The following is a 114,957-nucleotide window of genomic DNA, read 5'->3' as shown; positions in this document are numbered from 1 at the left end:
CGATGTCCTTGCGCCCGGATTCGTAAATGGCGCGCACGACATTGCGGCCGATGCGGCCAAATCCGTTGATGGCGATTTTGACGGTCATGTCTGCTCTCTCCCGCAGGCTCGAGAGGCCGGGCTGGTCCGGCCGGTTACGGTTGGCTGGCAAGCGGCGGAGGCCCCGCCGAAGCTGCCGTTTCTTAGCGGTGGATGGCGCAAGAATCCAGATGCCTGCACCCCTTTCCGGCCCCCTTTGATGAAACCCTTCGCCCTTTCAATCGATAAAACCGGTTCGCCCTGCCCTCCTTGGTGGCAGGCGGGTGGTCCGAATGAAAAAAGGCCGCGCCGGGAACGAACCCGGCGCGGCCTCATGTCGCAGGATTCGGTCTGCTCAGCCGGCGGCTTCGAGAAGCGTTTCCGCCTGCTTGGCAACCCCCTCGGGCGTGATACCGAAATGCTTGTAGAGCTCTTCGTAAGGACCGGAGGCGCCAAAGGAGTTCATGCCGACGAAACCGCCGTCCTCGCCGACGAAGCGGTCCCATCCCATGCGGATGCCGGCCTCGACGGCGACACGCACCGGCGCAGAACCGAGGATGGCCTTGCGATAGTCCGCGTCCTGCTTGGCGAAGAGTTCCATGCAGGGCACGGAGACGACGCGGGTCGGGATGCCGCGGCCTTCCAGCAGCGTGCGCGCGTCCATCGCGATCTCGACCTCCGAGCCGGAGGCGAACAGCGAGACCTGGGCCTCGTCGGAGGCGGTCGCCAGTTCGTAGGCGCCGAAACCGCAGAGGTTTTCCTCGACGTAGTCGGTCCGCAGCGCCGGCAGGTTCTGCCGCGTCAGCGCCAGCGTCGACGGCGTCGACCGGCTTTCCAGCGCGATCTGCCAGCACTCGGCGGTCTCCATGGCATCGGCCGGACGGAAGACCTGGTGGTTGGGAATGGCGCGCAGGGCGGCCAGGTGCTCAACCGGCTGGTGCGTCGGACCGTCTTCGCCCAGGCCGATGGAATCATGCGTCATCACGTAGATGACCCTGAGACCCATCAGCGACGACAGGCGCATGGCCGGCCGGGCGTAGTCGGAGAACACCAGGAAGGTTCCGGAATAGGGGATCAGGCCGCCGTGCAGTGCGATGCCGTTCATCGCTGCCGCCATGCCGTGTTCGCGGATGCCGTAGTGGATGTAGCGGCCGGAGAAATCCTCCGGCGTCACCGGCGCCGTCTGGCTGGTCTTGGTGTTGTTGGAACCGGTCAGGTCGGCCGAGCCGCCGATGGTCTCCGAAACCACGCCATTGACGACTTCCAGCGCCATTTCCGACGCCTTGCGCGTGGCGACCTTGGGGCGGTCCTGGGAGAGCTTGGCCTTGTACTCGCTGATCGCCGTCTCGAAGGCGCCCGGCAGGTCGCCGCGCATCGCGCGTTCGAATTCGCCGCGGATCTCGGCCTCGGCGTCCGCCAGGCGCTTTTCCCAGGCGGTGCGCGTCTTGGTGGAGCGAAGGCCGGCCAGCCGCCAGGCGTCGAGCACGTCACTCGGCACCTCGAACGGCTCGGCATCCCACTTGAGCGCAAGCCGGGTGGCGGCAATTTCCTCGGCGCCCAGCGGCGAGCCGTGCACCTTGTTCGTCCCCGCCTTGTTCGGCGCACCGAAGCCGATGGTGGTCTTGCAGGCGATCATCGTCGGCCGGTCGGACTTGCGCGCGGCCTCCAGCGCCGCGGCAATGGCGTCCGGGTCGTGCCCGTCGACGGCCATCGTCTCCCAGCCCGACGCTTCGAAGCGCTTGCGCTGGTCGGTCGAGTCGGACACCGACACGGCGCCGTCGATGGAGATGTTGTTGTCGTCCCACAGAAGGATCAGCTTGGACAGGCCCAGGTGCCCGGCCAGAGAGATCGCCTCCTGGCTGATACCTTCCATCAGGCAGCCGTCGCCGGCCAGCACGTAGGTGTAGTGGTTGACGAGGTCATCGCCGTAACGCGCGTTGAGCATCCGTTCGGCCAGCGCCATTCCCACCGCGTTGGCCACGCCCTGGCCAAGCGGCCCGGTGGTCGTCTCGATGCCCGCGGCATGGCCGTATTCCGGGTGACCAGCAGTCTTCGCGCCGATCTGGCGGAAATTCCGGATCTCGTCGATCGTGATGTCCTCGTAGCCGGTCAGGTAGAGCAGCGAGTAGAGCAGCATCGAGCCATGCCCGGCCGACAGCACGAAGCGGTCGCGGTCGGGCCAGTGCGGGTTCTTCGGATCGTGGTTCATGAACCGGGTGTAGAGCACCGTGGCGACATCGGCCGCGCCCATCGGCAGGCCCGGGTGGCCCGACTTGGCCTTTTCGACGGCGTCCATGGAAAGGAAACGGATCGCATTGGCCATCCGGTCATGTTTTTCGCGTGTGGTCATGTGATTGCTGGTCCTTGCCGGCGGAAACAGGGACGATCCCTTGTCTGGTCCGCATCTGGCGCCTGGTGCGCCACCCCTCGGGAGAAAGCAGGCGCTACATAGCAGGTGCGCCTAGCGAGTCAACCGGAGGCGGCGTTGCCGGCCCCGCTCGTCCACCGGCCTTTTCCGATCGCTGCCGCTGGCTGCACCGGGGTGCAAAACAGGGGATGACGCAGCAGGCCGGTTGACCTTGCCTTAATCCGGCCCGTAATGTTTTGAACATAAATGGTTCACTTTCCGCCACGATTCGCCGCTCAATCAGTGTCCCGAGACCGGACTCCAACGCCATGACGGGTGACGTCACACTCAAGGAAGCGATCGACCGCATCTCGCGGGCCCTCGATATGCTTGAAAACGCGGTGGATGCCCGCCTCGAAAAGGAGGCCGATTTCGCCGAGGCGGAGGCCGAGGTGCAGCGGATGAACGCCGACCGCGCCCGCCTGGCCCAGGAACTGGACAATTCGGAAGCCAGGGCCGAGCGCCTGGAGGAAACCAACAAGGAAGTGTCGCGCCGCCTCGTGACGGCGATGGAAACGATCCGGGCCGTTCTGGACCGGTAGGGCATTGGGCACCCCGGCAGGGTCGCGAGGGAATTTCACATGGCGCAGGTATCAGTCACCATCGACGGCAAGGTCTACCGCATGGCCTGCGACGAGGGCCAGGAGGAACACCTGACCGATCTCGCCCAGCGCTTCGACCGCTACGTCACCCATCTCAAGGGCTCGTTCGGCGAGATCGGAGACCAGCGGCTCACCGTCATGGCCGGCATCATGGTCATGGACGAACTGGTCGAGTTGCAGAAGCGCATGCGCGGCCTCCAGGCCGAATCCGAAACGCTGCGCAAGACACGCGACGAGGCCCTCGCCAAGGCCGACCGCGCCGACGCCGGCCTGTCGAGCGCCCTGACAGCCCTGGCCGACCGCATGGAATCCGTGGCGGGAAAGATCGCCCGGAGCTGACGGCATGCAACGAGGCGGGAACCGTTCCACGCGCTTCGCCATTGTCGAAGCGTTGTCCTGAGGATCCGTCGTGACCGTCGATCTTGCTATCATCGCTGCCCTCGTGCTGGCCGCGCTCGTGCTGTTTCGGCCTTCGGTCACCAACAATTCCTTCTGGCGCGCCACGGTGACGCCCCTGGCCTCCATCATCGGGTCCGGCTTCCTCATCCTCGGTCCCGTGCTCGACCACGGTTACGGCGACCTGGCGCCCGCCGTCATGGCCGGCCTGTGCGCCGTCGCCTGGATGTTCGGCGGCGCCATCCGCTACAACATCGCCGCGCTGCATGACGGAACCGACGACACCCCGCTCGCCAGCCGGATCGAGACGACCGCCTCCTGGACCCTCGCGCTGGCCTATTTCATCTCGGTCGCCTACTACCTGAACCTGTTCGGCGCCTTCGCTGCCCGAATCGTATCCGCCGACGACCCGGTCCTGGCCCGCAGCATCACCAGCATCGTCATGGGCATCGTGCTCGTGATCGGCTGGACGCGCGGCTTCAAGGCGCTGGAACGGCTGGAAGAACTGTCGGTCAGCACGAAGCTCGCCATCATCGCGGGCCTGCTCGCCGGCCTTGCGGTCTTCTTTGTCGGCAAGGTTAGCGACAATGGCCTCGTCATCAACCCGGTTCGCAGCACCGGCTGGGAAGGAATCACGCTGGCCTTCGGCCTCATCGTCACCGTCCAGGGCTTCGAGACCTCACGTTACCTGCGCCAGCTTTACGACGCCGAAACCCGCATCCGGTCCATGCGCCTTGCCCAGATCATCGCGTCGGTGATCTACGTCGTCTATATCGTGCTGATGGCCTACGTTTTCCCCGTCAGCGACGTGCCCGTCAGCGAGACCGGCGTGATCGACATGACCAGCCGCATTTCGGTGATCCTGCCGGTCATGCTGATCGTCGCCGCGCTCAGTGCACAATTTTCCGCCGCCATCGCCGACACCGGCGGCTCGGGCGGACTGGTGCACGAACTGACCAACGGCCGTGTCCGCCAGCACCTGACCTATGCCGCGCTCGCCGCCACCGGCCTGTCGCTGACATGGATCTTCAACATCTTCTCCATCATCAGCTACGCGTCGCGCGGCTTCGCGCTCTACTATGGCCTGCAGGCCATGCTGGCCGGCATCCGGGCTCTCAGCCGCCGGGCGGCATGGCCGCGCATCGCCTTCTACTTCACGCTTGCGGTGCTCGGCCTTGCCATGACCATCCTCGGCCGCCCCGTGGAGTGAGGCGGCCGGTCTTGCCCGCGGGACCGGCTCAGCGGCCCATGGTCAGGCGGATCAGGATGTAGAAGACGGTCGGCACGGCGACCAGCGCCGGCAGGATGATGGCCGGGTAGCCGAAGAAATAGATCGCCAGCAGCCAGGCGCCGGCAAGGTTGAGAACCGGCAGGACCGGGCGGAAATCATCCTTTTCCGGCTCGCTGGCAGCAATCGGCGTGGAAAGGTCGCGGTCCATGACCGCATTGGCAATGCTCATCGGATATCCCTCATCGTGGTGCACGGCCTTTGTCCGGGGACCGGCCATGGCTGTTTGTGACGAGGTCTATTTGGGAGCGCGGGGTTCGGAACGGAACGTGACAGGAGCGCACATGCGTCAATCTGTCAGGCGTGCCTGCTGGCAGGTCTCAGCCTTCCAGTTCCTCGCGCAGCATTTCCAGTTCCAGCCACTCTTCCTCGGCCTTGTCGCGGGCCGCGCGCTTGGCGTCGAGTTCCGCGGCCAGCGTGTTGAACCGGCCGGGATCCTTGGCATACAGCGCCGGGTCGGCAAGCCTGGCTTCCAGCGCTTCCATCTCGCCTGCCAGGCGCTCGATGTCCTTCGGCAGGGTCTCCAGCGCGAACTTCTGCTTGTAGGACAGCTTCGACTTGCCCTGCACCGGCTTGGCGGGCGGCGCCGCCTTGGCCGGCGCGCCTTTCGGCTCCGGCCGCGCCGCCTGCGTGGTGGCGAGGTCGAAGCGGGATGTCCCGCGCTGCGCCAGCATGTCGGAATAGCCGCCGGCATAAACCAGCCACTTGCCGCCAGCCTCCGGCGCCAGCGTCGCGCTCACGGTCCGGTCGAGAAAGTCGCGGTCGTGGCTGACCAGGATCACCGTGCCCGGAAACCCGGCGACCAGTTCCTGCAGCAGGTCGAGCGTTTCCATGTCCAGATCGTTCGTCGGTTCGTCGAGAACCAGCAGGTTGGCGGGTTGCGACAGCACTTTCGCCAGCAGCAGCCGTGCCTTTTCGCCACCGGACAGTTCGCGGATCGGCGTGCGTGCCTGTTCCGGCTTGAACAGGAAATCCTTCATGTAGGACATCACGTGGCGCGCCTCGCCGTTGATGACCACCTGGTCGCCGCGCCCGCCGGTCAGGAACGAGGCCGGCGTATCGTCCGGGTCGAGCCGTGCCCGCCCCTGGTCGAGCGTCGCGATCTCCAGGTTGACCCCCAGCCGCACGCTGCCCGAATCCGGCGCCAGCTCGCCCGTCAGCATCTTGAGCAGCGTCGTCTTGCCCGCGCCGTTCGGCCCGACGAGACCGATCCGGTCGCCACGCAGGATACGCATGGAGAAATCGCGCACGATCGCCCGCTCGCCATAGGCCTTGGAAATGCCCTTCGCCTCGATGACAAGCTTGCCCGAGGCCTCTGCTTCCGCCGCTTCCAGCCGCGCCTTTCCTTCCGGCCCCTGGTGCTCGCGGAAGGCCTGGCGCATCGTCTGCAACTCGCCGAGCCGCCGCATGTTGCGCTTGCGCCGGCCAGAGACACCGTGGACGACCCAGTGCTCCTCGCGCGCGATCTGCCGCCCGAGCTTGTGCTGTTCGCGCTCTTCCTCCTCGTAGACCTGGTCGCGCCAGTCCTCGAAATGGGCAAAGCCCTTCTCCAGCCGCCGGGTGTTGCCCCGGTCCAGCCAGACGGTCGCCTTCGTCACCCGTTCCAGGAACCGGCGGTCGTGGCTGATCAGGATGATCGCCGAGGTCGATTGCTGCAACTCGTCTTCCAGCCACTCGATGGTCGACAGGTCGAGGTGGTTGGTCGGCTCGTCCAGCAGCAGGATGTCGGGCGATGGCGCAAGCACGCGAGCCAGCGCCGCACGCCGCGCCTCGCCGCCGGACAGGACCGCGGGATCAGCCTGGCCGTCAAGGCCGAGATGGTCGAGCAGGTAGGCCACCCGCCATTCGTCGTCCGCCGGGCCGAGCCCGGAAGAGACATAGGCTTCGACGGTCCGGTGATCGCCGAAATCCGGTGCCTGCGGCAGGTAGCGGATGGTCGCCGTCGGCTGGCGGAAGATGTCGCCTTCCTGGGCATCGACGAGGCCGGCCGCGATCTTCAGCAGCGTCGACTTGCCGGACCCGTTGCGCCCGACGAGCGCGATCTTGTCCCCGGCCCCCGCGGACAGCGTGGCGCCGTCCAGGAGGGGCTTGCCGCCGAAGGTCAGGCGGATACCGTCGAGATGAAGAAGCGGTGGCGCCATGCTGCCTGACCCTCAGAACTGCGAAGCGGGATCGGGGTGGGCAACCAGCAGCGCCCGGCCCGATGTGAGGTCCACCAGCAGCGGCCCTTCCGAGACGTTCGACATGGTGCGCGACGATCCGAAGGTGATGGCCGCCTCGGACAGCGGCCACTTGGCCCCGGCGATGGTCAGCCCGCCGAGGTCCGTGAACGGCAGGATGGAGAACAACGTGCCTTCGGGCAGGTCGAACCGGTTTTCCCCGTGCAGGACGGGATAACCCTCCTGCTTGCCGGAAGTCAGCAGCACCGGGATCCCGGTTTCGGCCACCGAGACGGCAGCGGTCAGATGCAGGAAGGCATGGTCGGCGCGCGGGCCGCCGAAACCCCCGGCCAGGATGAAGTCGCTCGCCCCGCGCCTCAGGGCCTCCGCAATGGCCAGTTCGCCGTCGGTCATGTTCTTGTCGACCGGGAAGACCTCGCGCGGGACATGCTTGTAGCGCTCCAGCAGATCCTCTTCGGCGCTGTCGAAATCGCCGATCCACAGTTCGGGGGTCACGCCGAGCAGGGCGGCGTGATCCATCCCGGAATCGGCAGCGATGACACGGGCGCCCGCCACCTGGCTCATCAGGCGCGGCGTCGCGTGCAGTTCGCCGCCAAGGAGAATGACAAATGTGCTCATGGCCGCGCGCTTAGCATGCCCGCGCGCCTTCGGGAAGCCGTGGAAAGGGTCAGCAGGCCGCGGCGCGGCCCATGGAGGACGTCACGCCGGCCAGGTCCAGGAGGTGCCGCACCATCAGGTCCGGCTCGCTGTGCAGCACCGTCTGGCCCCGTCCCGGCACCGCCTCGAAGCGCCCGTTCGGGAACCGGCTTGCCGCCAGCTTCGCCATGTCCGGATTGACCGCCGGATCGTCGCTGCCGTGCAGCAGCACGGTGGGCACGGTACAAAGGTCCAGCCGGTTGCTCCAGTCATGCCGCCCTGACCCCGTATCGGCGAGAAAGGCCGCCACGCCGTTCTGCATCATGTGCCGCAACCCGGCAAAATGGATCGGGCCGACAACCGGGTCGTCCAGCAGGCTCATGTCCCTGGGCGACCGTTCGAACAGGCTCGCCAGGTAGGCCCGCGCGCCGCCGTAGCGAAGGTAGGCATAGCCGATGCGCGCGATGAACTGGTGCGCCGCCGCCGATCCGATCCCCGTATGCGTGACGAGCTTCTGCACCGCCCCGCGCGGCGTGAAATCCGGGTTGAGCTGAAGCGGGAAATAGCCGGAGCAGATCAGCATCCCGGCCACCCGGTCGGGATGCCGGATGCACAACTCGATACCGGGCAGCGTGCCGAACATGTGCGCAAGCACCACGACGCGGTCGATCCCGGCGTGGTCCATGACCGCCAGGCAATCGGCGATGGTCCGCTCGACGTAATCCTCGTTGCCCGCCGGGTCCGTGACACCGTAGCCCGGCTTGGAAAGCCCGAGGTAGTCGAGGCCGGACCGCGTCAGCCGGTCGGCCAGGAAGGGCGTGATCTCGGGTCCCTGGGTGAGCCCGTGCAGCATCAGCACCGTGCGCGCCATGCCCTGCGCCGGCAGTTTCGCACGATGGTGGATCCGCCCGATCCGCCGGCCGCCGATGGTCGCCTCGCCCCACCCGTCCGGCCGCGCGGCGAAACTGTAGTGATGGCCGGCCGCCGCCCCCTTGCCAGCCGGCGGCGATTCATCGCCCGACAGGGCCGTCAGGCTGGCAAGGTCCGAGACGACCCGCACCGCCTCGACGCGCGACGTAACGCCGAGCTTGCGGAAGATCGACTGCGTCTGGCTCTTGATCGTTTCGGCCGACCGGCCCCGTTCCCGCGAGATCTCGGTATTCGAAAGGCCGGCCATCATGTGTCCGAGCACCTCGCATTCGGAGGGCGAGAGCCCGAGGCTGGCCTGCAGCAGCGAGTAGACCCCGTCGCGCCAGCCTTCATCCGGGTAGGTCAGCACCACCACGCCGAGGTCGCGGTCATGGCGGACCGACACGAACACCTGCTCGCCATCCTGCTCGTCGGAGACGATGCGGCGCCGGTCCGGGTCGCCGGCCTGCGCCGCGGCATGGATCTCGGCGATGGCCGCCCTCAGCGGCCGGGAAAGCGCGATCGTGCCGGGCTGGTCCATGGCCGTCTCGCGCGACGCCGCTTCGCGCCGCACCAGCCGCTCCATGGCCGCCGGCGAACAGGCGACCACCTTCATGTCACCGTCGACGGCAAAGCGGCATCCGGGGCCTTCGATGATGGGCCGGTACCGAGACAGCGGACTGGGCGCGATGTCGGCGGCCAGGTCGCCGGCGATTTCGAAATGCGCGTCGAGAGAGGCCGGGATGGCAGGCCCGTCGCTTCGCGGCGTCAGCAGGTAGGCTTCCAGGTCGAGGATGAGCTCGCCGAACGCCCGGTTTCCCTTCAGGTAGGAATAAATGGCCTTGATCGCCGCGGCATGGTTGCCGGCTTCTTCGTTGCTCACGCTTGTCCTGCAGTCCCTCAAGCCCCGCATCAGTCTGTTTTCATTGCCGGACCAAGTCAATCGGACTTCTCTCACTTTCGTGCCGCTTCCCCCGATCGGGGGATAGGCCGCGCGGTACGCCTTTCCTAACGTCGCCGGTGGCAGGGCAGGAAGGTTCCGTTCCCGAAGGTCCTGCCCCCGCAGGTCCCCGCCAAGACGAAACCCTCAAGCTTCGGGGATAGTGGCCGCGCCGCCAGGTGCGGACCCATCAAGGGGGCGCGTTGGCATTGCCCCGTCAGCGCGCCCCTGCGGGCATCCCCGTGTACCGGGGTCTTGCCAGCACCCGCCGCCTCCTCTACATCTCGACGTGCTCTAACGGGGTGCCCGCCGGAATTCCGGCGCGCTGAGAGGCAGTCTGCCAACCCGCTGAACCTGAACCGGTTAGCACCGGCGGAGGGATTAGACGCCTTGCATTGCCAGCAGCGCCTTTTCCCCGAAACACGAGAGAAAAAGGAGACGCCGACGATGCGTACATTCTTGCTTGCAGCCTGTTCCGCCCTCGCCCTCGCGGGCCACGCCGCGGCGGCAGACCTCACAATCTACACCTACGAGGGCTTCACCGCCGACTGGGGTGCCGGTCCTGCCGTCGAGAAGGCCTTCGAGGCCGAATGCGGCTGCGACCTGGAATTCGTCGCCGTGACCGACGGCGTCGCCCTGCTCAACCGCGTCAGGCTGGAAGGCAAGGCGACTGGCGCCGATATCGTGCTCGGCCTCGACACCAACCTGATGGCCGATGCCCGCGCCACCGGCCTCTTCGCCCCGCACGGCATCAGCCTCGAGAACGTCGATGTGCCCGGCGGCTGGTCCGACGATACCTTCGTTCCCTTCGACTACGGCCATTTCGCCGTCATCTACGACAGCGAGACGGTCAAGACCCCGCCGACGAGCCTGAAGCAGCTGATGGAAGGCGGCAACGGGCCGAAGATCGCCATCGAGGATCCGCGCACCTCCACGCCGGGCCTCGGCCTCGTGCTCTGGGTGAAGAAGGTTTACGGCGACAAGGCGCCCGAGGCCTGGGCGAAGTTCAGCGACCGCGTGCTCACCGTCACGCCCGGCTGGTCGGAAGCTTACGGCCTTTTCACCAGCGGCGAGGCTCCGATGGTGCTGTCCTACCTGACCTCGCCGGCCTATCACATCGTCGCGGAGGGCACTGACCGCTACAAGGCCGCCGCCTTCGAGGAAGGTCACTACATGCAGATCGAGATCGCGGCCCGGACGGTCAAGGGCAAGGACAATCCGCTGGCCGCGAAGTTCCTCGCCTTCATGACCGGCCCCGGCTTCCAGGACATCATTCCCGAAACCAACTGGATGCTGCCCGCCGGCAAGACGGACAAGCCGCTCAACGAGGCCTTCTCGAAGCTGGTCCAGCCGTCGCAAAGCCTGATCTTCACACCGCAGGAAGTCTCCGACCATCGCAAGGCCTGGGTGGACGAATGGCTCGCGGCGATGAGCCGGTGATCATCTCCGTGGATCGGGTGCGATGACCATGACAGGCGCCACCGGCGGACTTCCGGGAAGGGCCGCGCTGGCCCTTCTCGGGCTCATCGTCGGCGGCGCCTTCGCGGGCCTCGCCCTGTCGGCCTGGCGCCAGGGTGGCGACGTGGCCGGCGCCTTCGATACCTATCTCTGGAATGCCGCCCGCTTCACGCTGTGGCAGGCGGCACTCTCCACACTTCTCTCGGTCGTCCCGGCGCTCCTCCTGGCACGGGCGCTGTTCCTGAACCCCCGCTTGCCCGGGCGCGGCCTGGTCATCGGCCTGTTTGCCCTGCCGCTGGCCATCCCCTCCATCGTCGCCGCCATGGCCACGCTGGCGCTCTATGGCCGTGCCGGCCTGCTGGCCCCGTGGCTTGGCCCGTTGGCGGGCGGGTCCTGGCCCGGTGTGTTCGGCCTCTCGGGCATCCTGCTTGCCCATGTCTTCTTCAACCTGCCTCTGGCCACCCGCCTCTTCCTCGAAGCGCTGGACGCCATCCCGCCCGATCGCTGGCGTCTCGCCGCCCAGCTGGGCATGCCGGCGCCATCGCGTTTCCGCCTCATCGAATGGCCCGCGCTCGGTGCCGCGCTTCCCGGTGCCGCGGGCCTCGTTTTCATGCTCTGCGCCACCTCTTTCGCCATTGTCCTCACGCTCGGCGGCGGACCCGGCGCCTCCACCCTCGAGGTCGCCATCTACCAGGCGCTGCGGTTCGATTTCGATCCGGCCCGTGCCGCCGCCCTGACGCTGACCCAGCTGGCCCTGACCGGCCTCCTCGTCGCCGGGCTCATGCGCATCGGCGCGCCGCTGACAGGTGAAGCCAATCTCACGCTCTCGCGCCAGTCGTGGCGCCCGGCGCCATCCCCGTTCGAGCGCCGGCTCGCCATGGTGGTCGTGCTCGCCGGCACGGCCTTCGTCGCCGGGCCCATCCTGGCCATTGCCGTCGCCGGGCTCAGGGCCGACCTCGCCCGCCTTGCCATGGAGCCGGACCTGCATCGCGCGCTGGCCACGAGCCTCGTCATCGCCCTCGCCTCGGCCCTGCTGGCCCTGGCGCTCACGCTGGCCCTGCTCCGCCTGCGGCTGGACCGCGAGCGCAGCCGGCGCGTGCCGCGCCCCGGCTGGCTCGAATGGCTTGCCGGCAACGGATCCGCGCTGATCCTCCTCGTGCCGCCCGTTCTGGTCGGCGCCGGCTGGTTCATCCTCGCCGTCGAGGCCGGCCAGGTGCGCCACACAAACCTGTTCGGCCCGGTTCTGGTCGTCACGGTCAATGCCGCGATGGCCATGCCTTTCGTCATGCGCCTGCTGCGCCCTGCCCACGATGCCGCTGCCGAGCGCCATGACCGCCTCGCCGCCAATCTCGGCATGTCCGTCTGGACCCGCCTGCGCCTAGTCGATCTTCCCGCGCTGAAACGCCCGCTGGTCGCCGGATTCGCCTTCGCCATGGCCCTTTCGCTCGGCGATCTCGGCGTGATCGCGCTTTTCGGCTCCGACGATTTTGAGACCCTGCCATGGCTGCTGCTGGCCCGCATGGGCAGCTATCGCACGGCGGATGCGGCCGGCCTTGCCCTCATCCTTGCGCTTCTTTGCCTGTTGCTCATGATGGCCGCGGGCCGTGCAGGGAGGCAGCAGGCATGAGCAGCGGGCTTGCCATCACGATGGAAGCGGTTCACCTGGCCCTGGATGGGTTCGAGGCCGCGTTCGACACCGGGATCGAGGCCGGCAGCATCACCGCGCTGGTCGGACCGTCCGGCTCCGGCAAGTCGACCTTTCTCAACCTCGTGGCCGGCTTCGAACGGCCCGACAGCGGCCGGATTCTCATCGGCGGGCGCGACATGACCGCCATTGCGCCGGCCGGCCGCCCCGTCTCCATGGTGTTCCAGGAAAACAACCTGTTCGGCCACCTCGACATTGCCGCCAACGTCGGCCTCGGCCGGTCGCCGTCCCTGCGCCTGACCGCGTCGGACCGCAGCGATGTCGAGGCCGCGCTGGCCCGGACCGGCCTCGCCGGCAAGGGCCATCGCAAGCCGGCCGAACTGTCCGGCGGCGAACGCCAGCGCGCCGCCCTCGCCCGCGTGCTGGTGCGCGACCGTCCGGTCCTGTTGCTGGATGAACCCTTTGCCTCGCTGGGTCCGGCCCTGCGCCGGGACATGCTGGCGCTGCTGCGCGATCTGCAGGCGGAAACCGGCATGACCCTCGTGATGGTCACCCACCATCCCGACGATGCCGTCTGGCTGGATGGAAATGCACAATTCCTCGAAGCCGGGCGCATCGCGGCCCGGGGGCCGGCCGCATGGCTCTTCGGGCCTGATGGACCCGGGGCTGTTCGGCGCTATATCGGCGCAAAATGAGGAAACAGGCCGCCTTTCTGCCCGCTTGCCGCCGCAATTGCATCTGACACAGGGCCCTGCAGCCTTGCCATCGCTATGGTCCTGTGGCTACGTGAACCCGAAGACGGTGCGCCCCCACGCCTGATTTGCCGACGAGTGGATGAACTGGAACACCTGTTGCCCGATACCCTGTCTTTCGCGACACCGTTTCGCACGCTGATCCGTCACGCGGCGCTTGTCCTGCTGGCAATCACCGTATCGGCCTGTTCGCTGACGGGCCAGGATGGCGCGGACGGACTGTTGAAGCCCTCGGACCACCCGGTCACGTTCGAGACGTCGGCCAAGGATGCGCGCATGCGCAAACTGGCCGAAGCCCAGCATCCGAAGATTCTGGAAACCTACGGCGGTGAATATTCCGACCCCAAGCTGGAACGCATGGTCGCCCGCGTCGTCGGCCGCCTGATCGCCGTGTCGCAGGACCCCGACCAGTCCTACAAGATCACGATCCTAGATTCCCCGTCGATCAACGCCTTCGCCCTGCCCGGTGGCTTTCTCTACGTGACGAGGGGGCTTCTCGCGCTGGCCAACGACGGTGCCGAGCTGGCCGCCGTACTGTCCCATGAAATGGCCCACGTGACGGCCAACCATGGCATCCAGCGCCGACAGGCGGAACAGGAAGCCGGCATCGCGGAAAAGGTGGCGCAGGATGTCCTCGCGGGCGATCCCAAGGCACGGGCCGCCGTGATCCGCGGCAAGCTGCGCCTGGCCGAGTTCTCGCGCAACCAGGAACTCGAGGCCGACGCCATCTCCATCAAGCAGATCGGCGAGGCCGGCTTCGATCCCTTTGCCGCCGCCCGTTTCCTGCGCTCCATGAGCGCCTATTCGCAGTTCCGCTCGGTCAGCGGCGCAAAGGATCCGTCGCTGGACTTCCTCGCATCCCATCCTTCCAGCCAGCGCCGGATCGAACTGGCGCTGCGCCATGCCCGCACCATCGGTCCGCAGGGCACCGGTATCACCGACCGCGATGCCTATCTCGACGGGATCGATGGCATCCTCTATGGCGACACGCCGACCGAGGGTTTCGTCCGCGGACGCAGTTTCCTGCACCCGCGCCTCGGCATCCGCTTCTCCGTCCCCGAAGGATTCGTGATCGACAACGCCGCCGCGGCGGTAACGGCAGCCGGCCCCGGCGACATGGCGGTTCGCTTCGACGGCATTGCCGTCGACAGCGGAACCAGCCCTGCCGCCTATATCGCGAGCGGCTGGGTGTCCGGCCTGGACGAAACCTCCATCCGCCCGATGACCATCGGCGGCTTGCCCGGCGCGACGGCGCAGGCGCGCGCGGATGGCTGGAAATTCGATATTGCTGTCATGCGGTCCGGCCCGCAGATGTTCCGCATGCTCACCGCCGCGCCGCTTGCCAGCAACGACCTCGAGTCCACAGCGGCCTTCGTGCGCGACAGCTTCGCCGTCATGTCCGAAGCCGAGCGAAATTCGTTGCGGCCGCTGCGCGTTCGCGTCGAACGGGTCAAGTCCGGCCAGACCCTGGCGCAACTGGCGGCCCGCATGTCGGGCACCGACCGCAAGCTCGACCTGTTCCGGCTGCTCAATGCGCTTGGTCCGGGCAACGCGATCTCGGCCGGCGACCGGGTCAAGATCGTCACCGACCGGTAGACCGGCCGGCACGCGGCCGGCAGGGTCACGACAAGGACGTGGCGGGGATCAGTGCTGCGCCATCCGCGGGTCGGCGGCCAGCAGCGCGCCGTGCAATTTCTCGATGGCCCGGTTCTCGATCTGGCGGACACGCTCTTTCGAGATGCCGAGCTTGGCACCAAGCGATTCCAGCGTCGCCCCATCCTCGGTCAGCCGGCGCTGGCGGATGATGAACAGTTCGCGGTCATTGAGCACGTTGAGGGCGCCGTGCAGCCATTTTGACCGCCGCTCCTCGTCGATGGCGCCGCCGACGATCTCGTCGGGCTGCGGCGCGTCGGACACGAGGAAATCCATCTTTTCCGCGCCCGTCTCCTCGCTCTGGCTGACGGTCATGTTCAACGAGGTATCCGGGCCGGACAGGCGCGAATCCATCAGCGCGACGTCGTTCTTGGAAACGCCGAGCTTCTGCGAAATCTGGCTGTGGATTTCATCGATGTTGACCGGCTCCGGCCCACGCGACAATTTCGCGCGCAGGCGGCGGAGGTTGAAGAAAAGCGCCTTCTGCGTGGAGGAGGTTCCGCCGCGAACGATTGACCAGTTGCGCAGGATGTAGTCCTGGATGGATGCCCGGATCCACCATGTCGCATAGGTGGAGAAGCGGACCTCCCGTTCCGGGTCGAAGCGGGCAGCTGCCTCGAGCAGGCCGACATGGCCCTCCTGGATCAGGTCGTTGAGCGGGAGACCGAAGTTGCGGAACTTGGCGGCCATGGAGATGACGAGGCGCATGTGCGCCGTCGTGATCCGGTGCAGCGCCTCCTGGTCCTTTTCCTCCTTCCATCGCACGGCCAGTGCGAGTTCTTCCTCGCGTTCAAGGTAAGGCGCCTTCATGGCGGCCCGGACCATGCGATTGCGTATGGCGTCGTCGGACATGGATGCCTCCGGAAAGGTTTGGAACCTTGTTCTTCTCTACGCGGCGGCCGCCATCCGGATCAGGATGCAGACTGCTTGAACATACAACGCCACCTGTCGCGTAACTGTTCCAGCAAGGATTTCGTTCCACCCGGTTCAAAAAAAATGATGCGAACGAGCTGCATCTTTTCAGCCGGCTTCTTCGGAAATCCGGTTGCTATTACGATTTTGTTTTTTATTTCAATGCTTTGATCGACGCTCACTTGCATCTCCTGCGTCCCGGCGGTGGCGGGCTCCAGGCATGAAAAAGCCCCGGCAGTTCGCTCTGTCGGGGCTCGTCACATTGAAGTGAACGCTGTGTTCGCTTGATCCGCGCGGGACATGAAACCGTCAGGAACGGCCTGTTGGTCCCGTCCCAGCGGTGCCGTCGTCAGGCGGCGGCGGTCTCAGGCAGCCTCTTCCTGGTCGGCTTCCTCGTTGTCGGCCTTGGCGCCGCGGCGCGGACCCTTGTTGAGGTTCTGCTCGATCAGGTTGACGGCTTCCGTCTCGCTCATCTTGTTGACGGCCGCGATCTCGCGCGCCATGCGGTCGAGCGCAGCCTCGTAGAGCTGGCGCTCGGAGTAGGACTGCTCCGGCTGGTTTTCCGCGCGATAGAGGTCACGCACGACCTCGGAGATCGAGATCAGGTCACCGGAATTGATCTTCGCGTCGTATTCCTGCGCTCGCCGCGACCACATCGTCCGCTTGACGCGGGCACGGCCCTGCACGACCTTGAGCGCGCGATCGACGTAGTCGGTCTCGGAAAGCTTGCGCATGCCGATGGACACGGCCTTGGCGACCGGCACTTTCAGCCGCATCTTGTCCTTTTCGAAGTCGATGACGAAAAGCTCCAGCTTGTGGCCAGCCACTTCCTGTTCCTCGATGGCGACGATCTGGCCGACGCCGTGCGCCGGATAGACGATGCTTTCGCCGGTCTTGAAACCCTGACGCTGTGCCGATTTCTTCTGCTGGGTAGCCATACGCATTCTTACTCCCTGTTGGACCCGGGCTGCTGCGCCCGTGTCGGAATCGGGCCGGCGGTCATGCAATAGCAAGCCGAGGACAAGCCGCTCCGCCCGACACTCAATCGCCCTTCGGTCAAGGCTGCGAAGCCTTGCCCTGGATGACCTTGGCCTGACTGGTGAGGCTTGAACCTTTCAAAGATTAACGCGCGAGGCGCTCATGGCTGATTGCACTATCCGGCATGGAAGACTACGGATATCACAAAAAAGCGAAAGAATCAAGATTTTGCCGCAAGCGCGAACAAAACGCCCCTTTCGCTCATGACGAAAAGGTTAATGACGTTACGTTAACGTTTAGCGCGTTCCGCGCACCGCGTATACGGATTTATTCGTCGCCGGTTCCCGGCTCTGCCGAGAAGTATTTCTCCAGCTTGCCGGGCTCGCCGTCAAACTTCTCCGCATCCGCCATCTGGTCCTTCTTGACCGTGATATTTGGCCAGACCGAGGCATATTCCGTGTTCAGCTTCAGCCAGCTCTCAAGACCCGGCTCCGTGTCCGGCTTGATCGCCTCCGCCGGGCATTCCGGCTCGCAGACGCCGCAATCGATGCACTCGTCCGGATGGATGACGAGCATGTTCTCGCCTTCGTAGAAACAGTCGACCGGGCACACCTCCACGCAGTCGGTGTATTTGCACTTGATGCAATTATCGGTGACGATATAGGTCATGAACGGCTCCGGCGCTTGACGCATCGCTCTGGACTTTTGCGTGTCAGGTAACGGCTTTGCGCGGCCCTGACAAGAGCAAGCTTTGTCGCGGCAGAGCCATTTTCGGCCAAGATTTTGCGTTGCGTCATATTAGCGCGCCATGGCGGCAGCCGGTTTCATCAGCCGTCCTGCCCCTTGAGCCGGTCGGTGGCCCGGCGCTCCTTCTTGGTCGGACGTCCCTTTCCGGCCTCGCGCACCGGCGCAAGCTGGTCCGGCAATTGCCGGTCGCGCGGCGGCGCCGGCGTGGACAGGTCCTCGTAGAGCAGCCGCGCTTCCTCGTAGGGCCCACGGCGCGTCCCGGCGGAAACCACCCGGAGCACCAGCACACGCTCATCCAGCGTCACCGTCAGCACGTCGCCGGGCTTGGCCGCCTTGGCCGCGTTGTCGGTTTTCTCGCCGTTGATCCGGACACGGCCCGCCTGGACGAGCTTTGCCGCCAGCGAACGCGATTTCACGATGCGGACAAAGAACAGCCACTTGTCCAGGCGCTGGCGTTCGTCGCCCTGCGGGGCGCTTTCGCCCGTCATGGCATCACGCGCCCGCCGGGGAAGGGCAAGGGGTCACTTGCCCATCTTGTCCTTCAGTGCCGCCAGCTTGGCGAACGGCGAATCCGGGTCGATCCGCTGCGGCTTGGCCTCGCGCACCGGCTTGGCACCCTGCGGCCGGTCAGGCTTGCCGCCCGGCTTCGGGCCACGTTTCGGCGCGCCGCCCTTGCCCTTGAACCCGTCGCGCCGCGGCTGGTTGTCCCGGTCGCGCCCGCCGCCACGTCCCTGGTGAGGACGCCCGCGGCCCTCCGGCCGTCCCTGGCGCCAGACGGTCACGGTCTTGGGCGCTTCGGTGTCAGCCTCCGCCTCGCTGGGCGCTTCGGCTGCGGCGGCCGGCGCTTCCGTCCCGCCGGCTTCCGCAACAGCAGCCTCCGCCTCGGCCGTGGCCACGGGTGCTTGGCCCTCTTCGGCGGCAACCGGCGCCTCGACGGCACTGTCCCCGCCGTCATTCGCCCCGGCTTCGGCATGTCCGGCGTCCTGCGGCTTGCTCGCCACGTCAAGCGCATCGAGATGCGCCTGCACCTCGTCCGCCGGCTTGGTCTCGCCGCGGTAGCCGAGCGCCTTCAGGATTTCGTCCATGTCCTCGGCCGTCGCGCCGAGGATCGACATCATCGCCGGCGTCACGATGAACGCCCGCCCGTCGTAGCCGCCGTCCGGGCGCGCACCCTGGCCCGGCTGCCACGACACGGCCGGGCGAATGAGATCGGCCAGCCGTTCAAGGATGTCGACGCGCACCGCGCGCCGTCCGAGAACCCGGAACCCTGCCAGGCGGTAGAAATCCGGCTTGAAGGCCGGATCGGTGACCACCGAGGTCCGCCCCGCCGCCATCGCGGCCACGACATCGCCGAAGCCCGCTTCGTCCCGCGCATCGTGGAACAGCGCCCACAGCGTGGTGATCAGCCCGGCCGGCGCCGGCTTCAGCAGGGCCGGCACGAACAGGTGATAAGCGCCGAACCGGACGCCCAGCTTGCGCAGGCCCGCCCGCGTGTCCTGGTCGAGCGCCTTGACCTCGTCGGCGATCTCGCGCCGGTTGACCACGCCCATCTGCTCGGCGATGCGGAACGCGATGCCCTTGGCGATGCCTTCCAGGCCGTCGCCCGAGGCAAGGTCCTGCAGCGGCTTGAGCAGGCTTTCGACCTGGTATCCCACGAAACGCTCGGCCCGCGCCGCGACCTTGTCGCGCGCTGCCCCTGTCAGTTGCTCGTCGGCCAGCAGGATGACGCGCGGCTTGAGCACCTGGTCCCCCGCGGCGAGCAGTGCCACCGGCGCGCCGAGCCAGCGCAGCATCCCGTCGGAGGACAGCGCCAGGTCGCCGTTCGGGCAGGCGGCGAAGCGCTCGGCCCGCGCCTCGAACTCCTGGCCCAGCGCCTTCTGCGCGGCGGCCTTCACCGCCTTGGCATCCTCGCCTTCGGCAGTGGTGTCGGCCGTGAACCGGAACCCCTGCAACTGACCGACATGATGCCCTTCGACCGTAACGTCCCCGTCGGGGCTGATTTCCGCTTCCAGCATGGTATTTTCTCTCAAGCGCCTCATGAGCACGGATGTCCTGCGGTCTACGAAGCGTTTCGTCAACCTTTCATGCAGGGCGTCCGACAGTCTGTCCTCGATCTCGCGTGTTTTTTCCTGCCAGTGTGCCGGATCGGCCAGCCATCCCGGCCGGTGCGACACGAAGGTCCAGGTCCGGATCTGCGCCACGCGCGCCGACAGCGTGTCGATATCGCCGTCGGTCCGGTCCGACCGGCGCACCTGTTCGGCCATGTAGTCCTCGTCGACCCGGCCATGGCGGGCAAGATCGCCGTAGAGCTGGCCGATGATGTCGGCGTGCTGCGCCGGCGCGATGCGCCGGTAGTCCGGCAGCGCGCAGACGTCCCACAGCAGTTCCACGCGCTCCCGGTTGGTTGCCAGCGCCTGCACCTCGGGATCGCGCGAAAGGAAGCCCAGCGCCTGCTGGTCCACCGCGGGCAGTGCCCGCGTCAGGCCTTCCACCGGCGGAATCGTCTCCAGCGAATGGGCGAGCGCGGCAAGGCTGGAAAAATCGAAACGCGCCGTACGCCACTGCAAGGTTCGCACCGGCGCGAAATCATGCGCCTCGAGCCGCTCGACCAGTTCGTCCTCGAACATGTCGGCCTGCCCGGTGACGCCGAACGTCCCGTCCCGCGTGTGGCGCCCGGCGCGGCCGGCGATCTGGCCGAGCTCGGCCGGCGTCAGCTGGCGATACTGGTAGCCGTCGAACTTGCGCGTCTGCGCAAAGGCGACGTGATCGACATCGAGGTTGAGCCCCATGCCGATCGCATCAGTTGCCACCAGGAAATCGACGTCGCCCGACTGGTAGAGGCCGACCTGGGCGTTGCGTGTGCGCGGGCTGAGCGCGCCGAGCACCACGGCGACCCCGCCGCGCTGCCGCCGGATCAGTTCGCCGATGGCATAGACCTCGTCGGCGGAAAACGCGACGATGGCCGACCGGCGCGGCAGCCGGGTGATCTTCTTGGAACCCGACCAGGCCAGGTGCGACATGCGCGGACGGGTCACGACATTGAGGCCCCGCAGCAGGCTTTCGAGGATGCCGCGCATCGTACCGGCGCCCAGCAGCAGCGTTTCCTGGCGTCCACGCAGGTGCAGGATGCGGTCGGTGAAGATGTGCCCTCGTTCCAGGTCGCCGGCCAGTTGCACCTCGTCGATAGCCACGAAGGAAGCGTCCGTCTGGCGCGGCATGGCTTCCACCGTGCACACCGAGTAGCGTGCACCCGGCGGGTTGATCTTCTCCTCGCCGGTCACCAGTGCCACGTTGCCCGCGCCCACCTTCTCGCAGACACGGCCGTACACCTCGCGCGCCAGCAGGCGCAGCGGCAGGCCGATCACCCCGCTGTCATGGGCAACCATGCGCTCGATCGCCAGGTGCGTCTTGCCGGTGTTGGTCGGCCCCAGCACCGCGGTGACGTCCCGTCCGGACAGGACGAGCGGCTGGCTGGAGGTTGCGGATGCGGTCATCGGGCTCCGAATGGATCGTCATGTGTTGCAGGCCGCCGGCATGGGACATGCGCCGGACCGGCCTTCATTTCCGGGTCACTTCCAAAGCACAGCTGCGCGTCCCCTGCAAGCAGAACCGGGCCGGCTTCGACCCCGGAAGTTGTGGTTTGATGCCGCTACCCCCGGAACGAGTCTGGAACGGGACTGGAACGAATCGCTGACTCGCGCCGATTCCGGGTTTGTTCCCGCCAGGGCCGATGGAATGCGCGGCGGGCCCGGTCGCCCGCCCTAGCTGACCGCCTGGCACCGGCTCCAGCGTTCGGGCGCCCCGGCCTTGCCGTCGATGGTGCGGACGAGGTCCATGGCTTCCTCGGAGAGCTGCTGCATCTCAACCACCTGGCCTTCTTCCGGGTCGCCCGCCGGCCCCTCGTAGCGGAACCGGTGCCGGCTGTAGTCGCCGATGATGTCGGCGCCGGACGGAATGGTGATCGCCGGGCCGTCGATGCGCAGGTGCTTGCCCCCGGGCGAACACCAGTCGCCGTCGATCCGGTCGGCCAGGGCCGGGGAGACACCGGCCAGCAGGAGCAGCAGGCAGGTCGAAGCCGTTGTGAAGCGGGATATCATGGATTGCGAACTCCCTTGTGTGACCGGGAGAGCATAGCGTCACGCAGCGCCGGCATGAAGGCCCGGCGGACCCGCAAAAGGAAGCGGGCGCCCGAGGACGCCCGCCACTGATGCCGAAGGCTGTTTCTTCTTAAGAGAAATACTGCCCGCCGTTGGCCGAGATGGTCGAACCGGTGATGAAGCCGGCCTCGTCGGACGCCAGGAAGACCACGCAACGCGCGATCTCTTCCGGCTCGCCCAGACGGCCGACCGGGATCTGGCTGATGATGCTCTCGCGCACCTTCTCCGGCACCGCCATCACCATGTCGGTGGCGATATAGCCCGGCGCCACGACGTTGACCGTGATGCCGGCACGCGCGCCTTCCTGCGCCAGCGCGCGTGTAAAGCCGATATCGCCGGCCTTCGCAGCCGAATAGTTGGCCTGGCCCGCCTGGCCCTTCTGGCCGTTGATCGAGGAGATCGTGACCACGCGGCCGAACTTGCGGTCGCGCATGCCGCCCCAGACGTTGTGCGTCATGTTGAAGACGCCGGTCAGGTTGGTGTCGATCACCTCTTTCCACTGCTCCGGCGTCATGCGGTGGAACATCGAATCGCGCGTGATGCCGGCATTGTTGATGAGCACCGCCACCGGGCCGAGGTCTGCCTCGATCTGGGCAATGCCGGCCTTGCAGGCTTCGTAGTCGGCGACCGACCACTTGTAGGTCTTGATGCCGGTTTCCTTGGTGAACTTCGCCGCCGCTTCGTCATTGCCGGCGTAGTTGGCGGCCACCGTGTAGCCGGCTTCCTTGAGTGCGACGGAAATGGATGCGCCGATGCCGCGCGATCCGCCCGTGACGATTGCTACCTTGGACATGATTTCCTCCTCCCCTTGATGGGACGGACCGGGAAAGCGGGTTGTTGAAGGGTTACGCGGGCTTGCGCCCATGAATTCCCTTCGCCGCGCTGCCATCCCCGTCCGCCAGTCTCTGTCTGCTCGTTGCCGTTGATCTGTCTCACATCGCTTCGAAGCACATGGCCACGCCCATGCCGCCGCCGATGCACAGCGTGGCCAGGCCCTTCTTCGCGCCGCGGCGCTTCATCTCGAAGGCCAGCGTGTTGAAGATGCGCGCGCCCGATGCGCCGATCGGGTGGCCGATGGCGATGGCGCCGCCGTTCACGTTGACGATGTCCGGGTTCCAGCCCATGTCCTTGTTGACCGCACAGGCCTGCGCGGCGAAGGCCTCGTTGGCTTCCACCAGGTCGAGATCGTCGACCGTCCAGCCGGCCTTTTCCAGCGCGCGGCGCGACGCCGGGATCGGCCCGGTGCCCATGATCTGCGGATCGACGCCGGCGGTCGCCCAGGAAACGATGCGCAGCAGCGGGGTAATGCCGCGGCGCGAAGCCTCGTCCTCGGTCATCAGCACGGCCGCCGCGGCGCCGTCGTTGATGCCCGACGCGTTGGCCGCCGTCACCGAGCCTTCCTTGTCGAAGGCCGGGCGCAGCTTGGCCACGCTGTCCATCGTCACGCCGTGCTTGATGTACTCGTCGTCCGACACAACCACGTCGCCCTTTCGGGTCTTCAGGGTGACGGGAACGATCTCGTCCTTGAACCGGCCGGCCTTCTGCGCGGCTTCCGCCTTGTTCTGCGAGGCCACGGCAAAGGAATCCTGGTCGTCGCGGGTAAGCTGCCACTGGCGCGCCACGTTCTCCGCCGTGTTGCCCATGTGGTAGCCGTAGAAGGCGTCGGTCAGGCCGTCACGGATCATCGTGTCGATCATCTTCATGTCGCCCATCTTCACGCCGGAGCGCAGGTGCGCGCAGTGCGGCGCCATCGACATGCTCTCCTGGCCGCCCGCCACGATCACGTCGGCATCGCCGAGCGCGATCTGCTGCATGCCAACGGCGATGGCGCGCAGGCCCGAGCCGCACAGCTGGTTGAGGCCCCAGGAGGTTGCCTCCTGCGGAATGCCGGCGGCCATGGCGGCCTGGCGGGCCGGGTTCTGGCCTTCGCCGGCAGACAGGATCTGCCCCATGATCACCTCGTTGACTTCCTTCGGGTCAACGCCGGCCCGTTCGAGGGCGCCCGCGATGGCGACCGAGCCGAGGACGTGGGCAGGGGTGTTGGCGAACGAACCGTTGAAGGATCCGACGGGCGTGCGTGCCGCGCTGGCGACGACAACCGATTTTGACATGATGGTTCTCTCCCTTGAAGCTGGAGCTGGACAGGTGCCGTCACGTTTGCCCCTCCGCGCGTCAAAGTCAAACAGGACCTTGGGCGGATTTGGGCCAAGCCGGGCGGGTGCCGGGCTTATCGCAACGCAATATGACAGGGTGACGGCACGGTGCGCTGAATTAGCACTTCACGCAATGCAGTGCACAATTCGCTTGGAAACTCATGACTTTTGCGAATATGCTGCGCAGCATGGTGGCCTATCCGGCCGACAGGCAACCGGTTCGAACCAGGGAGGCGGACATGGCGAACAAGAACGATCCGGTGGTGATCAAGAAATACGCAAACCGGCGGCTCTACAACACCGGCACCAGCACCTACGTGACGCTGGAAGACCTCTCCGAGATGGTGAAGAAGGGCGAGGAATTCACCGTTCAGGACGCCAAGACCGGTGAGGACATCACCCACACGGTCCTGACCCAGATCATCTTCGAGCTGGAAAACAAGACCGGTCAGTCCATGCTGCCGATTCCCTTTCTGCGCCAGCTGATTGCCTTCTACGGCGACCAGATGCAGATGATCGTTCCCAGCTTTCTCGAACAGTCGATGTCGGCCTTCACCAAGGAACAGGAGCGCCTGCGCGCACAGATGAAGGACGCCCTTGGCAATACGCCGATGGGTTCGATGATCGACAACCCCACCATGAAGGTGCTGGAGGAACAGACCCGGCGCAACATGGAAGTGTTCCAGAACGCCATGCGCATGTTCTCGCCCTTCAGCGCCATGCAGGGCGGCGCGCAGGGCAAGGATGCCGCGCCAGGCGACGAGAAACCGGCGGCCAAAAGCAAGGAAGAAGAGGCCAACCTGTCCGAACTGAAGGAACAGATTGCTGCCATGCAGCGCAAGCTCGACGCCATGTCCTGACCCCGGCTCCCAAGCGGAACAACAAAGCCCCGGCGCCTGATATATCAGACGCCGGGGCTTTTTCTTGCATTGCACATCGGCCTTCGCCGCGCCGTATGGTCCGCCAACCGGTCCGGATCCCGCCGGTTCACCGGCTCGCAGATCCGCGGATCAGCCGGAAGAAGAGGCTCCGTGGCGCTACCAGCCGGCCGCCATGCCGTCCTTGCGCGAATCGGACCCGGCTTCCAGGAAACCCGTGGCGCGGTTGATCAGGATCGCCTGCGCTCCGCCCCAGGCCTTTGCCGTTGGCGCCACGGCGTGCCCCCGCGCGACGAGGCCGCGCAGCGTTTCCTGCGGCACGTGGGCCTCGTGGCGAAGCGTTCCCGTCTCGTCCCAGAACAGGCGCGGGTGATCGATGGCTGCCTGGACATCCATGCCGTGATCGACGAGGTTGGAAAACACGTGCGCATGGCCCATCGGCTGGTAGGCGCCGCCCATGACGCCGAAGCTGACCGCGGCCTGCCCGTCCTTCATCGCCATCGCCGGGATGATCGTGTGCATCGGCCGCTTGCCGCCCGTCAGCTCGTTCGGATGGCCGGGCTGGAGGCTGAAACAGCCGCCTCGGTTCTGCAGCACGACCCCGCTTTCCGGCGTCACCACCTGCGATCCGAACCCGGAATAGATGGAATTGATGAAGGAGACGGCCCGCCGGTCGCGGTCGACCACGGTCAGGTAGACGGTATCGGCGTCCGGCAGGACGGGCAGCACGATGTCGCCAGCCCGCCGCGCCGGGTCGATGCGCGCCGCCAGCGCCTCGGCATGCGACCGTGCCAGGATCTGGGCGGTCGTCGCCGTCATGCTCGCCGGGTCTGCGACCAGAAGATCGCGCACGGCATAGGCCAGCCGCGCGGCCTCGATCTCGACGTGGAAGCGCTCGGCGCTGTCCGGCGGCAGCTTGCCCGCCCCCAGGACGTCGAGGATGTTCAGGATCACCAGCGCCACGATGCCCTGGCCGTTGGGCGGGATTTCCAGCACGTCGTGCCCGCCGTAGCGCGTCGCGACCGGCGCCACCCAGTCGGCTTCGACAGCCGCCAGGTCGCCCGCGTCCATGAACCCGCCCGCCTTGCGCACCGTGGCGGCGATCTCCTCGCCGATGGCGCCCTCGTAGAAGGCCCGTGAACCGCCCGCCGCGATGGCCCGCAGCGTCTTCGCCAGCGCCGGGAAAGCGAACCGCTCCCCCGTCACCGGCGCCCGCCCGTCGATGAGGCAGTGCCGTGCCGCGCCCTCGTCACGCGCCAGCCCCGCGGCAAGGCCCGCCCAGTCCCACGCGACCCGCTCGTGGATGGCGAACCCGGCCTCGGCATAGCCGATCGCCGGCCATAGCAGGGCGCCGAGCCCGCGCGTTCCGAACCGGTCTGCCAGCGCTTCCCACGCCTTGACGGCGCCCGGCACCGTGATCGACAGCCCGCCTGTCTGAGGCATCCGCTCGTGGCCGAGATCGCGAAGCTTCGCCGCGTCCGCCGACGCCGCGGCCCGGCCGGAGCCGTTGAGCCCGTAGACGCTGCCGTCCGGCTCCGCGACGATGGCGAAACAGTCGCCGCCGATTCCTGTCATCTGCGGCTCGACAACCGCCAGCACAGCCGAGGCCGCGATGGCGGCGTCCACCGCGTTGCCGCCGTCCTTCAGCACGTCGAGCGCCACGACGGTGGCCAGCGGATGCGACGTGGCGGCCATGCCGTTCTCGGCGATGACCCGCGACCGCCCGGGCAGTTCGAATGTCCGCATGTCCGGAAGCCCTAGCCGAAGGTGACGTCGCGGCCGGCCGCGCGCAGCGAGACGGAGAAGCCGGCCAGCACGTCGACCAGCGCGATCACCATCAGCAGGAAGAACAGCGACGTCGAGGCGCCCTGAACCAGCAGAAACTCCACCAGGTAGGCGACGAAGACGAAGGTCGACAGCAGGTGGTCGATCACCGAGGAATTGTTCGTCCGGGTCGCCTTGAGGATCTCGAAGAACAGCAGCAGCAGCGCGATCACCATGATGAGGTCGGAGACGGTCATCGTGAAGACCCCGCCCGACATCATGTGCATCGAGAAGACGCTGCCGGAAAACGGCGCATCCGCCGCCCCGAAAACACCGGCCAGGCCGAGATTGTAGATCAGGAACGGGATGATGAGCAGGGGAATGAGACCGAGCACGGCAGGTGTCCTCCAGGGGGATTCGCGGTGCGCGGATGGTGGTGTGCCCGCCCGTCCGCGTCAAGCCGCAAGCAGGCAAACGAAAACCGGCCGCCCAGGGGCAGCCGGTTCGAAATCGCTTCAACGCCGCAAGGCGCCGTCGATTATTCCTTGGCTTCCAGAACCTGGCGGCCGCGGTACATGCCGGTCTTCAGATCGACATGGTGCGGACGGCGCAGTTCGCCGGAATTCTTGTCCTCGACGTAGGTCGGGTTCTTGAGCGCATCGGCGGAGCGACGCATGCCGCGCTTGGACGGCGACACTTTTCTTTTCGGTACAGCCATTGTTCTACTCCGGTATAAGGCAGACAGGCCAGCCGCATCACGCCCCGGCGGAGCGGCGGTCCGGCTTGAGACTCCTGAAATCCGCGCCGCCTATACACGCCCGCAAGCCGTTTGACCAGCGCTGGCGCCAAAAAAAGTGCTGTCCGGTCAATCGGTCGCCACGCAGCCCACGTAGCCGCCCGCCTTGCGCGCCCGCCGTTCGATCACCCGGGCGACACGCTGCATCGCCCGCGACGGCTTGGACGGAATGCGGACATAGGGGTTCGGCAGCGAGGCGGTCAGCAGCGCCGCCTGCCGCGCCGAGAGCTTCGCGGCACTGCGACCGAACTGCTTCTGCGACGCGGCTTCCACGCCGTAGATGCCGTCTCCCAGTTCCGCGATGTTGAGATAGATCTCCATGATCCGCCACTTTGGCACGATCGCGTCGAACATGATCGCCATCGGGATCTCCAGCGCCTTGCGGACATAGGACCGGCCCGGCCAGAGAAACAGGTTCTTGACCACCTGCATGGTGATGGTCGAGGCCCCCCTCACCTCCTCGCCATCCAGCGCATCGTCGATCACCTTGTTCAACTCGGCGAAATCCACACCGTAATGCCCGCAGAACTGGCCGTCCTCCGACATGATCACCGAGTGGACCAGGACCGGCGCGACATCTTCCAGTTCCACCCATTGCCGCTCGTAGGACTTCAGCTTGGCAAGGTCGCCGATCATCAGCGTCGAGACGGGATGCACGAAGGGCAGCAGGTAGATCAGCGTCAGCAGCACCGGCAGCACTGCGACCGCGACGGCGGCGAGCAGCGCGCGCAGGCCCCACCGGCGCCATCGCCGCACCGGCTTGGCGGCCGGCTTGGCAGCCGGCTTCGCGGCGGCCTTTGTCTTCTTGCGGTTGCTTGTCTTGGCTGCCACGAGCTTGTGTCCCGGATCGATCCTTCCGACATAACCCGCACGGCTTCCTGCCGCAATGCAGGGCTTGGAACCGCGCACGCTTGACCCTGCGGAGATTTCGGCGCATGCGCTTCTTCATGACCGAGACGCCCGATTTCCCGACCGCCCTGTCCCAGCATGCCGAAGCCATCGGGCGCCTGCTCGGCGATCTGCTGGACACCCGTCCGCTGGATGGCGAGATCGTCCGCCCCGGCCACCTCATGGCGGCCATGCGCCACGGCGCGCTCAATGGCGGCAAGCGCCTGCGTCCCTTCCTGGTCATCGAGAGCGCCCGCTTGTTCGGCAGCACCGGAGACGCCGTCATGCGCACCGCGGCGGCACTGGAATGCGTCCACTGCTACTCGCTGATCCATGACGACCTCCCGGCCATGGATGACGATGACCTGCGCCGCGGCATTCCCACGGTTCACAAGGCCTTCGACGAAGCGACCGCCATCCTGGCGGGCGACAGCCTGCTCACCTTCGCCTTCGACATCCTCGCCGACCCGGCCACCGACCTTCCCGACGCGACGAGGACCGCGCTGGTGCTGAAGCTTGCCCGCGCCGCCGGCCCGGGCGGCATGGCCGGTGGCCAGGCACTTGATCTCGACGCCGCCCGCGAGCGCCCGGACGAGGAAGGCATCATCCGCCTGCAGGCGATGAAGACCGGCGCGCTGATCCGCTTTGCCTGCGAGGCGGGCGCGCTCGCCGCCGGAGCGCCCTCCGCCGATGCCGACCGGATGGCTGCCTTCGGCTCGGCCATTGGCCTGGCATTCCAGCTCGCCGACGACCTTCTGGACCTGACCGCCGATACCGAAACCATGGGCAAGGCGACCGGCAAGGATGCCGGTGCCGGCAAGGCGACCCTGGCCGGCCTGCATGGCGAGGCCTGGACCCGCCGCCAGCTCCAGGCCCTCGTCGGCGAGGCCTGCGACCTGCTGGCTCCCTATGGGGAACGGGCATCGATGCTCGTCGAGGCCGCCCGCTTCGTCGCGGCCCGGGACCGCTGACGGGCCACCGGAAACCGCCCCGTCCCGCATCCGCGCAACGGCGCCTTCCGCACACCGGGATGCGTCGAATTTTCGCAGAATTAAGCGCAATTTAATCCTATTTACGGATCGTGGGACAAACGACCTTCATCGTTAAGGCCCCCTTATGTCCAAAGTTCTCACCCGAGCCTATCTGCGCACCCGGATTCTGCTCGCCATGGCATTGATGATCGCCTGCGTGATCGGGGGCACCAGCTATGTCTACCTGAACACGGAGATCACCAAGCGGTCGGCCCAGTTCAACGCCGTCATCTCGGAAGCGGCCAATGCGACGGAACTGCTTCTCTACCAGATCGGCCAGATCGATTCCGTGCGCAAGGACCCGGTCTACCGGTTCAAGGCGAAGGCCGACAGGGAACATGCGATCAGGGACATCCAGACCCGGCTCGACGAGTCGCTGACCCGCCTGGAGCGAGCCTTCAGCACCATTGCGCGGACCGAGAACGACGACATCACGATGAACGAAAGCCAGCGTCTCACGCTGGAACAGGGCGGCCAGGAGATCCTCCAGTCGCCGCTGGCCGGCCTGCGCATGCCGTCGGCCCTTCGCTCGATATGGTATGGCGAGAAGTCGGGTTTCCGGCTGAAGGATTCGCTGGAGACCATCATCTCGCAGGCCAATCGCATCGGGCTCTACCGCGATCTCTCGGCACCGGCGGCAACGCGCACCTTCAACCAGGTTCGCCATCTTGCAACCGACCAGCTGAGACCGGGACTGGCCACGGTCAACAGGCAACTCGGCGAGGAGGTCATCTCCGCCCAGGACGGCTTGCGCTATGCCATGCTGATGACCGCGGGCTTCATCTGCATTTCCTGCCTGATCATCGGCCTCGCCATCCTGATGCCGCTGGAGGCCGCCGTCATCGATGCCCAGGAAAAGCTGGAGCGGTCCCGCAACGATGCCGAGACGGCGCGCGAGGCCGCCCAGGCCGCCGACCGGGCCAAGTCCGAATTCCTGGCCAACATGAGCCACGAGATCCGCACGCCCATGAACGGCGTGCTCGGCATGGCCGAACTGCTGGCCAAGACCAGCCTGAATGCCCGCCAGAAGACCTTCACCGACATCATCGTCAAGTCGGGCAACGCGCTGCTGACGATCATCAACGACATCCTCGACTTCTCGAAGATCGACGCCGGCCAGCTGGAACTCGACCCGGCCCCCTTCCGCATCGGGGAGGCCGTGGAGGATGTCGCCACGCTGGTGTCCGCCAAGGTGGCCGAGAAGGACCTGGAACTGATCGTGCGCATCGATCCCGGGCTTCCCGCCGTCCTGTTCGGCGATGTCGGCCGCTTCCGCCAGATCGTCACGAACCTCCTCGGCAACGCGGTCAAGTTCACCGAGGCTGGCCACGTGCTGGTCGATGTCACCGGCGAAACCCGTGACGGCATCGCCCATGTCCGCATCTCGGTCGAGGATACCGGGGTCGGCATTCCCCGGGACAAGCTGCAGGCTGTCTTCGACAAGTTTGCCCAGGTCGATGGCTCCTCCACCCGCCGCCATGAAGGCACCGGTCTCGGCCTCGCCATTGCCTCCCGCCTGATCGACCTGATGGGCGGCGAGATCGGCGTCGAATCGACCTATGGCGAAGGCTCCACCTTCTGGTTCACGGTGCCAATGCCGGTGACGGAGACCGGCAGCGGAGCGCGCAGCCTGCCGGTCGATGTTTCCGGCGCACGCGTGCTCATCATCGACGACAACCCGGTCAACCGCTCCATCCTCACCGAGCAGCTGACCTCGTGGGATTTCGAGAGCGCCGCCGCGGAGAGCGGGGCCGTCGGCCTCGCCTTCATCGACCGCGCCACCGAACTGGGCATGAAGATCGATTGCGTCATCCTCGACTACCAGATGCCGGGCATGAACGGAGAGGACGTCCTGCGCGAGATGCGGAAGCGGCCGTCGGGTGCCGACATCCCGGTCATCATGCTGACCTCCGTCGACCATGCGGATGTCAGCCGCATGATCCTCAACCATGGCATCACCGCGCAACTGACCAAGCCGGCCCGCTCGTCGCTTCTCCTCGAGACGCTGGTGGAATCGCTGCAGGTCGCCAGGTCCGCACCGCTCCGGGCGCAAAATGCAGGCGCGGAGAGCGCCAGCCCTTCCGTGGCAACGCAAGACACCCCGGAACGCCCGGCGCAGGAACCGGCGAAGCCGCGTGAAATGCGCTTTGCCGGCGGCAAGCCGGCATCCATCGATATCCTTGTCGCCGAGGACAACGAGGTCAACCAGATCGTCTTCTCGCAGATTCTCACCGGCCTCGGCGTGACCTTCAAGATCGTCGGCAACGGGCGGCTCGCGGTGGAGGCCCATCGTACCCACAAGCCCGCGCTGATCGTCATGGACGTGTCCATGCCGGAGATGAACGGGCTCGAGGCCACGGCGTTCATCCGCCAGGCCGACGCGACGGCCGGAAGCCACACGCCGATCATCGGCGTCACAGCCCACGCCCTGAAGGGTGACCGCGAGCGCTGCATCGAGGCGGGGATGGACGATTACCTCTCCAAGCCCGTCTCGCCGGACAAGCTGTCGGAAAAGATCGCAAAGTGGCTCAGGAGGGCCGGCGCCCAGGCCGCGTGACCCGGCGCGCCTCAGCGGTTGCGCATGACGAGGCAGGAGCCGCCCGCCGCCCGCAGCTTGCGGCAGATCAGTTCGGCATTGGCGCGTTTGTCCGCGCCGATCCGCACCGCGTAGATGCCGCGCCGCCCGATGGGCGTTCGCACCCGGCTCACCACCGGCTTGTGCCCCTTGAGCAGCGAGGCGAAACGGCCTTGCAGCCGCTGCCATTGCCGGATGGCTGCCGACCGGCGGAAATTGCCGGCCACCTGCACGCCCCACGGCAGCGTGTGCACGCGCGCCATCGGGATCGTCGCCGCCGCGATCACCGGCAGCTTGCGGCATGCCGCGTCGAAACCGAGTTTCTCGTCCAGCGGACGGATCGTCGCCGCATGCGTGGCATCGGCGAAATTGTCGGCCGGTTCCCCGAGGATCGAGAGCACGTAGTCCTCCGTCTCCAGCGGCAGGAAACCGCCCTTGGCGATCCAGCGGTTCAGGCGGCCCTCCCCGGCATTGTAGCCGATTGCCGCGCGCCCGAGGTTGCCGTAGGTGGTCTTCATTTCCGCCAGGTAGGCCGCCGAGGCGGGAATGGCCTGCGTCATGTCGAAACTGTCGGCAAGCCCGCGCTGTTTCGCCGTTCCCGGCATGAACTGCGCAATGCCTTCCGCCCCGACGGGGCTGACGGCCTCTGCATCGAAACGGCTTTCCTTCCAGATCAGCCGGGCAAGAAAATCACGCGGCAGTCCGTGCGTGTCGGCGCTGTCGCGGATCAGCGTGCAGACCGTGTCGAGATGCGCCTTCGGGTCGGGCGCCGGCGGATCGGCCTTGTCCTCGGCCGCCGCCGGTCCGGCCAGCAGCGTGGCGATCATCGCCGCGATGGCGTCATTCCGCGGCCGCATGGCTCCCGCGCCCGAAGCGCCGCTCGATGTAATCGGCCACCATGACCTGGAATTCCCCGGCGATGTTGGCGCCGCGCAGCGTGGCCACCTTCTTGCCGTCGACGAAGACGGGGGCCGCCGGCATCTCGCCGGTTCCCGGCAGCGAGATGCCGATGTCGGCATGCTTGCTCTCGCCCGGCCCGTTGACGATACAGCCCATCACGGCCACCGACAGGGCCTCGACGCCCGGATACTTCTCGCGCCAGACCGGCATGTTGGCGCGCAGGTCCTCCTGGATGGTCTGCGCCAGTTCCTGGAACACGGTCGAAGTCGTCCGGCCGCAGCCCGGGCAGGCCGCCACGATCGGCACGAACTGGCGGAAGCCCATGGTCTGCAGCAGTTCCTGCGCCACCTGCACCTCGCGCGTCCGGTCGCCGCCCGGCTCCGGGGTCAACGAGATGCGGATGGTGTCGCCGATTCCCTGCTGCAGCAGGATGCCCATCGCCGCCGACGAGGCGACGATGCCTTTCGATCCCATGCCGGCCTCGGTCAGGCCGAGATGCAGCGCGTGGTCCGAGCGCGACGCCAGCATGGTGTAGACGGCGATCAGGTCCTGCACCTGCGACACCTTGGCCGACAGGATGATCTTGTCGCGGCCAAGCCCGATCTCCTCGGCAAGGTCCGCCGACAGGAGCGCCGACTGCACGATCGCCTCGCGCATCACTTCCACCGCGGTCAGCGGCGCGCCCCTGGCGTGGTTGTCGTCCATCAGCCGGGTCAGCAGTTCCTGGTCCAGCGACCCCCAGTTGACGCCGATCCGCACCGGCTTGTCGTGCCGGATGGCAGTCTCGACGATGGCCGCGAACTGCCGGTCCTTCTTGTCCTTGAAGCCCACGTTGCCCGGGTTGATCCGGTATTTCGCCAGCGCCTCGGCACAGGCCGGGTGCTCCTTCAGCAGCTTGTGTCCGATGTAGTGGAAATCGCCGACCAGCGGCACCGAGATGCCCAGCCGGTCGAGCCGCTCGCGGATCCGCGGCACCTGGGCGGCCGCCTCGTCGCGGTCGACGGTGATGCGGACGATCTCCGAGCCGGCCCTCGCCAGCGCGGCGACCTGGGCCACCGTCGCATCGGCATCGGCCGTGTCCGTATTGGTCATCGATTGCACCACCACCGGCGCGTGGCCGCCCACCATCACGTCGCCGACACGCACGCCAACGGTGGTCTTGCGCGGAAACGGAGCCGAGAAATACTGCGTCATGGCGATCCTGCCGGTCTGATGGGCTTTGCTGCCCGATGTGGCGGCCAAAGGCCGGATTGTCAACGGCCTGCCGATGCGGCGGCTATCCTGCGCGGCGAAGATGACGCAAATTTAATGCGGCTTCTGGTTGACCTTTCCCTGCACTGCAACAATCTTCTTTTGCATCGCAACAAGGTTCGGGAGTTCACCATGTCCACGCCACGCACTGCCGTCATCACCGGCTCCACTTCCGGCATTGGCATGGGCGTCGCCCACGCGCTGGCCGCCAACGGCTGCAACATCGTCATCAATTCCTTTTCCGACAGCGCGGCCGACCACGCCGTTGCCGCCGACATGGCCAGGGAGCATGGCGTCAAGGCCATCTACATCCAGGCCGACATGTCGAAACCCGACCAGTGCCGCGCCCTCGTCTCGAAGGCCGCCAACGAGTTCGGCACCGTCGACATCCTCGTCAACAACGCCGGCATCCAGTACGTGGCGAAGATCGAGGAATTCCCGCCGGAGAAATGGGATGCCATCCTCGCCATCAACCTGTCTTCCTCCTTCCACACCATCGCCGCCGCCGTGCCGCTGATGAAGGCGGCCGGCTGGGGCCGGATCGTCAACATCGCCTCCGCCCATGGCCTGACCGCCTCGCCCTACAAGTCCGCCTATGTCTCGGCCAAGCACGGCCTCGTCGGCCTCACCAAGACCGTGGCGCTGGAGATGGCCGAGGCCCGCGTCGCCGTCACCTGCAACGCCATCTGCCCCGGCTACGTGAAGACGCCGCTCGTCGAGGGCCAGATCGAGGACCAGATGAAGGCCCACGGCATGAGCCGCGACGAGGTGATCGAGAAGGTTATCCTCGAACGCCAGCCGACCAAGGAATTCGCCACCGTCGAGGAGATCGGCGGCACCGCGGTTTTCCTGTGTTCCGATGCGGCCGCCCAGATCACCGGCACGACGATTTCCGTCGACGGCGGCTGGACCGCCCTCTGAGAAGGGACATGGCATCATGGCGAAGGGCAACGGCAAGACCGGACCGCAATCCAGGCCCGTGAACCTCGCGCTCCAGGGCGGCGGCTCGCACGGCGCCTTCACCTGGGGCGTCCTCGACCGCCTGCTGGAGGACGACCGCATCGCCTTCGATGCCGTTTCCGGCACATCCGCCGGTGCGATGAATGCCGTCGCTCTGGCCGACGGCTGGGTGCGTGGCGGCCGCGAGGGCGCGCGCGAACGCCTCGGTGCCTTCTGGCGCGCCGTCGGCATGAAGGGGCGCTTCTCGCCTTTCCAGCGCACGCCGTGGGACATGCTGCTGGGCAACTGGTCGGTCGCCAACAATCCCGCCTACATGGTCTTCGATTTCATGTCGCGCATGGTCTCGCCGGCCATGGCCAATCCGCTTGGCATCAATCCGCTGCGCGAGGTCGTCGAAACCGAGATCGACTTCGACAACGTCCGCGCCTGCGAGAGCATGACCCTGTTCATCTCCGCGACCAGCGTCCAGACAGGCCAGTTGAAGGTCTTCACCGACGGCCACATCGATGCCGACACGGTGATGGCGTCGGCCTGCCTGCCCACCATCTTCCAGCCGGTGCGGATCGGCGACGAGGACTACTGGGACGGCGGCTATGGCGGCAATCCGGCGCTGTTTCCCTTCTTCTATACCAACACCACCGACGACGTCCTGCTCGTGCAGATCAATCCGATCCGCCGCGCCGAGACGCCGGCGACCGCGCGCGAGATCCAGAACCGTATCGAGGAAATCACCTTCAATGCCGCCCTGTTGCGCGAGTTCCGCGCCATCGCCTTCGTCAAGAAGCTGATCGAGAACGGCAACATCAGCCACCAGCACTACCGCGACATCCGCATGCACCGCATCGATGCCGACGAGGCGCTGGCCGGCCTGTCGGCCGATTCCAAGATTTCCGCCGAGTGGGAATTCCTCAAGTACATGCGCGATCTCGGACGCGCCGCCGCCGAGGACTGGCTGGAAGAGGATTTCCGCCATGTCGGCCACCGTGCCGGCATCGACCTCTCCGGCGAACTCGACCCGGCCATGGCGCCCGTTCCCCGGCACGGTCTTGGCCGCCGCGTGCGCGATTTCATGGCCGCGCGCCGGCAGCCGCATCACTGATCGGGGGAAATGGCGAAGGGAAAGCCGGTCAGGCGGCGGCCGAAAGCGCCGCCATCTGCATCGCCAGGAAGCGCTCCAGCGCCTCTTCGCGTTCACGGCCGCCCTTCACCCGCATCTTCATGCCTTCCAGCCAGTCGGAAAGTTGCGTCGCCAGCACCGCGCCATCCAGCGGCGCCCGGGCCCCGGCTTCCTCGTAGACCGGAGCCAGCAGCGCGATCTTGCGCGCTTTCCAGTCGTCGAGCCAGCCGGACGACAGGCCGCCCTTCATGTCGATGAGTTCCGCCCCGTGCGGCGTCGCCTCCATCTGGCCCATCATGTCCAGGATACCCCTGGTGATCGCCGCGCCGATCCGTGCCTTCGGCGAACCGTCCTGGTTCAGCGCCGCCTGCATCACGTCCAGCGACTGGTCCAGCATGGCGGTCGCGCCGGCTTCGTAAATTGCCTGCTTGTTGCGAAAGAACTGGTAGAGTGCAGGCCGTGACATGCCCGCTGCCTGGGCGATGTCGTCCATGGTTACGCGCGAGAAGCCATAGGCCATGAACTGACCGATGGCCGAATGCAGGATCGTTTCGCGCTTGTCTGTCTGTGCGGCCGGAATCATGGGCACAGCATAAGCATCATCGCGTGCATTGACAATCTGACATTTTGACGAATAATGTCAGAACGTGAAACGGAGGATCGCTCCATGCAACTGACGGTCAATGGCAAGACGGTCGAGGTCGACGTCGAACCGGACATGCCCCTGCTCTGGGTCCTTCGCGACGAACTGGGGCTGACAGGCACGAAATACGGCTGCGGCATCGCCCAGTGCGGCGCCTGCACGGTGCATGTCGGCGGCATGCCGGTACGCGCCTGCCAGATGGCAGCCGCCGATGTCGATGGCGATATCGTCACCATCGAGGGGCTTGGTACGCCGGAGGCATTGCACGCCGTCCAGGCAGCGTGGATCGAGCACCAGGTCGTCCAGTGCGGCTATTGCCAGTCCGGCCAGATCATGGCCGCAGCCGCCCTGCTGGACAGCAATCCCGAACCATCAGACGAGGATATCGACGCCGTCATGTCGGCCAATCTTTGCCGCTGCGGCACCTACCCGCGCATTCGCGAAGCGGTGAAAACCGCTGCCACCAAGCTCCAGGGAGCCTGATCCATGGGACGCATCGCGACAATCACCCGCCGCACGCTTCTCGTTGGCGCCGTCGCCGTGGCAGGCGGCGTCGCCTTCGGCACCTGGCGTTATCGCACGCCCTACGCCAATCCCCTGCTGGACGGACTGGGCGAGCGCGAGGCGGCCATCACGCCCTACGTCAGGATCGATGCCGACGGCGTCACGCTCATCACCCCGCGCGCCGACAAGGGCCAGGGGGTGTACCATGTCCAGGCGGCGCTACTGGCCGAGGAACTCGACGTCGATCTCGACCAGGTCCGCGTCGATCCCGGCCCGCCGTCGAAGGCCTATTGGAACACCGCGCTTGCCGAGGAAGCGGCCGATTTCATGGTCCCCTCGGCCGGCATGATGCAGGAGGCTGCAACGGTTGGTCTCTCTGCGGTCATGAAGTTCATCGGCCTGCAGATCACCGGCGGATCGACCACCGTGCCGGATCAGTTCGAGAAACTCCGCCGGGCCGGCGCCGTGGCGCGCGAGACCCTGAAAGCCGCCGCGGCAAAGCAGGCCGGCGTGTCCGTCGCCCGGTTGAAGACAGAGCGTGGCGAGGTCATCCTGCCCGACGGCTCGCGCGTGACCTATGTCGAACTGGCGCCTATCGCCGCGACCATCGAACCGGTCAATGACGTCGCCCTGCGCGATCCGTCGCAATGGCGCCTGATCGGCAAGCCGATGCAGCGCATCGACATGGTGGCCAAGTGCACCGGCACCCAGGTCTACGGCATCGACGAGAGCATCGACGGCATGGTCCACGCCACTGTGCTGCTGAACCCGGCCCAGCGCGGGCCGATCAACGGCTTTGACGCCTCGGCCGCCGGGAAAATGCGCGGTGTGAAGGCGGTTGTCCCGGTGACCGGCGGCGTCGGCATCGTCGCCGACAACACCTGGCGGGCGTTCCAGGCGGCGAAGGCCGTGAAGGCCGACTGGGGCAAGACGGCCTTTCCGGACACCATGGACGGACACTGGAAAGCGCTCGCCGATTCCTTCGTCAGCGACCGCCAGGACAGCCGCAACCGCGACGACGGCAATGTCGAGACGGCGATTGCCGAAAGTGCCCCGGTCGAGGCGGAATATCGCGCGCCCTACCTCGCCCATGCGCCGCTGGAGCCGATCAGCGCGATCGTCCGCGTCGGCGACGACGGCGTCGACGTCTGGACAGGCACGCAGATCCCCCGCTTCACCCAGGCCAACGTGGCGAAGATCACCGGCGTGGACTCGGAGAAGGTCCGGGTTCACGTCTACATGATGGGTGGCAGCTTCGGGCATCGCCTGGAAGACGAGGTGGTCAAGCAGGCCGCCGAGATCGCTGTGCAGATGAAGGGCACACCGGTCAAGCTGACCTATTCGCGCGAACAGGACATGACCCATGACTTTCCGCGCCAGATCGCCATGGCGCGCCTGCGCGGCACGGTGAAGGACGGCAAGGTGGAAACCATGGACCTCGGCATTGCCATGCCCTCGGTCATGGCCAGCCAGATGTCGCGCCAGGGCCTGTCCACCGCCGGACCCGACAACCAGATCGTGGCCGGCGCTTGGGATCAGCCGTTTGCCATTCCCAACCAGCGCATCACCGGCTATCGCACACCGGATCTCGCGCCGATCAGTTCGTGGCGCTCGGTCGGTGCCTCGTCCAACGGCTTCTTCTACAATGCCGCGCTGGACGAACTGGTCGAGGCAGCCGGTGCCGACCCGATGCAGGAGCGGCTGCGGCTGTGCAACGATCCGCTTGCCCGCAAGGTGCTCGAGGCCGTGGCCGGAATGTCGAACTGGACCAGTGCCAGACCCGGCGAAAAACGCGGGCGCGGCGTGGCCCTCACGAAGTCGTTTGGCGTCCATTGCGCCGAGGTGGTCGAGGTCACGGACACGCCGAACGGCATTCGCATCGACAAGGCCTGGGTGGCCGCCGAGGTCGGCACGGTCGTCGATCCGGTCAATTTCGACAACCTCGTCAAGGGCGGCGTCATCTTCGGCCTCGCCCACGCCATGAACTGCGAGATCACCTATACCGGCGGCATCGCCGACCAGACCAATTTCCACGCCTTCGAGGGGCTGCGGTTCTACCAGTGCCCCGAAATCGAGGTACGCGGACTGGAAAACGGCAGTCGCGTCCATGGCATCGGCGAACCGCCGGTGCCTCCTGCCGCCCCGGCGCTGGCCGGGGCCATTTTCGCGGCAACCGGAACGAGGCTTCGGGAAATGCCATTCAACAAGTTCGTCGATTTCGCGTGAGGCCGGCCATGAAAACCACTGTCATCGCCGCAGTTTCGCTGCTCATCGCCGCCACCGCGCCGGCATTGGCCGCCGGACAGGCAGCCACCATCGACCCGCCAGCCGAAGGCTCGGTGTCGGCCAGCGACGGCCTTGCCGCCTTCGACCGGATCTACGAAGTGGTCACGCATCCCCGTTGCGCCAATTGCCATGTCGGCCAGGAGGGCATTCCCATGTGGTCCGGCCCGTCCTACGGCAAGACCCGTGCGCATGGCATGAACGTCCGTGCCGGCGAAAGCCGCATCGGGATCGAGGCGCTGGCCTGTTCCTCCTGCCATACCAAGCTGTCGGAGGATCGCGAGGGCGCCAATGACCTGCCTCACGCAGCGCCGCGGGTGAACGCCTTCTGGCGCCTCGCCCCGGCGGAATTCGTCTGGTTCGGCCAGTCGAAGGACGAGATCTGTGCGCAACTCTCCGATCCCGATCGCACCGGCGGGCGCGACGCCGTCGGCCTGGCGCGCCACCTGGTCGAGGATGCCGAGCACGGCGGGTTCATCGGATGGGGCTGGAAACCGGGCGGAAACCGCGAGCCGGCTCCCTACACGCTTCAGGATCACGTCAACGACATCCTCGCCTGGGGTGCGGCCGGCACGCCCTGCCCCGGCCGGTGAGGTTCCCGGCAGCGCGATGGCGTGCATGATCCGCCGCGACCGGCGGTTCGTACCCTCGTAACCATGGCGCGACTTCGCACTGTGGCAACAGAAGTGTGATCGCCCCCGCACCTTTTGTGCGGCGCACAAGCATGCTATGGAGACGGGCTTGCGCAGGCCCTTGCCGATGAGCGCTCCCGCATAGCCTCGGGAACGCCACCGAAACGCCGCGAACAGGGCGCAGGAAAAGGCCGCAACGGACGGGAACCCATGTCACGATTTTCATTTCACAGGATCGCCGCCTTTGTCGTCCTGGCGGCCTCTGCGGCCTGGGTGCTGACCGGCGAATTCTCCTCCGTCGGCTCTGCGGCCAATGACCCGTCCGGCGAAACCGCAAAACCGGCCGCATCGGGGCCCGCGCCCGCGAAGACCCCGCAGCGCGACCTGAAGACGGTCGCCGTCATCGACCCGCCCTTCATCGACCATCGTCGCGCCATCCGGATCGCCGGCCAGACCATGGCCGACAAGCAGACCGCCATCGCCACCCGTGCTGCCGGCATCATCACCGCCCTGCCGGTCGCCCAGGGCGATCATGTCAGCGAGGGCGACGTCATTCTCTCGCTCGACAGCGAGGGCAAGGCCGCTGCCGTCGAATCCGCCAGGGCCGTTCTGGAACAGCGCCAGAAGGAATTCGAGGCCGCCGAACGCCTCGCCAACAAGGGCAGCCTTCCCAAGCTGCAGCTTGACAATTCCCGCTCCGCCCTCGCCACGGCCCGCACGCAGCTCGAGGTCGCCCAGGCCGAGCTCGCGCGCTTTGAACTGCGCGCGCCCTTTTCTGGCGTCATCGACAAGGTCTCCGTCGAACTCGGCAGTTCCGTCCAGCAGGGCGCCCCGGTGGCCACCCTGCTGTCGCTCGATCCGATCGTCGCCGCCGGCGAGATTTCAGAGCGTGACCTTGGCTACGTCAAGCTGGGCGACAAGGCCGACGTCCGGCTGATCTCCGGCGACACGGTGGAGGGGACGATCCGCTACATCTCCCGCCAGGCCAACGCCGCCACCCGCACCTTTCCCGTCGAGATCGCCATCCCCAATGCCGACGGCCGCATCCCGGCAGGCATGACCGCCGAGATCACGCTCAGGACCGACCCCGTCAGGGCGGTGAAGCTGCCGCGCTCGGTCGTCACGCTGTCCGATGCCGGCGACCTCGGCGTCCGCATCGCCACCGCCGACGACAAGGCGGCCTTCGTCCCGATCGACCTGATCGACGACACGCCCGAAGGCCTCGTTCTGGCCGGTGTGCCCGCTGATGCGCGCATCATCGTTGCCGGGCAGGACCTCGTCACCGATGGCGAGAAGGTTCATGCCGTGCCCGCCGACATGGACACGCTGCGCCGTCTCGTCGGCAGCCGCGCGATCAACTGACGGGAACACCTCATGGGCTTTGTCGGCTACGCCATCCGCAATGCGCGCCTGACCATCTCGGTTCTGCTCTTCCTGCTGGCGGCGGGAGCGATGGCCTATATCGCCATCCCGAAGGAAGCCGAACCCGACATCCAGATTCCCATCATCTACGTCTCGCTGAGCTACCAGGGCATCTCGCCGGAGGATTCCGAGCGCCTGCTGCTGCGGCCGGTCGAGACCCGGCTGAAGAGCATCACGGGCATCAAGGAGATGCGCTCCACCGCCTACCAGGGCGGCGGCAACGTCATCGTCGAGTTCCAGGCCGGCGCCAACCTCGACAAGGCGCTCGTCGATGTCCGCAACAAGGTCAACGACGCCAAGCCCGACCTTCCCTCCGGCGCTGACGAGCCCAGCGTCAACGAGGTCAACATTTCGGAATTCCCGGTTCTCGTCGTCACCCTTTCGGGCGATGTGCCGGAACGCGCCCTGACTGCCGCCGCCCGCGAACTGCGCGACAGGATCGAGGAAGTGACCGGCGTCCTCAATGCCGACCTGCGCGGCGCCCGCGACGACCTGGTCGAGGTCATCATCGATCCCGTCAAGCTGTCCTCCTACGGGCTGCGGCTCGACCAGATGATCGCCGGCGTCAACGCCAACAACTCGCTGGTCGCCGCCGGCCAGTTGCAGGGCGACGAGGGCAAGTATGCCGTCAAGGTTCCCTCGCTCATCGAGACGGTGGAAGACGTCGCCAACCTGCCCATCGTGGCCGGGCCGAACGCGGTCGTCCGTGCCCAGGACCTCGCTACCATCCGCTCCACCTTCAAGGACGCGACCACCATTACCCGGCTGAACGGCAAGCCGGCCATCGCCATCGAGGTCTCCAAGCGCACCGGTGCCAACCTGGTGGAAACGGTGGACGCGGTGAAGACCGTGGCGACCAGCTTCAAAAAACTGTTGCCGCCCGGCGCCGAGATCGCCTTCAGCCAGGACAAGTCGACGACGATCCGCCAGCTCCTGGGAGACCTGCAGAACTCGGTGCTGACCGCCGTCATCCTGGTCTTCATCGTCATCCTCTACGCGCTGTCCGGCCGCGCCTCGATGCTGATCGGCCTCGCCATCCCGGCCTCCTTCCTGATGGGCATTCTCGGCCTTTCGCTGGCCGGGCTGACGGTCAACATCGTCGTCCTGTTCAGCCTCATCCTGGCCGTCGGCATGCTGGTCGACGATGCCATCATCGTCACCGAGTTCGCCGAGCGGCGCATGAGCGAGGGCATGGGCAAGCAGGAGGCCTTCGCCATGGCCGCCCAGCGCATGGCGGGCCCCGTCGTCGCCTCCACCATGACCCGCATCGCCGCCTTCTCGCCGCTGCTGTTCTGGCCGGGCACCGTCGGCGAGTTCATGAAATACATGCCGATCACCCTGATCGCCACGCTGTCGGCCTCGCTGGTCTACGCGCTGATCTTCACGCCCACGCTGGGCGCCATGATCGCCAGGCCGGTTAAGGAGGAAGGGCCCGGCCGCGACGGCCTCTACATGTGGACGGTCAAGCGCGCCATCCGCCATCCGTTCCTGGTGATGATCACCGCCGTCGGCCTGCTCGTCGCCGTGCCCATGGCCTACGGCAAATACGGCTCCGGCGTGGAATTCTTCCCCTCCGTCGAGCCGGAATACGGCCTGCTCTATGTGCATGCGCGCGGCAACCTGTCACTGGAAGAGCAGGACGCGGCCACCCGTGAGGCGGAGAAGCGGATCCTCGGCTGGCCGGGGATCAAGACCGTCTACACCCGCGTCGGCTCCGTCCAGGGCGGCGGGGGCGCACAGGTCGCCGAGGATGTCGTCGGCGTGATCCAGTACGAGTTCATCGACTGGCGCGAGCGCAAGCCGGCCACCGACATCCTGGCGGATCTGCGCGTGGCCATGCGCGGCATCCCCGGCGTCGACATCGAGGTATCCGTGCCGCAGGCCGGCCCGCCCACCGGCAAGGCCATCCAGCTTCGCCTGTCGGCCGACAATCCGGCCGGGCTGAACGATGCCGCCCGCGAGGTCGCCGCCATGCTGAAGACGGTGCCCGACACGATCGACATTTCCGACGGCCTGCCCTCCCCCGGCATTGACTGGGAACTGCAGGTCGACCGCACGCTGGCCGCCCGCTACGGCGTCGGCCCCGCCTCGGTCGGCACCGTCGTCCAGCTCGTCACCACCGGCCTGAAACTGTCGGATTACCGCCCCGCCGGCGCCGACGATTCGGTCGATATCCGCCTGCGCCTGCCGGAGGACCGCCGGACGCTGGCGACGCTCGACCAGTTGCGCATCCAGACCGCGCAGGGCGCCGTGCCGATCTCCAACTTCGTCACCCGCAAGGCGGCCCACCGCACGGGCACGCTCAACCGGATCGACGGCACCCGCACCGTCACCGTCCAGGCCAACATCACCGAGGGCGTGCAGGCCGACAAGGTGCGCCAGGCCGTCGTCGCCAAGATGGACGGGCTGGACCTGGCCAGCCGCGGCATCCGCTGGAAGCTGGCCGGCGAGGACGAGGAGCAGAAGGCCGCCGGCGAGTTCCTCACCAAGGCGTTCGGCGCCGCCATGGCGCTGATCTTCACCGTGCTGCTGGCCCAGTTCAACCGCTTCCTGTCGGTCGGCCTTGTCTTGACGGCCGTGATCATGTCCACCATCGGCGTCCTGCTGGGCCTGTTGATCATGGGCCAGCCCTTCGGCGTCGTCATGACCGGGATCGGCATCATCGCGCTGGCCGGCGTCGTGGTGAACAACAACATCGTGCTCATCGACACCTATGATCACCTGCGCCACGAGCAGGGCATGGACAAGGTGGAAGCCATCATCCAGACCTGCCGCGAGCGCGTGCGCCCGGTCATGCTCACCGCCGTGACGGCCATTCTCGGCGTGCTGCCGATCGCCTTCGGCTGGAACCTGGAACTGATGAACCACGAAACGACCATCGGCGCGCCCTCGACGCAATGGTGGATCTCGCTGTCGTCGGCCATCGTGTTCGGCCTCGCCTTCTCCACGGTGCTGACGCTGATCGTCACCCCGTCGATGCTGATGATCGCCACCCGCTCGCATGATTCCAGCGTCACGGCCTTCTTCCGCTCCCTGCGCCAGCGCCCGCTGCGCTTCACGCTGGCCGTGCTTGCCACGCTGGGCCTCTGGGCCGGCGCTGGCCTGGCCGTGGCGGCCGGCTTCGCCGCCTTGCAGGGATCGTCCCGCCTGGCCCTGGCCGCCGGGGCGCTTGCCGTCGCACTCCTCCTGACACGGCTCTTGTGGAAGAACACCAGGGTGCGTCGGTGGCTCGGCCTGCTTCCCGCGCAGGGCGCCGAAGGGGAGGACACCTCGGCCACCGCCGACGATCAGGCGGAAGGCGAAACCGGCGAAGGCCCCATGGAAGCACCCAAGGCGGCAGAATGATCCCGATGGGTCCTTGCCCGGGCCCATCGGCATGAGCCGGCTCTTCCCCGGGAACCAACACGCGCGAAGCGGCGTTTCATTTCCGTTTGAAAACCGGAAAGGGAACACCCGATGTCGCTTGGCACCATTCTCCTCATCATTCTCGTCCTGCTGCTGATCGGTGCCATCCCGGCACGCGGCCGCTTCGGCGTCGCACCGATGGGCATCGTCGGCACGATCCTGCTGATCGTCGTCATCCTGATGCTGCTGGGGCGCATCTGACGCGCTGGCGTCCACGGGCGCCTGGCAACCCGGGTATCGCCGAAGCGCCGGACATGACACTGTCATCGCTTCGCGGCCCCGGAGGTGTGTGATGGAGAAAGTGACGGGCGGTTGCCTGTGTGGCGAGGTACGGATCGAGGCAACGGGACACCCCCACCGTGTCGGGTTGTGCCATTGCATGGATTGCCGCAAGCATCACGGCGCTCTGTTCCATGCCTCCGCGATCTTCCCGCGCGAAGCCGTGACGATCACGGGAGAAACGCGGGACTATGCCGGACGGTTCTTCTGCCCGCGCTGCGGCTCGACCGTGTTCGGCTGCAGTGGCGACGAGGTCGAGGTGAACCTCGGGTCGCTGGATGCTCCGGATCGCTTCCGGCCGACCTACGAACTGTGGACCGTGCGCCGCGAAGCCTGGCTGCCGCCGTTTCCCCTCGCCCATCACTACGAGCGGGACAGGCCGCCCAACGGCAGGCGGGAAGACTGAGGCGGTCCTCGGACAGGCACACGCGGCACCGGCATGACCCGGAAAAAACAGCGGCGGCAGACCTGCCCGGTCCGCCGCCGCTTTTCAAAGGGGCTGTGATGTTACGCGGCCAGCTTCGTCGCGCCATCCAGGTTCTGGGCGGCGATGGCTTCGGCGAGCGCCTTTGCCGGCGGGGTCGTGGGCAGCGGCCCGACGGTCGCTTCCAGGTGCGATCCGTCCAGCGAATGCGCCGTCCGCCACAGGTAGCTCATCTTGATCACCTCGCGCACCACCGGCATGAACAGGCCGGCGAGCTTCAGCACCATCCAGTTCACGTTGGCGCGCTTCAGCTTGCGGCCGCTCGCCGCTTCCGCAGCCGCCTGCATTTCCTCGCCGGTCAGCGTGTGCCCGGCGAAATGAAACCGCTCGAACCGGCCAAGCGTGCCGCGCTTGTCGGCCAGCGCCACGAAGGCCTGCGCCAGGTCCGGCAGATAGGCAAACGCATGCGGCATATCCCAGGGACCGGGCCAGGTGAACGTGTTCTTCTTCAGGTCCTTCAGGATCATCATGTCCATCCAGGTGCCGCCCTTCGGACCGCCGAAGAAGTCGCCGGCGCGCAGGATGATCACCTGCACCCCCTCTTCCCGCGCCGCGCGGGCCAGCCGCTCTTCCATGGCAATGCGGATCCGCGCCTTGCCGGTCGACGGGATCTGCGGGGCATCCTCCGCCACGTCCAGCCCGATCTCGACGCCGAAATTGTAGATATTGCCCGGCAGCATCAGGGTTGCGCCATGCGCCTTCGCGGCCGCGATCGCGTTTTCCATCATCGGCAGGACGGTCATTTCCCACTTGTCATAGGGCGGGTTGGCGGCATGCAGGATGACGTCGGCCCCGGCGGTTGCCGCGGTCAGGCTGGCCCGGTCGAAGGCATCGCCCTGGACCGGCGTGACGCCGGCCGGCATCTCGTGGACCCGCTTGCCGCGCCCGACGGCCTTCACGGTCCAGCCGGCCCGCGCGAAGGCTTCCGATGACGCGTACCCGATGTGTCCGGCGGCGCCGATGATTGCGATGGTTGACATGATTTCGCTCCTTCATCTCTTGATGGGAGAAATCTAATCACGCTATCAATGAATGAAAATTCGCAGAATATGCAGAATGTCTATTCATAAATGTATGGGTTGGCGATGGACGATTTCGACTGGAACCTGATCAAGAGCTTCCTGGCCGTGGCCGAAACCGGTTCGCTCTCGGCCGCCGCGCGGCGCCTGAAGGCCAGCCAGCCCACCCTTGGCCGCCATGTCACGGAACTGGAAGACCGGCTCGGCGTGACCCTGTTCGAACGCATCCCCCGCGGCATGATCCTGACCGACGCCGGCTCGGCCCTGCTGGATCACGCCCGCCGCATCGCTGCCGACACGGCCGCGCTTTCGATGACAGCGACGGGAGCTTCGCAGGAGGTGGCCGGCACGGTGCGCATAGCCGCCAGCCAGATCGTCGCCCACCTTCTCCTGCCGGACATTGTCACGGCCCTGCGCAGGGCCGAACCCGGCTTGCAGGTGGAAATCGTCGCCTCCAACCAGATCCAGAACCTGCTGACGCGCGACGCCGACATCGCCATCCGCATGACCGAACCGGCGCAGGCGGAACTGATTTCGAAGAAGATCGCCGTCGTGGCCATGGGGGCCTTTGCGTCGCCCTCCTACCTGGAAAATGCGCCGCCGCTTCAAGCGCCCGAGGACCTGCTGCATCACGCCATCGTCGGTTACGACCGGGACGACCTGATCATCCAGGGCTTCCAGGCCATGGGCTGGAAGCTCACGCGCGACTTCTTCCCGGTGCGAACCGACGACCAGGTGCTGCACTGGCGGATGGTGGAGGCCGGTGCCGGGATCGGGTTCAACCAGCTTTACGCCGGGCTGCAATCTCCCCGCGTCGTGCGCATCCTGCCTGACCTGCCATTGCCGCCGCTGCACATGCATCTTGCCGTGCACCGCGAATTGCGGACGAGCCTGCGCATCCGCCGCGCATACGACTTCCTAGCCGCGGCGTTGTCGGCCCTGCCGCTGGCCACCGGCGCCTGAACCGCCGCGCCGGCGAGAAGGCGTCAGGCCTCGAAACGCACCAGCAGGTCCTTAGCGTCGATCTGGTCGCCGGCGTGCACGAGCACCTCGGCAATCGTGCCGTCGCGCTCGGCATGGAGCGCCGTCTCCATCTTCATGGCCTCGATGGAGACCAGCACGTCGCCCGCCTTCACCGCCTGGCCGGCTGCGACAGCGATCGTCGAGATGACGCCGGGCATCGGCGCGCCGACATGGGTCTCGTTGCCTGCCTCCGCCTTGGGCCGTGCCTTGGCGGCCGAGGCGCCGTGGATGCGGTCCGGCACCCTGACGCGGCGCGGCTGGCCGTTCAGTTCGAAGAACACCGTGCGCATGCCGGTCTCGTCGGTCTCGCCGATGGCCAGGCACCGGATCACCAGCGTCTTGCCCTTTTCCAGGTCGACGAAGATCTCCTGCTCCGGCTCGATGCCGTAGAAATAGACCGGGGTCGGCAACACGCTGACCGGGCCATAGTCCTCCGACGCCAGGGCGAAATCCGTGAAGACCTTCGGATACATCAGCCACGAGGCAAACTCGAACTCGCTGACGTCGCGGTCGAGCTTTTCCGCCAGTTCCTTGCGCAGCGCGTCGAGGTCGGCGTCCTCCAGCAGCGCGCCGGGGCGGACGGTATAGGCCGCGTCGCCCTTGAGCGCCTTCTTCTGCAGGCCGGCCGGCCATCCCGCGGGCGGCTGGCCGAGATCGCCTTTCAGCATCGAAACGACGGAGTCCGGAAAGGCGATATCCTTGGACGGGTTTTCCACGTCAGCCACCGTCAGGTCCTGGCTGACCATCATCAGCGCCATGTCGCCCACCACCTTGGACGAGGGCGTGACCTTGACGATGTCGCCGAACATCAGGTTGGCATCGTGATAGGCCCGCGCCACCTCGTGCCAGCGCGTTTCCAGCCCCAGCGAACGGGCCTGCTCCTTCAGGTTGGTGAACTGCCCGCCCGGCATTTCGTGCAGGTAGACCTCGGACGCGGGCCCCTTCAGGTCGCTTTCGAAGGCCGCGTACTGGTTGCGCACCGCCTCCCAGTAGAAGGAAATGCGCCGGATCCATTCCGGATCGAGACCGGGGTCGCGCTCCGACCCCTTGAGGGCCTCGACGATGGAGCCGAGGCAGGGCTGAGACGTGTTGCCCGACAGCGCATCCATGGCCGCGTCGACGGCATCGACGCCCGAGTCCACGGCCGCCAGCACCGTCGCCGCCGAGATGCCGGACGTGTCATGGGTGTGGAAATGGATCGGCAGTCCGGTTTCCTCGCGCAGCGCCTTGAACAGCACACGCGCCGCGGCCGGCTTCAGCAGCCCCGCCATGTCCTTGACCGCGATGATATGCGCGCCCGCCGCTTCCAGTTCGCGCGCAAGACCGAGGTAGTATTTCAGGTCGTACTGCGGCCGGCTGCCGTCGAGCAGGTCGCCGGTGTAGCAGATCGTCGCCTCGCACAGCTTGCCTTCCTCGCGGACCGCGTCCATCGACACGCGCATGTTCTCCACCCAGTTCAGGCAGTCGAAGACTCGGAAGAGATCGACGCCGCCGGCAGCAGCCTGGCGAACGAAGTGTTTCACCACGTTGTCGGGATAGTTGGTATAGCCGACACCGTTCGCCCCCCGCAGCAGCATCTGGAGCAGCAGGTTCGGCGCGCCTTCGCGGACCAGCGCCAGCCGCTCCCACGGATCCTCGGTCAGGAAGCGCATGGAAACGTCGAACGTCGCCCCGCCCCAGCATTCCAGCGACAGCAGTTGTGGCAGCGCACGGGCATAGGTCCCGGCGACGCGGGCGATGTCATGCGTCCGCATGCGGGTGGCCAGCAGCGACTGGTGACCGTCGCGCATGGTCGTGTCGGTCATCAGCACCCGCGTTTCGCCGCGCATCCATTCGGCGAACTTCTCCGGTCCGTCGCGGTCCAGCCGCTGCTTGGTCCCCTCCGGTACGTCGCCGCCGATGAAGGGAACGATCGGCGCCGCCGCGTCCGCCTTGGGTTCGGGGCGCCCGCGCGCCTCGGGGTGCCCGTTGACCGAAACGTCGGCGAGATAGTTGAGCAGCTTGGTGGCGCGGTCCCGCCGTTTCACCTGGTCGAACAGCTCCGGCGTGTTGTCGATGAACTTGGTGGTGTAGGAATTGTCGCGGAACTTCGGATGCCCGATGATGGCTTCCAGGAACGTCAGGTTGGTCGCGACGCCGCGGATGCGGAACTCGCGCAGCGCGCGATCCATGCGCAGGATCGCCTCCTCCGGCGTCGGCGCCCAGGCCGTCACCTTTTCCAGCAGCGGATCGTAGTAGCGCGTGATCACCGCACCCGAATAGGCGGTGCCGCCGTCCAGCCGGATCCCGAACCCGGTCGCGCCGCGATAGGCGGTGATCCGCCCGTAGTCGGGGATGAAGTTCTGCTCCGGGTCTTCTGTCGTGATGCGGCACTGCAGGGCATGGCCGTTGAGCCAGATGTTTTCCTGCGCCGGAACGCCGGAGGCCGGTGTCCCGATGGCCGCGCCCTCGAGGATGTGGATCTGCGCCTTGACGATATCGATCCCGGTGACCTCCTCGGTCACCGTGTGTTCCACCTGGATGCGCGGGTTCACTTCGATGAAGTAGAACGCGCCGGTGTCCGCATCCATCAGGAATTCGACCGTCCCTGCGCCAACGTAATCGGTCGCACCGGCGATCTTCAGCGCGTAGCCGGGCAGTTCCTTCCGCTTGGCGTCGTCGAGGTAGGGCGCCGGAGCGCGTTCAACGACCTTCTGGTTGCGCCGCTGGATGGAGCAGTCACGCTCGAACAGGTGGACCGCATTGCCATGCGTGTCGCCGAGCACCTGGACTTCCACGTGACGGGCCCGTTCGACGAGTTTCTCGAGGTAGACCTCGTCCTTGCCGAAGGCGGCCTTGGCTTCCCGCTTGGCTTCCGTCACCTCGCGCGCAAGGTCCTTTTCCGAGCGGATGACGCGCATGCCGCGTCCGCCACCGCCCCAGGATGCCTTGAGCATGACCGGAAAGCCGACCGCCTCCGCCATGGCACGGACCTGGTCCATGTCGTCCGGCAAGGGTTCCGTCGCCGGCACGACCGGCACGCCGATCTCGACGGCAAGGTTGCGTGCCGCCACCTTGTTGCCGAGCCGCCGCATGGTATCGGGCCGCGGCCCGATGAAGATGATGCCGTTGTCGGCGCAGGCCTCGGCGAATTCCGGGCTTTCGGAAAGCAGGCCGTAGCCGGGATGGATCGCGTCGGCGCCGGAGAGCTTTGCCACCCGGATGACCTCGTCGATCGACAGGTAGGCCTCGATGGGTCCGAGTTCGCGCTCAAGGTGCGGGCCGCGGCCGATCTGGTAGCTCTCGTCGGCCTTGAACCGGTGCAGCGAATACTTGTCCTCCTCGGCCCAGATCGCGACGGTTTTCATGCCCAGTTCGTTGGCCGCGCGGAATACGCGGATGGCGATTTCGGACCGGTTGGCGACGAGAATCTTGCGGATGGCCAAGGCGAAGCTCTCCGTTTAAATCGGTTGAAGTCTGCATTTTATAACGCAGGCCGTGCTGCAATGCAAAACGATCGTTAAGTCGTAGAGTTCTTTGCCGGAGAATGCCAGAGCCAAAATCGGGCCCCGTCCAAATGTTGGATCCTGCCGGCAGCCGGCAATAAAAAACCCGGCCCCGCGAAGGGGCCGGGTCTTGTCGATCAGGTGACCGGGTCGATCACTTCATCTGGTTGTACTTGCCGTCATGCCATTCGTAGAACACGTAGCCCGGCAGCGTCACGTCGCCCTTGTCGTCGAAGGACAGTTCGCCGAGAACCGTGTTGAACTTGCCCTCGTTCAGCGCCTTGGTGACGGCGTCGAAGTCGGTCGAACCGGCGGCCTTCACGGCGTCGGCCCAGGTCTGGATGGCAGCATAGGTGTAGAGCACGTAGCCCTCGGTGGTCTTGCCGGCAGCTTCCAGCTTGTCCACCACGGCCTTGGCTTCCGGGTAACCGCGCGGATCCGGCGAGAAGGTCATCAGCGTGCCTTCGCCGGCATCGCCGGTGATCGCCCAGTACTCGTCGGTCACCAGCGCGTCACCGGAGACCAGCTGCAGGTCCATGCCCTGCTCCTTGGCCTGGCGGGCCATCAGGCCGGCCTCGGTGTGGTAGCCACCGACGTAGAGAACGCCGATGCCTTCGGCCTTGAGCTTGGAGATGAGCGCCGAGTAGTCCTTTTCACCGGCCGTGTAGGCTTCGTAAAGGGCCGGCTTGCCGCCGTTGGCTTCGAAAGCCGCCATCGTCGCATCGGCGAGACCCTTGCCGTAGGCGGTCTTGTCGTGGATGAAGGCGATCTTCTTGTCGGCAAAGTGGTCCATCAGGTACTTGCCGGCAACTTCGCCCTGCTGGTCATCGCGGCCGCAGACGCGGTAGATGCCCGGGCCGGGGCGCTCGTCGGTGAACTTCGGGTTGGTCGAGGCCGGCGAGATCTGCACGATGCCTTCGTCCGCGTACACGGCCGACGCCGGGATCGAGGAACCCGAGCAGAAGTGACCGGCCACGAAGACGACGCCCTCGCCGGCGAACTGGTTCGCAACGGCAACGGCCTGCTTCGGATCGCAGGCATCGTCGCCGACCTGCAGCTTCAGCATTTCGCCGTTCACGCCGCCGGCGGCATTGATGTCGGCCACGGCCTGTTCGGCACCGGTCTTCATCTGTTCGCCGAAGGACGCGTACTGGCCGGTCATCGGACCCGCGGTCGCGATGATAATGTCGGCCAGGACCGGAGTGGAAAACGCAAAGCTGAGCGCGACGCCAGCAAGAAGTGCTTTTTTCATGATGACTCCCATTTGCACCCTTGAAAGTTTTACGGCCGGCGCGGCGGGTGATGGTCCGGCTGCCGGCTGTGCGGATTGCCCGTCCGCTTGAGAGGCATCAAAGCCCAAAACGGAAAGGAAATAAAGCGTTCTGCCAAACTGTTTTTGCTTCTTTTTTCATCAGGATTAACCCGATAGGCAGAACGGGTCGTCAGCGCCGCCGCCAGGCAAAAGGCCCGCTGCGGTCGAATGTGAACCGGTATTGTTCGGCCATCTGGCCCGCGCGGGTGTAGCGGTAGCCGCCATAGCCGATGATCGCCAGGACGATCAGGTCGACCATGTAGTACCACGGCGCGATCAGGCTACCCTGGAAGAGCGAGAAGTGGATGAAACGAACTGCCGCAGCCAGCAGCAGGATGTACAGCCCGAAGCTCGCCATCGGTTTCCAGGTGTTGGCCACGGCGCGCCCGGTCATCCAGGCAGCCCCGCCGCCCAGCACGCAGGTGACCACGAAGAATTCGAAGAAGGTGACTTCCCAGAGCAGCGATGGTGTGTGTTCCATGGTGTTCCCCTCCGGCGTTTGCCGCCGGTAACTGGTGGTTGCGGACGCCGTTCAGTGGCGGCCGCCTTCGAGATAGGCCGCGCGCACTTCCTCGCGCTTGAGAAGTTCCTGTCCCGTCCCCGTCATCGTGATCACGCCATTGACCATGACATAGCCGCGATGAGCGAGCTTGAGCGCGTGGAAGGCGTTCTGCTCGACCAGGAAGACGGTGAGCTGCTCGTTGCGGTTCAGGTCGCGGATGGCGTCGAAGATCTGCTTGACGATCAGCGGTGCCAGGCCCAGCGACGGCTCGTCGAGCAGCAGCAGCTTGGGCCGGCTCATCAGGGCACGGGCTATGGCCAGCATCTGCTGCTCGCCGCCGGACAGCGTGCCGCCGCGCTGCGAGATACGCTCCTTGAGACGCGGGAACAGGTCGAACACCTTCTTCAGGTCGTCGTCGAAATGTTTCTCGTCGACCAGCGAGGCGCCCATCTGCAGGTTTTCCATCACCGTCATGCGCGGGAAGATGCGCCGGCCCTCCGGCGACTGCGCGATCCCCATGCGCATGATCTCGTGCGTCGGCATCGTGGTGATGTCCTGGCCGTCATAGACGATCTGGCCGGTCCGCGCCTGAGGATTGCCGCAGATGGTCATCATCAGCGTCGACTTGCCGGCGCCGTTGGCGCCGATCAGCGTGACGATCTCGCCGCGATGCACATCCACGTCCACGCCCTTCAGGGCGATGATCTTGCCGTAATAGGTCTCGACGCCGCGCACCTGGAGCATCAGGTCGGTCTGGTCGCTCATGCCTTGCCTCCCGTCTTGCCCTTGCCCGCACGGCTGGTGGACACCTTCCCGGCATCGACACGCCTGGAAAACTCCGTATCGCCGCCCGCGGCGAGCTGGCTGGCCTGCCCGGTCCAGTCCTCGCGCTCGATCCGCCCGGGAAAGGCGAGATAGGCACCGACCCATTGCACTTCCGAAGGCGTCCACGCCGCGATCTGGGAGAAGTGGTAGATGCCGAGCGCATTCAGCTTCTTTTCGTTGCCCGGGCCGATACCCTTGATGCGCGTCAGGTTGTCGGCGTCGCCCTGCGGTGCATCCAGGGACGCCGGCCGGTCACCGGGCAGGTCGCTGCCAGCGGTGTCCGCCTTGGTCGCCCTGGCTTCCGGCTCCGCGTCCTTGGCAGCGGCCGCCGCGCCCGGCATCTGCCCGGTTGCCGCATGGGCGCTCATGGCCGCCACCGGCGATTGCGGCTTGTCGGCCGATGCCGGCTTCGCGCCATCCTTCGATCCCTTGAGATCGCTGATGATCTCGGGATCCTCGATCTCCTCCTCGTCATCGACGCCGAGATAGGCCGCGATCACCTTCGGATCGTTGCGCACCGATTCCGCATCGCCGTCGGAGATCTTCTGGCCGTAGTCGAGCACCACGATGTGGTCGGAGATTTCCATCACCACGCCCATGTCATGCTCGATCAGCAGCACCGAGGTCTTGTGCTCCCTGCGAATGTACTGGAGCAGGTCGTTCAGGTCGGCCGACTCGCGCGGGTTGAGGCCCGCTGCCGGCTCGTCGAGGCACAGCAGGTGCGGGTTCGAACACATCGCGCGGGCGATTTCCAGCCGCCGCTGCGCGCCATACGGAAGGTCGCCCGCCGGATCGTCGGCACGCTCGATCAGGTTCGTCTGTTCCAGCCAGTAAACCGCCTTGTCGATGGCCGATTTCTCCGCCTTGCGGTAACCGGACAACCCGAGAAGGCCGCCGACGGTGAAGTTGGATGCCTTCATCAGCATGTTGTGCTGGGCCACCAGGAGGTTTTCCAGCACCGTCATGCCGCTGAACAGGCGGATGTTCTGGAACGTGCGGGCCACCTTGGCATGCGCCGAGATCTCGAAATCGGGCATGCGCTCCAGCAGGTACACCGCGCCGTTGGCCGTCCGGTCCCACTGCCGGTTGGTGTCCGTCAGCGTCTCGACGGCCTCCGACTGGCGGCCCGGCCCGTGACGCATCACGATGCGCCCCTCGGTCGGCTTGTAGAAACCGGTGACGCAGTTGAAGACCGTCGTCTTGCCGGCGCCGTTCGGGCCGATCAGCGCGGTGATGTCGCCGCGCCCGACGTTGAAGGAAAGGTCGTTGATCGCCACAAGTCCGCCGAAGCGCATCGTCAGATGCTCCACGGTCAGGACCGGGTCGGCGTCCCAGTTCGCGGTTGCGCCGGCGGCCTTGATATCCATCGCCTCAGCCATGATCAGTGCCCCTCGCCCTGCGCCACCATGTCGGCGCCGATTTTCTTCTTTTCCTTCAGCACGGCCGATGGATCACGCGTCGAGACCAGGCCGCGCGGCTTCCAGACCATGATGCCGACCATGGCGAGGCCGAAGATCAGCATGCGATACTGGGTCGGGTCGAACCCGGCGCCGAAGACATGCTGCAGGAAGCCCAGGTTGCGCAGCAGTTCGATACCGCCGATCATCGCCACCGAGGCAATGACGACGCCGATCTGCGAGCCGAGGCCGCCCAGCACCACGATCGCCAGGATGATCGCCGATTCCAGGAAGGTGAAGCTTTCCGGCGAGATGAAGCCCTGCCGGGTTGCGAAGAACGACCCGGCGAAACCGCCGAACATGGCGCCCAGCGCGAAGGCGGTGAGCTTCGTGTTGGTCGTGTTGATGCCCAGCGACCGGCAGGCGATCTCGTCCTCGCGCAGCGCTTCCCAGGCCCGCCCGATCGGCATCTTGCGCATCCGCATGGTGACCAGGTTGGTGATGATCGCGAGGATGAAGATGATGTAGTAGAGATAGATGAAGCGCTGGATCGGGTCGTAGGCGATGCCGAAGAAGTCGGCGAACCCGCCGGCCCCGCGCTTGAACTCCAGGCCGAACAACGTCGGCTTCGGAATGCCCGAAATGCCGTCCGGGCCACCGGTGAACTGGTACCAGTTCAAAAGCACCACGCGGATGATCTCCCCGAAGGCCAGCGTCACGATGGCCAGGTAGTCGCCGCGCAACCGCAGCACCGGGAAGCCCAGGATCATGCCCCAGAAGGCCGCCAGGATGCCCGCCAGCGGCAGGGCCATCCAGAAACCGAGGCCGAAATGCTCGGCCAGCAGCGCGAAGGAATAGGCCCCGACCGCGTAAAAGGCGACGTAGCCGAGATCGAGCAGACCCGCCAGGCCGACGACGATGTTCAGGCCCCAGCCGAGCATGATGTAGGTCATGATCAGGATGGCGAGGTCGATGAACTGCCGGTCCCGCTGCGGGAAAAAATAGGTGAAGAAGAAGGGCAGCACGAGCGCGAAGGCGAACAGGATGCGCTTGAGCCACCATGCAACACGCTCCAGCGAGCGCGTGTTGTCGCTGGCAGCCGCAGCAACGGTGCGCGTCACCGGCTTGTGTGTCTTGAACACGAAGATGTTGAGCGCCAGCCGACCGGCGAAAACGATCAGGACCGCCGTGATGAACAGCCCCCAGCGGGTCGTCATCACCAGGCCGCCCGGCGCGATGTCCGTACGAAGCCCGAGGAAGAAGAAGCCCAGCACGCCGGCCAGCAGCGCGGCCATGAAGGCGTCCTTGAGCGACTCCGCCATCGAGTTGGGATCCTTGGCGGGCACGATTTCCGGCGCGGCGGCGCGCTCCTCGTCCAGCCGCTGGGCGCCTTCCGGCGTCGTGGTTTCGGTAGGCTGGTGCACCATCAGACCTTCTCCACTTCCGGTTTGCCGAGCAGGCCCGAGGGCAGGAAGATCAACACGATCGCGAGGATCGAGAAGGCTGCCACGTCCTTGTATTCAACGGTGAAATAGCCCGACCAGAACACCTCGATCAGCCCGATCAGCAGCCCGCCGAGCATGGCGCCGGGCAGCGAGCCGATACCGCCGAGAACGGCCGCGGTGAACGCCTTCACGCCCGCCAGGAAGCCGATGTAGAAGTCGATCACGCCGTAGAGCAGCAGGAACATCAGGCCCGCGACGGCAGCCAGCGCCGCCCCCATCACGAAGGTCAGCGAGATCGTGCGGTCGACGTTCACGCCAAGCAGCGCCGCCATTTTCTGGTCCTGCTCGCAGGACCGCTGCGCCCGCCCGAGCGACGTCTTGTTGATCAGCAACGTGAACCCGATCATCAGCGCCGTCGTCAGCGCGATGATCAGCATCTGCATGTAGGAGAGCTGCACGACGATCGGGCCGTTCTCGGTCACGCCTTCCATCAGCGTCACGCCGCCGGAGATGATCGGCTGGAGCGGCTTGACGCGCGCGCCCTGCGTCACCTGCACGAAGTTCTGCAGCACGATCGACATGCCGATGGCGGTGATCAGCGGCGCCAGGCGGAACGATCCGCGCAGCGGCCGGTAGGCCAGCCGCTCCACTGTCCAGCCCCAGGCCGCGGTGAAGACCATCGAGATGATCAGCACGATCAGCAGGGCCAGGATGATGAAGCCGGTGCTGGACGCCGCCGTCAGGCCGATGGCGACGATCAGCGCCAGCGCGATGAACGAGCCGACCATGAAGATGTCGCCATGGGCGAAGTTGATCATGCCGATGATGCCGTACACCATCGTGTAGCCGATCGCGATCAGCCCGTAGATCGAGCCGAGCGTCAGCCCGTTGATGAGCTGCTGAACGAAATATTCCATGCCGTTCCCCTGTTTCCCGGCTGCCTCTGTCGGACAGTCCGGAAGCGCCCCTGGGCGCCGGACCAGTTTGTTATTCTTAACGGCTCGCCGTCACAACACAACCGGCTTTGGCCAGGCCGGTCTTGTCTGCGCCGCGCGCCGCATGCCTCCCCGCCGCTGTGTGCGGCATTTTCAAAATTCCTAGCACCGGACCTCCGGGAAGTCCTTGCATCCTTGCTGTTTAGAAGGCTGAAGTTTCGCAGAATTTTGCACGATCAGAAGATCTGTTGCAATCTTCTTGCAAATGCAGGGCAAACGGACTGCCACAGGTCCTTCGCTGTCAAACAACCGAAAACCCTTTCGAAAACGGATCGCGGTCGTCGATGAAGATCGTGTTCAGCCCCGTCATGACCGCCCAGCCGGCAATCGACGGAATGATGCCGGCCCGCCCGCCGACCGTGGCTTCCCCTTCGACACGGCCATGGAAAAGCGAACCGATGATGGATTCGTGCACGAACGTGTCGCCGGGCTTCAGGTCGCCCCGCGCGGCCAGTTGCGCCATGCGCGCCGAGGTTCCGGTCCCACAAGGGCTGCGGTCGATCGCCTTGTCGCCGTAGAAGACGGCATTGCGTGCATCCGCGCCCTCCACCGTCGCCTTTCCGGTCCACAGCACATGGGTAACGCGGTTGATCTCGGGCCTGTCCGGATGCGCCAGCGTATAGGCCTCGTTGAGCCGCTGCCGGATGACCGGACTCCAGGCGATCAGGTCGGCCGCCGAATGGTCCGCCATGTCGCGATAATTCGCCTGCGGTTCGACGATGGCGTAGAAATTTCCCCCGTAGGCGACATCGACGGTCAGGCGCCCGAGCACAGGGCAGTCCACCTCCCAGCCGGTCGCGTGCAGGTAGGCCGGCACGTTGGTCAGCCGCACCTCCCGCACGTATTCGCCTTCCATGGCGTATTCCGCCTTCACCGGCCCGGCCGGCGTGTCCAGCATCAGCACGCCGGGAATGCGCGGACGGACCAGCCCGTGCTCGACGGCCATGGTCACCGTGCCGATCGTGCCGTGCCCGCACATCGGCAGGCAGCCCGACGTCTCGATATAGAGGACGCCGACATCGCAGTCCGGTCGCGTCGGCGGATAGAGAATGGCACCCGACATCATGTCGTGTCCGCGCGGCTCGAACATCAGCCCGGTGCGGATCCAGTCGTGACGGGCGAGGAAATCCATCCGCCGGTCCATCATGGTGGCGCCGTCGAGCAGCGGCCCGCCGCCCGCCACGAGCCGGACCGGGTTGCCGCAGGTATGGCCGTCGATGCAGAAAAAGGAATGGCGCGCCATGGCTGCGGCTTTCAGAAACGCTTGGGCGAATAGGGCGAAAGGTCGATGGCAGGAGCCTGCCCGCAAACGAGGTCGCGCACAAGCCGCGCCGTGGCAGCGGCCTGCGTCAGGCCGAGATGGCCGTGACCGAAGGCATAGACGATGCCCGGCGCCTTGGCTGCCGCGCCGATCACCGGCAGCGAATCGGGCAGCGACGGCCGGTATCCCATCCACTCCCGTCCGCCCTCCGTCTTGAGGCCGGGCAGGAAGCGCCTTGCCTTGTCCAGCATGGCGCGGCTGCGCCGGTAGTCTGGCGCCAGGTCGAGACCGCCCAGTTCCACCGCACCGCCGATGCGCAGGCCCGTCTCCAGCGGCGTCGCCACGAACCCGTGGTCGCAGAAGACGAGCTGACGCTTGAGATCGAACGCGCCCACGGGAAGCGTCGTGTTGTAGCCGCGTTCGGTTTCAAGCGGGACCGGGTCGCCCAGCGCCGCGGTCAGCCTGTGCGACCAGGCCCCGGCGGCGATCACCAGGCGATCGGCTTCCAGCCCGCGCCCGTCTGCAAGCACGGCGGCCGGACGGCCGCCGGTCACCGCGATCTCCCGCACCGTTTCCTTCACCAGGCGGGCGCCGTTTGATCGCGCGTGGTCGAACAGTGCCTTTCCGAACAGTTGCGGGTCCGACACGGTCATCCAGCCGGGAACGAACACGCCCTTGGCGAATTGGTCAGACAGTCCGGGCTGGAATTCGCCGAGTTGCGCCTTCCCGACAACCTCGAAGGCCACGCCATGGCGCTCGCGCGCTGCGTACCCCGCCTGTGCCGCCCGGAAGCTTCCCTCACTGTCATAAAGCTCCAGGCAGCCGTCGCGCCGCAGGAACCCTTCCGTTTCCGTCAGTGCCGTCAGCGTCTCCCATTCGCGGCGCGCCAGGCCCATCAGGTTGGCCTGGGCACTGAGCGCGGCCTCGAACCGGCCCGGGCGGCCGGCCGCGAGAAAGCGGACCAGCCACGGCAGGATGGAGAGCAGGTAGCGCGGCGGGATGGACAATGGGCCCAGCGGATCGAGCAGCCAGCCGGGCACCTGTCGCAGCATGCCCTTCTGCGCCAGCGGCAGGAGGTCGGAGAATGCAAAGGCAGCGGCATTGCCCGCGCTGGTTTCCTCGCAGACCCCGGACCGGTCGACGATCGTCACCGCATGGCCCTCGGCGGCCAGCAGCGCGGCACTGGCGGAACCGACGATTCCGCCGCCAACGATCAGGATCGAGGGTTTGCCGTCCGCCATCGCATTCACCTGTCAGAAATCGGGCAGAACCGGGCGGCGTTCGAGCGCGGCGCGGATCACCGCCTCGACCTGCGCCCGCCGCTCGCCGGCCAGCGGCCGCCGCGGCCCGCGCACGCGGTCATTCGTTCCGATGGCATGAACCTCTGCCAGCTTGATGTTCTGCACCAGGTAGCTGGAAACGTCGAGGTCCAGCAATGGCCGGAACCAGCGGTAGATCTCCAGCGCTTCGGTCTGGCGCCCCTGCTTCATCAGCTGGTAGATCGCCACCGTCTCGCGCGGGAAGGCCGTGACCAGACCGGCCACCCAGCCCACGGCGCCAACGCAGAGCGCCTCGAACGCCAGGTTGTCGACGCCCGTGAACAGGTCATACCGGTCGCCCAGCCGGTTGATGATGTCGGTCGCCCGGCGAATGTCGTCGGAGCTCTCCTTGACGGCGATGAAACGCCAGTCCTCGGCCAGTTCCTCCATCATGTCGACGGTCACATCGACCCGATAGGCGATGCGGTTGGAATAGATCATCACCGGAAGGTCGCCGGCCTCGGCAACGGCGCGCAGGCCGGCCACGGCCTCGTCGCGGTCGGCATGGTAGACCATGGACGGAACCACCATCAGGCCGTCCGCCCCGGCCGCCTTGGCCTCGCGGGCACGCTGGCAGGCTTCGCGGGTCCCCGCCTCGTTGATCGTCATCAGCACCGGCTTGCCGTTGGCGACGCCCTTGGCCGTCTGGAAAACCGCGAGCTTTTCCTCCGGCGACAGCATCGGCCCCTCGCCCAGCGACCCGCCAACGATGATGCCGTCACAGCCGGCCTCCATCTGCAACCCGAAGCAGCGCTCCATTTCCGGGTGATCGAGCTCGTCAGATTCGGTGAACTTGGTCGTCACCGCCGGGAAAACACCTTGCCACATGACTTGTCTCCTTGTCGTTGACATGTGATATATCAGATAAAATCGCAAGCCGTCAACACTGATATATCAGACGAAGAAAAGAAAATGACAGGACCGGATTCATTGCAGGAAACCGCCTCCACGCAGCCTGAAAGCCAGGCCGACGCGGCCTACCGCAGGCTGGAGGAAAGCCTGGTCACGCTGGACCTCGAACCGGGCAGCCAGGCGACCGAAGGCGCATTGATCGCCCTCGTCGGCCTTGGCCGCACGCCGGTCCGTGAAGCGATCCAGCGCCTTGCCTGGGAAGGCCTGCTGGAAATCCGCCCGCGTGCCGGCATTCGCGTTGCCCCGCTGATCGAAAGCGACTGGATCAAGGTCCTTGAGGCCCGGCGCGGTGTCGAAGCGGTGCTCGCCCGGGCCGCGGCACGGAACCTGACGCCGGCAGCCGCCCAGGGGTTCGCCCGCGCCGCTGCGGCCATGCAGCAGGCGGTGGCGGACCGCGACACCCGCGCCTTCCTGGCCGCCGACAAGGCGTTCGATCTCGCCTTGGCGGAAGCGGCCGACAACGCCTATGCCGCGCGCCTCGCAGCGCCGCTGCAAACCCATTCACGGCGCTTCTGGTTCGCTTCGGCAAGGCCCGACAGCCTGGCCGAAGCCGCCGCCCACCACCTCGATCTCATCAACGCCATCCTGGAGCGCGACGGCACCCTTGCCCATGACGAGGCCCTGCGCCTGATGGCGCTGCTGGAGGCGATGGCGCGCGGGCAATAACAGGCAGGCGGGGCGAAGGCGAACGGAACCGGCGCCAACGGCAGAAGGGAACTGTCCGAAACAGCCTCATGCTTCCGGCGCGCCGGCTTCGAATCGATGCGCCGAAAGAAATGCGCCCGGCCACTTTCGTCGCCGGGCGCCAAACGTCTTTTGGTGAAGACCGGTCAGCGGCTCGTACAGGACCAGGCGACGAGCCTGCAGCCGCTGGTGTATTGCGAGCAACGGCGCGCGGCCTTTCTCTCGGCCTGGTTCCGGCTGTTGCCCCAGTCCGCGCCCCAGCCGTTCGAGCCGGCATAGACGGCGCCGCAGGCATTGTGGAAGTGGGTGACGACCTTGCAGCCGCGGCCATGCTTCCGGCAGGCAGCCATCGCGTTGGAGTTCGCCGCGCCCTGGCTGTTCGCGTCGTACCAGTATCCCCAGGCGCCACTGGAAGGCGAATAGGCGATGGCGCCGTACTTGTCGGCCGCGAAACCCGTTCCGGTCGCCGAAAGCGAGAAAAAGATCAGAAGAAGAAGCGATTTGAGCCGATTGGCCATGGTGACATCCCCCCTTGGATTGTCGTGGAGCCGCAACCGGATTAATCAGTAATATGAAACAAATGGCAATTCCTGTTTTAGCAGAAATCCTGCAAACGACATCGACGGGACAAATGTTGGCCGGAATGGTTAACCTGCCCGACGGGCAGGAAGCACCTCGTTGGAAGCCGCCCACGAAAAAGGGCGGCCCCGGAAGGCCGCCCTGTTCAGGCACCAGGTATTGCCCGGAAAACGATCAGTCCATCGCCTTGAAGTGGAACTCGCCGCCTTCCTTGATGCCGGAGAACCAGCGCGCCGTCACCGTCTTGGTCTTGGTGTAGAAGCGGAAGGCATCCGGGCCATACTGGTTCAGGTCGCCGAAGGCCGACTTCTTCCAGCCGCCGAAGGTGAAATAGGAGAGCGGCACCGGGATCGGGAAATTGATGCCGACCATGCCGACGTTCACCCGGTTGGCGAAGTCCCGTGCCGTGTCGCCATCGGCCGTGAAGATCGACGTGCCGTTGCCATAGGGGTTGTCCATGGTCAGCTTCAGGGCGTCCTCGTAGGTCTTGGCACGCACGGTCGACAGGACCGGGCCGAAGATTTCTTCCTTGTAGATGTCCATCTCCGGCGTGACGTTGTCGAACAGCGTCGGACCGACGAAGAACCCGTTCTCGTAGCCCTGCAGCGAGAAGTCGCGGCCGTCCATCACCGCCGTCGCGCCCTGCTCGATGCCCGAGCCGATCAGGCCCTTGACGCGGTTCATTGCCGCCTCGGTGATCAGCGGGCCGTAGTCGACATCCTCACCGGCGGTGTAGGGGCCGACCTTCAGCTTCTCCACGCGCGGCACGAGGCGCTCGATCAGCGCGTCGGCGGTCTTGTCTCCCACCGGCACCGCGACCGAGATGGCCATGCAGCGTTCACCGGCCGCCCCGTAGCCGGCACCCACCAGCGCGTCCGCCGCCTTGTCCATGTCGGCATCGGGCATGATGATCATGTGGTTCTTGGCGCCGCCGAAGCACTGGGCGCGCTTTCCGTTGGCCGCCGCGCGCGAATAGATGTACTGCGCGATCGGCGTGGAGCCGACGAAGCCGACCGCCTGCACCGTCTCGTTGTCGAGAATGGCGTCGACGACTTCCTTGTCGCCGTTGACCACCTGCAGCACGCCGTCCGGCAGGCCGGCTTCCTTCAGCAGTTCCGCCAGCATCATCGACGTGGTCGGGCAGCGCTCCGACGGCTTGAGGATCATGGCGTTGCCGGCGGCCAGCGCCGGACCCATCTTCCACAGCGGGATCATCGCCGGGAAGTTGAACGGCGTGATGCCGGCCACGACACCCAGCGGCTGGCGCATCGAGAAGAGATCGATGCCCGGGCCGCCGTCGTTCATGTACTCGCCCTTGAGCAGGTGCGGCGCGCCCATGCAGACCTCGATCACCTCGAGCCCGCGCTGCACGTCTCCACGCCCGTCCGGCAGCGTCTTGCCATGCTCGCGGCTGACCGCTTCGGCCAGCTTGTCCATGTTCTCGTTGATCAGCGCCGCGAATTTCATCATCACGCGGGCGCGGCGCTGCGGGTTGGTCGCACCCCAGCCCTTCTGCGCTTCCGCCGCACGCGCCACGGCATCGTCCAGTTCCGCCTTCGAGGCCAGGGCAACCGTGCCCTGCACTTCGCCGGTGGCCGGGTTGAAGATGTCTGCCTTGCGGCCGCTCTGGCCGTCCACGGTCGCGCCGTCGATATAGTGTCCGATGGAATACATGGGGGGTCCTCCCGTTTTCATGTCCGGCCGCGGCCGGTCCTGTCCATGGCGCCATCATGTCCAAGGAACACGCCATGCGCAACGCGCCGGAGTCCAAAACCGTTGTGCAGAAATTGAAGAAGTTGTAGCTAGTCTATCAACTTTAATGCGGATCATCGGAGGCGCCCGTGAACTGGGACGACGTTCGCATTTTCCTCGCCGTGGCGCGCGCGGGCCAGATCCTGGGCGCTGCGCGGCGGCTTGGCCTGAATCACGCCACGGTTTCGCGCCGCATTTCCGCGCTCGAGCAGGCCCTCGGCGTGAAACTGGTCGACCGGCAGACCACCGGAACGGAACTGACACCCGAGGGCGAGCGCTTCCTGCGCACGGCCGACGAGATGGAAGCTGGCATGATTGCCGCCCGCGCCGACCTGGCGCCGGATGCCGAGGGCGTGTCGGGCACCGTGCGCATCGGCGCGCCCGACGGCTTCGGCGTCGCATGGCTGGCCCCGAGGCTCGGCCGGCTGGCCCGCGACCATCCGGGCCTCACCATCCAGCTCGTTCCCGTCCCGCGCAGCTTTTCCCTGTCCCGCCGCGAGGCGGATATCGCCATCACCATGGAACGCCCCGCCGAAGGCCGCCTGGTGGCCGGCAAGCTGGTCGACTACACGCTCAGCCTCTATGCCAGCCGCGACTACGCCACCCAGTCCGGCCTCCCCTTCGGTCCCGGCGACATTGCCGGCCATCGCCTCGTCGGCTACGTCCCGGACCTGGTAATCAGCCCCGCCCTCGACTATGCCGGCGAAATGGCGCCCGACTGGCGCTCGAGCTTCGAGATTTCCTCGGCGCTCGGCCAGATGGAAGCGGTACGCGCCGGAGCCGGGCTCGGCATCCTGCACAGCTATATTGCCAGGCACCACGACGATCTCGTTGCGGTGGAAGGCTTCCCGCAGATCCGCCGGGCCTACTGGATCGTCTACCACGAAACCCTGAAACCGCTGCGGCGCATCCAGGCGGTCGTGAAGTTCATCCAGGAGCAGGTCGAGGGCGACCGGTCCTCGTTCCTGTAGCGCGATGGTCCCGCAGTTCCGCACCGCCTCCTGCCCTGGCTCCCGCCAGCCGGACGCATCGCCGAAAACCGGGATACGGGGCCACGACGCCGGCATCGGACCGCTGGATGCTCCCCAATTTCATTGGATCCTTTCGTTGCTCTGCCCCTCCTCTTCACGTGGGTCCCGATCCGCAACGCCCCCTCGCGCTGGCAAACCCGGTCCGGACCGCATGGCCGCCCCGCCCGCACACGTCGCGACCGGCCATGCGGGGGCAGACCGGAGCCCGCCCCCGGGTGACGGCGTTCGCCTGGTTGCCGGAGGGAACGCACTTTCCGGAGCGGTCAGGCAAGCATTCTTCCTCCCGTCCAGGAATGGCGTCTTCGCACCATGCGCGAAAGCGCCATTGGCGTTGCCGCGGCATTGAATGACGATGCCCGAAGACCCGGAACAGGGGGAACGGACATGGTTCTGCGTTTCTCGTTCGACCTCGGCACGGGCTCCATCGGTCTTGCCGCCGGACGGACAGGCGCGGACGGTCGACTGGAGCCTCTTTTCGCCGGCGCGCGGATCCTGCCGGCGCAGCCGGCACAGGCGGTGGCGCGCCTTGGCTTGCGGCGAAAGCAGGGCCGTTATCGCAAGCGGCGCCGGGAGCGCCGACGGCAGTTCGCTGCCTGCCTGCGCAAGGCAGGGCTCCTGCCCCCCGTCGGCAAGGCGTCTGCCCGCCTGTTCCGGCTCGATCCTTACGAGTTGCGGCGTCGCGCGCTTGACCGCCCCGTCTCGCTCCACGCGCTGGGACGGCTGCTGATGCACCTGCACAAGCGCCGTGGCCGGCCGATTGCCGGCACCTCGCCGCCGGGCGAAATCGCCGGACCCGGCCTGCGAACGCTGGGCGAACATCTGGCCATCCGCCACCGGGGGCCGGTGCGGGGGCGCAGGGCGGTGCGCCACCGTCTTGGTCTCAAAGGGATCGTCGATCCGCCCCCTGAAATCCGGCGGACCGATGTGATCGCAGAATTCCGCGCGATCTGGACGGCGCAACGGCAATTCAGCCCAACACGGTTGAGCGACACGCTCTTCGACACCATTCATGCCGCCTTTCAGGACGAGGGCCGGCGCGTCGAACGCCCGCCCCGGGAGGACCGTCGCACCGCCGTCGTGCTCGCACAGTTGCGCCAGTGCATGAACGCCATGGAGCGCCGCTTCGGCACCCCCCGGTCGGTCGTGCTCGAGCGCCCGCTGCCCCTGCCGTCCGGTGAAGGGCTATCGGCGCGCCATGCCATGCCGCCGTGGGCCTGGGACCTGCTGCGCCGGCGCGGCCTGCGGCCCACCCGCCATCGCCGGGTGGTTCTCGCCCTGCTCGCCCGCCAGGAGGCCGCGGCAAATGGACAGGCGGTCTGCCCATACAGCGGCCGCAACCTGAAACGGGCTGATCTGTTTTCCGGCCTGCACGAGATCGACCACGTCCTGCCCGTCTCCCGGGGCGGAGCCACCGCGGCCGCCAACCTCGTCCTGTGCCATGCCTTCGCCAACCGCCAGAAGGCGAACCGGACGCCGGAGGAGGCCTTTGCCGGGCAGGCCCGGTGGCGCCAGAACACCAGGCCGGGCGCCGTGGCCGGGCGCAACGGGCCGATGGCCCATGCCATGCCGGATCGCCGGGCCGCGATGCAACGTCTCGCTGCCGCCGCCGGCCGGATGATCGCTCGCCGCTGGCCCGGCGCCCGCGTTCAATGGGTCCACCCGTCCGGCATTGCCGCCCTTCGCCGGTCCATCGCTCCGGAAGGGCAAGCGGGGCCATCCGCCAAATCCCTTGCCGACAACCGCAACCATGCCGTCGATGCACTGCTGGCGCTTTTCCTCGCCACGGGCAGGAAACCGGATGCCGCCCGGGTCCTGGCCTTCCTTGAGAATGCCACGGTCACCCACGCCGGCGGCAGGAAGAAGACGGCCACCGGGGAAACCCGGTATGGCGCAACCCTCTCCCGTGACGGCACCGCGCATCTGCACTGCCGTCGCCCGTTGACCACCCTGTCCAAGGCGCAGGCCAGGCGCATCGTCGATCCGGCTTTGCGCGAACGGATCCTCGAAGCCCTGGAGCACCGGGACACGGGCACGAGCCGGATCGAGGCGCTGCAGGACTTGTCCCGGACGACCGGAATCCGGCGTGTGCGCATCGCGCGGGCTACCCGCATGGCTTGGCCCGTGGCGGGCGGCATCGCCTGGGTCATGCCGGCGGGAAATGCCTTCATGGACATCGTGGTGCTTCCTTCCGGCAGGTGGGTCGGCTTTTGCGCCACCCGCGCGGAGACCGCGCGCAAGGACTGGCGCCCGATCTGGGAAAAGGGACGCATCGGCGGCAAGCTGGTGATGCGCCTGCGCACCGGAGACCTCATCGAGCTGGACGGACCGGAGGGCGAAAGGGTCTGGCGGACCGTGCGGCAACTGTCGGCGGCGAAGGCCCGGATTCATCTCGCCGCCCCCGAGGAAGGCGGAACGCTGGCACGGCGCCATGCGGATCCGGACGATCCCTTCCGTTGGGAACTGGTCACCGCCGAAGGCCTGCGCCGGGCCGGTGCGCGGGCGCTCGACGTGACGCCGGCCGGCCTGGTCCGCCCGCGCCGCAGCAATCTTTCGCGGTAGCGGCAGGACCGGCAAACTCCCGTCCGCTGGCCGGACCCCGGCGATCCCGGAATCCGGCCACGCCCGGAAAGAGCGCCCAACCGGAACAGATATTTGGCCGAGTTGGCATCCTCACCCTATATCGCCGCGGGGTGCATTGCAGCGCGAAAGGGATTTCATGGTTAGCGCATCGCCGCCGCAAGGGGCCAGGACCCTCCGCCTTGTTCTGGGCGACCAGTTGTCCGGAGATCTGTCGGCGCTCGAGGACCTCTCGAAGGGCGACATCGTGGTCATGGCCGAGGTCACCGCCGAGGCCACCTATGTGAAGCACCACAAGAAGAAGATCGCCTTCCTGTTTGCCGCGATGCGCCATTTCGCCCGGACACTTCAGGAAAAGGGCGTGGAGGTGGACTATGCCGTCTATGGCGACCCCGCCGGCACATCGCTCGAGACCGCCCTGAAGGCGGCCGTGAAGCGCCACGGGCCCACCCGGGTGATCATGACCGAACCCGGCGAATGGCGCGTCCTGCAGATGATGCGTGACTGGAGCGAGACCCTGGGACCGGATGTCGAGATCCGGCCCGACACGCGGTTCCTCTGTGACCACGAGACGTTCCTCGCCTGGGCCGACGGCCGCAAGGCGCTGCGCATGGAGTATTTCTATCGCGAGATGCGCAGGCGCACCGGCTACCTGATGCGGGACGACGGTCCGGAAGGCGGCGAATGGAATTTCGACAGCGAGAACCGCGAGCCCCTGCCCAATGACGTCGCCGTCCCCGAACGCCCGGATTACGCGGTGGATGACACCACCCGTGCCGTCCTTGATCTGGTCGGCCAGGAGTTCGCGGATCATTTCGGCGATCTCGAACCCTTCAACTATCCGGTCACCCGCCGCCAGGCGCTGCACTACCTCGACTGGTTCGTGAAGAACGCGCTGCCCGGCTTCGGTACCTGGCAGGATGCCATGAAACAGGGTGAGCCCCTGCTCTTCCACTCCCACCTGTCGGCGCTGATCAACTGCGGCCTGCTGGACCCGCGCGAATGCTGCCGGCGGGCAGAACAGGCCTGGCACGAAGGCGAGGCGCCGCTCAACGCCGTGGAAGGCTTTATCCGCCAGATCATCGGCTGGCGCGAGTTCATCCGAGGCATCTACTGGCTGAACATGCCGGACTACGCCTCTTCCAACAAGCTCCAGGCGCGGCGCAAGCTGCCGGATTTCTTCTGGACCGGCGAAACGGAGATGAATTGCCTCGCGCAGGCCATCGGCGAAACCCGCGCCAACGCCTACGCCCACCACATCCAGCGCCTCATGATCATCGGCAACTTCTGCCTGCTTGCCGGCCTCGACCCCCGGGAGGTGCAGGAATGGTACCTGCTGGTCTACTGGGATGCCTATGAATGGGTGGAAATGCCCAATGTCGTCGGCATGATCCTCTGGGCAGACGGCGGCCTCTTTGCGTCCAAGCCCTATGCCGCGTCTGGCAGCTACATCGACCGCATGTCGGATTATTGCGGTGGATGCCGCTACGCCGTGAAGAAGAAGAGCGGAGAATCGGCCTGCCCGTTCAATTACCTCTACTGGGATTTCCTCGACCGCAATCGCCAGCGCCTGGCCGGAAATGCCCGCATGGCCATGATGTATCGCACGCTCGATCGCATGGGCGAGGACCGGAAGAAGGCATTTCGCGACGATGCCCGCAGGTTCCTCGACAGCCTCTGATCATTCCGCTGGCGCCAATGACAAGGATCAAGGCGCCGTCACGGCTCCGGGATAGCATGACCCTCGTCCCTTGATTTGGCCGGAGGCGGATGCATGCGTTTTTTCAGGATCATGGCTGCGGCAGCCCTTTTGGCCGCGGCGCCCATGGCCGCAACCCTACCGGCACGCGGCGGCGAAATCCGCGACCTCGACGGCGTCCGTTTCGAAGCCCCGGACCGCTGGGCCGAGATGGCTCGGATCCAGGGCAAGGAACTGGGCTTCGTCCGGCCGGACAGCCGTGGCCGCCTCTCCATTTACTGGTGGCTGCCGGACGAACCCCTGCTCGGCGCGCCCGACATCCTGTCCCACGGGCAGATCATGGTTGCCGGGCATCCCGCGCTGCTCATTCACTACGATTTCTACAGCGAGGAATCCCTCAAGGCCGTGTTCCTGGTTCCGCGTGCCGATGGCCGGCAGCTTGTCGTTTCAGTGGATTATCCCAAGGGAGAGACCGCGGACCTCCAGGCGCTCCTGCAGCGGGTCCTCGACAGCATCCGCTTTGACGGCGAGGCGCCGCCGCCAGCCGCCCAGGCCGGCAACGGCACCGAACGGCTGATCACGATACCGGACGAGGGTGTGGAGGCGGCCCAGCCGGCGCAGGCTGCGGCACCCGCTGCCGTCGATCCGTCCTGGCTGAAGGACCGGTTCGGCAGCGATTGCACCATGGTGGACCTGCAGACCTGGTCCCACCCGGTCGGCGATGTGCTTGCGAGGGCCGGTGCCAACCGGCTGCTATGGCTGGCGCTCTGCCAGGATCGCACCTACCCGGTCTTCGGCATGGCATTCGATTACGATCCGCGCAGCGCCACCCGGGATTATTTCGTTCCGCTGTGGAGCGACATGCTGAAGGCCAACGGCAACTGGGCCTTCACCGTGGTCGACGCCGGCGACGAAGTGATGATCCATGTTTCGCGCGAGGGACGGCGCGGCCTGACGCTGGACGAGGAGGATCTGCCCGCCGGGTTTGCCGCCCCGGCAACGGCTGTCTCGCCTCCCGGATCGCAAGGCTCGATCTTCGACGACGGCGCGAATGCCCCGGCCGTCACCGCACCGCAAGGCCAGGACGGTACGGCTGCGAACGGCAACGCGATCTTCGGCGACGGCGACACAGGGAACAGTGCCGGCGCATCGGCGCCATCACCTGGCGCCGCGCTGACCGGCGACCCGGAAAACCTGCCGCCCGTCTCCGCCAGCCCGGCTCCGTCAGGCGGCGCGCCGCGAAACGGCATGGACGCGGTCATCCGCGACCTGAATTCCTACCTGAAGGATTGACCAGATGGCCCGTATTCTCCGCGCCCTGCTCCTTGCCCTGCTTGTTCCGGCCCTTTCCGTCACCGTCGCCCGTGCCGCGCAACAGGATAACGTCGATTACATCGTCCGGCGCATCGATAGCGTGCTGAACCAGTCGCTGGAACGAAAGAGCTGGAAAAACAGCTACCAGCTGGTCGAGAAGAACATCGAAGACCTGAAGAACACGCTGCGCCAGGGCGGCACGATATCGTCCAACCCCGTCCAGGCCTATCGCGACAAGCTCGCCCAGATGATGGAGGAGAGAAAGCAGGTCTGGAAGGAACTCGACAGCCTGCAGCAGAAATTCCAGCAGGACCGCACGCGCTACTCGCAACAGGCCATCCGCGACATCGTCGGCGAGATGATCACCCGTCTCAAGCCCCGCGCCGGCGTTCTCGATCCCTTCGCCATCGCCCTGTCGAAGAACATGGAGGTCATCAAGGATGACTTCTACAAGCTGCGCACGGCAGACCAGGGCATCCGCCTCATCGATGACTACAAGCGGTCGATCCTGCCGGCGATCCACGACATGCGCGACCGCCTGCACGGGCTGGAACCCCTGCTGCAGGCCTACAAGGCCGTGTCTGAACCCGCCGGCTTCGAGGGCACCTATTCCGGCCGCCTGAGCGGCGGTGCGGCCGGCACCATCGAGTTCCGCATTTTCGGCTTCCAGGTCACCGGCACGGTGTCCGGATCCTACAGCGGCGACCCCGTCACCGGCTCGTTCACCGGCCGTGTGTCGCCCGACGGCGCCATTTCAACCACTTTGAACGGGCTCGTCGGCGCCGGCAAATGGGACAAGCCCATGTCCTATGCCGGCAACATCAGCGGGCGCATCACGCCGGCCGGGGCCACCGGCACCTGGAAGGCCGGCAACAACTGGGACATGCCCTCGGGCAACTGGTCGGCGACCCGGCGGTGACGGGCCCCGTATGCGTCAGCCGCCCGGCCGCACCGCCACGATGATGACGATGGAGGCGATCGCGATCAGGGCCAGCTTCCAGAAATCCTTGCGCCGCCGCAGGCCCGGCAGGCCGAGCGGCTTGATCAGGTGCACCACCATCATGGCAATCACCAGTAGGGAAAGGATTTTCGTCAAGCAGGGCTCCCGGGGCAGTTCCAGCGAATATGGCCACCGGTATCGCTCATGGAATGGCTGCGGCGACTCAACTGGTCGTTCGGCATGGACGCGACGGCGGGTGGCGGCAACGAACACCCTCGCGCCGGGGCCGTCAACCCCGCGGCCGGCGAATGCCGCCGGTTCCGGCCACCACCCGAAACCCTCCCCACTTGACCTTTGACAGGGGCTGGAGCACGGTCCCGGCCTTCCAAGGCAAGAGGAACAGACATGAATTTGCAAGGCAAGACAGCCATCGTCACCGGCGCAGCCACGGGGATCGGCCGCGCCATCGCGGAGCGCTACGTCGACGAGGGCATGAAGGTCGTCATCGCGGACGTCGACCAGGAGAGGGCCAAGGCGGCGGTCAAGGACCTGTCCCAGCGTGGCGAGGTCCGTTTCGTGAAGACCGACGTGGCCAAGCGGCTGGATGTCCACAATCTCGTTGCGCATGCGCTCGACCAGTTCGGCGAGATCGACGTGCTGGTGAACAACGCCGGCATCATTCACGGCGCCCCGTTCCTCGACCTGGCGGAAGAGGATTTCGACCGCGTCCTGTCGATCAACCTCAAGGGCGCCTTCCTCGCCGGCCAGGCCGTGGCCCGTCACATGGTGGACCGGGTGGAAAAGGGCGGCAAGCCGGGCGCCATCGTCAACATGTCGTCGGTCAACGCCGTGTTCGCCATCGACAACCAGGTGCCCTACTCCGTCTCCAAGGGCGGCATGAACCAGCTCACCAAGGTGATGGCGCTGGCGCTGGCACCGCATGGCATCCGCGTCAACGCGATCGGGCCGGGCTCCATCGCCACCGAGATGATGGCGACGGTGGCTTCCGACGAGGCGGCCCGCCGCAAGGTTCTCTCGCGCACGCCGCTCGGCCGCATGGGCGACCCTTCCGAGATCGCCGCCATTGCCGCCTTCCTCGCCTCCGACGAGGCCAGCTACATCACCGGCCAGACGATCTACGCCGATGGCGGCCGTCTGCCGCTCAACTACACGGTGCCGGTCAAGGAGAAGAAGGACTGACCGGACGACAGTCCGGGCCGCGGGGCAAATGGCCTGGTTTCACGAGAGGAGTGGAAGCGAATGCGTCTTCTTTTTGCAGCCATGGTATTTGCCGCCACCGCGGCCCACGCCGACCCCGTCGGCATCACCAGGGACATGATGAGCGTGACGGTCCAGACGGCGGATGGCCCCGTCGAGATTGCGCGCATCCAGGACAACGACGCGGTGATCGAGGGCGACTTCGCCCGCATCGCGCGGCCCTGCCCGAATTTCTGTATCCAGCCGATGATCCCGGCCGAAGGCGTGACACCGGTGGGCGAACTGGAAATGCTGCAGTTCCTCAACGATCCAGACGTCGTTGTGATCGACGGTCGTGTCAGGCCCGATTTCCTCGGCGGCGCGATCCCGGGCGCGATCAACATTCCCTACACCGAGGCGGCCGACCGGCTCGGCGAACTGGGCTGCGAGCCCGATTTCGACGGCTGGATCTGCGACGGCGACAACGTCAGGTCCGCCGCTCTCTATTGCAACGGGCCGTGGTGCGGCCAGTCCCCGGCAGCGGCCCGTCGCATGATCGAAGCCGGGTTTCCGCCGGAGAAACTCTACTATTACCGTGCTGGCATGCAGGGCTGGCGCATGCTCGGCCTCACGGTCGCCATGCCCGCCCGGTGATGGTCGTGGCCAGGACGACAGACGCCCCGGCCTCCTGACAGAATGGTGTCAGGAGGGGTGTGCGATGGTTGCCTTGTTGAAACACAGGTCTCGAAAGGAAACCGTCATGAACGCACCTGCCAACGCCAATGTCTGGGCTGAAATCCCGGTCACCGATCTCGCCAAAGCCAAGGATTTCTATGGCGCCGTCACCGGCTACGCGATGATCGATCAGGATATGGGTCCCAACCGGACCGCCGTGTTCGCCTACACCGGCGACGGCGGCGTCGCCGGTCATCTCTATGAAGGCAGGCCCGCGCCCGCGGGAACCGGTCCGACGGTTCACCTCGCGGTCAGTGGCACCACCGAGGAGGCCATGCAGCGGGTCCGGGATGCCGGCGGCCAGGTCGTCTCGCCGGTCATCGAGATCCCTGCCGGGCGTTTCGCCTATTGCCTCGATCCCGACGGCAATTCCTTCGGCGTCTTCGCGGCCTGACGCCATGCGCCGCGCCGATCGCCTCTTTGCCATCGTCCAGCACCTGCGTGGTGGCCGGCTGGTCACCGCCCGCAAGCTGGCCGAATGGCTGGAGGTCTCGGAACGCACGATCTACCGTGACATCGCCGACCTCCAGGCCTCCGGCGTGCCCATCGACGGCGAGGCCGGGGTCGGCTACATCCTGCGCTCCGGTTTCGACCTTCCTCCGCTGATGTTCACCCGCGAGGAGGTTGTCGCGCTCGTCGCCGGCGCCCGGATGATCCGCGCCTGGGGCGGCGCCGCCATGGCGAGGGCAGCGGAAGAGGCCCTGGTCAAGATCGCTTCTGTCCTGCCAGACGACGGCGCGGCGCGCATCGATGCGCCACGGGTCTACGCGCCACCGATGACCCTCTCCGACAACGAGCGCGGGCTCATCGACCGCATCGAGGCTGCCTGCGACACGGGATCGGTGATGGGTCTGAGCTATCGTGACGAGTCCGGCCGCGCCAGCGAGCGCACGATCCGGCCGCTCGGCCTCTGGTTCTGGGGCAAGGTCTGGACCCTCGTGGCCTGGTGCGAACTGCGCGAGGACTTCCGCATGTTCCGTCTCGACCGGATGCTGGCGCTGGCGCCGACAGGTGAACGGTTCCGGCCCGAACCGGGCAAGCGCCTGGCCGATTTCTTCCGCTACATGGAAGCCTGCGGCGAGATCCCGCGCGCCAGGCTCCCGTCAGCCGGTCCCTGACAGCGAAAAGGCCCGGCATCCATCCGGACACCGGGCCTTTCTGTCATTGGCGGCAGGGACGATCAGAACGAATCGTCGTCCTCGTCCTCGATCTTGCCCTTGAGCGAGGAGAGCTTGGCGAACACCTTGTCCGCATCCAGTTCCTCTTCCTCTTCCGCCGGGGCCGCCGTGGAGGCGGATCCGAACACCGACGTGCTCTCGTCGAGGTTTTCCGTCGCGCTGGCCGGCAGCAGGGTATCGCCCGTTTCCGGCTTGGGCGGCGCGTTCTTCGAGGCTTTCTGGACTTCCAGGTCGAGGTCGATCTGCGAGCACAGGCCGAGCGTGACCGGGTCCATCGGCTGCAGGTTGGCGGAGTTCCAGTGCGTCCGCTCGCGGATCTGCTCGATCGTCGACTTGGTCGTGCCGACCAGGCGCGAGATCTGCGCATCCTTCAGTTCCGGATGGTTGCGGACCAGCCACAAAATGGCGTTCGGGCGATCCTGGCGCTTCGACAGCGGCGTGTAGCGCGGACCCTTGCGCTTCTTTTCCGGGATGCGCACCCGCGATTCCTGCAGCTTGAGCCGGTAGTCGCCGTCGCCTTCCGCCCGCGCGATCTCGTCGCGGGTCAGCTGGCCGGTGGAAACCGGGTCGAGGCCCTTGATGCCCTGTGCCGCCTCGCCGTCGGCGATCGCCTTGACCTCGAGCGGATGCAGTTTGCAGAAATGGGCGATCTGGTCGAAGGAAAGCGCGGTATTGTCGACCAGCCAGACGGCGGTCGCCTTGGGCATGAGCAGTTGCTGGGCCATGTTGACGAATCCTCTTTCTTCGCCCGCGTCTCCCGTCGCGGGCGGTGGTCGCAGCCACCAGTTATAAAGGGAAGTGCCACCCCTATAGTCGCATTTGCCGCCAAGCGCAATGGAAACCCGCCGGACCGCTTGACAGCCAAGCGCCCCGTCGTTTATGAGCCAGCATCCTTTTTGAGAGAGGCGCGCCCGAGCTGGCGCGCTTGTCATGTCAGGCCCGCCCATCCATGGCAGGGCCCAGAAGAACGGGTCGGAACGATGAAGATCAAGAATTCGCTCAAGGCGCTCAAGAGCCGTCACCGCGACAACCGCATGGTTCGCCGCAAGGGCCGCATTTACATCATCAACAAGCAGAACCCGCGCTTCAAGGCGCGCCAGGGCTGATTGCTGACGCTGCCCCGCGCCGTGGCCCGGCCACGGATCGGGTCATCACGCGATTTTCGGTTTGACGTTTCGCTGAACGGGATTACCCTTCCGTTCATGCGGAACGTTTTTGCTTGCCTGTCCATCCTGCTTTGCCTTTCCGGCCCGGTGCTCGCCAGCGAGCAGGCACCGCGCACCGAGCGGCTCGACAACCTTTTTTCCGACCTCAAGCGGACGGCCAATGCATCCGCGGCCCGCAGGATTGCCGGCCGGATTTCGGCGATCTTCGCCGAATCGGACAGCGCGACCGTCGATCTGCTGATGGAGCGCGCCGCCAAGGGGATCGAGGACAAGAAATACGATCTCGCCCTCGACATGCTTGACCAGGTGATCATGCTCGACCCGGCATACGCCGAGGGCTGGAACCGGCGCGCGACGGTCAATTTCCTGATGAAGAACTACGCCAAGGCGATGGCCGACATCGAGCGCGTCCTCGAGCTTGAGCCACGCCATTTCGGCGCCATGGTCGGCCTCGCCGCCATCCTGCGCGCCGAGAACAAGGACGAAAGCGCACTCGGCGTCTACGAGCGGGCGCTCGAAGTCTACCCCATGATGCGCGAGGCGCAGGAAGCGGTCGGGAAACTGGCCGACAAGCTCGCCGGCGAACCGATCTGACTTCCGCCCCCAGGACGCCAGCACCGACAGGGACACCCGCGAGGCCCATGCTCAATCTTGCCGCCGCCGCCCTCGCTTTCCTGGTCGCCCTGGCCGCGATCCTCTTCGGGTTGACCCGCATCGGCGTGTTCCTGATCGAACGGCGCCATCCACCCGTGGGAACCTTCGCAACCGTCAACGGCACGCGCATGCACTTCTTGCACGTGGCCGCGCCGGAGGGCGCATCGCTGCCGCCGGTCGTCTTCATTCACGGCGCGAGCGGCAACCTGAACGATCCCATGGGACCGCTGCGCCCGCGCCTGGAAGGCAAGGCGGAACTGCTGTTCCTCGACCGTCCGGGCCACGGATGGTCGGGTCGCGGTCCGTCCGAAAACGCCACCCCGGCCGGCCAGGCCCGCACCATTGCGGCGCTGATGGACCACCTCGGGATCGCCAGGGCCATCATCGTCGGCCATTCGTTCGGCGGCGGCATCACGGCGGCCCTGGCGCTGGAGCGCCCCGAAAAGGTCGCCGGCCTGGTCTTCGTTTCGGCGGCGAGTCATCCCTGGCCGGGCGGCAAGACATCCTGGTACTATCCGATCGCCGCGCGCCCCGTTGTCGGCCGCCTGTTCTCCTACCTCGTCGCCCTGCCGGCCGGCAGCCTGCGCATGGCGGCCGGGACCGGATGCGTCTTCTCCCCCAATCCCGCGCCGCCAGGCTATTCCGGCACGGCGGCCATTCCGCTGGTGCTCCGGCCGGCCAATTTCCGCTACAACGCCATCGACGTCGAAGCGCTTTATCCCCACGTGCTGAAGGCCGCGCCGCGCTATCCCGCCATTGATGCGCCGACCGTCGTCATTTCCGGCGACCACGACACCGTGGTCTACGAGGAGATCCACTCGGTCGGACTGGCCCGCGACATTCCGGGCGCGAAACTCGTCTGGGTGAAGAACCTCGGTCACAAGCCGGATTACATTGCGCCGGAACTGGTTGCCGCGGCCGTTGGCGCCGTGGCGGGCGCGCCGCCAGCCCTTCTCGGCGATGTCGATGCGCTCGCCCGCGAGGCCGAGCAGCGCATCGCCGGGCAGAACTTCGGCCCGTACGAGAAATGCAAGGACGGCCCGCCGCCCGCCAGCGCCGCCATGGGCAGCCAGGCCGAATAGGCTTCCGCTAGCGGAGCGCCAGCATCGCCTCAGCCGCTGCCCGGTAGCGGGCGTGCCCCTCGGCGAAGGCATCCGCCAGCAGCGGGTCCGGATCGACGGTCTCGGAGATTTCCGGCAGGCCGGCGAGCGCCGTTTCGCCCGTCGCCGCCATCATGCCGAGACGTGCCGCGCCGAAGGCGGCGCCGAAGTCGCCGGCCACCGGCAGCGACAGCGGAACGCCGAGCGCGGTCGCGATCGCCTGGACCCAGTAGGCCGAGCGCGCACCGCCGCCCACCGCCACGCAGGTCTCGATCCGCGTGCCCGTGGCCGCCAGCGCGTCCTGGCAATCCTTGAGCGCAAAGGTGACGCCTTCGAGGACCGCGCGGATCATTCCGTCGCGATCGGTCGCATGGTCGAGCCCGGTGAAGGCACCGCGCACCGTGGCGCTGTTGTGCGGCGTCCGTTCGCCGCCGAGATAGGGCAGGAACACCGTCCGGCCCGGCGCGCGCAGGCTGCCCAGGTGGCTGGTCGCCTCCGCCGCCGTGACCCCGAAGACGCGCGCCGCCCAGTTGAGTGAATCGGCGGCCGACAGGATCACGCCCATCTGGTGCCAGGCACCCGGCAGCGCGTGGCAAAAGGTATGCACGGCGGTTTCGGGTGCCGGCTGATAGCCGTCGTTGGCCGCAAACAGCACGCCGGAGGTTCCGAGCGAGACGAAGGCCCGGCCCGGCCTGGTGACGCCGATACCGACCGCCGAGGCGGCATTGTCGCCGCCACCGCCGGCCACGACGACGGTCTCGGGCAGGCCCCAGCGCTCGACCAGCGCCGCGCGCAACTGTCCGGACACGGCCGACCCTTCCACGAGGCGCGGCATGGCGTCCCGCGAAAGACCGCTGGTCGCCAGCAGCACGTCGCTCCAGTCGCGCTTGCCGGTATCGAGCCAGCTTGTCCCGGCTGCATCCGACATCTCGCCCACGCGCTCCCCTGTCAGCCAGAGCCGCAGGTAATCCTTGGGCAGCAGCACCGTCTTTACGCGGGCGAAGATCTCAGGCTCGTGGTTCTGCACCCAGGCCAGTTTCGGCGCCGTGAAGCCGGGGAACACGATGTTGCCGCTGATCTCGCGCCATACCGGGTCCGCGTCCATGGCGGCGGCCTCCTGCGCCGCGCGGGTATCGTTCCACAGGATGCAGGGGCGAAGCACCGCATCGCCGGTATCCAGCAGCGTCGCGCCATGCATCTGGCCCGACAGGCCGATCCCGGTCACGGCGGACAGGGCGCCCTTGGCCGCCAGCGCGTCCATGACGCTCTCCGTCGCGGCGATCCAGTCGGCCGGCGCCTGTTCCGACCAGCCGTCCTGCGGCCGCGACACCGTCAGCGGTGCGTGCGCCTCGGCGACGATGGACTGCCCGTCGTCGATCACGATGCCCTTGAGGCCCGAGGTTCCCAGGTCGAGGCCCAGATACATGTTGCTCTCCCGTGCTTTGCCGTCGCCGGCGTCAGTCTTTTCCGGCCGTCAGGGTCGAAATGAAATCGACCATTTCCGGCACCAGGCGCCCGCCGTAACCGGCCCCGTCGGCGAGCTGCAGCAGCAGTTTTGTTCCACCGGACATCAGCGAGATCCCCCCGGCATCCTGTGCCATCTGGCTGTAGTAACTGACATCCTTGAGGGCGTTGCGCATGGCGAAGGCCAGCTTCTGCGGATCGCCGTCGACGGCGTAGGCCTTGATGAAATCCATCATGCCGGAATGGTTCGGCCCGGCCGAGAGCACGTCGTAGAGCGATTGCCGCGACACCCCGGCCTTGTCGGCCATCGCAAAGGCTTCCGACATCGCCGCCGCCGTGGTCATGGCATAGAAATTGTTGATCAGCTTGATGGTGTGACCCGCTCCCAGCGCGCCGAGGTGGAAGACGTTCTCGCCCAGATCGTCGAGGACAGGCCGGATGGCGTTGAACGTCGCCTGGTCGCCGGCACACATGATGTTGAGCTTGCCTTCGCGGCCGTGGCTCGGCGTCCGCCCCAGCGGCGCATCCATGTAGGTGCCGCCCGCCGCCGCCACGGCCTCGCCGATCGTCCGCGTCGAGGTCGGCAGCGACGTGCCGAAATCCACCACGACCGTGCCCTTCTTCAGGCCGGCGATGACGCCGTCGTCCCCATACATCCGGCTTTCCACCTGCGCCGACGTTCCCACGCACAGCATGACGATGTCGCAGGCGGCGGCCAGGTCCCGCGCCGACCCCGCTTCTTTCGCGCCCCGGGCCAGCGCCGCTTTCACGCCGCTGCGGTCGCGGTTTCCGAGCACGGTCAGGTCATAGCCCTGGTCGATCAGGCGCTGCACCATGGCGGAGCCCATGAGGCCGAGGCCGATGAAGCCAATGGACGGTTTCGACATGCTTTTTCTCCCTTCGGGTTGCCGCGGTCAGGTGGCCTTGGCGAAGGCCGGTTTTGCGGCATTCTTCTGAATTTCGTAGATCGACCGGTTGAGTGCCGGCTGTGGCTGGGGAATGCGTACCGATACATCCTTCAGCCTTGGCTTCAAGGTCGGACGGCCGCACAGCAGCCGCGAATCGTAATCCTCGATCGACGCGAAGCCGGTCATCGATCCCATGATCGGAAACGCGTCCGCCGCCATCATCTCGTAGAACAGCATCCGCCGGTCGCGCGCCGAGGTGTTCAGCGCCGAGCCATGCACCATGTGGCCATGGTGAATGGAAATGGACCCGGCCGGACCGGTCAGTTGCACCGCGTCGGCCATCGAAAGCCCGGCGGCATCGAGGTCCATCGCCCCGGCGAACACGCCGTTGGCGTGATGGTCGAAGATCTCGCCGCGGTGCGTGCCGGGAAACACCATCAGCGGCCCGTTCTCCGCCACCATGTCGTCGATGAGAACGCCGACCGCCAGCACGTCGTCATTGGTATGCGGATAGAAGGCGAAGTCCTGGTGCCATTCGATCGCCGCGCCGTAGCCGGCCGACTTCAGGTTCAGCTTCGTCGTGTGAAGCCGCACGTCGGAGCCGACCAGGTCCCGCACCGGCGCCAGGATATGGTCGGATCGCAGCAGATCGTTCATGACCGGCGAGATCAGGTGCGGCAGCTTGATGCGGCGGATGCGGGGATTGCCGGGTGTGTGGCTGTCTTCGAGGTCCAGCCGGTCGTTGGATTCGCTCATGCCCCGCGCTTCGTCCTGGAACCGCGCCACCTCGGCGCGGATCGCCTCGATGATCGCCATAGGCACGCGGTTTTCCAGCAGCAGGTAGCCGTTGTCCTGGTAGAAACCCACCTGCTCCGCCGTCAGTGTTTCCAGTTCACCCATGCATTCCTCCCGGAATCGGCTGCATTTGTTTGTTTTGTCGGATCAAGCCCTTGCCCGCAACCGCCCGATGGCTAATGTCGCGCTCAAGGGAGGCCCTTTCATGTCTGTCATCACATCCATCAAGACCCTTCGCCTTGACGAGTTTCCCAACCTGCTCTGGGTCGTCGTCGAGGACGACCGCGGCCACACCGGCCTTGGCGAGACCTTCTTCGGCGCGCGCGCCGTCGAGGCGTGGATCCACGAGACGGCCGCCGCCAAGCTGGTCGGCCAGGACGCCGAGCCGGAACCGGCGCGCATGGCGCTGACACCCGAGGTCGGCAGCCAGGGGGCGGGGGTGGAAATGCGCGGCATCTCCGCCATCGATATCGCGCTCTGGGATCTCAAGGCCCGGCGCCACGACGAACCGGTCTGGCAGGCGATGGGCGGGCGCTGCCGCAAGGCGATCCGCACCTACAACACCTGTGCCGGCTATGGCTACGTCCGCTCCACCGCCGGGCAGACGTCCTCCAACTGGGGCATCGGCTCGGGTGCCACAGGGCCCTACGAGGACCTCCAGGCCTTCCTCACCGACGCCGGCGCGCTGGCCCGCTCGCTGCTGTCGGAGGGGATCAACGGCATGAAGATCTGGCCGTTCGACCGCTATGCCGAGCGCTCCGCCGGCCAGAACATCCTGCCAGCCGAACTGGAGGAAGGGCTGAAGCCGTTCCGCCAGATCCGCGATGCGGTCGGCAATGACATCGACATCATGCTGGAGATGCATTCCTTCTGGAACCAGCCGGCCGCCCTCCAGATCGCCGAGGCCGTCGCGCCCTACGACATTTACTGGATCGAGGATGCCGTGCGCATGCAGGGCGTTTCCGCCTTGGCCGATTTCCGCGCCCGCAGCCCGATCCGCGTCACCGCCTCCGAGACCATTGCCGGGCGGCACCAGTTCCGTGAACTGCTCGAGGCGGACGCCGCCGATTTCGTCATGCTCGATCTCGGCTGGTGCGGCGGTTTGACGGAGGGCAAGGCCATCGCGGCGCTCGCCGATGCCTGGCACCGGCCGATCGCCCCGCACGACTGCACCGGTCCGGTTGTCTATGCCGCCTCCTGCCACCTGTCGGTCCATGCCCGCAACGCCGTGATCCAGGAGAGCGTACGCGCGCTCTACACCGGTTGGTACACCGAGGTGGCCGATGGCCTGCCGGTCGTTGCCGACGGCATGGTCGCGCCGGCGGAACGGCCCGGCCACGGCATCACGCTCAAGCCGGGTGCCTTCGAACGCGCCGATGCGACGGTGATGGAAAGCCGCTGACCGGAGGGATCCGGTCGCCCCGGCGCTGCCGTTCGCTGAAGTGCGGCGGGCGGCGGCCGGGTCCGGCATCACATGGTCGCCCCGATCTGCCAGGGCACGAACTCGAAATCGCCCAGCCCCTGGGCCTCCGACTTGGACTGTTCGCCCGACGCCACGCGAAGCAGGAGCTCGTAGATCTCGCGGCCCTTTTCCTCCAGCGAAACGCCTTCCGTCAGCATGGCCCCCGCGTTGACGTCCATGTCGTCGGTCATGCGGTTGTACATCTCGCTGTTGGTCGCGATCTTGATACAGGGCGCCGGCTTGGAACCGAAGGCCGAGCCGCGACCCGTGGTGAAGGCCACGAGGTTGCAGCCCGACGCGATCTGCCCTGTGACGGATGCCGGGTCGTACCCCGGTGAATCCATGAAGGTGAAGCCGCGTGCCGTTACCGGCTCGCCGTACTTGTAGACGCCGTTGAGCGGCGTCGTGCCGCCCTTGGCCGCCGCGCCGAGCGACTTTTCCAGGATGGTCGTCAGCCCGCCCTTCTTGTTGCCGGGCGACGGGTTGTTGTCCATCGAGCCCTTGTTGCGCGCCGTGTAGTCTTCCCACCAGCGGATCAGGCCAACGAGCTTGTCACCGGTCTTGCGGTCGCTCGCGCGCCGCGTCAGCAGGTGTTCCGCGCCATAGATTTCCGGTGTCTCGGCCAGCACGCCGGTTCCGCCCTGCGCAACCAGGAGGTCACAGGCCTGGCCCAACGCCGGGTTGGCGGTGATGCCCGACCACGCATCCGAACCGCCGCATTGCAGCGCCACCATCAGTTCGGACGCCGGGCACGGCTCGCGCCGGGCCTCGTTGGCCAGCGGCAGCATGGCGCGCACCTTCTCGATACCGAGTTCCACCGTCTTGCGCAGCCCCGCCACGTCCTGGATGTTCATCGCCTGGAACAGCGGCCCCTTCTCGATGCCATAGGCTTCGAGCAGCCAGTCGATCTGGTTCATCTCGCAGCCCAGGCCGACCATCAGCACGCCGCCGTGGTTGGGATGGCGCGCATAGCCCCACATCACGCGCTGCAAGGCGTCGAAACCGTCGCCGGACCCGGCCATGCCGCAGCCCGTGCCGTGCACGAAGGCAACCACGCCGTCGACGTTCGGGTATTGCGCCATTTCCTCCGGGCCGAACGCCGAGGCGATCATCCGCGCCGCCGTCGCCGAACAGTTCACCGAGGTCAGCACGGCGATGTAGTTGCGCGTGCCGACGCGGCCGTTGGCGCGGCGATAGCCCATGAAGGTGTCGCGGCCGGCTTCCGGCACGAAGGCAACCGGCCTGAGATCGGTGGAGAACTCGTACTCCGCCTCGGTGTTGCGGAACTCGGTGTTCTGCGTGTGGACATGCTCGCCCGGCGCGATGTCGGCGGAGGCATAGCCGATCACCTGCGCATACTTGCGGATCACCGCGCCCTGGGGAATGGCCACCGTGGCGATCTTGTGTCCGCGCGGGATCATCGTGGTGGTGACCACGCCTTCCACCGGCGTTCCGGCCTCGAGGGCGCGGATGGCGGTGACGACGTTGTCGGAGGCATCGAGGCGGACGGACACGGCAGAAGAACGGGTCATCTTGATCTCCCGGTTAGGGCAACTCCGGAGAAAGCGGGCACCGGTTTCGCGTCCGGAATTGCGATGAAACAGTGCGATAGAGCATTCGGGCCAGTCAATGAAGAGCGATAATGCTTCCGAACGGCGACGGCGGACCCCGATGGCCCGCCGCGTGGATATGCCTGCTCGCTCCCCGTCAGGACATGAAGAACATGGTCAGTTCCGGGAAGAACAGGATCAGGGCAAGAACCGCAATCTGGATGGCCATGAAAGGCATGAAACCGCGGAAGATGTCGGGCAGCGTGATATGCGCCGGCGCGACCGACTTCAGATAGAAGGCGGCAGGCCCGAAGGGTGGCGACAGGAACGACACCTGCATGTTGACGCAGAACAGGATGCCGAACCACACCTTGACGAAGCTCGGCATGGCAACCAGCGGGCCGAACACGCCGATCTGGTCGACCGGCAGCTTGAGCACGATGGGCAGGAAGACCGGCATGACCAGAAGCACGATGCCGACCCAGTCCATGAAGGCGCCGAGGATGAGGAAGATGACCATCATCACCAGCAGGATCGACAGCGTCGGCATTTCCGCGCCCACGATCAGGTTGGCGACGTAGTTCGGTCCGCCGGCAATGGTGTAGGCACCGGCCAGCGCGGTGGCGCCGAAGGTGACCCAGATGATCGTGCCGGTCGACCGGAAGGTGCGCATCATCGCGTCCCGCACCAGTTCCCAGGACAGCTCGCCGCGGATGGCGATCAGGATCAGCACCGCCACGGAGCCCATGCCGGCCGCTTCCGTGATGCCGGTGACGCCGCCGTAGATCGACCCCAGCACGACGAAGACGACGATCAGCGGGGCGACAAGGCCCTTGCTGAGACGCCAGGTGTCGCTGATCGTCTGCCGCCCGAAGGCGATTGACGGCACGAACAGGCCCGCCGCCAGCATGGCACTGTAGATGGCGAGGCTCTGCGCCGGGTAGGGATGGTAGTCCGTCGGCTTCAGCAGGCCGGCGGCGTTCTGCAGTTCGATCATCGCCGCATGGGCCAGGAACAGGGCGCCCCAGGCGCCGGCCAGCCACAGCACCAGCGTGAAGAAGGCGCGCTGCTTGTCGCGCGCCGGCATGTCGTCCGGTCCCGGCTCCGGCAGCGGCGCCAGCGAAGGGTTCAGCCGGGTGCGTACCAGGATGTAGACGATGTAGCTGCCGCCGAGAATGAAGCCGGGCACGAAGGCGCCGCGGAACAGTGCGTCGATCGAGGTTTCCGTGATCAGGCCGTACATGATCAGCACGATCGACGGCGGGATCATGGTGCCAAGCGACCCGGAGGCGCAGATCGTGCCGACCGCGAGGTTCTGGTTGTAACCGAGCCGCAGCATCTGCGGCAGCGCGATCAGGCCGAGCAGCACCACTTCGCCGCCGATGATCCCGGACATGGCCGCCATGATGATGGCCATGATCGAGGTGACGATGGCGATGCCGCCGCGCGTCCGGCTCATCCACAGCGTCAGGCTGTCATACATGTCGCGCGCGATGGACGATCGTTCCAGCAATGTCGCCATCAGGATGAACAGCGGCACGGAGATCAGCACGTAATCGGTACACAGGCCGTACATGCGCTGGGCGAGAATGTTCAGCGGCCCGGTTCCGAACGAATGGAACAGCAGGTCCGGGCCGAACTTCATCACCATGACGACGACGGCCAGGAAGCCGGAGGCGAAGCCGAGCGGCATGCCGATGGCCAGCAGCAAGAGCATGCCGACCAAGACCACGATAGAGATCGTACCGATGTCCATTGTCCCCACCCCGTATTCTTTTTGCGGCTCGAAGAACCCGACGCCGGCTTGTCTTGGAAAGTGTCAGTTCGCTCCCGCCGGGGAGCAACGGCCTAGGCGCCCCGGCTGGAACCCGCCCCGTGCCGCGCGTCGATTTCGGCCTCGGCCTTGCGGATGCCTTCCACGTCGATGTCGACCTCGTCGAGAATGCTGTGCTCGTTGGAGGTCCGGTTCCAGTCCATGATCAGGTTGGAGATGGCCTGCAGCGCGGTCAGCACCAGCACGCCAAGGATCAGCGGCTTCATGGTCGCCGGGATCGGTGGATCCCATGCCGTCCCGAAACGCTCCCAGCGCATCATCTTGGCCCAGGCTTCGCCGAAGCCGCCCCAGATGACGGAGAAGACGAAGACCAGCAGCAGCGCCAGCGAGATGATGTCGAAGGCCCGGCGCAGCCAGGTCGGCACGATGTCGTAGAGAAGCGTGATGCGGATGTGGCTGCGCTGCTGCATGGCATAGAGCCCGGCAAGCAGGTAGACCGCGCCGGCAATCCACAAGGAGAGTTCATTGGCCCAGAGGGTGCCGCTGGCGAAGATGTAGCGCTTGATGACCTCGATGGTCATGACCACCACGATCACGGCAGGCAGGATCATCGTCGCCCGGCTGATCGTCCAGGTGATGCGATCGATCCAGCCGGTCCGTTCATGCTCGACCATGGCAGCCTCCTCCCGGCACGTCCTGGTATGGGAAAAGCGGCGGGTCCCGGAGGACCCGCCGCAGGAGCATTACTCGACCAGCAGGCCGAGGGACTTCAGGTAGCCCTTGTGGCTGGCCACGAGGTCCTTGGCTTCCGGCGTGGTCGCGAACTCGTCCCAGGTGGCCTGGGCGGCAGCGTGGAAGGCGCGGCGGTCTTCAGCGCTCCAGTCGGAGATCGTGACACCCTTGGCCTTCAGTTCGGCGGCAGCCTCGTTGTTGGCCTTCTCGCCGGCGAGCGCCTGGCGCAGCGCCAGCTTTTCCATCGCCACGCTCATGATGCGGCGCTGGTACTCGGGCATGCCGTCCCACTTCGCCTTGTTGCAGGCCAGGTGATCCGACGGCATCGAGTGGAAGCCCGGATAGGTGGCATACTTGGCGATGTCATAGAGACCCATGCCCATGTTGTTGGCCAGGATCGAGGCGTCGGCACCGTCGATGATGCCGGTCTGCAGCGCGGTGAAGACTTCCGTGAAGTCCATCACCACCGGCTTGGCGCCGAGCTTTTCGAAGATCTTGGTTTCCATGCCGGGGGGCGAACGGAACTTCCAGTCCTTCAGGTCGCCGATGCCGCTGATCGGCTTCGTCGAGGCCAGCGATTCCTGGCCGACGACCCACCAGCCGACGAGCTGCATGTCGTACTTGTTGTAAAGCTTCTGGGCCGCATCCAGGCCGCCGCCGAGCAGCAGCCAGCTGAGCTGCTGGTAGGGCGTGTCATAGCCGCCCATGATGTCGCCGACGAACTGGAACGCCGGGTTCTTGCCGGTCTGGTAGGCACCGCCGGTCATGTCGCAGTCGAGAATCCCGGTCGCGGCCGCGTCGAAGGTCTCGACCGACTTGACGACCGACGAGGAGTAGAACATCTCGATCTTGATCGAGCCGTTCGACATGGTCTGCACGTCGTCGACAAACATCGCGGCATTCTTGCCCGAGATCGTCTCCGGTCCGTAGTGCGTCTGGATGCGCAGCGTCGTCACGTCATCCGCAGCAAAGGCGCCCGAGGTCGCCAGGGCGGCCACCGCGGTCATCGCCAGAAGCGATTTCTTGAATTTCATGGATTGTCCTCCCGATTGGCCGGCGCGACATTGTCGCACCGTGACATACTCAATGCCACGACCTCCCGCGGCGTCAGCGACATTACATTTGCCATGATGGACCGACAACCCTTTTTTCCAATTTCATCAGAAATTTTGAAATTCATTGCAGATCACAAAAATATTGGGTAGCGTTCCATCATGGCCCGCGCCGCCGTGCAGCGTCCTGCTGTGCCCGATTCCGGTGCGGCGAAGCCCGGCACGAGCAGAAAAAGCGGGCATCCTGGGGAGGAGGAGGCATGGCGAGCGAAGAAGGGATGACGGCCCAGGCCGTCTACCGCTCCATCAAGGCGCGCCTGATGGCCGGCGAGTTCAAGGCCGGCGAAAAGCTGCGCCCCGACGTGCTCAAGGAGTCATACGGCATCAGTTCCAGCGCCATGCGGGAGGTCCTGCTGCGACTGGCCCACGAACATCTCGTCAGCCAGGAGGAACAGCGCGGGTTCCATGTTCCCGTCGCCTCCGAAAAGCGCCTGACCGAACTGATGAACCTGCGGATACTCCTGGAATGCGAGGGCGCCCGCCTGTCCATCAAGCATGGCGACCTGGAGTGGGAGGCCCGGCTCAACGCCGCGCACCACAAGCTGGCCCACATCGAGGCCAAGATGCGGGCCGCCGGCGACATCACCGAATTCGTGCCCATCTGGACGCGCATCGACTGGGAGTTTCACGACACGCTGCTGTCGGCCTGTCCCTCCGATACGCTCCGGGCCATCCATCGCAACATCTACGAGCAGTTCCGCCAGCAGGTGGTTGCCGAGCTGGAATCAGCCGGTTTCCGGGAGGCGACGGTCCCCGAGCACGAGGCCATTCTCGTCGCCGCGATCCGGCGCGACGTCGCCGCCTGCCATGCGGCCCTGAACGCCCACCTGCAAACCTACCGCGACGATCTTCGGGACCGGAAGACCGCCTGACCGGCCATCCTTGCCGGGACGGGAGGCCGGCAGCCATGACATCTGATCTCTTCGACCTGACAGGCCAGACCGCCCTCGTCACGGGCTCCAGCATGGGTATCGGCCTGGCACTGGCCAGGGGGCTTGCCGCCCACGGTGCCGCCGTCGTTGTCAACGGCCGCAACCCGGACCGTGCAAGCGAGGCCGCCGCGTCCATCCGCGAGGCCGGCGGCAAGGCGACCGTCGCCGCCTTCGATGTCACCGACGCGGCCGCGGTGAACGCCGCCGTTGCCGACGTCGAACAGGCAGGCCCGATCACCATCCTCGTCAACAATGCCGGCATGCAGTTCCGCACCCCGCTGGAGGATTTTCCGGACGAGAAGTGGGATGAACTGTTCCGCACCAACGTGACCAGCGCCTATCTCGTCGGCAAGGCCGTGGCCCGTGGCATGATCGCCCGCCGTGCCGGCAAGATCATCAACATCGCCTCGGTGCAGAGCGAACTGGCGCGGCCGGGCATTGCGCCTTATACCGCCACCAAGGGCGCCATCCGCAATCTCACCCGCGGCATGGCGACCGACTGGGCCCGGCACAACATCCAGGTCAACGCCATTGCGCCGGGCTACTTCCGGACGCCGCTGAACAAGGCGCTCTACGAGGATGCCGATTTCTCCGCCTGGCTGGAGAAACGCACTCCGGCCGGGCGCTGGGGCGAGGTGGAGGAACTGGTGGCTGCCGCGGTCTTCCTGGCCGGCAGGGGCTCGTCCTTCGTCAACGGCCACACGCTTTACGTCGACGGCGGCATCACCGCCTCGATCTGACTAACGGCAACGAGAGACGGATCCGCCATGACCAAGCCGAAGATCGCATTCCTGGGAACCGGCCTGATGGGTGGCCCGATGGCCGCCAACCTGCTGAAGGCCGGCTTCCCGGTCACCGCGTGGAACCGGACCCGCGCTAAGGCCGACGCGCTGGTTCCGGCCGGGGCGACCGTCGCCGGGACGCCGGCCGAAGCGGTCGGCGATGCAGATTACGTGATCTTCATGCTCTCCGACGGCACCGCCGTCGGCTCCATGCTGTTCGACCAGGGCGTCGCAGAGGCCATGAAGAAGGGAGCGACCGTCCTCGACATGAGCTCCATCAAGCCTTCGCAGGCGCGCGACCATGCCGCCCGGCTGGAAGCCATGGGCCTTGGCCATGTCGATGCGCCGGTCTCCGGCGGCACCAGGGGTGCCGAGGCCGCGACGCTCGCCATCATGGCAGGCGGCGACGAAGCCGCCGTCGATGCCGCCCGCCCGGTCTTCGAGGCCATGGGCAGGCCGGTGCGCGTCGGCCCGCACGGGGCCGGGCAACTGTCCAAGCTTGCCAACCAGGCGATTGTCGCCGTCACCATCGGCGTTGTCGCCGAGGCCATGCTGCTGGCCGAGAAAGGCGGCGCCGACCCCGCCGCCATCCGCCAGGCGCTGAAGGGCGGCTTTGCCGATTCCGTCATCCTTCAGCAGCACGGCGAGCGCATGACCACCGGCAATTTCGCGCCCGGCGGGCCGTCCCGGTTCCAGTTGAAGGATCTCGACAACGTGCAGGAGGAAGCCGCCCGCTGCGGTCTCACCCTGCCGCTGACCACCCAGATGCAGGAGCGTTTCAAGCGTTTCATCGAGGCGCTCGACGGCGGCGAGAAGGACCACTCCGGCATCTACCTCGAACTTCTCGACATCAACAGCCTCACCCGATGAGCGGAGCGCGCGGCATGAACATCCTGATCATCGGCGGTGGCGGCATGGTGGGCCAGAAGCTGGCCAGGGCTCTGGCCGCAGGCGGTCTTCCCGGCGCCGCGATTGCCGGCCTGACCCTGCATGACATCGTCGCCCCCCGCCCGGTCGAGGCTGCTTTCCCGGTGACCCTCGAGACCGGCAATTTTGCCGACGCCGCCGAAAGCGCGCGCCTCGCCGCCCGACGGCCCGATCTCGTCTTCCTGCTCGCCGCCATCGTCTCCGGCGATGCCGAGCAGAATTTCGACAAGGGCTGGGACATCAATGCCCGCGGCTCCTGGCACCTGCTGGAGGCACTGCACACCGAACACGCGAAGAGCGGCGGCAGCTATCGCCCGCGTGTCGTCTTCACCTCCTCCATCGCCGTCTTCGGCGCGCCTTTCCCCGACAAGATCGGCGACGATTTCCTCTGCGCCCCGCAGACCTCCTACGGCGCGCAGAAGGCGATGACCGAACTGCTGGTCGCCGACTATGCCCGCAAGGGCTTCATCGACGGCCTGTCGATCCGGCTTCCGACAGTCTGCGTGCGCCCCGGCAAGGCCAATCTCGCCGCTTCCTCCTTCTTTTCCGGCATCATCCGCGAGCCGCTGAACGGCAAGGAGGCCATCCTGCCGGTGGACGACGACGTGCGGCACTGGCACGCCTCGCCCCGCTCGGCTGCGGGCTTCCTCGTCCACGCCGCCTCGCTGGACACGGCGACGCTGAAGGGCCGCCTGAGCTTGAACATGCCGGGCGTCTCCTGCACGGTGGCCGAGCAGATCGAGGCACTGCGCCGCGTCGCCGGCGACGCGCCGGTGGCGTTGATCCGCCGCCAGCCCGACGAAACGATCCGCCGGATCGTGGCCGGCTGGCCGCGCGATTTCGACCCGGCCCGGGCGCTTGCGCTTGGCTTCCGGGCGGAAGACAGCTTCGAGGACATCATCCGGATCTACATCGAGGACGATCTGGAGAGCCGGGCCGCCTGAAGGCGGCCTTGACGGCATCTGAACACGTGAAAAGGGACGACAAGACCATGGGCAGCAGGTTGAGGCTTGAAGGCAAGACGGCGCTGGCGACCGCCGCCGGACAGGGAATCGGGCGGGCAACCGCCCTCGCCATGGCCGAAGAAGGTGCGAAGGTTTTCGCCACCGACATCAACGAGGCGGCCCTGGCCGAACTCGCGGGCATGAACCATCCGAACATCGAGACCTTCGTGCTCGACGCCCGTTCGGATGCCTCGGTGGCCGAGGGCGTCAGGCGCGCCAACCCGGACGTCCTGTTCAACTGCGCCGGCTTCGTCCACCACGGCACCATCCTCGATTCCACCGACGAGGAATGGGATTTCGCCTTCGATCTCAACGTGCGCTCGATGTACCGCACCATCCGCGCCGCCCTGCCGGCCATGCTGGAGCGCGGCTCCGGTTCGATCGTCAACATCGCTTCCGTCGCCTCGTCCGTGACGGCTGCGCCGAACCGCTTCATCTACGGCACCAGCAAGGCCGCCGTGATCGGCCTGACCAAGTCGGTTGCCCAGGACTTTGTCACCAGGGGCGTGCGCTGCAACGCCATCTGTCCCGGCACGGTGGAAAGCCCCTCGCTGCACGACCGCCTGCGCGCGACCGGCGACTACGAGGCCGCCATGCAGGCCTTCATCGCCCGCCAGCCCATGGGACGCATCGGCAGGCCGGAGGAGATTGCCGCCCTTGCCGTCTACCTGGCTTCGGACGAAAGTGCGTTCACCACCGGGCAGGCCTGCGTGATCGACGGCGGCTGGTCCATCTGAGCCGTCCGATCCGTCACGCCGAACTGCCCCCGACCGGAGATTCCGAACCATGACCAAGAAGAAAAACCCCGCCGACCTGCGTTCCCGCCAGTGGTTCAACAATCCGGACGACCCGGAGATGACCGCGCTCTACCTGGAACGCTATCTCAATTACGGCCTGACGCTCGATGAACTGAAGGGCAGCAAGCCGATCATCGGCATCGCCCAGACCGGTTCCGACCTGTCGCCCTGCAACCGGCACCATGTCGAGCTGGCCAAGCGCCTGCGCGATGGCATCATTGCCGCCGGCGGCACGGTGATGGAAATCCCGGTCCACCCGATCCAGGAGACCGGCAAGCGCCCGACCGCCAGCCTCGACCGCAATCTCGCCTACCTGTCGCTGGTCGAATCGCTCTTCGGCTATCCCATCGACGGTGTCGTGCTGACGATCGGCTGCGACAAGACCACGCCGGCGCTGCTCATGGCGGCCGCCACCGTCAACATTCCCGCCATCGCCTTCTCCGTCGGCCCCATGCTCAACGGCTTTTTCCGCGGCCAGCGCACCGGCTCCGGCACCATCGTCTGGAAGGCGCGCGAACTCCATGCCGCCGGCCTGATCGACGACGAGGGCTTTGCCGAGCTCGTCGCGTCCTCCGCCCCGTCGGTCGGCTATTGCAACACCATGGGCACGGCCACCACCATGAACTCGCTGGCCGAGGCGCTCGGCATGCAGCTTCCCGGCTCCGCCGCCATTCCCGCGCCCTACCGCGAGCGCGGCCAGATGGCCTACGAGACCGGCCGCCGCATCGTCGACATGGTCCACGAGGACCTCAAGCCGTCGCAGGTCATGACCCGCGAGGCCTTCGAGAACGCCATTGTGGTCAACTCCGCCATCGGCGGCTCGACCAATGCGCCCATCCACCTGAACGCCGTCGCCCGCCATCTCGGCGTCCCGCTCGACAATGACGACTGGCAGAAGGTCGGTCACGAGATCCCGCTCCTGGTCAATCTCCAGCCGGCAGGCGAATACCTCGGCGAGGACTACCACCGCGCCGGCGGCGTTCCGGCCGTCGTCAACGAACTGCTCAAGGCCGGCCTGCTGCCGCACCCGGACGCGCTGACCGTCAACGGAAAGACGATGGGCGAGAACTGCGCCGGCCGCGAGATTGTCAGCCCGGATGTCATCAAGCCCATCGGCGAACCGATGAAGACCCACGCGGGCTTCATCAACCTCAAGGGCAACCTGTTCGACAGCGCCATCATGAAGACATCTGTCATTTCCGAGGAATTCCGCCAGCGCTACCTGTCCAACCCGGACGACCCGGAAGCCTTCGAGGGCCGTGCCGTGGTCTTCGACGGACCGGAGGACTTCCACAAGCGCATCGACGACCCGGCGCTCGGCATCGACGAGCACTGCGTCCTGTTCATGCGTGGCGCCGGACCGATCGGCTATCCCGGCGGTGCGGAAGTGGTGAACATGCGCCCGCCGTCCTACCTCATCAAGAAGGGCATCTCCTCGCTGGCCTGCATCGGCGATGGCCGCCAGTCCGGAACGTCCGGCTCCCCCTCCATCCTCAATGCCTCGCCGGAGGCCGCCGCGGGTGGCGGCCTGGCCCTGCTGAAGACAGGCGACCGGGTGCGCATCGACCTGAAGAAATGCACCGCCGACATGCTCGTTTCCGATGACGATCTGGCCGCCCGCCGCAAGGAGCTGGAGGACAGGGGCGGCTATCCCATGCCCGAGAGCCAGTCGCCCTGGCAGCAGTATTTCCGCGAGAAGGTGCAACCCTTCTCCGAGGGCATGACGCTGAAGGACGCCGACACCTACCGCGACATTGGCAACCGCTTCGTGCCGCGCAACAACCACTGACCACACGATACCGATCACACGACAAGGAAGAATCCATGAAACTCGTACGTTACGGAAACCCCGGAGAGGAAAAGCCCGGCCTGATCGATGCCGACGGTGCCCTGCGCGACCTGTCTGCCCATGTCGATGACATCGCCGGTGCGGCCCTGTCCGACGAAAGCCTGGCGCGCCTCGCCGCCCTCGATGCCGCCTCCCTGCCGAAGGTCGAGGGCAACCCGCGCTTCGGCCCCTGCGTCGGCAACATCGGCAAGTTCATGTGCATCGGCCTGAACTATTCCGACCATGCCGCGGAAACCGGCGCCGATATTCCGGCCCACCCGATCCTGTTCATGAAGGCGAACTCCGCCATCGTCGGCCCGAACGACGACGTGGTCATGCCGCGCGGCTCCACCCACACCGACTGGGAAGTCGAACTGGGCGTCGTCATCGGCAAGCCCTGCAAGTATGTCTCGGAAGCCGAGGCCCTGGACTACGTCGCCGGATATTGCGTCATCAACGACGTGTCGGAGCGCCACTTCCAGACCCAGCTGACCGGCCAGTGGACCAAGGGCAAGTCCTGCGACACCTTCGGCCCGACCGGTCCCTGGCTCGTCACCCGCGACGAGGTCGGCGACCCGCAGGACCTCGCCATGTGGCTCGACGTCAACGGCAAGCGGATGCAGAACGGCAACACGTCCACGCAGATCTTCACCGTGGCCCAGGTCATTGCCCACCTCTCCACGCTGTTCACGCTGCATCCGGGCGACGTCATCTCCACCGGCACCCCGCCCGGCGTCGGCATGGGCATCAAGCCCGCACCGGTCTACCTCAAGGCGGGCGACGTCATGGAACTGGGCATCGACAAGCTGGGCAGCCAGCGCCAGACCGTGAAGGCGGACGCCTGATCATGAACGCTTACGACTTTTCCGGCGAGGTCGCCGTCATCACCGGCGGGGCGCAGGGCATCGGCCTTGCGACCGCACGGCGCATGGTTGAAGGCGGCGCCCGCGTCCGCCTCTGGGACATCGACGCGGCCATGCTCGAAAAGGCGAAGGCCGGCCTCGGCGAGGCCTGCTCCGTCGCGGTCGTCGACATCACCGACGCCGCTGCCTGCCGGGCAGCGGCCGAGGCCACGGTCGCCGACCTCGGCAAGCTCTCCATTCTGGTCAATTCCGCCGGCATCGCGGGCCTCAACGATCCGGTCGAGACCTATCCGGTCGAGGAATGGCTCAGGATCATGAACCTGAACCTCAACGGTACCTTCTTCACCAACAAGGCGGTCGTGCCCCACCTGAAGGCCAACGGCTACGGCCGCATCGTCAACGTGGCCTCGATCGCCGGCAAGGAGGGCAACCCCAACGGCGCCGCCTATTCGGCGTCCAAGGCCGGCGTGATCGGCCTCACCAAGTCGCTCGGCAAGGAACTGGCGGGCCAGGACATCGCGGTGAACTGCATCACCCCCGCAGCGGCGCGCACCCGCATCTTCGACCAGATGAAGCCGGAGTTCATCGACATGATGCTGTCCAAGATCCCGCGCGGGCGCTTTGTCGAGGTCGACGAGATCGCCGCCATGATCTGCTTCATGGCCAGCCGCGAGAATTCCTTCACCACCGGCGGCGTCTTCGACATTTCCGGCGGCCGGGCGACCTACTGATTGCTTCGCGCCAGAGCGCAGAAAGGCTTGTTGCGACATGAAACCCGATCTCCTGCTCGTCGGCGGCACGACGCCGCGCACCCTTGCCGCCCTGGAGGACCGCTTCACGGTTCATCCCGGCCGCGAGGTGACCGACTGGGACGCCTTCCTGGCGAAGAACGGCGAGGCCATCGTCGCCGTCGCCACCAACGGCCACGACGGGCTGAAGCCGGACATCATGGCGAAACTGCCCAACCTGAAGGTCATCTCCTGCTTCGGTGTCGGCTATGACGCCATCGACGCGAAGGCGGCCGCCGAACGGGGCATCCTCGTCACCCATACGCCGAACGTGCTCAACAACGACGTGGCCAACACCGCCATCCTGCTGATGCTGGCGGTCTCCCGCCGCGTCCTGCGTGACGATGCCTATGTCCGGGCCGGCAAGTGGAGCGGCTTCGGTGCCGCCCCGCTGACAAGTTCCATCGAGGGCAAGAAGGTCGGGATCCTCGGCCTGGGGCGGATCGGTGAGACCATCGCCCGCAAGCTGGAAGCCGGCTTCGGCTGCGCGATTTCCTACCACAGCCGCAACCCGAAGGACGTTTCCTGGCGCTATTGCCCCGACCTCGTCGAGATGGCCCGCGAGGTCGACTACCTCGTCGTCATCACGCCGGGCGGGGCGGCCACGAGCAAGCTCGTCAACCGCGCGGTCATCGAAGCGCTCGGTCCCGAAGGCACGCTGATCAATGTCGCGCGCGGCACGGTGATCGACGAGAAGGAAATGGTCGATGCCCTGGTCGATGGCCGCCTCGGCGCCGCCGGCCTGGACGTGTTCGAGAACGAACCGCACGTGCCGGAAGCCCTGTTCCCGCTGGAGAACGTCGTGCTCCTGCCCCACGTCGGCAGCGCCACGGTGGAAACGCGCCGTGCCATGGGCGACCTGACGGTGGAAAACCTCGTCCGCTTCTTCGATGAAGGCACCGTCACGTCGCCGGTTCCGGAATGCGCCCGCCTGGTGAAGAAGGGCTGACGCGTGTCCGCGAATGATCATGGCCGGCAGGCCTTTCTGGACGAGTTGCGTTCGGCCCTCGATGAACGCACCCTGTCGGTCGGCGAGGCCGTGCCGGAACGCAATCGCACGGACTGGAGCGGCCTTGCCCCCGTCTTGCCGCTGGCCCTGGTCCGCCCGGCGAACACCGCGGATGTGTCGCGGGCCATGGCAATCTGCCATCGCCACGGCGTACCGGTCGTGCCGCAGGGCGGCCTGACCGGCCTGTGCGGTGGCGCCATCCCGGAGGAAGGCGCCGTCGCCCTGTCGCTGGAACGCATGAACGCCATCGAGGAACTCGACGTGACCGGCAGCGCGATGGTCGTCCAGGCCGGCGTACCGCTGGAAAAGGTGCAGCAGGCCGCTGCGGCGGAAGGCCTCTACATGCCGCTCGATCTCGGCGCGCGCGGCTCCTGTGCCATCGGCGGCAACATCTCCACCAATGCCGGCGGCAACCGCGTCATCCGCTACGGCATGACGCGCGACATGGTGCTCGGACTGGAAGTGGTCCTGGCCGACGGCACCGTGGTCACCAGCCTCAACCGCATGATCAAGAACAACGCCGGTTACGACCTGAAGCAGCTTTTCATCGGCTCGGAAGGCACGCTCGGCATCGTCACCCGCGCTGTTCTGCGGCTGGCGCCCTTGCCGGCCTTTTCCACCGCCGCTGTCTGCGCGCTGGACAGCTACGAGGCCGTTCTCGACCTGCTGAAACAGGCGCGCCGCGGCCTCGGCCCCATGCTGTCGGCCTTCGAGGTGATGTGGGCCGACTACTGGAGCCTGATCGCCACGACACCGGGCCTGCGCATGCCGCTTCCCGCCGGCCATGGCTTCTACGTGCTGATCGAGGCGCAGGGCACCGACGACACCCATGACCGCGCAAAGTTCGACGCCTTCCTCGAGGCCCGTGCCGAGTCCGGCCTGCTGGCCGATGCGGTGGTCGCGCGGTCGCAGGCCGATGTCACCGATTTCTGGACCGTGCGGGACGCCGTCTCCGAGTTCTCGCAGACCTTCGGTGCCCATATCCCCTTCGATATCGGCCTGCCGATCCATCGCATGGACGACTTCGCCGTCGCCTGCCGCGCGGCCCTGGCGGAGGCGCTCGACGACGCCCATGCCCTGTTCTACGGCCACATCGGCGACGGCAACGTGCATATCGTCGTGCGCGACCGTGCCGCGGGCGGCAACCAGCCGAAACGGCTGATTTCCGATACGGTCTACAAGCTGGTCGGCACGTTCGGCGGCACCATCTCCGCGGAACACGGCATCGGCGTGTCCAAGAAGCCGTGGCTGGGCCAGACCCGCTCCGTCACCGAGATCGAAACCATGGCCCGCATCAAGGCCGCGCTCGATCCGCTCGGCCTGCTCAACCCCGGCAAGGTCCTGTGAGGGCCGCGGCGATGAGGTCTTTCCTGTCCATCGGCGAGTGCATGCTGGAGTTTTCCCGCCGCGCCGATGGCGCCTGGAACCTCGGCTATGCCGGCGACACCCTGAACACGGCCTGGTACTTCCGCGCGCTGACCGCACCGGACGCCTGGGACGTCGGCTACTTCACCCGCCTTGGTGAGGACGCCCACTCCGCCGGCATCCTGTCCTTCCTGGAAGCCAACGGGATCGGCACCGGCCACATTGCCCGCGATCCGGTCCGCCAGCCCGGCCTCTACCTGATCGACACGACGGACGGCGAGCGCTCCTTCACCTATTGGCGGTCACAGTCCGCGGCCCGCCTGCTTGCCGACGACGAGGCCGCCCTCGGACTGGCCGTCGGTTCCGCGGACGTCGTCTATTTTTCCGGGATCACGCTCGCCATCCTCGCGCCGGATCGCCGCGCCGTGCTGGTCGCCATGGTCGATGCGGCGCGCAAGGCCGGCAAGATGACGGTTTTCGATCCGAATATCCGACCTCGCCTTTGGGAAACACCGGACGCCATGCGCGATGCGATCATGGCTGCGGCGGCGGTCTCGAGCCTCGTCCTGCCAAGTTTCGATGACGAGAAGACGGTCTTCGGCGACGCTTCGCTGGCCGCTTGCGCCGACCGTTATCGCACCGCGGGAGCCGGTGTCGCCGTGGTCAAGAATGGCGGCGATGACATGCTGGTCGCCGGCCCTGACGGGAGCGAGGCCATCGGCGGGCTGGAGCGCGTCACCCCGGTGGACACCACCGGCGCGGGCGATTCCTTCAATGGCGCCTTTCTCGCTGCGGCGGCAGCCGGCCATGATCACGGATCTGCTGCCCGTTTCGCCCACACCGTCTCGGCCCGCGTCATCGCCCACCCCGGCGCGCTGATGCCGCAGGCCGGGCTCGCCGGCCTGCTTTAGGGAAACTCCCGCGAAGGCGGAAACCGGGTCCGCCGCCTTCAGAGCTTGTGGATCGGCTCGGCGGTGAAAGCCCCGCCCTGGTATTTCGCAAGCGGGTCCTCGGCGTCCGGTGCCGGCCCGGCGGCCTCGACGGCAGCCCGGAACGGCTCGGATGAATCCTCCGGCTTCCAGCCCAGGTAACGCACCCGCGAATTGTCCCACCACGCCGTGGCATTGTCGGAAATGCCGTAGATGATCGGGCAACCGAGACGCGGCACCGTGAAGCACCGCTCGATCAGCCGGGCCAGGTCGCCCGCGCTCAACCAGGTCGACAGCATGCGCCGGTTTGATACCTCGGGAAAACAGGAGCCGATTCGAACGATGGCCGTCTCGACCCCGAACTTGTCGTGGTACATCGAGGCCATCGCCTCGCCGAAACACTTCGACACGCCGTAGAGCCCGTCCGGGCGTGACAGCGCGGTGTTGTCCAGGTGCTCTTCCTGGCGGTAATAGCCCACCACATGGTTGGAACTGGCGAAGAGGATGCGCGGGTTCCCGTGCATCCGCGCCGCCTCGTACAGGTGAAAGACCCCGTCAATATTGGCCGGCCGGATCTTGTCCCACGACTGCTCGGTGGATATGCCGCCCAGGTGGACGATCGCGTCGCAGCCTTCGACCATGGCCGAAACCGCCGCTGCATCCGCCATGTCGCAGGTCACGACCTCCTCGTTGGCGCCGGCATCGGGAATTGCCACGATATCCGCCAGGCGCAGGGTCTGCGCCATCGGAGCCAGCAGCGGGCGCAACTGCCGCCCGACGCCGCCGGCCGCGCCCGTGATCAGAATCCGGTTGAGCATGTCGGTCACCTCATTGGAACAGGGCAGGGAGCGTCAGCGAAACAGCCGGGACGTAGGTCGTCAACACCAGAGCCACCAGGATCGCGACGTAGAACGGCCAGATCGTCTTCAGCACGTGCTCGATGCGTACCTTGGCAATCGCGCAGCCGACGAACAGGCAGGCTCCCACCGGCGGGGTCGTCAGCCCGAGGCCCAGGTTCATCATCAGGATCATGCCGAACTGCACCGGGTCCATGCCGATTTCCTTGACTACCGGCAGGAAGATCGGCGTGCAGATCAGGATCAGCGCGCCCATGTCCATGAACATGCCCAGCATGAGGAGGGCGATGTTGATCATCAGCAGGATGACGAGCGGGTTTTCCGACACGTGCAGCATGCCGTTGAGGATCAGTGCCGGCACCTCGTAGAGCGCGAGGAAATAGGCAAACGACGTGGCCGTGCCGATCAGGATCATCACCATCGCCGTGGTGCGGATCGAGATCAGCACCGCGTCGCGGAATGCCGCGAAATCGAGCGAGCGATAGACGAACAGCGTCACGACCAGCGCGTAGATCACGCCGATGGCCGCCGATTCCGTCACCGTGAAAATGCCCGACAGGACGCCGCCGATGATGACCACCGCGGTCATCAGGCCCGGAAAGGCCGACAGGCCGGCCGTGGCCACGGCCCGCCATCCGGGAAAGGCCTCCGCAGGGTAGCCGCGGCGGATCGCCACCACGTAGGCGGCGACGCCAAGGCACAGGCACATGATGATGCCGGGGATCACGCCCGCAAGGAACAGCGAGGCGATGGAAATGCCACCGCCGGCGGCCAGCGAATAGAGGATCATGTTGTGGCTCGGCGGGATCATGATACCGGCGATCGACGCCGTCACTGTCACGTTGACCGAGTAGTCGTCGTCGTACTTGCGCTCGCGCATCATCGGGATCATGACCGAACCGAGCGCCGACGCGTCGGCCACCGCGGAGCCGGAAATGCCGCCGAAAAGCATCGACGACAGCACGTTGACGAGGCCGAGGCCACCGCGCATCTGCCCGACCAGCGTCTGCGCGAAGCGCACCAGCCGCATGGCGATGCCGCCGCGCATCATCAGTTCGCCGGCGAAGATGAAGAAGGGAATGGCCAGCAGCGAGAACACGTTCATGCCCGCCACCATGCGCTGGAAGACGATCAGCGGCAGCACGCCTTCGTAGAAGGCCGTCAGCAGCGCGGCCACGCCAAGCGCGAAGGCGATCGGCAGGCCGATGACGATGCCGGCCGCGAACGAACACAGGAGGATGGTCAGCCCCATCAGTCACGCTCCTCGTCGAAGAACCGTTCGCCGTGGCGAAGCTGGAACCACAGCCGCTCACCCATGAAGAGCACGATGAGCACGCCGCAGATGACCAGCGGGATGTATTGGAAGGCCTGCGGCACGCCGAGCAGCGGGATGTCCCGGTTCCACGTCCCCGCGACCAGCGTCCAGGAATAGGTCGCCATGGCCAGGCCGAACAGGCCGAGGGTCACCGTGTTGAACACCGCGATGGCGCGCTGGGCGCCCTTCGGCAGAGCTTCCACGAAGAAGGAAATGCCGAGGTGGAAGTTCTCGCGCAGGCCGACGGCTGCCAGCGGCAGCGCCACGACCAGGATCAGCAGCAGCGACAGCCGCTCCGCCCAGGTCGGCGTGTCGTTGAGAACGTAGCGGCCCCAGACCTGCCAGCCGGTGATGGCGACCAGCCCCACGAGGGCCAGCCCGCCGATCAGGGCCATGATCCGGGCAAGGTGATCGAGGATGCGAAAGCGCATCGGGGTTTCTCCGGCCTGTTCGCTGGATGGAAAGGCCGGACCGATCGCGGCGGTCCGGCCGTTCGATGGTACCCGGGCCTTATTCGGTGGCCTGGATACGCTGCAGCAGATCCTTGATCTTCGCGTCGGTCACGAACTGGTCGTAGACCGGCTTCATCGCGTTGATGAACGACGACTTGTCGGCCAGTTCGACGATGTGGTTGCCGGCAGCCCGCACCTTCTCCTCGGAAGCCTTTTCGCGCTTGGCCCACAGGTCGCGCTGCATCGCCGCGCTTTCCTTGGCCGCCTCGCGCACGATCGCCTGGTCTTCCGGGCTCATCTTGTCCCAGGTCGACTTCGCCACCACGAAGATTTCCGGGACGATGGTGTGCTGGTCGAGGATGTAGTTCTTCGCGACCTCGTAATGGTTGGTCGATTCATACGACGGCCAGTTGTTCTCGGCCCCGTCCACGACGCCCGACTGGATCGACGTGTAGACCTCGCCGAACGGGATCGGCGTCGCGTTGGCGCCCAGCGCTTCGACCATGGCCACGTTGACGTCGGAATTCTGCACGCGGATTTTCAGGCCCTTGAGGTCTTCCACCGAGTTCAGCGGCTTCGTGGCATAGAAGGAGCGCGCGCCGCTGTCGTACCAGGCCAGCCCGACCATGTTGACGCTTTCCATCGCCTTGGCGATTTCCTCGCCGATCGGACCGTCCACCACGCGGTGCATGTGGTCGACCGACTTGAAGGCGTAGGGCAGCGTGGTGACCTGGGTTTCGGCCACGAGGTTGTTGAGCGGCGTCAGGTTGAACACCGCGAAATCGATGCCGCCGAACTGCAGCTGCTCGATGGCCTGGTCCTGCTCGCCGAGCTGGGCGGAGTGATAGGTCTTGGGCTTGATCCGGCCATTGGTCTTCTCGGCGACGATCTCGCCGAAATGGTCCATCGCGACGGAGTTCGGATAGTCCGGCGCATGGGTGTTCCAGCCGCGGATCTCCTGCGCCTGCGCCATGCCGGCAAGGCCGGCGGCAGCCAGCACGCCTGCGAGTGCGGTGGAGCGGATGAATGCGAAAGCCGTCATGGTGGTGTCCTCCCGGGAACGTGACGTGAAACGGGTTCGGCCCTGTCGTGCAAGGTCGGCGAAGCTTACATTCATATGATAAGTAGTCAATAGTCATCAGTTGAATTTGAAGAACCTGATTGACAAATGACCCGTCCCGCAATCTTTTGGAGGCAGGCGAGGCAACAGGGCGGCGGGAATCATGGACGCGGTGGGCAGGAAGCAGGACGCGGGCAAGCGGCGGCGCAATCTGGTGCTGACCATGGCCACCGCGCTGCGCGAGGCAATCCAGCGCGGAGACTATTCCATCGGCGACAAGCTGCCGAGCGAAGCCGAACTCACCGCCAGCCACGCGGTCTCGCGCACGGTCGTGCGGGAAGCCGTCGCGGCACTGCGATCCGAAGGCCTCGTCGAGGCCCGGCAGGGCGCCGGCGTGTTCGTCACCGCCAATCGGCCGGCAACCTCCACCCCCTTCCAGGGCATTGATCCGGAAAAGCTTTCCAGCATCATTGAGATTCTCGAACTGCGCACCGCTGTGGAGATCGAGGCGGCCGGACTGGCCGCCGTCCGCCGCTCCCCGGCACAGGAAGAGGCGATCTACCAGCGATTGTCGGACATCGACGCCTGCGTCGAGGCCGGCGAAACCACGACGGAAGCGGATTTCGCTTTCCACCTCGCCATTGCCGATGCCACCAACAATCCGCGCTTCCGCGAATTCCTGGCCATGCTGGGCGGCGATGCCATTCCCCGCCGGCGACTGCAGACGGACCGCCGGGAAACCGTCGATTCCGCTTACCTGGAAATGCTCCAGGCCGAACACCGGGCCGTGGCGGATGCTATCGCCGAAGGCGACGACGAGCGCGCGCGCCAGGCCATGCGGACCCATCTTCTGGGTGGCCAGGCCCGCTATAAGCGCATGCTGCGCATGTCGTGAGGCAACTCATCATATAAATTATTGACAAAGGTCGCCCTGCATCTATGATGCCGGCCACGCCCTTTTCACGCGACAGGACCCGACACGACATGACTCCGCAAGACCTGAAGGTGGCGCTCGGCGCCGGCCTGCTTTCCTTCCCCGTCACCGCCTTCGATGCGGACGGCGCCTTCAACGAAGCGCCCTATCGCAAGCACATCGAGTGGCTGTCCGGTTTCGGCGCCTCGGTCCTGTTTGCCGCCGGCGGCACCGGGGAATTCTTCTCGCTGGCGCCCGAAGAAATCCCAGCCATCGTCTCCGCCGCCAAGGCCTCGGCCGGAAACACGCCCATTGTGGCCGGCTGCGGTTACGGAACGGAGATCGCGGTCTCCATCGCCCGGTCGGTCGAGAAGGCCGGCGGCGACGGCATCCTGCTGCTGCCGCACTACCTCATCGATGCGCCGCAGGAAGGGCTTTACCGCCACGTCAAGCGCGTCTGCCAGGCCACGGGCATGGGCGTCATGGTCTACAACCGCGACAACTCCATCCTCCAGCCGGCGACGCTCCAGCGTCTCTGCGAGGAATGCCCCAATCTCGTCGGCTTCAAGGACGGATCGGGCGACATCGGCCTGGTCCGCCAGATCACTGCGACCATGGGGGACCGCCTGACCTACCTCGGCGGCATGCCGACGGCCGAGCTGTTTGCCGAGGCCTATCTCGGTGCCGGCTTCACCACCTATTCCTCGGCCGTGTTCAACTTCGTGCCGGCACTGGCCATGGAATTCTACCGCGCCCTGCGCGCCGGCGAACGCAGCCGCACCGAGCAGATCCTGACCGGGTTCTTCTATCCCTTCATGGCCATCCGCAACCGCCAGAAGGGCTATGCGGTATCCGCCATCAAGGCTGGCGTGCGCCAGGTCGGCTTCGAGGCCGGCGGCGTTCGCCCGCCGCTGACCGACCTGACGGCGGAGGAGGAAGCCATGCTCGCCGCCCTCATCGAAAAAGCAGCCGACATCTGAAGGCCGGTTCCCATGAAGATTGCCGCGGTCCATACCCACATTCTCGATCACAAGCTCGAAACCGCCTTCGAAAGCGCCTCTATGCGCTTCGACCGGCGCCAGCACGTGCTGGTCGAGATCGTCTGCGAGGATGGCACCACGGGCTGGGGCGAATGCCTTGGCCCCGCGCTGCCCAATGCCGCGGTCGTCAGGGCCTATGCCGGCAGGCTTGTCGGGCGCAATCCGCTCGATACCGAGATCCTGTGGCAGGAACTCTACAACCTCTTCCGCGACCAGGGCCAGCGGGGCCTGGCCGTCACGGCCCTGTCCGGCATCGATGTCGCGCTGTGGGACATCAAGGGCAAGCATTTCGGCGTGCCGGTTTCCGTCCTGCTCGGCGGGCGGCTGCGTGAGAGCGTGCGCGCCTATGCCACCGGCTCCTTCCGCCGCGACGGCGTCGACCGGGTGGCCGACAATGCCGCCGAGTGCGCTGCCCACGTCAGGGCCGGCTTCCACGCGGTGAAGATCAAGATCGGGTTCGACCCGAAGCAGGATCTTGAGGTCATCGCCGCGGTGCGCGAGGCCATCGGCCCCGACACCCGCCTGATGATCGACGCCAATCACGGCTACGACGTGCTGGAAGCGGTGCGGGTCGGCCAGGCAGCCGCGCAGTTCGGCATCGACTGGTTCGAGGAGCCGGTGATCCCCGAGCAGCTCGGCGCTTATCGCGCCGTGCGTGCCGGCCAGCCGATCGCGGTCGCCGGCGGCGAGACCTGGCATGGACGCTTCGGCTTCCGGGAACCACTGGAGACCCGCTGCATCGACATCGCCCAGCCGGACCTTTGCGGTACGGGCGGCTTCACCGAGATGCGCCGCATCGCCGACATGGCGGCCCTGCACGGGGTCCGCCTCGTTCCGCATGTCTGGGGCACGGTGGTGCAGATCGCGGCCAGCCTGCAGTTCATGGCCTCCCTACTGCCCGATCCGCCGCGCCGCGAGCCGATCGAGCCCATCCTCGAATTCGACCGGACGCCGAACCCATTCCGCCAGGCCATCGCCAAGACGCCGATCGAGCATGACAACGGCATTGTCCGCATCCCCGACGGGCCGGGTCTCGGCATCGAGATCGACCGCGAAGCGCTGGCGAAATTCGCGCTCCGGGACGAGGCATGATCGAGCGGACCTACGCCGGGCGAAAGCCGCGTGTCACCCTGCCTCCCGGCACGGTCGACACGCAGATGCACATGTATCTGCCGGACTATCCGGCCATGCCGGGAGGCCCGGCCCTGCCCGACGGCATCCCCGGCCCCGCCGATTACCGCCGGGTGATGGACTGGCTCGGCATCGCGCGCGTCGTGATCACCCAGGGCAATGCCCACCAGCACGACAATGAAAGCCTGCTCGCCTGCCTTGCGGACATGGGCGCCAAGGCCCGCGGCGTCGCGGTCGTGTCCCCCCGGACCGGACCGGCCGAATTGCAGCGCCTGCACGAGGGCGGCGTGCGTGGCGCCCGCATCATGGACCTGCCCGGCGGCGCGGTCGGCCTGACGCAGCTGGAAGCGGTGGACGGGATTGCCGCCGACATGGGCTGGATGATGGCCGTCCAGTTCGACGGATCGGACATCGCCGACCATTTCATCCGCCTGGCATCGCTGCGGTCCCGCTTCGTCATCGACCACCACGGCAAGTTCTTCCGTGGCGCGACGCCGGACGGGCCGGAACTTCGGCTCGTCAAGCGGCTGATCGACGGCGGCAATTGCTGGTTCAAGTTCGCCGGCTGCTACGAATCCTCGCTGGCCGGCGGACCGGACTATGCCGACATCGCCGCCATGGCGCGCGACGTCGCCGCCTATGCGCCCGAGCGCATCATCTGGGGCACCAACTGGCCCCACAACCTGGCGAAGACGACGGCCGACTATCCCGATGACGCGGCCCTGACCGACACCGTCCTGTCATGGTTCCCGGACGAACAGTCCCGCCACCTGGCCCTGGTCGAAAACCCGCAGGACCTGTTCGGCTTTCCTGCCGACGGCGACTGAGCGCCCGGATGGCGTTTCACTCCGCGTGCTGCGCGGCCGGCGCCGCCATGGTCGCGCCGCGCGGCTTGCGCAGCATCAGCGCCAGCGGCACCGCCATCAGCGTGACCACCATCATCAGCAGGAAATCGTTGACGTAGGAGATCATCAGCGCCTGCTGGTTGACGATCAGGTCGACGATGGAAAGCATCGTCGGATCGCCCGCCGCCGCCTGCGGTGACAGGTGCACGAGGTTCGGGTTGTAGGGGTTGATGAAGGCCGACAACTCCGTGTGGTTGACCTGCACGTTGTGCGTCAGCACCACGGAGACGAGCGAGATCCCGATCGACGAACCGATGTTGCGCGTCAGCGAGAACAGGCTGGTGCCATCGGCACGGTATTTCGCTTCCATCGTCGAGAAGGCCACCGTCGACAGCGGCACGAAGACAAGGCCCAGGCCCAGCCCCTGGACGACGCCCGAGATGATCACCAGCGAATCGTCCATCTGCGGCGAGAATCCGGACATCATCCACAGCGACGCCGCCGCGAGCCCGAGCCCTGCGAGCACCAGCAGGCGCGCGTCGACGGTGCGCACCAGCCGGCCGACGAGGATCATCGAGATCATCGTGCCGACGCCGCGCGGCGCCATGACGAGGCCCGTCGTGATCGTCGGGTAGCCGAAGATGCGCGCCAGCATCGGCGGCAGCAACGCGAGGCTCGCCAGCAGGATGATGCCGATGACGAAGATGAAGACGAGCCCGGTGACGAAATTCCGGTCCCTGAAGATCTTCGGATCGATGAACGGATCCTCCGCCGTCGCGATATGCACGCAGAAGACCCAGAAGCCGGTGATCGCAAGGAACAGCTCAATCCACACTTCCGTCGAGGAGAACCAGTCCACCTCGCCGCCGCGGTCGAGCATCATCTGCAGCGCCCCGATGCCGAGCGACAGCATGGCGAAACCGAAGAAGTCGAAATTGCGCACCCGCCGTGCGATCGCGGGCAGGTAGGCCGCGCTGCCGGCGAAGGCCAGGATGCCGACCGGCAGGTTGATGAAGAAGACCCAGCGCCAGTTCATGGTCTCGGTCAGCCAGCCGCCCAGCGTCGGGCCGATGATGGGTCCGACCATGATGCCGGCGCCCCACATGGCCATGGCGGACCCGTGGCGTTCGCGCGGGTTGATGTCGAGCAGGAAGGTCTGCGACAGTGGCACGATGGCCGCGCCGAACAGGCCCTGGAGCAGGCGGAACAGCACCATCGTCTCCAGGCTCCAGGCCAGCCCGCAGGCCATGGAGGTGACGACGAAGCCGACGATGGAGGTGAGGAACAGTTCCTTGCGCCCGAACGTGTCGGACAGCCAGCCGGTCAGCGGCGTCATGATCGCCGCCGCCACGATGTAGGAGGTCAGCACCCAGGTGATCGTGTCCTGCGACGCCCCGAGGTCGGCCTGCATCGAGGGCAGCGCCACGTTGGCGATCGTCGTGTCGAGCACCTGCATGATGGTGCCGAGCATGATCGACAGCGTGATCAGCCCGCGATGCGGGACTTCCTCAAACGTTTCTGTCGCGGCACTCATTTGCCGGCGCCATCATCCGTCTCTCCGGCGAAGGCACTGGGAAGCCAGGCGGCATAGAGAGGCTTGCGGCCGGTATCGACACTCACCTTGGCCGACAGGCCGGAGCGAAGGTCCGGCAGGGCATCCGACTTGTCGAGCGCGATGCGCACCGGCACGCGCTGGGTCACCTTGACCCAGTTGCCGGTGGCGTTCTGCGCCGGCAGCAGCGAGAATTCCGCGCCGGTTCCCGCCCCGATCGCCGCCACGCGTCCCTTGAACGTCTGGCCCGGATAGCTGTCGAACTCCACGTCCGCGCTTTCGCCCGTCTTGATGCCGGAAAGCTGGGTTTCCTTGAAATTGGCATCCACCCAGGAGTCATTCGTCGCAACAAGCGCGAAAAGCGGGTTGCCCGCGGCCACGAACTGGCCGGCGCGGAAGGATGCCGCCTGGTAGAGAACGCCATCGGAGGGGGCATGCACGGTGGTCAGCGACAGGTTGTAGGCCGCCTTTTCGCGTGCCGCCAGCGCCGATTGGACCGACGGATGCTGGTCGGTTTCCAGGTCCGGCTTGCCGCCGAGACCGGCCAGCGCATTGGCCACGCCCTGCTTGGCCGCCGCCAGCGCGTCGCGCGCCTTGTTGGCGTCGTGCCGGGCGCTGTCCAGCGACGAGGACGCGGACACGCCCTTGCGGGAGAGTTCCTGCTGCCGCCTGAGCTCGGAGTCGCGGTAGGCCGCCTCGGTCTCGGCAGACTTCTCGTTGGCCACCGCCATCCGGTAGGCCGCCTTGAGCTGCTCGACGCCGAGCCGGGCATTGGCGAGCGCCGCATCGGCCTGTTCCAGCGCGATACGGTAGGGCTCCTGGTCGATCACGAACAGCACGTCGCCGGCCTTCACCGGCATGCTGTCGGCCACCTTGGACGTCACCACGCGGCCCGACAGGTCGGAGACGACCGACAGGCGCGCCTGGTGCAGGTAGGCATTGTCCGTCGTCTCGTAGCGCCCGCTCATCAGCCAGTAGGCAGCGCCGCCTGCCGCCAGCAGCACCGGCAGCGAGAACATCAGGATGCGCCGGCGCGCCTTGCCGCGCTTCGGCTTGGACGGGGGCAGTGGTTCGGCCTTCGCTTCCGGCTTCATTTCCGACATGTCATTCATTGTCTTGTTTTCCTGTCGCGCAAGCGGCGGCGCATTCGCCGTCGGAAAGATTGTCGATGAGCAGCCGCAGCGCGCCCATCAGGCCCTGGCGGTCCTTCACCGAAAGGCCGGCAAGCGCCTCGTCGTAGACGTCGTTGGCGATGCTCCGGACCTCTTCGAAAACCTTCTGCGTCTTCGCTGTCGCCGTCACCAGCCGAACCCGGCGGTCGGTCTCGTCAGCCTTGCGGACCACCCAGCCGGCCTGCTCCATGCGGTCGACAAGCCGCGAAACGCTGATTGGTTCGATTTCCAGTCGCTCGCCAAGACGCGCCTGCGTCATCGCGCCTTCGCGGGACACGTGAACGAGCAGGCGCCACTGCGCCGACGACAGGCCATGCTCGGCGGTGCGCGACTCGAACCGCTTGCGCAGCAGGCGCGACGCGTCGTGCAGCAGGATGCCGAGGCCTTCTGTGGATGATGTCTTCATGAGCGGGATATATTATAAGCATGCTTAGATTATCAAGCCCCGCGCCGGAATTTTTTGCAGCGCAACAACCGGCATGGTGAAAAAACGGTGACGCCTGGCGGCACGCGCCGGGACCGGGATCGGCCCCCTCACGATGATGAAGAAGGATCGTCAGGCCGGATCAGCTGTTGATCTCGACCGATCGCACCCGTTTGGAGACCTGGCGGTAGGTCCCGATCAGTTCCGGCTGGCCGGCCTCGTTGAGCCGGTAGAGCCCGGTCGCCTCGATGACCCGAACCGGCGCTCCCGCCATCGAAATCCGCAGGACATAGCGGAACCCCGACCGGCGGCGGATCGCGTCCTCGATACAGTTCATCACGTGCTCGCGATCTTCCGGATGGTAGGCGCGGACCGCACGAACCATGTCGACCGGCCCCTCGGCGGGCCGCATGCCGTGCAGCAGGTAGGCATCGTCGGACCAGTAGGTCAGTCCGTCGTCGATATCGAGGCGCCAGAGACCGAAAGGCTCGAACTGGGACAGGACGTCCAGCAACTCGTCATTGCCGATTCCAAGATATCCCTGGGCCCGGGATTGCGACCGCGATGTGCTGATTTCCACCTTGAAGGAACCGGATTCCGCCGGAACATGCGACATCGACATGCAGGGGAACCCCTATTCCAGGATGCCCAGCCGCAGTGCCTTCGCGACCGCATGGGCGCGGTTGACGGCTGACAGCTTCTGGGCAGACGACGCGAGGTAGTGATTGACCGTATGCTCGGACAATTCGAGGATCACGGCGATCTCCGGGCTTGTCTTCCCGGCAGCCGTCCAGTTCAGGCACTGCAGTTCACGGTCGGTGAGCTTTGGCGCGGATCGGTCGTGCTCGGGCTTGGATTCCCCGACCTTCAGGAAGATCATGTTGCACAACCACGCCAGTTGCACCTGCTCCTCCAGCGAACAGGGACGCCTCATGCCGCAGAAGGAGACCGCACCCCGCCGTCCCCTGGTGTCATGGACGGGAAAGCATGTTCCCGCCAGCAACCCGAATTCCCGGAACAGGTCGTTGACCGCCGCCGCGTCGGCTTCGGTCCGCGTCAGTTCGACGTCGTCGATCTGCCACGAATGCGGCATCGTCGAGCTCTTCAGCGCACCGATGACCGGGCTTGTCTGCAGCAGTTTCTTGTCGTCGTAGGCCTGCACCAGTTCCGGCGGATAGTTGGAAACGAGAGAAATCTCGGCGAGATCGCTGGTGCGACCGTCAGGCATGCGGATCACGGAGAAATACCGGAAACCGAGATCCAGCGTAATGCGCTTGAGCACGCGAAGGATATCGTAGACCGTCTCGCAGGCTTCGACAGCATCACTGTAGCCGACCACAAGCTGATCAATCTGAACCGACCCTTCAGTCTTAGCCACGAAACCCACGCGCTCGAACCTTGATTTCGGAATTCATATTACACTTTAATCGATTTTAGCATTAATGCGCCGGCATTCCAATGAATTGCGCAGGCACCTGGTGGAAATCACGGATTGCCCGCGTGCGCGAAGGAAATGTGCGCTGATTGGTTGAGAAAATGCGGACATTTCCGCACAAAACCCTCCGGCCAGACCGCAGGACGGTCCGGCCAGAGGGTCCTTGCGTCCGTCACCAGTGTTGGCAGGGGGCGGCGACGGGGCAAATCGCGAATCAGGCCGGAGCGAAAACACTGCCGTCATCCATCCCCGACCGGGGCGGACCTGCCGCGTTTGTGTAGCTGGTCAATCGCTTCGTAACCTCGCAAAGTGGGGGCGGGACACGGTCCCGTTCCGCGCTTCGTTCCCGGACACGATTGGCAGGTCGCGGCGGTAACCGCCATACCCCGGTCGAACGGGTCATAAATAAGGGATTGACAGGACAAGGCGCCCATGAGCGCCGCCACGGACGGCAGCGCGCCCGGCATCGGGAGGGGCCAGAAGCGAAAACCGCCGCGATCCTCATGATCACGGCGGACGGACAGAACCGGGCACAGTTCCTGAAAGGGTGTCTTGCCTCAGAAGGCGACGTTCAGGCCGAGACGCCCGATGATCATGTCGTTCTTGAAGCGGTAGCTGATGCTTTCGCCGGGGAATGTCGCCGGGTCGGTGCCCGTCACCAGGGCGTCCTGCAGATCGACGTAGAGACCTTCGAGCTTCACGCTCACGCTGTCGGTGATCTTGTGCTCGAGGCCCGCGCCGATGACATATCCGTAGCGCATCCCGCTGGCGTTCCAGTCCGGGGAGGCATAGCCGAGGCCCGGCATAGAGATCGAGAAGCGGTTGGTGACCTTGCCGGCCGCGAAGCCGCCGGTCGCGTAGAACAGGGTCCGGTTCACCGCCATGCCGGCGCGGACGCGAACGGTCGCGAGCGCTCCGAACTTCGTTTCATAGGCGGAATTGGTGACCTGGCCGGTGAAGGGCGGGAACGGGTTTGGATCGATGCGCGACATCGTGTGCCGGATCTTGAAATCGGAGAACGTCAGGTCGGCTTCCAGGCCGCCGACGAAATCGCCGCTCTGGTAGTTGAAGCCCGCCGTCACGCCGCCGCTCAGCCCCTCCTTCATTCCGGAGATGGAGCCCGGGAACAACCCGTTCGAAACGTCGAGCGGGATCAGCACCCCGCCGATCGGACCGAGATCGGCCCGCCCCGTGCTCGTCCTCAGCCCGGCGATGGCGCCGGCATAGAGGCCGTGCCAGCTCGCGCCTTGTCCGACCGGATCGAGCTCGTCGGCCAGGGCCGGAGACGCGGCAATCAATGCGGCAGTCAGGAAATATTTCAACATACTCATCCCCAACGGTCACAGCGAGCTGCCAACTCTTCGGCATGGACCCGCTTCTGTCCCTTGGAGATTCCTTCATTTATACCTAACAATCGGTTAAGCGCCGTCCGATTGCAGAATTTTGTTGCAAAAACAGCCCTTTGCGAATGGCGCTCGGCGCCTCGCAACACCCCTGCGACTGTCGCCGGAACCGCCACAACCGGTCGTTTAACGTAAAAACAATCAGCGATGTCTAAGGCTTAGCGCGGGATACGAAGCGCGGCCGTGTGCCGGTGCAATCCGGTGGGGACTGTCAGGGGAAGGCGGGACGGATAGATGTTTGAGACCGTAGCGAAGAAATACATGGCGTTGGTGGACTATTTTATTCCCGCCAACCTGAAGAACGACCGCGAAGCCTACAACCAGGCCCGCATGTTCCTGATCAGCCACACGATGGGCCCGATCCTCGGCAACACGGTTCCGCTGGCGCTGTTCCTGGTCGACCCGACACCCAGCCTGGACACCTTCTGGCTCGCCGTGTCGATCACCGGCTTCTGGGTTTTCCCCTTCCTGCTCCGGCGCGGCTTCGATTACGATCGACTCGTCCTCATCTCGGTGATCAACCTCAACTTCTGCATTTTCTGGAGCTGCTACCACAATGGCGGCGTGTCTTCGCCGACGCTGCCATGGGTTCTGATCATTCCGATCCTGTCCTTTTTCTACATCGGCGGCGAACAAAGGCTGCAGTCCTTCCTGCTGATGATCTTTGCCGGCTGCTTCGCCCTTTTCCTCGGCGCCTACACCTTGCTGGCGCCGCCGGAAAACGACATTCCGGGCTACGCGATGACCAGCCTCGGCCTGGTCTCCACCGTCGCCTGCTTTGCCTACGTCGCCACCATGGCCATCTACTACTCGCGCATCTTCGATGCCGGCGTGGAACTGGAAAACGAAGTCCGCCGCCGCCGCCAGGCTTCCGAGGAACTCCGCAAGGCGGTGGCCAAGGCAGACCGTGTCGGCCGCATGAAGGCGGAATTCCTGGCCCGCATGAGCCATGAACTGCGCACGCCCCTGAATGCGGTGATCGGCTACAGCCAGATCCTGAAGGAAGACGCGGTGGACGCCGGCGACGTGCAGATGACGGCCGATGTCGACAAGATCCACGATGCCGGCCAGTACCTGCTCCGCCTGATCAACATGATCCTCGACCTGTCGAAGATCGAGGCCGGGCGCATGCAGTTCCGGCAGGAGGAATGCCGGCTGGCCGACGTGGTTTCCATGGCCCTGGACGGCGCCCGTCCGGTGATCACGGAAAACCGCAACATGATCGAATTCTACATCGAGCCCGATGTCGAAGACGTCGTCACCGACAAGGACCGGCTCATCCAGATCCTCGATGCCATCCTTCGCAACGCCGGCGAGAACACCACCGATGGCCTCGTCACCGTATCCTGCGGCGCGTCCGGACAGGCAGACGACCGGGTCTACACGGTCTCCATTCGCGATACCGGAAAGGGCATTGCCCCGGATCGCATCAGGACTCTGTTCCACAACCTGGTCGATAGTCGCGACGCCTCGCAGAGCAAGTATGGTGGCACCGGCATGAACCTGACGATCACCTACCGTCTTGCCGAGGCCATGGGATGCCACCTCTCCGTCGAAAGCGTCCTTGGCGAGGGCAGCTGCTTCACCGTCACGGTACCGGCGGCCTGGCAGGTCTCCGCCGACGAGGAACCCCAGGCCGAAACGGCATCCGGCAAGGATGCCGCACCGGCCCTTGCCGCCTGAAGCAGGGCCGGCGAAAACGGGTACGGTTTCGTGCCCGCAACTACGGCGATGACCAGGCCCCTGACCGGGGCAGCAGACAAGCGGCGCCATGCAGGCGCCGCATCCATTTTCCAATATACTTCAAATAAGTAGCATTTCGGATGCAGTGATGGATTTTTTACCATCCCGTGAGATTTAGAAAACAGTAATATCTACATTTACCTCAAATTGAGGACACCCCCGCTAGAGTGAACCATCAATAAGAAACGGGGATGGCACCATGTCCAACTACAATACGATCGACGGCGTTCCGGAAGCAGCCCTCCAGGGCAGCATGCGTGATTTCAGGGTCATGGAGGGCGCCGATCTTCTGCGCCGCTGTGACGCCTTCTTCAGCTGGCAGGACACGCGCCGCCAGTCCGGCACCTGGCCGTTTGGCCGCGCCACCGAGACCGGTCCGGCTTCGTCCTGCGCCGTGCGCGATGACGCCGGCCATCTCACAGAAGGCGTGAACTTCGCTTCGCAGGACTATCTCGGCCTCTCCGCCCATCCGGCGGTGCACCAGGCCGCCCATGACGCCATCGGCGTCTTTGGCGTCCACTCCGCCGGCTCGTCCGCGCTGGTGGGCAATATCTCGAGTTCCGTGCAACTGGAGCGCGACATCGCCGAGTTCCTCCACATGGACCACGCCCTTCTGTTCGCCACCGGCTGGTCGGCCGGCTTCGGCGTGATCAAGGGCCTCGTCCGGTCGCATGATTACATCGTCATGGACGCGCTGGCCCATGCCTGCCTCCAGACCGGTGCCCAGGCGTCCACCCGCAACGTCTCGCTCTTCCGTCACAACGACGTCGAGCATTGCCGCGAGCGCCTTGCCGCCATTCGCCAGCGCGACCGCGAAGGCGCCATCATGGTGGTCACCGAGAGCCTGTTC

At 66.2% G+C, this 114,957-nt stretch carries 104 protein-coding genes, 1 pseudogene and 1 riboswitch (1 of these 106 only partly in view); of the genes and pseudogenes, 51 read left to right on the top strand and 54 right to left on the bottom strand.

Going from position 1 to position 114,957, the window contains the following annotated elements:
- Both gap and tkt read right to left on the bottom strand, forming a co-directional pair.
- Positions 1-88: the 5' portion of a type I glyceraldehyde-3-phosphate dehydrogenase gene (gene gap / locus CSC94_RS15935; RefSeq protein ID WP_099307351.1), read on the bottom strand. 923 nt of this gene lie to the left of the window's left edge; only the first 88 of its 1,011 coding nucleotides appear in the window; its start codon is at positions 86-88; the stop codon falls past the left edge of the window.
- A gap of 285 nt (positions 89-373) precedes the next feature.
- Positions 374-2,368, bottom strand: coding sequence for a transketolase (tkt, locus tag CSC94_RS15930; protein WP_099307350.1), 1,995 nt, complete (start codon positions 2,366-2,368; stop codon positions 374-376).
- A 326-nt stretch (positions 2,369-2,694) separates the two neighbouring features.
- On the opposite strand from tkt, the gene CSC94_RS15925 reads away from it, so the two are divergent.
- The 3 genes from CSC94_RS15925 to CSC94_RS15915 all read left to right on the top strand — a co-directional run bounded on the left by CSC94_RS15925 (position 2,695) and on the right by CSC94_RS15915 (position 4,633).
- Complete coding sequence (locus CSC94_RS15925; protein WP_099307349.1) at positions 2,695-2,967, top strand: DUF4164 domain-containing protein; 273 nt, start codon at positions 2,695-2,697, stop codon at positions 2,965-2,967.
- Positions 2,968-3,006: 39 nt separating this feature from the next.
- Entirely contained in the window at positions 3,007-3,366 is a 360-nt protein-coding gene (locus CSC94_RS15920; RefSeq protein WP_099307348.1) for a cell division protein ZapA, read from the top strand.
- Between the two features lie 70 nt (positions 3,367-3,436).
- A complete protein-coding gene (locus CSC94_RS15915) occupies positions 3,437-4,633 on the top strand; it encodes an APC family permease (RefSeq protein ID WP_099307347.1) in 1,197 nt (398 codons plus the stop codon).
- A 28-nt stretch (positions 4,634-4,661) separates the two neighbouring features.
- Here CSC94_RS15915 and CSC94_RS15910 read toward each other — a convergent pair whose 3' ends face one another.
- From CSC94_RS15910 to CSC94_RS15895, 4 genes are all read right to left on the bottom strand, one after another.
- Entirely contained in the window at positions 4,662-4,883 is a 222-nt protein-coding gene (locus CSC94_RS15910; protein WP_099307346.1) for a hypothetical protein, read from the bottom strand.
- A gap of 148 nt (positions 4,884-5,031) precedes the next feature.
- Positions 5,032-6,852 (bottom strand): ABC-F family ATP-binding cassette domain-containing protein, encoded by a 1,821-nt coding sequence (locus CSC94_RS15905; RefSeq protein ID WP_099307345.1) that lies wholly within the window; start codon positions 6,850-6,852, stop codon positions 5,032-5,034.
- 12 nt (positions 6,853-6,864) lie between these two features.
- Entirely contained in the window at positions 6,865-7,509 is a 645-nt protein-coding gene (locus CSC94_RS15900) for a thiamine diphosphokinase (RefSeq protein WP_099307344.1), read from the bottom strand.
- Positions 7,510-7,558: 49 nt separating this feature from the next.
- Complete coding sequence (locus CSC94_RS15895) at positions 7,559-9,319, bottom strand: alpha/beta fold hydrolase (protein WP_099307343.1); 1,761 nt, start codon at positions 9,317-9,319, stop codon at positions 7,559-7,561.
- 345 nt (positions 9,320-9,664) lie between these two features.
- A riboswitch (TPP riboswitch) is annotated at positions 9,665-9,774 on the top strand.
- 49 nt (positions 9,775-9,823) lie between these two features.
- Between CSC94_RS15895 and thiB the strand changes: the two genes are divergently transcribed.
- The 4 genes from thiB to CSC94_RS15875 all read left to right on the top strand — a co-directional run bounded on the left by thiB (position 9,824) and on the right by CSC94_RS15875 (position 14,827).
- A complete protein-coding gene (gene thiB / locus CSC94_RS15890; protein ID WP_099307342.1) occupies positions 9,824-10,816 on the top strand; it encodes a thiamine ABC transporter substrate binding subunit in 993 nt (330 codons plus the stop codon).
- A gap of 22 nt (positions 10,817-10,838) precedes the next feature.
- Positions 10,839-12,461: a thiamine/thiamine pyrophosphate ABC transporter permease gene (gene thiP / locus CSC94_RS15885; RefSeq protein WP_099307341.1), complete on the top strand. Its 1,623-nt coding sequence runs from the start codon at positions 10,839-10,841 to the stop codon at positions 12,459-12,461.
- Positions 12,458-13,174: a thiamine ABC transporter ATP-binding protein gene (locus CSC94_RS15880; RefSeq protein WP_099307340.1), complete on the top strand. Its 717-nt coding sequence runs from the start codon at positions 12,458-12,460 to the stop codon at positions 13,172-13,174. The genes thiP and CSC94_RS15880 overlap by 4 nt, the downstream gene beginning before the upstream one ends.
- 135 nt (positions 13,175-13,309) lie before the next feature.
- Complete coding sequence (locus CSC94_RS15875) at positions 13,310-14,827, top strand: M48 family metalloprotease (protein WP_425356528.1); 1,518 nt, start codon at positions 13,310-13,312, stop codon at positions 14,825-14,827.
- Between the two features lie 48 nt (positions 14,828-14,875).
- Here the strand turns inward: CSC94_RS15875 and CSC94_RS15870 are convergent, their stop codons facing one another.
- The 9 genes from CSC94_RS15870 to CSC94_RS15835 all read right to left on the bottom strand — a co-directional run bounded on the left by CSC94_RS15870 (position 14,876) and on the right by CSC94_RS15835 (position 23,789).
- Positions 14,876-15,736: an RNA polymerase factor sigma-32 gene (locus CSC94_RS15870; protein WP_099307338.1), complete on the bottom strand. Its 861-nt coding sequence runs from the start codon at positions 15,734-15,736 to the stop codon at positions 14,876-14,878.
- A gap of 59 nt (positions 15,737-15,795) precedes the next feature.
- Positions 15,796-15,978 carry a hypothetical protein gene (locus CSC94_RS24265; RefSeq protein WP_133122911.1) on the bottom strand — a complete coding sequence of 61 codons (183 nt, stop codon included), beginning with the start codon at positions 15,976-15,978 and terminating at the stop codon, positions 15,796-15,798.
- Positions 15,979-16,161: 183 nt separating this feature from the next.
- Entirely contained in the window at positions 16,162-16,734 is a 573-nt protein-coding gene (locus CSC94_RS15865; RefSeq protein ID WP_099307337.1) for a CarD family transcriptional regulator, read from the bottom strand.
- A gap of 367 nt (positions 16,735-17,101) precedes the next feature.
- Positions 17,102-17,443 carry a ferredoxin FdxA gene (gene fdxA, locus CSC94_RS15860; protein WP_099307428.1) on the bottom strand — a complete coding sequence of 114 codons (342 nt, stop codon included), beginning with the start codon at positions 17,441-17,443 and terminating at the stop codon, positions 17,102-17,104.
- A gap of 158 nt (positions 17,444-17,601) precedes the next feature.
- Positions 17,602-18,009 (bottom strand): RNA-binding S4 domain-containing protein, encoded by a 408-nt coding sequence (locus CSC94_RS15855; RefSeq protein ID WP_099307336.1) that lies wholly within the window; start codon positions 18,007-18,009, stop codon positions 17,602-17,604.
- 33 nt (positions 18,010-18,042) lie between these two features.
- A complete protein-coding gene (locus tag CSC94_RS15850; RefSeq protein WP_099307335.1) occupies positions 18,043-21,015 on the bottom strand; it encodes a helicase-related protein in 2,973 nt (990 codons plus the stop codon).
- Positions 21,016-21,282: 267 nt separating this feature from the next.
- Positions 21,283-21,618, bottom strand: coding sequence for a hypothetical protein (locus tag CSC94_RS15845; RefSeq protein WP_099307334.1), 336 nt, complete (start codon positions 21,616-21,618; stop codon positions 21,283-21,285).
- Positions 21,619-21,748: 130 nt separating this feature from the next.
- Positions 21,749-22,471, bottom strand: a complete 723-nt coding sequence (gene phbB / locus CSC94_RS15840) for an acetoacetyl-CoA reductase (protein ID WP_099307333.1) — start codon at positions 22,469-22,471, stop codon at positions 21,749-21,751.
- Between the two features lie 139 nt (positions 22,472-22,610).
- Entirely contained in the window at positions 22,611-23,789 is a 1,179-nt protein-coding gene (locus CSC94_RS15835) for an acetyl-CoA C-acetyltransferase (protein ID WP_425356527.1), read from the bottom strand.
- Positions 23,790-24,070: 281 nt separating this feature from the next.
- On the opposite strand from CSC94_RS15835, the gene phaR reads away from it, so the two are divergent.
- On the top strand, positions 24,071-24,691 hold the full coding sequence (gene phaR, locus CSC94_RS15830) for a polyhydroxyalkanoate synthesis repressor PhaR (RefSeq protein ID WP_099307427.1): 621 nt from the start codon (positions 24,071-24,073) through the stop codon (positions 24,689-24,691).
- A gap of 177 nt (positions 24,692-24,868) precedes the next feature.
- Here phaR and CSC94_RS15825 read toward each other — a convergent pair whose 3' ends face one another.
- From CSC94_RS15825 to mtgA, 4 genes are all read right to left on the bottom strand, one after another.
- Positions 24,869-26,455: a gamma-glutamyltransferase family protein gene (locus CSC94_RS15825; protein ID WP_165784458.1), complete on the bottom strand. Its 1,587-nt coding sequence runs from the start codon at positions 26,453-26,455 to the stop codon at positions 24,869-24,871.
- Between the two features lie 11 nt (positions 26,456-26,466).
- Positions 26,467-26,868: a hypothetical protein gene (locus CSC94_RS15820; protein ID WP_099307331.1), complete on the bottom strand. Its 402-nt coding sequence runs from the start codon at positions 26,866-26,868 to the stop codon at positions 26,467-26,469.
- 143 nt (positions 26,869-27,011) lie between these two features.
- A complete protein-coding gene (gene rpmF, locus CSC94_RS15815; RefSeq protein ID WP_099307330.1) occupies positions 27,012-27,191 on the bottom strand; it encodes a 50S ribosomal protein L32 in 180 nt (59 codons plus the stop codon).
- A gap of 147 nt (positions 27,192-27,338) precedes the next feature.
- Entirely contained in the window at positions 27,339-28,025 is a 687-nt protein-coding gene (mtgA, locus tag CSC94_RS15810) for a monofunctional biosynthetic peptidoglycan transglycosylase (protein WP_245408386.1), read from the bottom strand.
- Positions 28,026-28,216: 191 nt separating this feature from the next.
- Between mtgA and CSC94_RS15805 the strand changes: the two genes are divergently transcribed.
- Positions 28,217-29,128, top strand: a complete 912-nt coding sequence (locus CSC94_RS15805) for a polyprenyl synthetase family protein (RefSeq protein WP_099307424.1) — start codon at positions 28,217-28,219, stop codon at positions 29,126-29,128.
- A gap of 196 nt (positions 29,129-29,324) precedes the next feature.
- On the top strand, positions 29,325-31,745 hold the full coding sequence (locus tag CSC94_RS15800) for a response regulator (protein WP_245408380.1): 2,421 nt from the start codon (positions 29,325-29,327) through the stop codon (positions 31,743-31,745).
- Positions 31,746-31,756: 11 nt separating this feature from the next.
- On the opposite strand, the gene CSC94_RS15795 is transcribed toward CSC94_RS15800, so the two are convergent.
- Complete coding sequence (locus CSC94_RS15795) at positions 31,757-32,590, bottom strand: lytic transglycosylase domain-containing protein (RefSeq protein ID WP_425356530.1); 834 nt, start codon at positions 32,588-32,590, stop codon at positions 31,757-31,759.
- Between the two features lie 13 nt (positions 32,591-32,603).
- Positions 32,604-33,857, bottom strand: a complete 1,254-nt coding sequence (ispG, locus tag CSC94_RS15790) for a flavodoxin-dependent (E)-4-hydroxy-3-methylbut-2-enyl-diphosphate synthase (protein ID WP_099307422.1) — start codon at positions 33,855-33,857, stop codon at positions 32,604-32,606.
- A gap of 189 nt (positions 33,858-34,046) precedes the next feature.
- Between ispG and CSC94_RS15785 the strand changes: the two genes are divergently transcribed.
- Together CSC94_RS15785 and CSC94_RS15780 are read left to right on the top strand one after the other, a co-directional pair.
- A complete protein-coding gene (locus CSC94_RS15785) occupies positions 34,047-34,835 on the top strand; it encodes a 3-hydroxybutyrate dehydrogenase (protein WP_099307421.1) in 789 nt (262 codons plus the stop codon).
- A gap of 16 nt (positions 34,836-34,851) precedes the next feature.
- Positions 34,852-35,973, top strand: a complete 1,122-nt coding sequence (locus CSC94_RS15780) for a patatin-like phospholipase family protein (RefSeq protein WP_099307328.1) — start codon at positions 34,852-34,854, stop codon at positions 35,971-35,973.
- 28 nt (positions 35,974-36,001) lie between these two features.
- Here the strand turns inward: CSC94_RS15780 and CSC94_RS15775 are convergent, their stop codons facing one another.
- Positions 36,002-36,574 (bottom strand): TetR/AcrR family transcriptional regulator, encoded by a 573-nt coding sequence (locus CSC94_RS15775; RefSeq protein ID WP_099307327.1) that lies wholly within the window; start codon positions 36,572-36,574, stop codon positions 36,002-36,004.
- 84 nt (positions 36,575-36,658) lie between these two features.
- On the opposite strand from CSC94_RS15775, the gene CSC94_RS15770 reads away from it, so the two are divergent.
- The 7 genes and pseudogenes from CSC94_RS15770 to CSC94_RS15740 all read left to right on the top strand — a co-directional run bounded on the left by CSC94_RS15770 (position 36,659) and on the right by CSC94_RS15740 (position 45,565).
- Positions 36,659-37,117, top strand: coding sequence for a (2Fe-2S)-binding protein (locus tag CSC94_RS15770; protein WP_099307326.1), 459 nt, complete (start codon positions 36,659-36,661; stop codon positions 37,115-37,117).
- 3 nt (positions 37,118-37,120) lie between these two features.
- A complete protein-coding gene (locus CSC94_RS15765) occupies positions 37,121-39,364 on the top strand; it encodes a xanthine dehydrogenase family protein molybdopterin-binding subunit (RefSeq protein WP_099307325.1) in 2,244 nt (747 codons plus the stop codon).
- 8 nt (positions 39,365-39,372) lie between these two features.
- Positions 39,373-40,014 (top strand): hypothetical protein, encoded by a 642-nt coding sequence (locus CSC94_RS15760; RefSeq protein WP_099307324.1) that lies wholly within the window; start codon positions 39,373-39,375, stop codon positions 40,012-40,014.
- Positions 40,015-40,263: 249 nt separating this feature from the next.
- Positions 40,264-41,415 carry an efflux RND transporter periplasmic adaptor subunit gene (locus tag CSC94_RS15755; protein WP_099307323.1) on the top strand — a complete coding sequence of 384 codons (1,152 nt, stop codon included), beginning with the start codon at positions 40,264-40,266 and terminating at the stop codon, positions 41,413-41,415.
- Positions 41,416-41,427: 12 nt separating this feature from the next.
- A pseudogene (locus tag CSC94_RS15750) lies at positions 41,428-44,475 on the top strand (efflux RND transporter permease subunit); the annotation flags it as partial.
- Between the two features lie 456 nt (positions 44,476-44,931).
- The gene (locus CSC94_RS15745) at positions 44,932-45,081 is read left to right on the top strand and encodes a DUF3309 family protein (protein WP_099307321.1); all 150 of its coding nucleotides are present in this window, start codon (positions 44,932-44,934) and stop codon (positions 45,079-45,081) included.
- A 91-nt stretch (positions 45,082-45,172) separates the two neighbouring features.
- Entirely contained in the window at positions 45,173-45,565 is a 393-nt protein-coding gene (locus tag CSC94_RS15740; RefSeq protein WP_099307320.1) for a GFA family protein, read from the top strand.
- 101 nt (positions 45,566-45,666) lie between these two features.
- Here CSC94_RS15740 and CSC94_RS15735 read toward each other — a convergent pair whose 3' ends face one another.
- Positions 45,667-46,623, bottom strand: coding sequence for an NmrA family NAD(P)-binding protein (locus CSC94_RS15735; RefSeq protein ID WP_099307319.1), 957 nt, complete (start codon positions 46,621-46,623; stop codon positions 45,667-45,669).
- Between the two features lie 105 nt (positions 46,624-46,728).
- On the opposite strand from CSC94_RS15735, the gene CSC94_RS15730 reads away from it, so the two are divergent.
- Positions 46,729-47,625, top strand: a complete 897-nt coding sequence (locus tag CSC94_RS15730; RefSeq protein ID WP_099307420.1) for a LysR family transcriptional regulator — start codon at positions 46,729-46,731, stop codon at positions 47,623-47,625.
- 23 nt (positions 47,626-47,648) lie between these two features.
- Here CSC94_RS15730 and pyc read toward each other — a convergent pair whose 3' ends face one another.
- From pyc to CSC94_RS15680, 10 genes are all read right to left on the bottom strand, one after another.
- The gene (pyc, locus tag CSC94_RS15725) at positions 47,649-51,110 is read right to left on the bottom strand and encodes a pyruvate carboxylase (protein ID WP_099307318.1); all 3,462 of its coding nucleotides are present in this window, start codon (positions 51,108-51,110) and stop codon (positions 47,649-47,651) included.
- A 214-nt stretch (positions 51,111-51,324) separates the two neighbouring features.
- A complete protein-coding gene (locus tag CSC94_RS15720) occupies positions 51,325-52,422 on the bottom strand; it encodes a branched-chain amino acid ABC transporter substrate-binding protein (protein WP_099307317.1) in 1,098 nt (365 codons plus the stop codon).
- Positions 52,423-52,612: 190 nt separating this feature from the next.
- Positions 52,613-52,963, bottom strand: a complete 351-nt coding sequence (locus tag CSC94_RS15715; RefSeq protein WP_099307316.1) for a DUF6867 family protein — start codon at positions 52,961-52,963, stop codon at positions 52,613-52,615.
- A gap of 51 nt (positions 52,964-53,014) precedes the next feature.
- Positions 53,015-53,749, bottom strand: a complete 735-nt coding sequence (locus tag CSC94_RS15710; protein WP_245408379.1) for an ABC transporter ATP-binding protein — start codon at positions 53,747-53,749, stop codon at positions 53,015-53,017.
- On the bottom strand, positions 53,746-55,188 hold the full coding sequence (locus tag CSC94_RS15705) for an ATP-binding cassette domain-containing protein (protein WP_245408378.1): 1,443 nt from the start codon (positions 55,186-55,188) through the stop codon (positions 53,746-53,748). Before CSC94_RS15705 ends, CSC94_RS15710 begins: the two co-directional genes overlap by 4 nt.
- 2 nt (positions 55,189-55,190) lie before the next feature.
- A complete protein-coding gene (gene livM / locus CSC94_RS15700) occupies positions 55,191-56,633 on the bottom strand; it encodes a high-affinity branched-chain amino acid ABC transporter permease LivM (protein ID WP_165784456.1) in 1,443 nt (480 codons plus the stop codon).
- Entirely contained in the window at positions 56,633-57,568 is a 936-nt protein-coding gene (locus CSC94_RS15695) for an ABC transporter permease subunit (protein ID WP_099307315.1), read from the bottom strand. Before CSC94_RS15695 ends, livM begins: the two co-directional genes overlap by 1 nt.
- 319 nt (positions 57,569-57,887) lie before the next feature.
- Complete coding sequence (locus CSC94_RS15690; protein WP_099307314.1) at positions 57,888-58,889, bottom strand: 4-hydroxyproline epimerase; 1,002 nt, start codon at positions 58,887-58,889, stop codon at positions 57,888-57,890.
- An 11-nt stretch (positions 58,890-58,900) separates the two neighbouring features.
- The gene (locus CSC94_RS15685) at positions 58,901-60,148 is read right to left on the bottom strand and encodes an NAD(P)/FAD-dependent oxidoreductase (RefSeq protein WP_099307313.1); all 1,248 of its coding nucleotides are present in this window, start codon (positions 60,146-60,148) and stop codon (positions 58,901-58,903) included.
- A gap of 12 nt (positions 60,149-60,160) precedes the next feature.
- On the bottom strand, positions 60,161-61,054 hold the full coding sequence (locus tag CSC94_RS15680) for a dihydrodipicolinate synthase family protein (RefSeq protein ID WP_099307312.1): 894 nt from the start codon (positions 61,052-61,054) through the stop codon (positions 60,161-60,163).
- An 84-nt stretch (positions 61,055-61,138) separates the two neighbouring features.
- Here CSC94_RS15680 and CSC94_RS15675 point away from each other — a divergent pair, with 84 nt between their 5' ends.
- Positions 61,139-61,804 (top strand): GntR family transcriptional regulator, encoded by a 666-nt coding sequence (locus CSC94_RS15675; RefSeq protein WP_099307311.1) that lies wholly within the window; start codon positions 61,139-61,141, stop codon positions 61,802-61,804.
- A 164-nt stretch (positions 61,805-61,968) separates the two neighbouring features.
- Here CSC94_RS15675 and CSC94_RS15670 read toward each other — a convergent pair whose 3' ends face one another.
- Both CSC94_RS15670 and CSC94_RS15665 read right to left on the bottom strand, forming a co-directional pair.
- A complete protein-coding gene (locus tag CSC94_RS15670; RefSeq protein WP_099307310.1) occupies positions 61,969-62,340 on the bottom strand; it encodes a DUF4189 domain-containing protein in 372 nt (123 codons plus the stop codon).
- A gap of 235 nt (positions 62,341-62,575) precedes the next feature.
- Positions 62,576-64,075 carry a CoA-acylating methylmalonate-semialdehyde dehydrogenase gene (locus CSC94_RS15665; protein WP_099307309.1) on the bottom strand — a complete coding sequence of 500 codons (1,500 nt, stop codon included), beginning with the start codon at positions 64,073-64,075 and terminating at the stop codon, positions 62,576-62,578.
- Between the two features lie 167 nt (positions 64,076-64,242).
- Here CSC94_RS15665 and CSC94_RS15660 point away from each other — a divergent pair, with 167 nt between their 5' ends.
- The 5 genes from CSC94_RS15660 (at position 64,243) to CSC94_RS15640 (ending at position 71,693) form a co-directional block, all read left to right on the top strand.
- A complete protein-coding gene (locus CSC94_RS15660) occupies positions 64,243-65,124 on the top strand; it encodes a LysR family transcriptional regulator (protein ID WP_099307308.1) in 882 nt (293 codons plus the stop codon).
- A 444-nt stretch (positions 65,125-65,568) separates the two neighbouring features.
- On the top strand, positions 65,569-67,743 hold the full coding sequence (locus CSC94_RS15655) for an HNH endonuclease domain-containing protein (protein ID WP_165784455.1): 2,175 nt from the start codon (positions 65,569-65,571) through the stop codon (positions 67,741-67,743).
- 157 nt (positions 67,744-67,900) lie between these two features.
- On the top strand, positions 67,901-69,442 hold the full coding sequence (locus CSC94_RS15650; protein ID WP_099307306.1) for a cryptochrome/photolyase family protein: 1,542 nt from the start codon (positions 67,901-67,903) through the stop codon (positions 69,440-69,442).
- 93 nt (positions 69,443-69,535) lie between these two features.
- The gene (locus tag CSC94_RS15645; protein ID WP_099307305.1) at positions 69,536-70,753 is read left to right on the top strand and encodes a hypothetical protein; all 1,218 of its coding nucleotides are present in this window, start codon (positions 69,536-69,538) and stop codon (positions 70,751-70,753) included.
- A gap of 4 nt (positions 70,754-70,757) precedes the next feature.
- A complete protein-coding gene (locus tag CSC94_RS15640; protein ID WP_099307304.1) occupies positions 70,758-71,693 on the top strand; it encodes an OmpH family outer membrane protein in 936 nt (311 codons plus the stop codon).
- Positions 71,694-71,708: 15 nt separating this feature from the next.
- Here the strand turns inward: CSC94_RS15640 and CSC94_RS24675 are convergent, their stop codons facing one another.
- A complete protein-coding gene (locus CSC94_RS24675) occupies positions 71,709-71,870 on the bottom strand; it encodes a hypothetical protein (RefSeq protein ID WP_099307303.1) in 162 nt (53 codons plus the stop codon).
- A gap of 249 nt (positions 71,871-72,119) precedes the next feature.
- On the opposite strand from CSC94_RS24675, the gene CSC94_RS15630 reads away from it, so the two are divergent.
- From CSC94_RS15630 to CSC94_RS15615, 4 genes are all read left to right on the top strand, one after another.
- On the top strand, positions 72,120-72,914 hold the full coding sequence (locus tag CSC94_RS15630) for an SDR family NAD(P)-dependent oxidoreductase (RefSeq protein ID WP_099307302.1): 795 nt from the start codon (positions 72,120-72,122) through the stop codon (positions 72,912-72,914).
- A 60-nt stretch (positions 72,915-72,974) separates the two neighbouring features.
- Positions 72,975-73,565 carry a rhodanese-like domain-containing protein gene (locus tag CSC94_RS15625; RefSeq protein ID WP_099307301.1) on the top strand — a complete coding sequence of 197 codons (591 nt, stop codon included), beginning with the start codon at positions 72,975-72,977 and terminating at the stop codon, positions 73,563-73,565.
- Positions 73,566-73,671: 106 nt separating this feature from the next.
- Positions 73,672-74,040: a VOC family protein gene (locus CSC94_RS15620; protein ID WP_099307300.1), complete on the top strand. Its 369-nt coding sequence runs from the start codon at positions 73,672-73,674 to the stop codon at positions 74,038-74,040.
- Between the two features lie 4 nt (positions 74,041-74,044).
- Positions 74,045-74,764: a helix-turn-helix transcriptional regulator gene (locus tag CSC94_RS15615; RefSeq protein ID WP_099307299.1), complete on the top strand. Its 720-nt coding sequence runs from the start codon at positions 74,045-74,047 to the stop codon at positions 74,762-74,764.
- Between the two features lie 62 nt (positions 74,765-74,826).
- Here CSC94_RS15615 and CSC94_RS15610 read toward each other — a convergent pair whose 3' ends face one another.
- A complete protein-coding gene (locus CSC94_RS15610; protein WP_099307298.1) occupies positions 74,827-75,549 on the bottom strand; it encodes a DUF1013 domain-containing protein in 723 nt (240 codons plus the stop codon).
- 255 nt (positions 75,550-75,804) lie between these two features.
- On the opposite strand from CSC94_RS15610, the gene ykgO reads away from it, so the two are divergent.
- From ykgO to CSC94_RS15595, 3 genes are all read left to right on the top strand, one after another.
- On the top strand, positions 75,805-75,930 hold the full coding sequence (gene ykgO, locus CSC94_RS15605; protein WP_099307297.1) for a type B 50S ribosomal protein L36: 126 nt from the start codon (positions 75,805-75,807) through the stop codon (positions 75,928-75,930).
- Positions 75,931-76,026: 96 nt separating this feature from the next.
- Positions 76,027-76,584: a tetratricopeptide repeat protein gene (locus tag CSC94_RS15600; protein ID WP_099307416.1), complete on the top strand. Its 558-nt coding sequence runs from the start codon at positions 76,027-76,029 to the stop codon at positions 76,582-76,584.
- Between the two features lie 47 nt (positions 76,585-76,631).
- On the top strand, positions 76,632-77,726 hold the full coding sequence (locus tag CSC94_RS15595; RefSeq protein WP_099307296.1) for an alpha/beta fold hydrolase: 1,095 nt from the start codon (positions 76,632-76,634) through the stop codon (positions 77,724-77,726).
- Between the two features lie 7 nt (positions 77,727-77,733).
- Here the strand turns inward: CSC94_RS15595 and xylB are convergent, their stop codons facing one another.
- From xylB to CSC94_RS15580, 3 genes are read right to left on the bottom strand one after another with little or no spacing between them, the layout of a single operon-like run.
- Positions 77,734-79,170 (bottom strand): xylulokinase, encoded by a 1,437-nt coding sequence (xylB, locus tag CSC94_RS15590; protein ID WP_099307295.1) that lies wholly within the window; start codon positions 79,168-79,170, stop codon positions 77,734-77,736.
- A 31-nt stretch (positions 79,171-79,201) separates the two neighbouring features.
- Positions 79,202-80,095 carry an NAD(P)-dependent oxidoreductase gene (locus CSC94_RS15585; protein ID WP_099307294.1) on the bottom strand — a complete coding sequence of 298 codons (894 nt, stop codon included), beginning with the start codon at positions 80,093-80,095 and terminating at the stop codon, positions 79,202-79,204.
- A 27-nt stretch (positions 80,096-80,122) separates the two neighbouring features.
- Positions 80,123-81,016, bottom strand: a complete 894-nt coding sequence (locus tag CSC94_RS15580; protein ID WP_099307293.1) for a phytanoyl-CoA dioxygenase family protein — start codon at positions 81,014-81,016, stop codon at positions 80,123-80,125.
- Between the two features lie 100 nt (positions 81,017-81,116).
- Between CSC94_RS15580 and CSC94_RS15575 the strand changes: the two genes are divergently transcribed.
- Positions 81,117-82,313 carry a mandelate racemase/muconate lactonizing enzyme family protein gene (locus CSC94_RS15575; RefSeq protein ID WP_099307292.1) on the top strand — a complete coding sequence of 399 codons (1,197 nt, stop codon included), beginning with the start codon at positions 81,117-81,119 and terminating at the stop codon, positions 82,311-82,313.
- Between the two features lie 68 nt (positions 82,314-82,381).
- Here the strand turns inward: CSC94_RS15575 and CSC94_RS15570 are convergent, their stop codons facing one another.
- From CSC94_RS15570 to CSC94_RS15555, 4 genes are all read right to left on the bottom strand, one after another.
- Positions 82,382-83,905 carry a UxaA family hydrolase gene (locus CSC94_RS15570; RefSeq protein WP_099307291.1) on the bottom strand — a complete coding sequence of 508 codons (1,524 nt, stop codon included), beginning with the start codon at positions 83,903-83,905 and terminating at the stop codon, positions 82,382-82,384.
- Positions 83,906-84,080: 175 nt separating this feature from the next.
- Entirely contained in the window at positions 84,081-85,679 is a 1,599-nt protein-coding gene (locus CSC94_RS15565) for a TRAP transporter large permease (protein WP_099307290.1), read from the bottom strand.
- 92 nt (positions 85,680-85,771) lie between these two features.
- Positions 85,772-86,371 carry a TRAP transporter small permease subunit gene (locus CSC94_RS15560; RefSeq protein ID WP_099307289.1) on the bottom strand — a complete coding sequence of 200 codons (600 nt, stop codon included), beginning with the start codon at positions 86,369-86,371 and terminating at the stop codon, positions 85,772-85,774.
- A 69-nt stretch (positions 86,372-86,440) separates the two neighbouring features.
- Positions 86,441-87,463, bottom strand: coding sequence for a TRAP transporter substrate-binding protein (locus tag CSC94_RS15555; RefSeq protein ID WP_099307288.1), 1,023 nt, complete (start codon positions 87,461-87,463; stop codon positions 86,441-86,443).
- A gap of 278 nt (positions 87,464-87,741) precedes the next feature.
- Between CSC94_RS15555 and CSC94_RS15550 the strand changes: the two genes are divergently transcribed.
- Genes CSC94_RS15550 through CSC94_RS15500 form a run of 11 tightly spaced genes read left to right on the top strand, consistent with a single transcriptional unit; the run spans position 87,742 to position 98,747 of the window.
- Positions 87,742-88,413: a GntR family transcriptional regulator gene (locus tag CSC94_RS15550; protein ID WP_099307287.1), complete on the top strand. Its 672-nt coding sequence runs from the start codon at positions 87,742-87,744 to the stop codon at positions 88,411-88,413.
- A gap of 35 nt (positions 88,414-88,448) precedes the next feature.
- Complete coding sequence (locus CSC94_RS15545; protein WP_099307286.1) at positions 88,449-89,213, top strand: SDR family oxidoreductase; 765 nt, start codon at positions 88,449-88,451, stop codon at positions 89,211-89,213.
- 27 nt (positions 89,214-89,240) lie between these two features.
- Positions 89,241-90,125: an NAD(P)-dependent oxidoreductase gene (locus CSC94_RS15540; RefSeq protein WP_099307285.1), complete on the top strand. Its 885-nt coding sequence runs from the start codon at positions 89,241-89,243 to the stop codon at positions 90,123-90,125.
- Positions 90,126-90,139: 14 nt separating this feature from the next.
- Positions 90,140-91,126 carry a D-erythronate dehydrogenase gene (gene denD, locus CSC94_RS15535; protein ID WP_099307284.1) on the top strand — a complete coding sequence of 329 codons (987 nt, stop codon included), beginning with the start codon at positions 90,140-90,142 and terminating at the stop codon, positions 91,124-91,126.
- A 47-nt stretch (positions 91,127-91,173) separates the two neighbouring features.
- The gene (locus CSC94_RS15530; RefSeq protein WP_099307283.1) at positions 91,174-91,923 is read left to right on the top strand and encodes an SDR family oxidoreductase; all 750 of its coding nucleotides are present in this window, start codon (positions 91,174-91,176) and stop codon (positions 91,921-91,923) included.
- 49 nt (positions 91,924-91,972) lie between these two features.
- The gene (locus CSC94_RS15525; protein ID WP_099307282.1) at positions 91,973-93,772 is read left to right on the top strand and encodes an IlvD/Edd family dehydratase; all 1,800 of its coding nucleotides are present in this window, start codon (positions 91,973-91,975) and stop codon (positions 93,770-93,772) included.
- 35 nt (positions 93,773-93,807) lie between these two features.
- Positions 93,808-94,656, top strand: a complete 849-nt coding sequence (locus CSC94_RS15520) for a fumarylacetoacetate hydrolase family protein (RefSeq protein ID WP_099307281.1) — start codon at positions 93,808-93,810, stop codon at positions 94,654-94,656.
- Positions 94,657-94,658: 2 nt separating this feature from the next.
- Positions 94,659-95,405 (top strand): SDR family NAD(P)-dependent oxidoreductase, encoded by a 747-nt coding sequence (locus tag CSC94_RS15515; protein WP_099307280.1) that lies wholly within the window; start codon positions 94,659-94,661, stop codon positions 95,403-95,405.
- A 37-nt stretch (positions 95,406-95,442) separates the two neighbouring features.
- A complete protein-coding gene (locus CSC94_RS15510) occupies positions 95,443-96,411 on the top strand; it encodes a 2-hydroxyacid dehydrogenase (protein ID WP_099307279.1) in 969 nt (322 codons plus the stop codon).
- A 3-nt stretch (positions 96,412-96,414) separates the two neighbouring features.
- A complete protein-coding gene (locus tag CSC94_RS15505; RefSeq protein WP_205853329.1) occupies positions 96,415-97,818 on the top strand; it encodes an FAD-binding oxidoreductase in 1,404 nt (467 codons plus the stop codon).
- An 11-nt stretch (positions 97,819-97,829) separates the two neighbouring features.
- The gene (locus tag CSC94_RS15500; RefSeq protein ID WP_099307278.1) at positions 97,830-98,747 is read left to right on the top strand and encodes a sugar kinase; all 918 of its coding nucleotides are present in this window, start codon (positions 97,830-97,832) and stop codon (positions 98,745-98,747) included.
- A gap of 38 nt (positions 98,748-98,785) precedes the next feature.
- Here the strand turns inward: CSC94_RS15500 and CSC94_RS15495 are convergent, their stop codons facing one another.
- The 4 genes from CSC94_RS15495 to CSC94_RS15480 form a co-directional block, all read right to left on the bottom strand.
- The gene (locus CSC94_RS15495) at positions 98,786-99,583 is read right to left on the bottom strand and encodes an NAD-dependent epimerase/dehydratase family protein (protein WP_099307277.1); all 798 of its coding nucleotides are present in this window, start codon (positions 99,581-99,583) and stop codon (positions 98,786-98,788) included.
- A 10-nt stretch (positions 99,584-99,593) separates the two neighbouring features.
- Positions 99,594-100,874, bottom strand: a complete 1,281-nt coding sequence (locus CSC94_RS15490) for a TRAP transporter large permease (RefSeq protein WP_099307276.1) — start codon at positions 100,872-100,874, stop codon at positions 99,594-99,596.
- Complete coding sequence (locus CSC94_RS15485; RefSeq protein ID WP_099307275.1) at positions 100,874-101,368, bottom strand: TRAP transporter small permease; 495 nt, start codon at positions 101,366-101,368, stop codon at positions 100,874-100,876. Before CSC94_RS15485 ends, CSC94_RS15490 begins: the two co-directional genes overlap by 1 nt.
- A 79-nt stretch (positions 101,369-101,447) precedes the next feature.
- Positions 101,448-102,431, bottom strand: a complete 984-nt coding sequence (locus CSC94_RS15480) for a TRAP transporter substrate-binding protein (protein WP_099307274.1) — start codon at positions 102,429-102,431, stop codon at positions 101,448-101,450.
- 181 nt (positions 102,432-102,612) lie between these two features.
- Between CSC94_RS15480 and CSC94_RS15475 the strand changes: the two genes are divergently transcribed.
- From CSC94_RS15475 to CSC94_RS15460, 4 genes are all read left to right on the top strand, one after another.
- On the top strand, positions 102,613-103,344 hold the full coding sequence (locus CSC94_RS15475) for a FadR/GntR family transcriptional regulator (RefSeq protein WP_099307273.1): 732 nt from the start codon (positions 102,613-102,615) through the stop codon (positions 103,342-103,344).
- An 89-nt stretch (positions 103,345-103,433) separates the two neighbouring features.
- Entirely contained in the window at positions 103,434-104,342 is a 909-nt protein-coding gene (gene kdgD, locus CSC94_RS15470) for a 5-dehydro-4-deoxyglucarate dehydratase (protein WP_099307414.1), read from the top strand.
- Positions 104,343-104,354: 12 nt separating this feature from the next.
- On the top strand, positions 104,355-105,494 hold the full coding sequence (locus CSC94_RS15465) for a mandelate racemase/muconate lactonizing enzyme family protein (protein ID WP_099307272.1): 1,140 nt from the start codon (positions 104,355-104,357) through the stop codon (positions 105,492-105,494).
- Positions 105,491-106,360, top strand: coding sequence for an amidohydrolase family protein (locus CSC94_RS15460; RefSeq protein ID WP_099307271.1), 870 nt, complete (start codon positions 105,491-105,493; stop codon positions 106,358-106,360). The genes CSC94_RS15465 and CSC94_RS15460 overlap by 4 nt, the downstream gene beginning before the upstream one ends.
- 16 nt (positions 106,361-106,376) lie before the next feature.
- Here the strand turns inward: CSC94_RS15460 and CSC94_RS15455 are convergent, their stop codons facing one another.
- The 6 genes from CSC94_RS15455 to CSC94_RS15430 all read right to left on the bottom strand — a co-directional run bounded on the left by CSC94_RS15455 (position 106,377) and on the right by CSC94_RS15430 (position 112,292).
- Complete coding sequence (locus CSC94_RS15455; RefSeq protein ID WP_099307270.1) at positions 106,377-107,912, bottom strand: DHA2 family efflux MFS transporter permease subunit; 1,536 nt, start codon at positions 107,910-107,912, stop codon at positions 106,377-106,379.
- Positions 107,909-109,042, bottom strand: coding sequence for an HlyD family secretion protein (locus tag CSC94_RS15450; protein ID WP_099307269.1), 1,134 nt, complete (start codon positions 109,040-109,042; stop codon positions 107,909-107,911). Before CSC94_RS15450 ends, CSC94_RS15455 begins: the two co-directional genes overlap by 4 nt.
- Entirely contained in the window at positions 109,035-109,508 is a 474-nt protein-coding gene (locus tag CSC94_RS15445; RefSeq protein ID WP_099307268.1) for a MarR family winged helix-turn-helix transcriptional regulator, read from the bottom strand. Before CSC94_RS15445 ends, CSC94_RS15450 begins: the two co-directional genes overlap by 8 nt.
- A gap of 160 nt (positions 109,509-109,668) precedes the next feature.
- A complete protein-coding gene (locus CSC94_RS15440) occupies positions 109,669-110,148 on the bottom strand; it encodes a PAS domain-containing protein (RefSeq protein WP_099307267.1) in 480 nt (159 codons plus the stop codon).
- 12 nt (positions 110,149-110,160) lie between these two features.
- Positions 110,161-110,904 (bottom strand): helix-turn-helix transcriptional regulator, encoded by a 744-nt coding sequence (locus tag CSC94_RS15435; protein WP_133122910.1) that lies wholly within the window; start codon positions 110,902-110,904, stop codon positions 110,161-110,163.
- A gap of 614 nt (positions 110,905-111,518) precedes the next feature.
- Positions 111,519-112,292, bottom strand: coding sequence for an outer membrane protein (locus CSC94_RS15430; RefSeq protein ID WP_099307265.1), 774 nt, complete (start codon positions 112,290-112,292; stop codon positions 111,519-111,521).
- Between the two features lie 306 nt (positions 112,293-112,598).
- Between CSC94_RS15430 and CSC94_RS15425 the strand changes: the two genes are divergently transcribed.
- Positions 112,599-114,047 carry a sensor histidine kinase gene (locus CSC94_RS15425; protein ID WP_099307264.1) on the top strand — a complete coding sequence of 483 codons (1,449 nt, stop codon included), beginning with the start codon at positions 112,599-112,601 and terminating at the stop codon, positions 114,045-114,047.
- Positions 114,048-114,306: 259 nt separating this feature from the next.
- Positions 114,307-114,957 (top strand): aminotransferase class I/II-fold pyridoxal phosphate-dependent enzyme (locus CSC94_RS15420; protein WP_205853328.1); only part of this gene is annotated, 651 nt, incomplete at its 3' end.

The sequence above is a fragment of the Zhengella mangrovi genome, assembly GCF_002727065.1.
Lineage (GTDB): Bacteria > Pseudomonadota > Alphaproteobacteria > Rhizobiales > Rhizobiaceae > Zhengella > Zhengella mangrovi.
This window is presented reverse-complemented; position numbering and strand designations above follow the sequence as displayed.

Coding starts and splice junctions, on each gene's coding strand:
- tkt (WP_099307350.1), bottom strand. CDS start 2,368: ATGACCACACGCGAAAAACATGACCGGATGGCCAATGCGATCCGTTTC.
- CSC94_RS15925 (WP_099307349.1), top strand. CDS start 2,695: ATGACGGGTGACGTCACACTCAAGGAAGCGATCGACCGCATCTCGCGG.
- CSC94_RS15920 (WP_099307348.1), top strand. CDS start 3,007: ATGGCGCAGGTATCAGTCACCATCGACGGCAAGGTCTACCGCATGGCC.
- CSC94_RS15910 (WP_099307346.1), bottom strand. CDS start 4,883: ATGAGCATTGCCAATGCGGTCATGGACCGCGACCTTTCCACGCCGATT.
- CSC94_RS15905 (WP_099307345.1), bottom strand. CDS start 6,852: ATGGCGCCACCGCTTCTTCATCTCGACGGTATCCGCCTGACCTTCGGC.
- CSC94_RS15900 (WP_099307344.1), bottom strand. CDS start 7,509: ATGAGCACATTTGTCATTCTCCTTGGCGGCGAACTGCACGCGACGCCG.
- thiB (WP_099307342.1), top strand. CDS start 9,824: ATGCGTACATTCTTGCTTGCAGCCTGTTCCGCCCTCGCCCTCGCGGGC.
- thiP (WP_099307341.1), top strand. CDS start 10,839: ATGACCATGACAGGCGCCACCGGCGGACTTCCGGGAAGGGCCGCGCTG.
- CSC94_RS15880 (WP_099307340.1), top strand. CDS start 12,458: ATGAGCAGCGGGCTTGCCATCACGATGGAAGCGGTTCACCTGGCCCTG.
- CSC94_RS15870 (WP_099307338.1), bottom strand. CDS start 15,736: ATGTCCGACGACGCCATACGCAATCGCATGGTCCGGGCCGCCATGAAG.
- CSC94_RS15865 (WP_099307337.1), bottom strand. CDS start 16,734: ATGGCTACCCAGCAGAAGAAATCGGCACAGCGTCAGGGTTTCAAGACC.
- fdxA (WP_099307428.1), bottom strand. CDS start 17,443: ATGACCTATATCGTCACCGATAATTGCATCAAGTGCAAATACACCGAC.
- CSC94_RS15855 (WP_099307336.1), bottom strand. CDS start 18,009: ATGACGGGCGAAAGCGCCCCGCAGGGCGACGAACGCCAGCGCCTGGAC.
- CSC94_RS15850 (WP_099307335.1), bottom strand. CDS start 21,015: ATGACCGCATCCGCAACCTCCAGCCAGCCGCTCGTCCTGTCCGGACGG.
- CSC94_RS15845 (WP_099307334.1), bottom strand. CDS start 21,618: ATGATATCCCGCTTCACAACGGCTTCGACCTGCCTGCTGCTCCTGCTG.
- phbB (WP_099307333.1), bottom strand. CDS start 22,471: ATGTCCAAGGTAGCAATCGTCACGGGCGGATCGCGCGGCATCGGCGCA.
- CSC94_RS15835 (WP_425356527.1), bottom strand. CDS start 23,789: ATGTCAAAATCGGTTGTCGTCGCCAGCGCGGCACGCACGCCCGTCGGA.
- phaR (WP_099307427.1), top strand. CDS start 24,071: ATGGCGAACAAGAACGATCCGGTGGTGATCAAGAAATACGCAAACCGG.
- CSC94_RS15825 (WP_165784458.1), bottom strand. CDS start 26,455: ATGCGGACATTCGAACTGCCCGGGCGGTCGCGGGTCATCGCCGAGAAC.
- rpmF (WP_099307330.1), bottom strand. CDS start 27,191: ATGGCTGTACCGAAAAGAAAAGTGTCGCCGTCCAAGCGCGGCATGCGT.
- CSC94_RS15805 (WP_099307424.1), top strand. CDS start 28,217: ATGACCGAGACGCCCGATTTCCCGACCGCCCTGTCCCAGCATGCCGAA.
- CSC94_RS15800 (WP_245408380.1), top strand. CDS start 29,325: ATGGCATTGATGATCGCCTGCGTGATCGGGGGCACCAGCTATGTCTAC.
- CSC94_RS15795 (WP_425356530.1), bottom strand. CDS start 32,590: ATGATCGCCACGCTGCTGGCCGGACCGGCGGCGGCCGAGGACAAGGCC.
- ispG (WP_099307422.1), bottom strand. CDS start 33,857: ATGACGCAGTATTTCTCGGCTCCGTTTCCGCGCAAGACCACCGTTGGC.
- CSC94_RS15785 (WP_099307421.1), top strand. CDS start 34,047: ATGTCCACGCCACGCACTGCCGTCATCACCGGCTCCACTTCCGGCATT.
- CSC94_RS15780 (WP_099307328.1), top strand. CDS start 34,852: ATGGCGAAGGGCAACGGCAAGACCGGACCGCAATCCAGGCCCGTGAAC.
- CSC94_RS15775 (WP_099307327.1), bottom strand. CDS start 36,574: ATGATTCCGGCCGCACAGACAGACAAGCGCGAAACGATCCTGCATTCG.
- CSC94_RS15770 (WP_099307326.1), top strand. CDS start 36,659: ATGCAACTGACGGTCAATGGCAAGACGGTCGAGGTCGACGTCGAACCG.
- CSC94_RS15765 (WP_099307325.1), top strand. CDS start 37,121: ATGGGACGCATCGCGACAATCACCCGCCGCACGCTTCTCGTTGGCGCC.
- CSC94_RS15760 (WP_099307324.1), top strand. CDS start 39,373: ATGAAAACCACTGTCATCGCCGCAGTTTCGCTGCTCATCGCCGCCACC.
- CSC94_RS15755 (WP_099307323.1), top strand. CDS start 40,264: ATGTCACGATTTTCATTTCACAGGATCGCCGCCTTTGTCGTCCTGGCG.
- CSC94_RS15745 (WP_099307321.1), top strand. CDS start 44,932: ATGTCGCTTGGCACCATTCTCCTCATCATTCTCGTCCTGCTGCTGATC.
- CSC94_RS15740 (WP_099307320.1), top strand. CDS start 45,173: ATGGAGAAAGTGACGGGCGGTTGCCTGTGTGGCGAGGTACGGATCGAG.
- CSC94_RS15735 (WP_099307319.1), bottom strand. CDS start 46,623: ATGTCAACCATCGCAATCATCGGCGCCGCCGGACACATCGGGTACGCG.
- CSC94_RS15730 (WP_099307420.1), top strand. CDS start 46,729: ATGGACGATTTCGACTGGAACCTGATCAAGAGCTTCCTGGCCGTGGCC.
- CSC94_RS15720 (WP_099307317.1), bottom strand. CDS start 52,422: ATGAAAAAAGCACTTCTTGCTGGCGTCGCGCTCAGCTTTGCGTTTTCC.
- CSC94_RS15715 (WP_099307316.1), bottom strand. CDS start 52,963: ATGGAACACACACCATCGCTGCTCTGGGAAGTCACCTTCTTCGAATTC.
- CSC94_RS15710 (WP_245408379.1), bottom strand. CDS start 53,749: ATGAGCGACCAGACCGACCTGATGCTCCAGGTGCGCGGCGTCGAGACC.
- CSC94_RS15705 (WP_245408378.1), bottom strand. CDS start 55,188: ATGGCTGAGGCGATGGATATCAAGGCCGCCGGCGCAACCGCGAACTGG.
- livM (WP_165784456.1), bottom strand. CDS start 56,633: ATGGTGCACCAGCCTACCGAAACCACGACGCCGGAAGGCGCCCAGCGG.
- CSC94_RS15695 (WP_099307315.1), bottom strand. CDS start 57,568: ATGGAATATTTCGTTCAGCAGCTCATCAACGGGCTGACGCTCGGCTCG.
- CSC94_RS15690 (WP_099307314.1), bottom strand. CDS start 58,889: ATGGCGCGCCATTCCTTTTTCTGCATCGACGGCCATACCTGCGGCAAC.
- CSC94_RS15685 (WP_099307313.1), bottom strand. CDS start 60,148: ATGGCGGACGGCAAACCCTCGATCCTGATCGTTGGCGGCGGAATCGTC.
- CSC94_RS15680 (WP_099307312.1), bottom strand. CDS start 61,054: ATGTGGCAAGGTGTTTTCCCGGCGGTGACGACCAAGTTCACCGAATCT.
- CSC94_RS15675 (WP_099307311.1), top strand. CDS start 61,139: ATGACAGGACCGGATTCATTGCAGGAAACCGCCTCCACGCAGCCTGAA.
- CSC94_RS15670 (WP_099307310.1), bottom strand. CDS start 62,340: ATGGCCAATCGGCTCAAATCGCTTCTTCTTCTGATCTTTTTCTCGCTT.
- CSC94_RS15665 (WP_099307309.1), bottom strand. CDS start 64,075: ATGTATTCCATCGGACACTATATCGACGGCGCGACCGTGGACGGCCAG.
- CSC94_RS15655 (WP_165784455.1), top strand. CDS start 65,569: ATGGTTCTGCGTTTCTCGTTCGACCTCGGCACGGGCTCCATCGGTCTT.
- CSC94_RS15650 (WP_099307306.1), top strand. CDS start 67,901: ATGGTTAGCGCATCGCCGCCGCAAGGGGCCAGGACCCTCCGCCTTGTT.
- CSC94_RS15645 (WP_099307305.1), top strand. CDS start 69,536: ATGCGTTTTTTCAGGATCATGGCTGCGGCAGCCCTTTTGGCCGCGGCG.
- CSC94_RS15640 (WP_099307304.1), top strand. CDS start 70,758: ATGGCCCGTATTCTCCGCGCCCTGCTCCTTGCCCTGCTTGTTCCGGCC.
- CSC94_RS15630 (WP_099307302.1), top strand. CDS start 72,120: ATGAATTTGCAAGGCAAGACAGCCATCGTCACCGGCGCAGCCACGGGG.
- CSC94_RS15625 (WP_099307301.1), top strand. CDS start 72,975: ATGCGTCTTCTTTTTGCAGCCATGGTATTTGCCGCCACCGCGGCCCAC.
- CSC94_RS15620 (WP_099307300.1), top strand. CDS start 73,672: ATGAACGCACCTGCCAACGCCAATGTCTGGGCTGAAATCCCGGTCACC.
- CSC94_RS15615 (WP_099307299.1), top strand. CDS start 74,045: ATGCGCCGCGCCGATCGCCTCTTTGCCATCGTCCAGCACCTGCGTGGT.
- CSC94_RS15610 (WP_099307298.1), bottom strand. CDS start 75,549: ATGGCCCAGCAACTGCTCATGCCCAAGGCGACCGCCGTCTGGCTGGTC.
- ykgO (WP_099307297.1), top strand. CDS start 75,805: ATGAAGATCAAGAATTCGCTCAAGGCGCTCAAGAGCCGTCACCGCGAC.
- CSC94_RS15600 (WP_099307416.1), top strand. CDS start 76,027: ATGCGGAACGTTTTTGCTTGCCTGTCCATCCTGCTTTGCCTTTCCGGC.
- CSC94_RS15595 (WP_099307296.1), top strand. CDS start 76,632: ATGCTCAATCTTGCCGCCGCCGCCCTCGCTTTCCTGGTCGCCCTGGCC.
- xylB (WP_099307295.1), bottom strand. CDS start 79,170: ATGTATCTGGGCCTCGACCTGGGAACCTCGGGCCTCAAGGGCATCGTG.
- CSC94_RS15585 (WP_099307294.1), bottom strand. CDS start 80,095: ATGTCGAAACCGTCCATTGGCTTCATCGGCCTCGGCCTCATGGGCTCC.
- CSC94_RS15580 (WP_099307293.1), bottom strand. CDS start 81,016: ATGGGTGAACTGGAAACACTGACGGCGGAGCAGGTGGGTTTCTACCAG.
- CSC94_RS15575 (WP_099307292.1), top strand. CDS start 81,117: ATGTCTGTCATCACATCCATCAAGACCCTTCGCCTTGACGAGTTTCCC.
- CSC94_RS15570 (WP_099307291.1), bottom strand. CDS start 83,905: ATGACCCGTTCTTCTGCCGTGTCCGTCCGCCTCGATGCCTCCGACAAC.
- CSC94_RS15565 (WP_099307290.1), bottom strand. CDS start 85,679: ATGGACATCGGTACGATCTCTATCGTGGTCTTGGTCGGCATGCTCTTG.
- CSC94_RS15560 (WP_099307289.1), bottom strand. CDS start 86,371: ATGGTCGAGCATGAACGGACCGGCTGGATCGATCGCATCACCTGGACG.
- CSC94_RS15555 (WP_099307288.1), bottom strand. CDS start 87,463: ATGAAATTCAAGAAATCGCTTCTGGCGATGACCGCGGTGGCCGCCCTG.
- CSC94_RS15550 (WP_099307287.1), top strand. CDS start 87,742: ATGGCGAGCGAAGAAGGGATGACGGCCCAGGCCGTCTACCGCTCCATC.
- CSC94_RS15545 (WP_099307286.1), top strand. CDS start 88,449: ATGACATCTGATCTCTTCGACCTGACAGGCCAGACCGCCCTCGTCACG.
- CSC94_RS15540 (WP_099307285.1), top strand. CDS start 89,241: ATGACCAAGCCGAAGATCGCATTCCTGGGAACCGGCCTGATGGGTGGC.
- denD (WP_099307284.1), top strand. CDS start 90,140: ATGAACATCCTGATCATCGGCGGTGGCGGCATGGTGGGCCAGAAGCTG.
- CSC94_RS15530 (WP_099307283.1), top strand. CDS start 91,174: ATGGGCAGCAGGTTGAGGCTTGAAGGCAAGACGGCGCTGGCGACCGCC.
- CSC94_RS15525 (WP_099307282.1), top strand. CDS start 91,973: ATGACCAAGAAGAAAAACCCCGCCGACCTGCGTTCCCGCCAGTGGTTC.
- CSC94_RS15520 (WP_099307281.1), top strand. CDS start 93,808: ATGAAACTCGTACGTTACGGAAACCCCGGAGAGGAAAAGCCCGGCCTG.
- CSC94_RS15515 (WP_099307280.1), top strand. CDS start 94,659: ATGAACGCTTACGACTTTTCCGGCGAGGTCGCCGTCATCACCGGCGGG.
- CSC94_RS15510 (WP_099307279.1), top strand. CDS start 95,443: ATGAAACCCGATCTCCTGCTCGTCGGCGGCACGACGCCGCGCACCCTT.
- CSC94_RS15500 (WP_099307278.1), top strand. CDS start 97,830: ATGAGGTCTTTCCTGTCCATCGGCGAGTGCATGCTGGAGTTTTCCCGC.
- CSC94_RS15495 (WP_099307277.1), bottom strand. CDS start 99,583: ATGCTCAACCGGATTCTGATCACGGGCGCGGCCGGCGGCGTCGGGCGG.
- CSC94_RS15490 (WP_099307276.1), bottom strand. CDS start 100,874: ATGGGGCTGACCATCCTCCTGTGTTCGTTCGCGGCCGGCATCGTCATC.
- CSC94_RS15485 (WP_099307275.1), bottom strand. CDS start 101,368: ATGCGCTTTCGCATCCTCGATCACCTTGCCCGGATCATGGCCCTGATC.
- CSC94_RS15480 (WP_099307274.1), bottom strand. CDS start 102,431: ATGACGGCTTTCGCATTCATCCGCTCCACCGCACTCGCAGGCGTGCTG.
- CSC94_RS15475 (WP_099307273.1), top strand. CDS start 102,613: ATGGACGCGGTGGGCAGGAAGCAGGACGCGGGCAAGCGGCGGCGCAAT.
- kdgD (WP_099307414.1), top strand. CDS start 103,434: ATGACTCCGCAAGACCTGAAGGTGGCGCTCGGCGCCGGCCTGCTTTCC.
- CSC94_RS15465 (WP_099307272.1), top strand. CDS start 104,355: ATGAAGATTGCCGCGGTCCATACCCACATTCTCGATCACAAGCTCGAA.
- CSC94_RS15460 (WP_099307271.1), top strand. CDS start 105,491: ATGATCGAGCGGACCTACGCCGGGCGAAAGCCGCGTGTCACCCTGCCT.
- CSC94_RS15455 (WP_099307270.1), bottom strand. CDS start 107,912: ATGAGTGCCGCGACAGAAACGTTTGAGGAAGTCCCGCATCGCGGGCTG.
- CSC94_RS15450 (WP_099307269.1), bottom strand. CDS start 109,042: ATGAATGACATGTCGGAAATGAAGCCGGAAGCGAAGGCCGAACCACTG.
- CSC94_RS15445 (WP_099307268.1), bottom strand. CDS start 109,508: ATGAAGACATCATCCACAGAAGGCCTCGGCATCCTGCTGCACGACGCG.
- CSC94_RS15440 (WP_099307267.1), bottom strand. CDS start 110,148: ATGTCGATGTCGCATGTTCCGGCGGAATCCGGTTCCTTCAAGGTGGAA.
- CSC94_RS15430 (WP_099307265.1), bottom strand. CDS start 112,292: ATGAGTATGTTGAAATATTTCCTGACTGCCGCATTGATTGCCGCGTCT.
- CSC94_RS15425 (WP_099307264.1), top strand. CDS start 112,599: ATGTTTGAGACCGTAGCGAAGAAATACATGGCGTTGGTGGACTATTTT.